Origin of the sequence: Nonomuraea sp. ATR24 (assembly GCF_041950485.1) — a bacterium.
GTDB lineage: Bacteria > Actinomycetota > Actinomycetes > Streptosporangiales > Streptosporangiaceae > Nonomuraea > Nonomuraea ceibae.
Window position 1 is genome coordinate 55,449 of sequence record NZ_JBGNUU010000017.1, and the last position, 113,052, is coordinate 168,500.

Here is a 113,052-nt window from a genome sequence, read left to right on the forward strand (position 1 = left end):
CCGACATGCGCCTCGACGGCGTCCCGCCCGCCGAAACGCTCGTCGTGGTCTTCGACATCATCGGCGGCTACCCGCCGGACGCCCGCCTGGTGGGCCGGCCGCTGCCCACCGTCCCCGCCGACCTCACGCCGGCGGCCCCGGCCCGCACGCTCATCGGCGGGTCCGGGGCCGAGGTCATGCCCGGGGACAAGATCGTCATCCAGTACGTGGCGGCCTCCTGGCCCACACGCGAAGTCGTGGACTCCTCCTACAAGCGCGGCGGCCCGAGCGCCTACCGGCTGACCCCCGACACGGTGCCGCCCGGCTGGGTCGACGGCCTACGCGGCCAGCGGGTCGGCGGCCGGGTCGCCATCGGCTCGCCCACCAGCTCACGGGGCGAGCCGACGCTCTACGTCATCGACATCCTCGACGCGCTCTAGGAGCCGCAGTGCTCGAACGGGCTGTCGTACGTGGACGAGCCCGCCTTGCCGCCCCACCGGACGCACTTGCCCGGCGCGTACGCGTACACCGGACCCGCATAGTAGGAGTAGTTGCCCGAATCGGTCTTCCGGGTGCTGCCCTGCACCTCCAGATACGCGGTGGTGGCCGTGGGCGTGCCCAGCGAGGTGTGCTTCATCGTGACGACGCAGTTGTTGCCGTTGCCGTTGTTGTACAGCAGGTAGACCGTGCCCGACGTGCCCAGCCCGGCCGAGTCGATCACGTCGTAGCCCGATCCGCACGCCTCCTGCGGCGTGTACGGGTTGCTGGAGCCGCCGCAGTTGCGCGAGGTCAGCGTCTGGACCGGATAGCCGAACGTGACGCCGTTGAAGACCGCCTTGCGGATGTTGTCCGGGTAGCCGGTGCCCTGCCGCACCTCGTAGTGCAGGTGCGGGCTGATGTTGTTGCCCGGCTTGCTGGTGTTGCCGACCGTGCCGATCTTCTGGCCCTGCGAGACCGACTGGCCCGCGCTGACCGACCGCGTGTTGAGGTGCGCGTAGTAGGTGGACCAGCCGCTGCCGTGGTCGATCCTGACCAGGTTGCCGTAGCCGTTCGCCGAGCCCTGGTGCGCCGAGATGCCCACCGTGCCCGACGCCGCCGCCACCACCGTGTCGCCGAGGTCGGCGCCGGCCGTGCTGCCCCGGTTGAAGTCGATCTCCCACGACTGGTGCGCGCTGCTCGCGCTGGAGTTGCCGTTCCAGGACTGCCCGCAGGGGAACGGCAGCTGGAAGTTGGTGGCCAGAATCCCGACGCTGTCGGACGACGGCTCCGGGTCGAGCGACGGGTCGGCCGAGGCCGTGGACGCCGTTCCGATGCTGAGTAAGAGTGCGACACCCGCGACCATTGCTCCGCTGAACCTCATCGGGTGATCCTTTCCGGGAGGGGCTCTGAACCCAGGGTCGAGATTCACCGCACAAAGAACATCCAGAACCGATACAAAAAGCTGTCAGGCCTCCAAAGAGGAGCTGATGCGGTCATGACGGTCACTTTTCACGTGCTCGGGCCGCTGGAAGTCCGGTCAGCGGGACGTCCCGTCCGGATCTCCGGCAGGAAGCCACGGCTGCTGCTCGCCACCCTGCTGCTGGACGCCGGCCGGGTCGTCGGCGGCGACCAGCTCGCCGAGGTCCTCTGGCCGCAGCGCCCGCCCCGCTCCGCCCAGGCCAACCTGCGCACCTACGTCAGCTCCCTGCGCGCCGACCTGTCCCGCGCCGCCCGCGCCGGCGACGCCCTGCGCGGCGCCGGATCCGGCTACGCCATCGACGTCCCCGCCGACACGCTCGACCTGCTCGTCTTCCAGGACCACGTCGAACATGGCCGCTACGCCGACGCCCTCGCCCTCTGGCGCGGTGCCCCCCTCGCCGACCTGCCCGGCAGCCCCCTGTGGGAACGCCGCCTCGACCCCCTCCACGAAGCACGGCTCCGCGCCGCCGAACAACTCATCGCCCAGCGCCTCGACCGGGCCGACCACGCCGGAGCCGTCCGCGAACTGCGCGCCCTCCTCGTCGAACACCCCTACCGCGAGGACCTGTGGAGCCGCCTCATCCTCGCCCTCCACGCCGGCGGACGCAAAGCCGAGGCGTTACGCGCCTACGCCGGCATCCGCGCCCGCCTCGTCGACGAACTCGGCGTCGAACCCGGCATCGAGCTCCGCCGCGCCTACGAGACCGTCCTCGCCGACGACTCCCTCCCCACCACCCCGCACCAGCTCCCCCCGGACATCCCCGACTTCACCGGCCGCGAGCCCGAACTCGCCGCGCTCACCCGCCCGCGCCCCGCCGCCGTCGCCGTGATCACCGGCCCGCCCGGCGCCGGGAAGAGCGCCCTCGCCGTACGCGCCGCGCACCTCCTCCGGCCCCGCTTCCCCCACGGACAGCTCCACCTCGACCTCGGCGGCAGGCACCCCGCCGACCTGCTCGCCGAAGCCCTCCGCGCCCTCGGCGCCGAACGCCCCCCGCCCACCCTCCACGAACGCTCCGCCCTGCTCCGCTCCCTGCTCGCCGAACGACCGATGCTCATCCTGCTCGACGACGCCCTCGACGCCGCCCAGGTACGCCCCCTGCTCCCCGGCAACGACAGCGCCGTCATCATCACCAGCAGACGCCGCATCACCGAACTGCCGGGCGCCCGCCACGTCACCCTCGCCGAACTGCCCGAGGACGACGCCCTGCGCCTCCTCGCCCGGATCGCCGGCCCCGACCGGGTCGCCCGCGAACGCGCCGACGCGCTCGCCATCGTCACCGCCTGCGGCCGGCTCCCCCTCGCCCTCCGCAGCGCCGGCGCCCGCCTCGCCGGACGCCCCGGCTGGTCCCTGTCCGTCCTGCGGCAACGCCTCCAGGACGACCGCCTCGGCGAACTCGAAGAAGTACGCGCCCGCCTCGACCGCAGCTACAGCCACCTGCCCGCCGAAGCCGCCCGCACCCTCGCCACCCTCGGCCTGCTCGGCGCCGCGCCCCAGCCCGGCTGGGTCGTCGCCGCCGCCCTCGACCGGCACCGCGCCGACGACGTCACCGACCTGCTCGTGGACGTCAACCTCCTCGAACTCGTCGGCACCGACCCCGTCGGCCAGCCCCGCTACCGCCTGCCCGACCTCATCCGCCAGCACTCCACCTCACGAACCCCCCACCGCGACGGGCTCGCCCGCGTCCTCGCCGCCTGGACCGCCACCACCGAACACGCCCGAGCCCGCCTGCCCACCACCGTCTTCGGCCTCACCGCCGCCGACGCCCCCCGCTGGCGGCTCCCCGAACCCCTCCTCGACCGGCTCACCGCCGACCCGCTCTCCTGGTTCGAAGCCGAACACGACACACTCGCCGCCGCCGTCACCGTCGCCGCCCGCACCGGCCTCGCCGCCTCCGCCTGGGGCCTGGCCGCCGCCATGGTCCCCTACCTCGACCTGCGCTGCCACCTCGACACCTGGCAGCGCACCCACACCGCCGCCCTGGCCGCCGCCCGCGCCGCAGGCGACACGTACGGCGAAGCCGCCATGCTCCGCGGCCTCGCCCAGGTCGCCCTCTACCGCGACCGGTACGAGGAGGCCGCCGACGGCTTCACCCGCTCCCGCCGCCTCTTCCACGACCTCGGCGACCTCCGCGCCGAAGCCACCTCCGTCTGCGGGCTCGGCGCCGTCCACCAGTTCCGCGGCCGCCACGCCCGCTCCCTCGGCCACTTCCGCCGCGCCCTCGCCATGTTCCTCGCCGCCGGGGACCAGCACGGCGAGGCGTTCGCCCGCCAGGCCATCGGCCGCGCCTGCCTGCGCGCCGGCGACCTCGCCCAGGCGTCCGAATCCCTCACCCAGGCCATGCGCCTCGCCCAGGAGCTCGGCGACTCCCACCGCGAAGGCTGCGTCTGCCTCCAGATGGGCCACCTCCACCAGGCCATGTCCTTCCACCGCCACGCCCTGGAGATCTTCGAATCCCTCGGCGACCGGCACTGCGGCGCCTACGCCCTGCAAAGCCTCGCCGGCCTCCAGGTCGCCCGCGGCGACCTCGCCCCCGCCTCTGCCGGCCTCGAACGCTCCCTCCTCGTCTTCCGCGAACTCGGCGACCGCAGCGGCGAAGCCTCCACCACCCAACTGCTCGCCGACCTCCACCTCTCTGCCGGCCGCACCGGCCTCGCCCTCGACTACCAGGCCCACGCCACCGCCCTCCGCCGCACCCTCCCCGCCTAACCCGTACGCCCCACAGCCCAACGCCCCCGCCCCAAGGACCGGGCCACCACCCGCCAAGAGGACCAGCCCACCCACACCCTCGGCCCCACCCGGCCCCCACGGGAGCGCGCGAACCAACGGGACACGCCCGCCCTCCCGCGAGGACCGACCGCCGCCCCAAGGCAGGGCGCCCGCCCTCCCGGGGGTCGTACCGGCCCTCCCGGGGGCGTGGCTCCACCATCTCCGCGGGGCATGCGGCCCTTCGGGCAGGGGCCCTTTTCGGGGAGGAGGCCCGCCGCCCGCCCTCCCGAGGGCCGCGTCCGTCCCTCCCGGGCGCGCTGCCCCACTATCTCCTCGGGGGCATGCGGCCCTTCGGGCAGGGGCCCTTTCGGGGAGGTGGCCCGTCGCCCTTAGACACGGCACCCGCTTCTCCCGGGGTTGCGCTCGCTTCTCCCGGGGCGCGCCCGCCCTCGCGGGGGCGCTCGCCTCTCCCGGGGGCGCCTGCCCCCCTCGGGCGCGGTGCCGCACCCCCGGGGGTACGGGGGCCCTTATGGGGGTTTGTCGGTCAGGGGGTCAGAGGGTGTTGAGGGCGCGGGCGAGGATGGTGGCCGTGGAGGCGATGACCTTGTCGTCCACCGGGTCGGCCGGGTCGGTGCGGTTGGTGTAGATGGTCATGATGATCGGGGCGGAAGCCTTGGCGGGCCAGATGACGGCGATGTCGTTGGCGAGCCCGCGGGACCCGTTGGTGCCGGTCTTGTCGCCGATGCGCCACGTCTTAGGCAGGCCGGCGCGGATGCGGGTGTCGCCGGTCTGGTTGGCGATCAGCCAGGCGTTGAGCTGGTGCCGGTCCTTGGGGTGCAGGGCGTCGCCGACGGTGAGGGCGCGCAGGTCGCGGGCGGCGGCGGCGGGGGTGGTGGTGTCGCGCTTCTCCTTGGGCGTCCAGTCGTTGAGCGTGGGCTCCGTACGGTCGAGCCGCGAGATGGGGTCCTTGAGCGTGCGCAGGTAGCGGGTGACGGCGGCGGGGCCGCCGATCTCCTTGAGGAGCACGTTGGCGGCGGTGTTGTCGCTGGTGGTGATGGTGGCTTCGCACAGGGCGGCCACGGTCAGGCCGTCCTTGACGTGCTTCTCGGTGACGGGGGAGTGCGTCACGAGGTCGTCGGCGGTCCAGTGGAGGCGCTTGGCGAGCAGCCCGGGCTCGGCGGTGCGCGCCTTGTGGAGGACGGCGCCGCAGAGCAGGGCCTTGAACGTGGACAGCAGCGGGAAGCGTTCGTCCGAGCGGTAGGCGACGGTCCGGCCGGTGGCGGTGTCGACGGCGTACGCGCCGATGCGTCCCTGGAAGGCGGCTTCCAGGGCGCGCAGTTCCTTCTTGGCCGTCGCGCCGGGTGCGAGGTGCACGGCGGCGGCGGTCGCGGGCGCGGCGGTGGCCGGGAGGGTGGCGCCGCCGGCGAGGAGGGAGAGCGCCAGGGCGGCCGATCGCAGGGCCTGCCGGGAACGGAGCATGTCAAGTCCTTCGCTGTTCGCTGTCAGAGGGCAGGAGCAAACCAGACGTGATCAGCTCATGTCTAATAGCGATATCGCGAACGTACGAATATCAGGAAATGTATGTATGCAGGTCAGGAGCCCGGGACGAAGCGGCGGACGAGGCGTCTGAGCCGGGATTCGGGGGCGGGCGCCGGCGGGTGGCGGAGGATGTCGAGCGCCTCGGCGGCGGTGGGGCGCTTGGCCGGGGTGTGGTCGAGCATGCGCCGGACCACGTCGGGCACGTCGGGCCCGTGCGCGTCGGGGCCGGCGGGCAGGTCGCCGGTGAGGAGCTGGTAGGCGATCACGCCGGCGGCGTAGACGTCGGAGGCGGCCGTCATCCGGTCGGGCCGTTCGTGGCATTCGGGCGCGACGTAGTGGGCGTCGAGCACGTTGTGCAGCTCGTGGGCGACGGTGTAGTTGCGCGGCCCCGGCTTGGCGTAGTCGAACCCGGTCAGCACCGCGTGCCCGTCGTCGGTCACCAGCACGCTGGCCGGGGTGAGCGCGCGGTGGATGACGCCGTGGGCGTGCGCGTGGGCCAGGCCGCTCAGCATGTCCTGGATCACGGTCAGGCGTACGCCCTGGCCGAGCCGCAGGTGGAGGGCCTGGCCGTGGACGTCGTCGAGCACCAGCACGAACCGGCTCTCGTCGTCGATGGCGAAGAAGTCGCGCGGGCGCACCAGGCTCGGGTGGGGCGGGATGCGGGCCAGCGACTGGTAGGCGTTGGCGATGCGCTGCCGCTCGGCGGCCCGTGACTCCTGGTCGGCCAGCGGGTCGGCCTGGTAGACGCGCAGCAGCACGGTCTCGCTGCCGGGCAGGGTGGCGTTGAAGGCCCGGTATTCGGTGATCCTGGCGTCGCCGCCGAGCTGCTCCTCGACCTCCCAGTTGCCGTAGCGCGGGGGCGCGGTGCTGCGCCGTACGGTCTGGTTGAGCGCGTCGAGGATCGCGGCGAAGTAGGGCTTGGCGTCGGGGCTGCACCCGCGCCTGACCCGGGAGACGTCGCTCAGCGTGGCGATGAGCCGGGGCAGGTCGGTGACGTTGACGGCGTCGCGCCCGGCGGGGTCGACGAGCTGGGCGTCGGGCGAGGTGAGCACCACGAGGCTGTCGACGTAGACGCGTTCGAGCTGTGTGGCTCTGGAGACGAGCAGTCCTTTGAGCGCCTTGGCGGTGCCGCGCAGCTTGGCCACCGGCGAGCCGAACGCCTCCCGCCGCGGCGGGAACCACCGCGAACCCGACACCTCGATGCGGCCGCGGGTGCCTTTGACGTCGACGACGACGAGCGAGTGGCCGGTGAGCACGAGGAGGTCGACCTCGAAGACGTCGTCTCCGCGCGGAACCTCGACGTTGTGCAGCAGCAGCCAGTCGGCCGGTGCGTGATCCCGGAGGTAGGTGATCACCCGCCGCTCGGCGTCGTTGACCGGAGGTCCCCCGCCGACGATCTCTGCCATGCGCCTATCCTCGCACGGGTTGGAGTTGACAGCATGTTGTCGTTATGACAGTATGTTGTCATGACGACGAAGACAAAGCCCGTGCATGTAGCCGTTTACGACACTCTGGCCGACTGGGAGACCGGACACGCCACCGCCCACCTGCGCAGTGGCCGCTTCCACCGGGAGCCCGGCAGTTATGAGATCGTCACGGTCGGGCTCACCGGTGAGCCCGTGACCACCGCCGGCGGCATGCGGATCGTTCCCGACCTGACGCTCGACGCGCTCACGCCGCAGGACAGCAGCCTGCTCATCCTGCCCGGCGCCGACCTGTGGGACGCCGGCGACGACCTCGCTCCGTACGCCAGCAAGGCACGCGCGTTCCTCGACGCCGGGGTGCCCGTCGCCGCCATCTGCGGCGCCGTCGCCGGGATCGCCCGCGAAGGGTTGCTCGACGACCGCGACCACACGAGCGCCGTGCTGCAGTACCTGGAGGCCCAGCAGGGGTACGGGGGCGCCAAGCGCTACCAGGACCGCGACGCGGTGCTCGATGGCGACCTGATCACCGCCGGGCCCACCGAGCCCGTCGCCTTCGCCCGCGAGATCTTCCGCCGGCTCGACGTCTACACGCCCGAGGTGCTCGACGCCTGGTACCGGCTCTTCGCCAAGAGCGACGCGTCGGCGTACGAGGTGCTGATGGCGGCATGAGCGAAACGGGCGAGCTGCTGTCGGGCAGCGCGTTGACGGTCTTCCGGCTCAACGGCCAGTTTCTCGACGTCGCCGAGAAGCTGGCCAGGCCCGCCGGGCTCACCGCCGCCTGGTGGCAGGTGCTGGGCGCCATCCTGCACGAGCCGCTGCCGGTCTCCGGGGTGGCCAGGGTGATGGGCATGAGCCGTCAGGGCGTCCAGCGGATCGCCGACCTGCTGGTGGAGAAGGGGCTGGCCGAATACCTGCCCAACCCGGCGCACCGGCGGGCCAAGCTGCTCAACCCCACCCCGGAGGGGCGGGCCGCCATCGCCCGCATCGATCCCGCCCACCAGGAGCTCGCCGACCGGCTGGTGGCCGAGCTGGGGCTGCCCGCCGCCCGCGACACCCTCGCCGCCCTCCGCCGCCTCTCCGAAGCCCTCGACCGCCTCTCCGACTGACCCCTTGGGCGGCACCCAGGCGGCTCCCGGGCGGCCCGCCGGGGGTGTGGGCCGCTCCCCACCCGCACTCCGGCTTCTGGGTTGAGCGGCGAGTGCCGCAACGGGAGGGCACGTGGTGGGGGTGCCGCGCAGGGGAGGGTGGGTGGCAAGGGTCAGCGGGCGGTGGCGAGGACGAGGCCGGAGGCGTGGTCGAGTTCGACCGCCACGAGCCGTTCGTGGGCGAGCAGGGCGTCGCGGACGGCGCGCTGCTTGCGGATGAGGTCGTCGTCCCAGCCGGGGGCCGGGGCGAGGTCGTCGACGAGGAGGATGCCGCGCGGGCGGAGGGCGGCGATGGTGCGGTCGAGGCCGACGTGCTTGCCGCCCGTGGCGTCGGCGAAGATCAGGTCGAAGGCGCCGAGCCGGTCGAGCAGGTCCAGGGCGTCGCCCGTACGGAGGTCGACGAAGGGGGGCCAGCCGTCGCGGGCGGCGAGTGCGGCGCGGGCGGGGTCGCGTTCGACGCTCGTGACCGTGACGTCGGTGCGCGGCAGGAGGCCGCTGACGAGCCAGGCGAGCCCGACGCCGGCGCCGGTGCCCAACTCCAGGACGCGCCCGCCTTCGGGGACGGCGGCGGCGAGTGCGGCGAGGAGGCGGCCGACGCCCGGATCGCACGAGTAGGCGAACGACGCCTCTTCGGCGCGGGCCACGGCCGCCGTGACCAGATCGGTTTCCATGGTCCTGTCCTACCTCGCGGGGCGCAGGCGTGGCATCCGGGTTCGCGGCTTGAAGACGGACAGGCCGGTCGCCAGCATCAGCATCGCGAGCTGGCAGCCGAGCGAGGCCACCTGGGCCCACTGCCGTGAGGAGGCCACCTGGGCGGCGCCTTCGGTGGCGGCGGCCATGCCCTCGGGGTCGAACAGGAACATCCCCGCGCAGATCGTGGCGAGCAGCAGCGCCAGCTTGGCCGCGACCCAGACGTGGCGCAGCACCCCCCAGTGGCTCGTCAGCCCGAGCAGGACGCCGGTGACGAGCGACAGCATGCTGAGCGGTATCCCGCCCGCGAAAACGAGCGCGGGCATCAACCGGTAGGCGGCGTGGGCCAAAGCGAGGTCATTCGTGAGTGTCGCCGCAGTATTGAGCACCACGAGTCCCCATACCTCGCCCAGCAGCGCGACCGAGGCGACGATGTGGATGACCAGCAGTGACTTGCGGGTACGCGGTCGTATCGCAGTCATCTTTACCTCCGGTTCCCGAACGAACTCCTGGCCATCGTGACCCGCGTCCCGGGGGGCGCGCGTCGGACCAGAGGCGGCACCGCCGCTACACCTCACGGCGTATTGCGGGCGCGCGCGATTCCCAAGCGGCGGGTGATCGTCGGTTTCCCGCCGGTGCGTGAACGGCTACGTCATCACCGGGTGAGGCCAAAAGAAATGCCGTTTCGATTGCGCGGATCGGCCGCGGCATTTGTGTTCGGCGGCGGTGTCGATCGCCAAGAAACCGAGGCCGCCCCTTGACCTCGGTCTGAGAAGATCCGGTTGCGGTTCCGGCGCGCTGCCGCAATTGTTATCCGCGGCACCTCACAGCCCTGCAGAAACGACTAAGGCGCTGGAATTCTCAGGCGCCGATCAATGGAGGAACGAAACATGATCCGTCGCATTCTTGCCGGTGCAGCCATCGTGGGCGCCGCGCTGGGCTTCTGTGCCGGCGCCGCTTCGGCCGACGTCGGCCCGAGCGCGAGCAACACGGGCCAGAGCATCATCGGCCAGTTCAGCGTCATCGACGACGTCACCGCGCTGAACAACGTCCTGAACGACTCGGTCAAGTACATCGACCTGGGCACCGTCGGTCACCTGCAGGACGTCGAGCTGAACCTGCTGGCCAACGTCGAGGACTAGGAGCGACGGGAAATCGGCGCTCGACCTGAAAAGCTCGCCGGCAAAAGCCGGTGAACCGTCACCCCGCCCGGGTCCCGGTTGAAACGCCGGGACGTTTCCCGGAAGGGCGGCCGTGGATACTCGAGGCCACGGCAGCCCGGTGCGCACCGACGGGCCGGGTGGCGGGCGGCCCGGAGGGCCCTGCTCCATCGAGCAGGCCGTCCGGGGCCGCGCGTCAGAGGCCGGCGTCCGCCGCTCTTTCCTCGGTCGGCCGGACGGCTCCCATGAACGTCGGCCGGTCCAGCGGGTCGAGCCGGACGAACGCGCCGGTATAGGGGGCGTGGACCATACGCTCGCGATCGACGGCCAGGCCGACGTGCTCGGGGCCGGAGCGCCGCGGATCGTTGTCGTAAAAGACGAGGTCCCCGGGCCGCACCTGTTCCTTGGGCACGCGGGCACCTGATCGCCACTGCTCCTTCGTGGTGCGGCCGATCAGTTCCCCGGCCGAGGCCCACGCGTACTGCGTGAGGCCGGAGCAGTCGAATCCCTTGGTCTTCGCACCCTTTCCGATGCCGAATCCGGGGCCGTCCACCCCGCCGCCGCCCCATGAGTACGGGACGCCGATCATCTCGATCGCGGCCCGCACCGCGATGGCGCCCGCGGCGGCCCGGTCCGCGTGAAAGGTTTCGGAATAACGCGGCCCGCATTCAGGGCCGCAGTCGCGAGCCACTGCCGGCGCGCAATCCAGCGTGCCGGTGAACACACACGCCAGGGCCATCACGATAAATGTGCGTCTTGCCTCCATGGTCAATCCACCGCTTCTGCGACTCGTTTCACCGGCTCTCGATGCCGGCGCTGCTGTCCCAGAGCTTTCCTCTCGACCGATGGGGACAAAACACCCTTTTGGGGAGGCGAGAGGCGCATATGGCCATAACGTGAAAGAAAATCCGTCAAAGCCACCAGACGAATCCTGATAAATCCGGACATATGGTGGCGCGATGCCCACGACGATTCTCGTGAATCGGTTTTGACCTAGGTTTAGGCGCCTCGCCTTGCCCGTCGAAGCCGCGATACGCGATCGTTGTCCGAGGCATCTCGAAAGCACAGCGAACACAATCGCGATGACGCGCTTTCCGCGCCGATTCCTACGAAGGAGTTCTACAAATGATGCGTCGCATTCTCGCCGGTGCCGCCATCTGCGGTCTCGCGCTCGGCTTCTCCGCGGGCGTGGCCTCGGCCGACGTCGGCCCGAACGTCAGCAACACCGGCCAGCAGATCCTCAGCCAGTTCTCCATCATCGACGACGTGGCGCTGGCCAACGACGTCCTCAACGACTCGGTCAAGTACATCGACGTGCTGACCTTCCTGCACCTGCAGGACGTCGAGGGCAACGTCCTGAGCAACGTCGAGGACTGATCCCGCGGCGCCGGTGGCGCGCACGGCCCGGCCGGCCCGCACCTCCCCGGACGCGGGGAGCCCCGGAGCCGCCGGGTCGTGGCACCAGCGTGTGACAGGCGTACGGGCAATCTGATCGGCCCCGGCACCACCAGTGCCGGGGCTTTCGCATGCCCGGCTCCGGCCCCGATCAGCGGTCCGATGGGGGTGAAACGCTCATCGGACCATTCCTTCTATAAAAGTGCTGTAAACGGTCATTTTTCTCGCGAACATTACAAAGAGAAACATAGTTCGTGTAACCTGGTTCTCGGTTGCCGCTGCTGCGGTGACCGACCCCCGGACTCGGAGCGATGGGGGGTGTGCACCAGATGGAGCGACTGCTCTACCAGGACCAGCAGCTACGGATCGTCGCGCTGGCCGCGCCGCCGGACCCCGCCGTGAGCCTCTGCGGCGAGGTCGACATCACCAACAGCCCCGCGCTCGCCCGCGCGCTGGCCCTGTGGCGTGACGGCTGCCCGCACCTGACCGTCGACACCGCCGCCCTCACGTTCGTCGACCTGTCGGGCATCCGGGTGCTGGCCCTGCCCGCGCTGCCCCCGGCCGAGCGGTGGATCCGCCTGCGCAACGTCACGCCATGCCAGCGCCGCATGCTGGAGCTGATGGGCTGGTTCGACGGATCCCGCCCGGTGGCCGTGCCCTGAAGCCCACCCGAAGGACCGGCTAGAGGATCAGCGCGGCCGACGTGCCGATCCCGGTGGGCCCGGCCAGCTTGGGCCGAGGCGGCCGGTGGTGCCGGCGCAGCGACTCCTCGTCGTAACGGCGGCAGTCGCGGTGCCACACGTAGATGCCCGACATCCAGTTCTCCAGCTCGGTGACGTACTCGGCGACCGCCTTGCGGCCGTCGTCGCCCAGCCCGAGATCGTCGAACACGACCGGCAGCTCGTGCGCGGCCACGTGCTGGAACTGCCGCATCCGCGACTCCAGCAGGTCGACCACGATGCGCAGCGCCGTGTCGCGGTCGCAGCCGAAGAAGCACTGCGTGACCAGCACCCCGTTGTGCAGCTCGCCCTCGTACTCGATCTCCTTCTGGTACGAGTAGACGTCGTTGAGCAGGGTCGCGTAGTCCTGGGCCGAGTTCTCCAGCGAGCGCATCGGCCCGCTGTCGTAGACCTCCTGCGGGATCCGGTCGGCCCGGGCCAGCCGGCACAGGGCCATCGTCAGGTCCGAGCCGAAGGTGAGCCGCCGCATCTCCACGTAGTCGACGGGGTCGGGCACCCGGTTCTCGGCCTGGTTGGCCAGCTCCCACAGCCAGCTCGACGCCATCTTCTCGATGGCCGCCCGGAACGTACGCCGCGCGCCCTGGCTCATCGGCCGGGCCGAGCGCCCCCACAGGTCGGCCAGCGACAGCTCCAGCGGGCTGACGGGCGCCGGGTAGGTGACGCCGTCGAGCGGCATGAACAGCGACAGCCGCTCCACGGTGGCCCGCGCGGCGGCCAGGCTGCGCCCGTGGCCGAACACGACGGGGAAGTAGTCGTCGCCGTAGGTCCCCCACGCCAGCCAGGCCGAGGACAGGTCAAGCTCCTCGGGCGTCGCGTCGGGGTCCAGCCCGGCGGCGCAGAGCGGCAGGTCGTAGTCGATCAGCTTGTCCTCGTCCCACACGGCCGAGCCGGTGATGCCGGGCTGCGCCTCCAGCAGCCCCATCCGGTGCGCCCACGTGACCACGTTGCGCCGGGCGGCCTCCAGGTGCGGTGACAGCTCCGGCGTGAACGGCTGGTAGAGGTCCGGCACCGGCAGCGGCCCGACCTTCTCGTACGGCACGTGCGCGTAGGACCTGACGCGCTTGAGCCCCAGCAGGTCGACGACCGACTTCATGCCGAGCGCCGGGGCGGAGGCGTTCTGGTTCATGTAGCGGCTGGAGCGCAGGTGCCAGGCGTGACCGCCGGACTGCCAGTCCTGCAGCCCCTTGACGTAGGCGAGCACGCCGGCGCAGCTCAGCGGGTCGAGCCCGTGCTCGACGAACAGCGGCCCCAGCTCGACGGCGACGGTGTGCTCGAACTGCTGCAGCCGCGAGGTGAGCAGGTCGTTGACCGCGTCGGCGGCCTCCTGCGTCGAGCAGCCGAGGAACGTCTCCAGCACCAGGATGCCGTTGCTCAGCTCGCCCTCCTCCTGCGTCTCGCGCTGGTAGGAGAAGATGTCGTTGCGCAGGTGGACGGCGTCGGAGAAGGCGTCGCGCAGCACCCGCATCGGCCGCGACGCGGAGATCACGGCAGGCACCTCGGCGCCCGCCGCGTGCTCGATCAGCCCCGCCGACCAGGGCGCCCCGCCCACTTTGCGGCGCATCTCGATGTACTCCACCGGGTTGGGCACCCGGCCCGCGTTGATGTTGGACAGCTCCCACAGCGACTCGTTCAGCAGGTTGAGGGTGCTCTCCGTGAAACGCGCCCGCCAGTCGGCCGACGTGCCGGGCACCGTGCGCGCCCACAGGTCGGCCAGCCCCGCCTCGACCGGGTTGACCGGCTCAGGGCTCGCGGTGCTCATGAAGGCGGGCAGCCGGTCCAGGTACGCCTTGCCGCCCTCGCGGTCGCCCGTCCGCTTGAACACGTCGAGAAAGTGGTCGTCGAAGAAGAAGACCCACACGTACCAGTCGGTGATCAGGCTGAGCTCGGTGGCGTCGCAGTCAGGATGAGTGTACGCGCACAGCAGCGCGTAGTCGTGCGCGTCGAGGTCGGCCTCCTCCCAGATGCCCGAGCCTTCCAGCATGCCCATCTTCCTGGCCCACTGTTTGGAGTGGGTCCTGGCCTCCTCAAGGTGGGGGTTGAGCCGGGCCGGATACGGGACGTAGAAGTCCGGCAGGTCAAAGGGTTGCGCCATCGTGGCTCCGTTCGGCTGTGAAGATCAGGTGAAGGTCAGCTGTGTACCTCGACGTCCCCGAGCACGCCCAGCGCGTCGGGCACGAGCACCGCGGCCGAGTAATAGGCGCTGACCAGGTAGGTGGTGATCCCCCGCTCGTCGATGCCCATCACCTTCACGCTGAGGCCGGGCCGGTGCTCGTCGGGGACGCCGGTCTGGTGCAGGCCGACGACCCCCTGCTCGTCCTCGCCCGTGCGGATGGCCAGGATCGAGCTGGTGCCGGCCCGGCTGACCGGGATCTTGTCGCAGGGCAGGATCGGCACCCCGCGCCAGGCGGCCAGCGTGCTGCCGTCGAGCACGACGCTGTCCATGTAGACGCCGGCGGCGCTGCACTGCCGGCCGAACGCGGCGATGGCCAGCGGGTTGGCCAGGAAATAGCGGGTCTTGCGCCTGCGGCAGAGCAGGTCGTCGAGGTCGGCGGGGGTGGGCGGCCCGGTGCGGGTGGTCAGCCGCTGTCCCGGGGCGACGTTGTGGAGCAGCCCGAAGTCCGGGTTGTTGACCAGTTCGCGCTCCTGCGCCTCGCGCACCGCCTCGATCGTGAGCCTGAGCTGCTCCTCGGTCTGGTCCATCGGGCTGCTGAACAGGTCGGCGACCCTGGTGTGCATCCTGAGCACCGCCTGGGAGACGCTCAGCTCGTACTCGCGGGGGCCCGGGTCGTAGTCGACGAACGTGCCCGGCAGCACGACCTCGCCGCGGTGCCCGGACAGCAGGTCGATCGCCGCCTCGCCGTACTTGTTGGCCGGGCCGGCCGGTCGCCGCGCGAGGTGCTCGCCCAGCGACGGCCGGCGCGCGGCCAGGTCGTCCAGCGCCTGCCAGGGCAGGGCCAGCACGGCGCAGGCGGTGCGTGCCGCCAGCGTGACCTCCCACGGCGTCGATCGGCTGTCCGCACGGCTGCCGGCGTGGTCGCCGGTCGACAGCATGCCCCGCGCGACGCTGTTGCCGTACGTGCTCGTGCACAGCTTGGCGATCTTGCCGTGGGCGAGCAGGATCAGCTCGTTCTGCGGCGATCCCTCCCTGGCGATCACCTCGCCGCGCACGTACTCGCGCTGCTCGAACATTCCGGCCAGGGACTCCAGCACGTCCCGGTCCTCGTACCCGTGCAGGAAGGGCAGCTCGGTGAGGCTCGGCGGCACCACCCGCAGCCGCGTCCCCGTATGGGAGAAGGCCACCCGGCCGCCGCCCGTCTCGTAGGTGAGGCGGCGGTTCACCCGGTAGGTGCCGGCCGCGAGCTCCACCCAGGGGAGCGCGCGCAGCAGCCAGCGCGGGGAGATCTCCCGCATGTGCGGAGCCGTCTTGGACGTCGTGGCGAGCTTGCGCGCCGCCGCCGTGTCCAGGCTCAGCCGTGCCTCCAACTCCGACAACCGAAACACCACCAATCCCTGGCCGGAAATGCTCTGTTAGTCCTCGCGCCCGATCTCGACGTCCTCCAGCACGGCCAGCGCGTCGGGCACCAGGACGGCGACCGAGTAGTAGGCGCTGACCAGGTAGGACACGACGGCCTTCTCGTTGATGTTCATGAACCTGACCGACAGGCTCGGCTGGTACTCGTCGGGGATGCCGGTCTGGTGCAGGCCGACCACGCCCTGGTTCTCCTGGCCGGTGCGCATGAGCAGCACGGAGCTGGTGCGCCGGCCGGAGACCGGGATCTTGTTGCACGGGAAGATCGGCACGCCCCGCCAGGCGGGCACCCGGTGGCCGTTGACCTCGCTCGACTGCGGGTAGAGGCCGCGCTTGCTGCACTCCCGGCCGAAGGCGGCGATGGTCTGCGGGTGGGCCAGGAAGAACGCCGGCTCCTTCCACACCTTCGCCAGCAGGTCGTCCATGTCGTCGGGGGTGGGCGGGCCGGTGCGGGTGCGCACCCGCTGGCTGAAGTCGGCGTTGTGCAGCAGGCCGAACTCGCGGTTGTTGATCAGCTCGTCCTCCTGTCGCTCGCGCAGCGCCTCGACGGTCAGCCTGAGCTGCTGGTCGAGCTGGTTCATCGGCTGGTTGTAGAGGTCGGAGACCCGGCTGTGCACGCGCAGGACGGTCTGGGCGACGCTCAGCTCGTATTCACGCGGGCTCAGCTCGTAGTCGACGAACGTGCCGGGCAGCACGGGCTCGCCGCTGTGCCCGGACGACATGTCGATCGCGGCCTCGCCGTAGTCGTTGCTGGCCCGATCGCTGGCCGCCTGCCACGCCTCCAGGTGCTCGCGCAGGCTTGGCGAGCGGTCCAGCAGTTGCTGGAAGTCCTCCCGCGACAGCGTCAGCACGGTGGTGGCGGTCTTCGCCTTGGCGGAGAACTCCCATTGGCCGCCGCCGGACAGCAACTGCTCGCCGAGGTAGTCGCCGTCGGCGAGCACGCCCAGGTTCTGCGTGTCGCCGTAGGCGCCCTGGGCCTCCTTGCCGACACGGCCGTGCGCGATGAGCACGAGCTGGTCGACCGGCTCGTCCTCACGCACGATCTCCTCGCCGGGCTCGACCTCCCGCTGGGCGAAGCGGTAGGCGAGCGCTTCGAGGACCTCGATGTCGTCGTAGCCGCGCAGCATGGGCAGTTCGGACAGTTCGGCGGGGACGACCCGGACCTCCGAGCCGGTGGTGCTGAAGGTGATGCGGCCGTCGCCCAGCGTGTAGGTCAGGCGGCGGTTGACCCGGTAGACGCCACCGGAGGTCTGCACCCAGGGCAGCAGCTTGAGCAGCCACCGGGAGGTGATCTCCTGCATCTGGGGCGCGGTCTTGGTGGTCGTCGCCAGGTTGCGCGCGGCGTCGGTGCTCAGGCTGAGCTGGTGCCCGTTGCCGTTGACCGGTGCGGTCGATTCTGTCGTTTCTGTCACGTGCTCCACCAATCAGGAGAAGGTTGGACGTTACTGAGAGGAAAGTTCAGTTACGGTCGGTGACCGTCAGTGGGCAGCACGAAGCGCCCGCCGTGCCCGGGGCCGGTCTAGCTGTCGCGGTGCGCCAGCTCGGCTGCCAGGACGGTGAGCGCGACGCGGGCCTCGGCCTCGATGGCCGTGGCGTCGAGGACGCGGACCGCGGTGCGGACCCGATCGTCGATCATCGACTCGACCTCGGCGAGCGCGCCGGTGTCGGTCATGATCTGGCACACCTCGGCGGCGTGCTCCTCGGTCAGGTCGGGGTTGCCGTGCCAGGCGCGCAGGTAGGCGAGCTGGGCGGGCGTGGCCCGCTGGACGGCGTGCGCGTAGAGGACGGTCTGCTTGCCCTCGCGCAGGTCGTCGAGCGCCGACTTGCCGGTCTCGCCCGACGAGCCGAACATGCCGAGCACGTCGTCACGCAGCTGGAACGCCTCGCCCAGCGGCACCCCGAACTCCGAGTAGGCGCGCAGCAGACCGGCCTCGGTCCCGGCGAGCGCGCCGCCGATCTGCAGCGGCCGCTCCACGGTGTACTTGGCCGTCTTGTAGCGGATCGTGGTCAGCGCCTGCTCGACGCTGACGCCGGCCCGGAGCTGGGCGAGGATGTCCAGATACTGGCCGCTGATGACCTCGGTGCGCATCGTGTCGAACAGGTGGTGGGCCGCCCGCAGCCGGACGGGCTCCACCCCGCACGACGACAGCAGCGTGTCGGACCAGGCGAGGCTGAGCGTGCCGAGCAGGATGCCGCCCGCCCGGCCGAACGCCTCGGCGCCGGGCCCGGAGTGCAGCCGGGCCAGGCTGCGGTGGACCGTGGCCTGGCCGCGGCGCAGATCGCTGCCGTCCATGATGTCGTCGTGGATGAGCAGGCCCGCGTGGCACAGCTCAAGGGCGGCCGCCGCGCTGATGATCTCGTCGCAGTCGTCGCCGCCGGCTCCCCGCCACCCCCAGTAGCACAGCTGCGGGCGGATGCGCTTGCCGCCGCCCAGGATGAACTCGACGAGCAACCGGTAGGCCGCCACCACGTCCGGGTCCGAGACCGGCGCCTGCCACTCGTCGAGGAAGCCGATCAGGCGGTCGTCGATCCGCGGCCCCAGCAAGTTGGGGGTGAAGCTCACCGTCATGGTGCCGGGCTCCTTCTGTCTACCGTTCGCTACCAGTAGTTACTCACCGAATACGGAGGGTGTAAAGCATGTTTACCGGATGGAGTTTTTCCGGACTGAAGAACGCCTGGTCCGAGGGTTTGTCATGACACCTGGAGGCGATTCGCGCTCCCCGGCCTAGGGGTGCTTTGTGGGGGTATGCGGCTCGTGAAGCCGATCCTGAGGAGTTGCCATGAAGGCCGTCACCTGGCACGGCAAGCGCGACGTCCGGGTCGAGGACGTCCCCGACCCGCAGATCAAGGAACCGAACGACGCCGTCATCAAGGTCACCACGACCGGCCTGTGCGGCTCCGACCTGCACCTGTACGAGGTGCTCGGGCCGTTCATGACCCAGGGCGACATCCTCGGCCACGAGCCGATGGGCATCGTCGAGGAGGTCGGCTCGCAGGTCACCACGCTCAGGCCGGGCGACCGGGTGGTGATCCCGTTCAACATCTCCTGCGGCCACTGCCACATGTGCGGCATGGAGCTGTACGCCCAGTGCGAGACCACCCAGGTCCGCGAGCACGGCATGGGCGCCGCGCTGTTCGGCTACACCAAGCTGTACGGCCAGGTGCCGGGCGGCCAGGCCGAGTACCTGCGGGTGCCGCAGGCCCAGTTCGGCCCGATCAAGGTGCCGAACGGGCCGCCCGACGAGCGGTTCGTCTACCTGTCGGACGTGCTGCCCACCGCCTGGCAGGCCGTCCAGTACGCGCACCTGCCCGACGGGGGCAGCCTCACGGTCTTCGGGCTCGGCCCCATCGGCCAGATGTGCGCCCGCATCGCCCGCCACCTCGGCCACCGGGTCATCGGCGTCGACGGCGTGCCCGAGCGGCTGGAGATGGCCCGCCGACACGGCGTCGAGGTCGTCGACGCGAGCGAGACCACCGACGTGCCGGAGGCGGTCAGGCAGCTCACCTCGGGGCGCGGCACCGACTCGGTGATCGACGCCGTCGGCATGGAGGCGCACGGCTCGCCCGCCGCCAAGCTGGCCCAGACGATGACGGGCGCGCTGCCCGACGCGCTGGCCGCCCAGCTCATGAGCCACGCGGGCGTGGACCGCCTCGCCGCACTCAACCAGGCCATCGACACCGTACGGCGCGGCGGCGTGATCTCCGTCATCGGCGTCTACGGCGGTATGACCGACCCGATGCCGATGCTGCGCATGTTCGACAAGGGCATCTCGCTGCGGATGGGCCAGGCGCACGTCAGGCGGTGGGTCGGCGCGCTGATGCCGCTGGTCACCGACGACGCCGATCCGCTCGGCGTGATGGACCTGGCCACGCACCGGGTCCCGTTGCAGCGGGCGCCGGAGGCGTACGAGATGTTCCAGAAGAAGCGGGACGGCGCGATCAAGGTGCTGATCGAACCCTGACCAGCGCGTTTCGTCCCTTTCTGACGGGGCAGGCGGTGCGCCATGAGAGTCGTGGTGGTGGGTGCGACGGGCAACGTCGGCACGAGCGTGATCCGGGCCCTGGAAGCCGACGAGAGCGTGACGTCCATCGTCGGCGTCGCCCGCAGGCTGCCCGGCTGGCGTCCCGGCCGCACCGAATGGGTCAAGGCGGACGTCGTCACGAGCGACCTCGCGCAGATCTTCGACGGCGCCGCCGCGGTCGTGCACCTGGCCTGGCTGTTCCAGCCGACCCGCGACGCCACCGCGACCTGGCGGGCCAACGTGCTCGGCAGCATGCGGGTCTTCCAGGCCGTCGCCCAGGCGGGCGTGCCCGCGCTGGTCCACGCCTCATCCGTCGGCGCGTACTCGCCCGGCCCGAAGGAGGTGCGGGTCGACGAGACCTGGCCCACCCACGGCTACCCGGGGGCCGCGTACGGGCGCGAGAAGGCGTACGTGGAGCGGGTGCTGGACGTGTTCGAGCACGACAACCCGGGCGTCCGGGTGGTGCGGATGCGGCCGGGCTTCATCTTCCAGCGGCAGGCGGCGACCGAGCAGCGCAGGCTGTTCGCCGGGCCGCTGCTGCCGCGCAGGCTGGTCAGGGCGGGCCGGATCCCGTTCGTGCCCGACATCCCCGGGCTCAAGATGCAGATCCTGCACGCCGACGACGCCGCCGAGGCCTACCGCCTGGCCGTCACCAAGCCCGTCACCGGCGCGTTCAACCTGGCCGCCGAGCCGGTGCTCGGCCCGGCCGAGCTCGCCGAGCTGCTCGGGGCCAGGACCGTGCCGATCCCGGCCGGGGTCGCGCGGGCCGCCGTCGCCGCCGGCTGGCACCTGCGGCTCATCCCCGCCGCGCCCGGCCTGCTGGAGCTGGCGCTGCGCATCCCGCTGATGAACGTGGACCGCGCTCGCCACGTGCTCGGCTGGACGCCCAGGCACTCGGCGCCCGACGCGATCAAGGCGCTGCTGGAGGGCCTGCACGACGGCGCCGGCATGGACACCGCGCCGCTCGCCCCCGACAGCGCGCCGAGGCGGCTGCGTGAGTTCGCCACCGGGATCGGCGGGCGGTCGAAGGTGTGAAGCCCGGCTGTCAGGGCAGTGGGGAGCCTTGTGAGGTCCAGAAGCGCGGCCCGCCGATGACGAGGAACGTCGCTAGGAAGCTGCTGCCATGCGCACGCTCATGACCCAGCCCATCAGCCGCCGGGAGGTCACCGGAATCCGGCAGGCCGTCGCCCGGCACGCATCAGGGGCCGGACTGGCCGGCCCGAGACTTGAGGACTTCGTCCTCGCCGTTCACGAGAGCGTCATCAACGTCGTGACGCACGCCGGCGGGCACGGCACGCTCAGACTGTGGACGGCCGACGGCGTCCTGCGCGCCCAGACCGCGGACCGGGGCTCCGGCATCCCCAACGGCTACGTCGAGGGCCGTCACCGCCCGCCCGACACCTCTGGCACCGGCCGCGGCATCTTCCTGATCAAACGGCTGTGCGACGACGCCGACTTCCACACCGGTCCCTGCGGAACCGTCGTCGATCTCGCCATGCGCCTGCCCCGGCGCCCGTGCGCGTCCCGCCCCCGGATGAGGCGCATCCGCGTCGGCACCGACAGCCACCGCATGCGCTTCACCGCCTGACATTTCACCGCCCGACACGGCCGGAAGCCCGGCCTCCCCGGAAGGTAGGCTGCCAAGCAGGTGGCCCGAGCTCGTAAGGGGATGGTGTCGTGACCGGTGGAGTGAGCACTGCCCCGCCCGAGATGTCCCACCCGGTGCGGCGGATCGGGCGGCGCGAGTTCGACTTCCGGCGACAGGTGGCGATCATGGCGATCGTCAACCGCACCCCCAACTCCTTCCACGACCAGGGTCGGACCTTCGCCCTCGAACGGGCCGTCGAGGCGGCGTCGCGAGCGGTCGAGCAGGGCGCCGACTGGGTCGACATCGGCGGGTTCGCCTTCAGCGCCGCCCAGGCCGAGATCGGCGTCGAGGAGGAGATCGACCGCGTCGTGCCGGTGATCTCCGAGGTGCGGCGCGTCACCGACGCGGTGATCAGCGTCGACACCCACCGCGCGGCCGTCGCCGAGGCCGCGATCGCCGCGGGCGCCGACGTGCTCAACGACACCAACGGGCTGCGCGAGCCCGGCATCGCCGAGGTCGCCGCCCGCACCGGCGTCACCGTGGTCGTCACCCACAGCCTGGGCGGGCCGGGGCGCCGGGTGTTCAGGCCCGACTACGCCGACATCGTCACCGACGTCACCGCCTACCTGCGCGAGCGGGTGGAGGCCGCGCTGGCGGCGGGGATCGCCCCCGACCGCATCGTCATCGACCCGGGCCACGACCTCAACAAGAACACCTACCACTCGCTGGAGCTGATGCGCCGGCTGGACGAGGTCGCCGCCGTCGGCTACCCGCTGCTGGTGGCGCTGTCCAACAAGGACTTCATCGGGGAGAGCATCGGCCGCCCGCAGGGGGAGCGGACCGAGGGCACCATCGCCGCCAACGTGATGGCGATCCTGCGCGGGGCGCGGATCGTCCGGGTGCACGACGTGCCCGCGACCGTGGCGTCCGTGCGGATGACCGAGGCGATGCTGGGCTGGCGGCCGCCCGCCGCCCCGCATCACAACCTCGCGTAGGGAGAAGGGATCGCGTGTGACCGAGCGCAAGCCGGGCGGGATGCAGTTCGAGAGCTGGGTGGACCGGCAGATCAGGGAAGCCCAGGAACGCGGCGAGTTCGACGACCTGCCGGGCGCCGGCAAGCCGCTCCCCGGGGCCGACAAGCCGTACGACGAGCACTGGTGGATCAAGCAGAAGCTGGAGAGCGAGGGGCTGTCGATGCCGCTCCCGCCGAGCCTGCAACTGCGCAAGGACGCCGAACAGGCGCTCGCGGCCGCCGCCGAGGCCAGGTCCGAGGGGGAGGTCCGGCTGATCGTCAACGAGATCAACGACCGGATCCGCGAGGCCATCAGGACCGGGCTGTCCGGCCCGCCGCACAACCTCGTCCCGTACGACGTCGAGCGGATCGTGTCGGAGTGGCGCAGCAGGGGCTGACACATGGTTACAGGGCCCAGGCCGGGGGTTGATCCGGCGGCCTGGGCCCTGTGATCAGGGGTTAGGACAGCGGCGGGTAGGCGTTCTGCACGAGCTGGCGGAACTGGGCCGAGAACCACTGGCCGGAGATCGGCGCGTCAGCGAGCGCGCCGGACATGTTGTGACCGTTGAGGTCGTTGCCGGTGTAGGTCGGGTCGCACATCCGGTCGAACCTCTTGCCCTCGGTGTTCGGGATCTCCTTGCTGGAGCCGTCCGACTCGCCCGGAGGCTTGATCCACACGTAGGCGTCGAAGCCCGGCTCGGGGTTGGCCGTCGGCCGCATCCCGATGCCCGCGCCGCTCTGGTTGCACCAGTTGCCGGCGTGCAGGCGGCGGTCGACGCGCGACTCGTTGACGAAGGTGTCCACGTTGGTCGCGGTGCTCGGGCCGGACGGGCGGGCGCTGCCGCCCCAGCCGTTGCGCGAGGTGTCGACGAGCATGCCGAGCCCGGAGCGGAAGCCCTTGGCGATCAGGGCGTTGCGCAGGGCGGTGGCGAAGGTGTGCTCGTCGACGTAGTAGTTCCAGTCGACCCACTTGGACTGGCGGACCGTGGTGCCGTTCACCGTCGTGTTGATGGTGAAGTGCGGCTCCTTGAGCGCGGAGTAGTTGGCGGTGTTGACGATGAAGCCGTCCACGCTGTCCACGCCCGCCGCGGTGCCGGTGACGGTGCGGTGGAACAGGTCGACCGACGGTTGGAAGTTCGAGTCCCAGCCGAGCCAGGCGTGGTGGGCGGCGTCGACGTAGGTGTAGACGTTGGTGATCGCGTGCAGCTTGTCGAGCGCGTAGCGGACGCCGTCGACGTAGCCGCCGGGGCCGTTGGCCTCGCGGCAGTCGGCGAAGGTGTTGATGTTGGTCACCAGGTTGGGCAGCGAGTCGGGCTCGATGATCGTGACGATGCGCAGGTTGGCGTACTGCGGGTCGTCGAGGATGTCGGCGATCGGGTCGATGTACTCGGCCTTGTAGCGGTTGAAGCCGTTCTCGGAGATGCGGAGCTCGCCGTTGGAGGCCAGGGCGGAGCAGTCGCGGTTGGGCAGGTTGTAGACGACGACCTGGATGGTCAGCGGCGTGGCGCCGTTGGCGGCGTCCTGCCGCACGGCCTCGTCCATGTGCTCACGCAGGCCCAGGGCGTCGCCGGGGCCCTCGATGGCGGCGATGCGGTCCATCCATACGGCGGTCGAGGTGTTGGCGATGGCGGCGCCGCCCGGCTCGGCGGCGGCCTTCGTCGACCAGCTCGGGTTGACGTAGCCGGTGGCTCCGGCGTACGGGTTCTCGACGTGGACGGGGGTGGTGTCGCCGTCGTCGTCGGCCTCGGTGGCGGTGACCGTGCGGGAGGTCAGGCCGGTGGAGGCGACGGTGAACGTCCGGGTGCCGTTGACCTCGTCGGAGTCCTGGGCGGCGGCCAGGGTCACGGTCTGCGGCGTGTTCCAGTTGGCCGTGCTGAACGACAGGGAGGCGCCGGAGCTCACGGTGAGGTCGGCGTCGCCGCTGCCGGCCGTCGTGGTGACGGTGACGCCGGAGGACGGCTGGGTGGCCAGGCGGACGGTGTAGGCGCCGGTGGCGCCCTCGGGGACGGTCACGGACGTCGGGGTGACGATGAGCGACTGCTCCTGGGTGCTGTCGTCGTCGACCTCGGTGGCGTTGACCGTGGTCGAGGTGACGCCGGTGCCGCCGACGGTGAAGACCGCGGTGCCCGCCGTCGTGTCGGCGTCCTGCGCGGCGGCCAGGGTGACCGTCTGCGCGGTGTTCCAGTTCGACGGGGTGAAGGTGAGCGAGGCGCCGGAGGTGACGCTCAGGTCGGCGTCGCCGCTGGTCCGCGAGGTGCTGACGGTCACGTTCGAGGAGGGGGCGGCCGACAGCTTGGCGGTGAAGGTGGCGGTGCCGCCCTCGTTGACGGCGACGGAGCTGGCGGAGGTGACGACCGCGGGGGTCTCACCGCCGGGGCCGCCGCAGGTGGTGCCGTTCACGGTGAACGTGGTCGGGTTGGGGTTGGTGCCGGACCAGGTGCCGTTGAAGCCGATGGTGGTGCTGGCCCCGGTGGCGAGGGCGCCGTTCCACGGCATGTTCTTGGCGGTGACCCGGGTGCCCGACTGGCTGATCTCCGCGCCCCACCCGCTGGGGGTGTACTTCTGGGTGGTGGTGGGGAAGTCGAAGGCCAGCGTCCAGCCGTTGAGGGGGTCGCCCAGGTTCTTCAGCGTGAGGTTCGCGGTGAAACCTCCCTGACCAGGGCTGGATGTCCACGAGTTGGGGGTGTACACGACGTCGCAGGAGACCGCGGCGTGGGCGGCGGTCGTCTGCCCGGCGACGAGACCGGCGGCCGCGACACAGGTGGCTGTCGCGGTGACGGCCCATCTCCGAAGGCCGCGTAGGAGTTTCACGGATCATCATCTCCTGTGGTGAGTGGGAGCGCTCCCATAGTGGGCGGCCATTCACAAATGTGTACAGCGACCGGTGGCCCGCCGAGGCCCCGGCGGGCCACACGCTCGCGCGATGCCAGGCAAGCACCGTGAAACTTTCATGCCACGCAGGCAGGTGAGAGGAAATCCGGCCGTCACCCGGACGCCATTTCGTTGACATCTCCTCCTCGCCGAAGCGCACAATGCGGCATGGGAGCGCTCCCACCCCCCTACTCCCATGGAGAAACCGTGAGTCACAGACCCCGCCCCTTCCTCACGCGCCTGGCCAGGCGGTTATCCGCGGCCGCGGCGCTGGTCCTGGTGGCGAGCACCACCACGGTGCTCGCCCAGACCCCCGCCAGCGCGGCCGTCGCCTGCGAGGTGACCTACACCGCCAACCAGTGGAACAGCGGCTCGAACCAGGGCGGCTTCACCGCCAGCGTGGCCATCAAGAACCTCGGCGACCCGCTCACGAACTGGACGCTGACCTTCGACTTCCCGACCACGGGACAGAAGTACGACCAGGGCTGGAGCGCCACCTGGAGCCAGTCGGGCACCCGGGTGACCGCCAAGAACATGCCGTGGAACGGCGCCCTCGCCACCGGGGCCAGCACCTCCATCGGCTTCAACGGCTCCTGGACCGGCAGCAACCCGGCCCCCACCTCGTTCGCGATCAACGGCACCACCTGCGGCGGCGAGGACGACAACGAGGCGCCCACGGTCTCCCTGACCTCGCCCACGGCCGGCCAGACGTTCACCGCCCCGGCCACCGTGCCGATCGCGGCGACCGCCGCCGACTCCGACGGCACGGTCTCCAAGGTCGACTTCTACCAGGGCTCCACCCTGCTGGGCACCGACACCAGCGCGCCCTACACCTACAACTGGCAGAACGTGGCCGCGGGCAGCTATTCGATCACCGCCAGGGCCACCGACAACGACGGCGCCACCACGAACTCCGCGCCCGTCGGCATCACCGTCGGCTCCGACAGCACGCCGGCGCTCGTCGTGAGCCCGCAGTCCGTGGCCGTACCGGAGACCGGCACCGCCACGTTCTCCGTCAAGCTCTCGCGCCAGCCGGCCGCGAGCGTGACCGTGAACACCGCGCGGGCCAGCGGTGACGCCGACCTGACCGTCAGCGCCGGGGCCGGCCGCACCTTCACCACGGCCAACTGGAACACCGCCCAGACCGTCACGCTGTCGGCCGCCGACGACGCCGACACCTCCGCCGGCACCGCGGTGTTCAGGGTGAGCGCCACCGGCTACGACCCGGTCGACGTCACCGCCACCGAGGCGGACGACGACCTGCCCGGCGGCGACAACGAGTACATCCAGCGCTTCACCGAGATGTACAACGACCTGCACGACCCCGCCAACGGCTACTTCTCGCCCGAGGGCGTGCCGTACCACTCGGTGGAGACGTTCATGGTCGAGGCGCCCGACCACGGGCACGAGACCACCTCCGAGGCCTACAGCTACTACCTGTGGCTGGAGGCGGTCTACGGCCAGGTGACCGGCGACTGGACGAAGTTCAACGACGCCTGGGAGTCGATGGAGACGTACATCATCCCGGCGACCAGGGACCAGCCGACGAACTCCTTCTACAACCCGGCCAAGCCGGCCACGTACGCGGCCGAGCACCTGGAGATCAGCAACTACCCGTCGCAGATCGACCAGGGCGTCAGCGTGGGCTCCGACCCGATCGCCAACGAGCTGCAGACCGCGTACGGCACCCGTGACGTCTACGGCATGCACTGGCTGCTCGACGTGGACAACACCTACGGCTTCGGCCGCTGCGGCGACGGCACCACCAAGCCCGCCTACATCAACACCTACCAGCGTGGCCCGGAGGAGTCGGTCTTCGAGACGATCCCGCAGCCGTCCTGCGACACGTTCGCGCACGGCGGCACCAACGGCTACCTGGACCTGTTCATCAAGGACTCCTCCTACGCCAAGCAGTGGAAGTACACCAACGCCCCGGACGCCGACGCGCGCGCGGTGCAGGTGGCGTACTGGGCGCTGACCTGGGCCAAGGCGCAGGGCAAGGCGGACCAGATCTCCGCGACCGTGGAGAAGGCCGCCAAGATGGGCGACTACCTGCGTTACGCCATGTACGACAAGTACTTCAAGCAGCCGGGCTGCACCAGCCCGTCGTGCCCGGCCGGCACCGGCAAGAACTCCGCCAGCTACCTGCTGTCCTGGTACTACGCCTGGGGCGGCGCGACCGACTCCAACGCCGGCTGGGCCTGGCGGATCGGCTCCAGCCACAACCACTCCGGCTATCAGAACCCGTTCGCGGCCTGGGCGCTGTCGAACGTGGCCGAGCTGCGGCCGGAGAGCGCGACCGGCGCCACCGACTGGAGCACCAGCCTCACCCGGCAGCTCCAGTTCTACACCTGGCTGCAGTCGGCCGAAGGCGCCATCGCCGGCGGCGCGACCAACAGCTGGAACGGACACTACGCCACGCCTCCGGCGAACCTGCCCAAGTTCCACGGCATGGCCTACGACTGGCAGCCGGTCTACCATGACCCGCCGTCGAACCAGTGGTTCGGCTTCCAGGCGTGGACCATGGAGCGGGTGGCCGAGCTGTACAACGTCACCGGCAACGCCGACGCCAAGGCCCTGCTCGACAAGTGGGTGGCCTGGGCGCTCGACAACACCACGGTCGGCGCCGGCGGCGACTACCAGATCCCGTCCACGCTGCGCTGGACCGGCCAGCCGGCGGGCAACTTCAACGCCACGTCCGGCATGCCGCCGGCCAACCCCGACCTGCACGTCGAGGTCGTCAACCACACCCAGGACGTCGGCGTGGCCGGCTCCTACGCCAAGGTGCTGATGTACTACGCGGCCCGGGCGAACCACGCCGAGGCCCGTGACACGGCCAAGGCGCTGCTCGACGCCGTGTGGGAGAACCGCGACGACAAGGGCGTCTCGGTCGAGGAGACCAAGACCGACTACCAGCGCATCGACGACCCGGTCCACGTGCCCGCGGGCTGGACCGGCACGATGCCGAACGGCGACCCGATCAACTCGGACTCGACGTTCCTGTCGATCAGGTCCTTCTACGAGAACGACCCCGACTGGCCCGAGGTCAAGGCCTACCTGGACGGCACCGGGCCGGCTCCCACGTTCAACTACCACCGCTTCTGGGCGCAGGTCGACGTGGCCGTCGCCCTGGCGGAGTTCGGACGGCTCTTCCCGTGAACAACCCGCTCGTGAAGAGGGTCGCCGCCGTCGCGGCGGCGGCCCTCGCCGTGCCCCTGATCGTCGCCGCGTCGCCCGCCTCCGCCGCCCCGGCGTTCGCGTACGGCGAGGCGCTGCAGAAGTCGCTCTGGTTCTACGAGGCCCAGCAGTCGGGCGAGCTGCCCGATTGGAACCGCGTCAACTGGCGCGGCGACTCGGGCCTCGACGATGGCGCGGACGTCGGCCTGGACCTCACCGGTGGCTGGTACGACGCCGGCGACCACGTGAAGTTCGGCTTCCCGATGGCGTTCTCCGCCACCATGCTGGCCTGGGGCGCGGTCGAGTACCGCGACGCCTACGCCGCCTCCGGCCAGCTCACCCATCTGCTCAACAACCTCAGGTTCGTCAACGACTACTTCGTCAAGGCGCACCCGTCGCCCAACACGCTCTACGGCCAGGTCGGCCACGGCGGCAGGGACCACGCCTGGTGGGGCCCGGCCGAGGCCATGGCGATGGACCGGCCGGCGTACAAGATCGACGCGTCGTGCGGCGGGTCGGACCTGGCGGGCGAGACGGCGGCGGCGATGGCCGCCTCCTCGATCGTCTTCCGGCCGACCGACCCCGCGTACGCGGACAAGCTGGTGACGCATGCCAAGCAGCTGTACTCCTTCGCCGACACGGTCAGGAAGAAGTACAGCGAGTGCATCACCGACGCCCAGGGTTACTACAACTCCTGGAGCGGGTTCACCGATGAGCTGGTCTGGGGCGCGATCTGGCTGTACAGGGCCACCGACGACCCGGCTTTCCTGACCAAGGCCGAGTCGACCTACGACAGCCTCGGCACCGAGCCCCAGACCTCCATCAAGTCGTACAAGTGGACCATCGCCTGGGACGACAAGTCCTACGGCGCCTACGTGCTGCTGCACAAGCTGACCGGCAAGCAGAAGTACCTCGACGACGCCAACCGCTGGCTCGACTGGTGGACGGTCGGCGTGAACGGCTCGAAGGTGCGCTACTCGCCGGGCGGCCAGGCGGTGCTGGACCGGTGGGGGTCGCTGCGGTACGCGGCCAACACGGCGTTCGCGGCGCTCGTGCACAGCGACTCGATCAGCGACGCCACGCGCAAGGCCCGTTACCACGACTTCGCGGTGCGGCAGATCAACTACGCGCTCGGCGACAATCCGCGCAACTCCTCGTACGTGGTCGGGTTCGGCACCAACCCGCCGAAGGCGCCGCACCACCGGACCGCGCACGGCTCGTGGACGGACCAGATATCCACACCTGTGGAAAGCCGTCACACGCTGTACGGCGCGCTCGTCGGCGGGCCGCCCGACCCGGACGACGCCTACACCGACAAGCGGGACGACTACGTGATGAACGAGGTCGCCACCGACTACAACGCGGGCTTCACCAGCGCGCTCGCCCGGCTCTACAAGGAGTACGGCGGCGCGCCGGCGGCGGGCTTCCCGGTCGCCGAGACGCCCGACGGGCCGGAGATCTTCGTGGAGGCCGGGGTCAACGCCTCCGGCACGAACTTCACCGAGATCAAGGCCATCGTGCGCAACCAGTCGGGCTGGCCCGCCCGGGTGCTGTCCGACGGGTCGTTCCGCTACTACTTCACGCTCGACGGGTCGACCACCGCGTCGCAGATCACGGTGTCGTCGGCGTACACCCAGTGCGCGGCGCCGACCCTGCACGCGGCGGGCGGCAGCACCTACTATGCGGCCATCGACTGCTCCGGGCAGGACATCGCGCCCGCCGGGCAGTCGCAGCACCGCCGTGAGGTGCAGTTCCGCATCGCCAGCGCGGGCACCTGGGACCCGGCCAACGACTGGTCGTACCGGGGCATCCCGACCACGCCGGGCACGACGCCGGCCCGTACCTCCAACATCACGCTCTACAGCGGCGCCACCAAGATCTGGGGCAACCCGCCGGGGCCCGAGGAGGAGGACGACACCCCGCCCGGCGCCCCGGGCAAGCCGGCGGTCTCCGCGATCACCGGCTCCACGGCCAGGCTGTCGTGGACCGCGGCCACCGACAACGTCGGCGTCAGCGGCTACGACGTCTACCTGGACGGCGAGAAGGCGGGCACCGCGCCGGGCACGACCTTCGAGCTGACCGGGCTCGACGCCGACACCGAGTACACGGTCCACGTGGTGGCCAGGGACGCCGCAGGCAACAGCTCCGAGCCGTCGGCGAGCACGTCCTTCGCCACCACCGACACGCCGCCGCCCACCGGCGGTTGCACGGCGACGTACAAGCTGGTCAACTCCTGGAGCGGCGGCTATCAGGCCGAGGTGACGGTGAAGAACGCCGGCACGTCGGCGATCGGCGGCTGGACGGTCTCCTGGGCGCAGTCCGGCACCGTCAGCCAGCTCTGGGGCGGCAAGCACAGCCAGTCCGGCGGCACGCTCACCGTCGGCAACGAGGCCTGGAACGGCGCGCTCGCTCCCGGCGGGACCGCCTCCTTCGGCTTCATCGCGTCGGGCAGCGGGGCGACCCCTGACCCGATCACCTGCACCACCGCCTGAGAACCCGGGTCCCGCCCTCCCCGGTGGGGGGCGGGACCTCCCAGCGAAAGGCACCACTTTGAGATCCCGGCTCGCCGCGCTGGCGGCACTCCTGCTCCTCCCCGTCGTCCTGATCGCCTCTCCCGCCCACGCCGCGACCGGCCTGCACGTCAGCGGCACGAAGATCGTCGAGAAGGGCGGCCAGGAGTTCGTCATCCGTGGCACCAGCCACGCCCACACCTGGTACACCTCGCAGACCCGGGCGTTCGCCGACATCAAGTCGCTCGGCGCCAACGCCGTCCGCGTGGTGCTCAGCGGCGGGCGCTGGACCGCCAACGGCGTCGCCGACGTGGCCAACGTCGTGTCCCTGTGCAAGCAGAACAAACTCATCTGCATCTTGGAAAATCACGACACGACGGGCTACGGCGAGCAGAGCGGCGCCGTCACCCTCGACGCCGCCGCCGACTACTGGATCAGCGTCAAGAGCGCCCTGGCCGGCCAGGAAGACTACGTCATCGTCAACATCGGCAACGAGCCCGTCGGCAACAACGCCGTCACCCCCGGCTGGGCCGCCGCCACCACGGCCGCCATCCAGAAGCTGCGCGCCAACGGCTTCGACCACGCGCTCATGGTGGACGCCCCCAACTGGGGCCAGGACTGGCAGTTCACCATGCGCGACAACGCCCGGGCCGTCTTCGACAGCGACCCGGACAAGAACACGATCTTCTCCGTCCACATGTACGGCGTCTTCGACACGGCAGCGGAGATCACCTCCTACATGGACGCCTTCCGCACCGCCGGGCTGCCGCTGGTCGTCGGCGAGTTCGGGCACAACCACTCCGACGGCAACCCCGACGAGGACACGATCATGGCCCAGGCCGTCAGCCGCGGCCTCGGCTACCTCGGCTGGTCGTGGAGCGGCAACGGCGGCGGCGTCGAGTACCTCGACCAGGTGACGAACTTCGACGTCGACCAGCTCACCCCGTGGGGCCAGCGGCTGTTCAACGGCGCCGACGGCATCGCCGCCACCGCCCGCGAGGCCGCGATCTACGGCGGCGGCGGCCCGGACGACACCACCCCGCCCACCGCCCCGGGCGCCCCGGCGGCCTCCGGCATCACCACCACCGGCGCCACGCTGACCTGGACCGCCTCCACCGACAACGTGGGCGTCACCCGCTACGACGTCCACGACAGCGGCGGCGCCCTGCTCGGCAGCTCGGCCACCCCGTCGATCAGCCTGACCGGGCTCACCCCCGGCACCGGTTACACGGTGTACGTGCGGGCCAGGGACGCGGCGGGCAACCAGTCGGCGCCCTCACCCACCACCGCGTTCAGCACGCTCCCCGGCGGCGGCGAGGGCGACTGCGAGGTCACCGCGACCGTCGGCAGCCAGTGGGGCAACGGGTACGTGGTCTCGCCCGTTTCGGTGACCGGCACCGGCTCCGGCTGGACCGTCACGTTCACCCTGCCCGCCGGGCACACGATCGTCGGCTCCTGGAACGCCGCCGTCACGGTCGACGGACAGAAGGTGACGGCCAGGAACCTCGGCTACAACGCCTCGCTGCCGGCCTCGTTCGGCTTCCAGGCCAGCCGGCCCAGCGGCTCGACCAGCGTGGCCTCCGGCTACGCCTGCGCCGGCTGAACCCCCGTACCACGCCCCTGAGGAGGTGAGGCCCGTCCCCCTGCTGTGAACCGCCCCTACGACACCATCCCGCCCGGATGGCGTGAACGCGGCCGGCCCGGAGAGTCCTCCCCCTCTCGCCGGCCGCGTTCGACCTGCCCGCTAACGCGCCTCGGTGAACCGCCGGCGTGCCGCCTCGATCACCTCGTCATCGGCGAACTCGGCGAACGCCTCCTCGTGCAGGCGCGGCGGGATGACCAGCCTGACCCGCTCCGGATAGCCGGCGCCGGGCTCCGGCACCCGTACCTCGACCGGGTCGTGCAGGCGCACGGCCAGCGGGCCCGACACGCGCACCGACATCGCCCACTCGGCGCCCGCGCCGGTGATCGCGCACATGTGGCGGGCGTAGACCCACCGCACCTCGGACACGGTGGCGGCGTTCTCCGGCGCGACGCCGAACGGCTCGACGGCGCACACGACCCGCCCCGCGTCCTCACCGAACTCGTGGCCGTGCTCGTGGTGCTCGGCCGGGGACGACTTCTCCAGGATCTCCGTCACCCGGGCGGCGAGCGGCTCCCTGAGCTGCGACGGCAGCCCGGGCCGCCACAGGTTCGCCGCCACCGCCGCCCCGGCGACGGAGGCCACGACCACGGCGGTGACGGCGATGACCCGTCCCCGCCGCGCCCGCGGCCTCCGCACGTCTTCCAGCATCCCGATGACCTACGCGGGCGTGCAGGTCAGCGCGGGCACGGGACTCGGCACGCTGCCCGTGCCGTTGAAGCCGAACGTGGTGGAGCCGTTCGGCGCGATCTGCCCGTTGTAGGAGGCGTTCTTCACCTCGACCGACGGCGGCTGGCCGCTCAGCACGCCGTTCCAGGGCGAGCCTTCGAAGCCCTGGCCGCCGCTGAAGGTCCAGTTGACCTTCCAGCCGTTGATCGCGGTCGTGCCGGTGTTGCGGACGGTCACCTCACCCTGGAAGTGGCCGGCCCAGCCGGTGTCGGTGGCGCGCAGCGTGGCCGTGCAGCCCCCGGGAGGCGGCGGGTCGGTCGGGGTGATGGTCGGGTCGGGGCTGGGGCTGGACGTGCTGCCGCCGGGGCCGACCCCGGTGACCTCGCCGTTGCCGCCGTCGAAGGTGACGTCGGAGCAGCTGTAGAAGTTCTCGTTGCTGTCCGACCTGATCCAGTGGACGAAGATCATGTGCCGGCCGCTCTTGCCCGAGGGCAGCTGCACGTTCCAGTAGTAGTAGCTGAGCCCGCCGGGCCCGCCCGACTGCGGCGGGTTGCTGACGCTGCCGAACTGCTCCAGGTCGGACCACTTCAGCGGGGCGTTCGGGTTCCAGCCGTTCTTGGTGACGTAGTAGACGAACGAGCCCGGGTGCGCGGCCCAGTTGCTGTGCCGCATGGTGATGCTGGCGCCCGACGTCAGGTGCGTCAGCGGCCAGTCGTTGCGCACGGCGTTGTAGGCGGTGAAGTCGTACGGGCCGCCGGTGCCGGCGCTGCAGATCTGGCCGTCGGGGATGAAGCCGGTGGTCCGGCCCCCGGCGTCGGAGCGCAGCACCGCGAACCAGTTGTAGAGCGGCGTGGTGCCGCTCTGCGCGACGGCTGCCGCGCAGGCCGGGTTGTAGGGCTGGATGGCGCCGTTCTCGCGCAGGCCGTCCTGCCAGCACAGGAACGTGCGACTGCCGGGGAACATGGTGACGCCGTGCGCCTGGGCCGGGACGACCAAGGCCGCGGTGATCAAAGCCAGGGCCGCGGCGACCGCCACGGCCGCCGAACGGAAGACTCTCATGGGTGATTCCTTTGCTCGCATGACGAAGGAACCCGCCACGACCCGCCCGCCCGGCAGCACTCGCGTGGCCGCATTACAACACGTCTTCACTTCGTTCGACAACGTGGCGTGAAACTTTCAGCCGATCACCGTGCAGGTTTCCCCTGGTGCGCGCTGTGACGGCCCGGCCCGCCGCCCCCGGCCGGTTGCCGGGCGTCCGGACGCTGGCGAATCCTGCGTGCCATGAGGCGCTTATACCTGTTCGTCGGATTCCTGCTCGCCACCTTCATCGTCGCCGCCCCGGCCGAGGCCGCGCCGGTGATCTGCGAGAAGTACGGCTCCACGAGCGTCCAGAGCGGGCGCTACATCGTCCAGAACAACGTCTGGGGCGCCGACACGGCCCAGTGCATCGACGTGGACCAGAGCGGCGGCTTCACCGTCACCCAGTCCGCGCACAACAACTCCACCAGCGGGGCCCCGGCCGGCTACCCGTCGATCTACGCGGGGTGCCACTACGCCAACTGCACCACCGGCAGCGGCCTGCCGATGCAGGCGAGCGCGAGCGGCTTCGGCAACCTGCGCTCCGGCGTGCGCATGACCTATCCGGGCAGCGGCACGTACAACGCCTCCTACGACCTGTGGTTCGACCCGACGCCGCGCACCGACGGGCAGAACACCGGCGCCGAGCTGATGATCTGGCTCAACCGGCAGGGCTCCATCCAGCCGATCGGCAACCGCGTCGGCACCGTGAACCTGGCCGGGTCCTCCTGGGAGGTCTGGTTCGGCAACATCGGCTGGAACGTCATCTCCTACGTCCGCACCTCCCCGGCGACCTCGATCGACTTCGCGATCGACACGTTCTACGCGGACGTGGTCAGCCGAGGCTACGGGCAGCGCTCCTGGTATCTGACGAGCGTCCAGGCGGGCTTCGAGCCGTGGATCGGCGGCGCGGGCCTGGCCGTGGACGACTTCTCGTTCACCACCACGGGCGGCGGCACCGACACCACCCCGCCGACCACCCCGTCGGGCCTGCGGACCGCGAACACCACCGCCACGGCCACCACCCTGTCGTGGAACGCCGCCACCGACTCGGGCGGCAGCGGCCTGGCCGGCTACGACATCCTGCGCTCGACCGGCGGCGGCGCCTACACCCAGGTCGGCACCACCGCCTCCACGTCGTTCACGAACACCGGCCTGACCCCGGCCACGACCTACAGCTACCGCGTCCGCGCCAGGGACGGCGCCGGAAACACCTCGCCGGAGTCGGCGGCGGTCACGGCCACCACCCTGCCGGGCAGCGGCGGCGGCGACTGCGAGGTCACCCCCAGCACCCAGACGAGCTGGTCGACCGGCTACGTCATCCAGCCGGTGACCGTCACCAACGGCAGCTCGTCCGGCGCGAGCCGCTGGTCGGTCACGTTCACGCTGCCCGCGGGCCACGCGATCGCGGGCTCCTGGGGCGCGACGCTCACCACGAGCGGCCAGACGGTGACGGCCACCAGCCTGCCCTACAACGGCACGCTGGCGCCCGGCGCGAGCACCACGTTCGGCTTCCAGGCCACCCGCCCGGCGTCGAGCACCCAGCTGCCCTCCGGCTACACCTGCGCCTTCTAGGGCGCCCGCCGGGCGGCGGTGATCTCGTTGAGCGACACCTCCAGCGCCGACCGGCACCCCGGGGTCAGCCTCCCTTCGCGCTCGCGGTCGGTGAGCTTGCGGCGCAGGGAGGCCAGCCCGGTCTCCTCCTGGCCCGGCGTCACCAGCACGCCGCGCAGCACCTGCTTCAGGTCGAGCGCCACGTCACCGTCGGTGGCCCCGCACACGGCGGTCTCCAGCGCGCTGTGGAACCCGTCGACCGCCTGCCGCATGGTCCGCGCCTCGACCGGCGGGCTCTCGGACCCGGGGAACGGCTCGGCCTGCGGGATCGGCTCGGACCGCGTGAACAGCTCGGACTCCGGGAACGACGCCGCGGCCGTGGGCGAGGGGCCCGCCTCCGGCCCGGCCCGTTCGGCGGGGGGCTGGAACCACACGAGCACCGACATGGCCAGCGACGCGGCGACCGACATGACCGCCGCCGCGCCCACGACCGCCAGGCCCTTGCGCAGCCGCCTGGGCAGCGTGAGCGCGGCGGCCAGCGCCGTGGCCACCTCGTCGGCCGTGGGCCTGCGGGCCGGGTCCGGGTCCAGGCAGCGCTGGCAGAGCGTGGCGACCGCGTGCGGCGCCCCCGCCGGGCGCGGCGCCGGCGAGGTGCGGCGCGCCGCCTCGATCTCCTCCCACGTGGTCTCCGGGTACGGGGTCCGCCCGGTGATCATGGTGAACAGCAGCACGCCCAGCGCGTACACGTCCACGGCCGGATGCGTGGGGGCGCCGTCGAGCCGCTCCGGGGCGACGTACGGCGGGGTGCCGCGGTCGTCGTCGGGGTCGCCGGCCCAGGCCGCGATGCCGAAGTCGAGCAGTTTCGGCCCGTCGGCGGTCAGCAGCACGTTCTCGCCGGTGACGTCGCGGTGCACGAGCCCGCGCGCGTGCCCGGCGGCCAGCACGCGGGCCAGCCGCACGCCGATGGCCGCCGCGCGCGGCCACGGCAGCGGCCCGCCCGCCACCCGCTCGGCCAGCGGCGTGCCGTCGAGCAGCGGCATCACGACGTAGGCCGCGACCTCCCCGTTGGCGGTCACGGCCTCCCCGTAGTCGTAGATCTCGATCGCGTCCGGATGGATGAACCGGGCGGCGGCCCTGGCCTCGCTCCGCGCGCGCATCCGGTCGACGAGACCGGTCTGCAGGGACGAGGTCAGCACCTTGACGGCGACGACCCGCTGCAGCGACTGGTCGAAGGCCCGCCAGATGACGGACATGCCGCCGGTGGCCAGCGGGTCCAGCAGCAGGTACCTGCGGGCGAGGATGTCCCCGGGCTCATGCCGAGTCACGGATGACCAGTTCCGTGGGGAGGATCGGGTCGATGCCCGTCGTTCCTGACAGCAGGAGCCGGGTGGCGATGGTGGCGACCTCCTCAACGGGCTGGCGGACCGTGGTCAGCGTCGGATTGGTGTGCCTGGCGACGGGCGCGTCGTCGAACCCGATCACCGCGACGTCGGCGGGCACCCGGCGGCCGGCCCGCCGCAGCGCCTGGATCGCGCCGGCGGCCATCAGGTCGGAGGCGGCGAACACCGCGTCCAGGCCGGGAGCGTGGCGCAGCAGCCACTGCATGGCGTGGGTGCCGGAGGCCGCGGTGAAGTCGCCGTAGGCGACGGGCACCTCGGCCATGCCGGCCTCGCGCAGGGTGCGGACGAGCCCGTCGAGCCGGTCGCGGGCGGCGGGCAGCGACGGCGGGCCGCCGATGGCCGCCACGGCGCGGCGGCCGGTGAGCAGCAGGTGCTCGGCCGCCTGCCGGCCGCCGTCCTGGTTGTCGACGTCGGCGAACGGGAGCTTGAGGTCGTGGGGCGGGCGGCCGATGTTGCGCACCGCGATGCCGGAGGTGCACAGCTTGATGGCCAGGGGATGGCGCTCACGGGCGCCGATGAGCAGCACCGCGCCGGACAGCGTGGGCAGCGTGGACGAGGCGGGGTTGACGGTCGTCACCATCAGATGGGTGCCGTGCTCGGCGACGACGGCGCCGGTGGCCGACAGGAGCCGCGCGTAGTACGGTTCGGAGAATAATCGCGGCAGATGATCGCAGACGACCGCGGTCACGCCTGTCGCGGCGGCTCTCGACACCGATCCCCTGGGGGCTCGTTGGCGCACGTAACCCATCCGGGACACCGCTTCGTAGACCTGCCTGCGGGTCGACGTGCTGACCCGGACGGAGCCGGTGAGAACTCGGGAGGCGGTTGCCGGGGAAACCCCAGCGGCCGCCGCGACCTGTGCCAAAGTGGGCTGCTCGGACATTCTCAGCACCTCGCGCCGAAGATCCCTGGGAGCGCTCCCACGTTATCAATGTTTCGCCGCCGTTAACAGGCCCTCTGTACTGGGCCATTGGCAGCGAGTAAGGAAGACGGTGAGCTCAGCGGCCGATCCCGTCGTCGAAGCGCACGGTGCCGTCACCCAGTTCGAGGTCCTCCCGCTGGCCGGCCTCGTCCCGGTCCCGCTGCACCGGCGCGCAGCTGGAGCCGCAGCCGCCGAAGCGCGCGGTGTTGATCGGGTGGAACGGCGTCGCCTTGGTGCCCTTGAGCGCCGCCATCATGGTGTCCTTGAAGATCGGCCCCGGCACGCTCGCGCCGAACACGGAGCCGTAGTACTTGCCGCCGATGGTGACGCCGTTCAGCTTGTACTTCTGCGCCCCGCGCGGGTCGCCGATGCTCACCGCGCCCGCCAGGTCCGGCGTGAACCCGGCGAACCAGGCCGTCGCCTGCGCGTCGGAGGTGCCGGTCTTGCCCGCCACCGGACGGCCGATCCCGCCCACGCCCCGCATCGTGCCGTGGGTGAACACGCCCTGCAGCACGTTCGCCGCCGCGTCGGCCACCTCGGGGTCCAGCACCTGCTTGCACTTCGGGTCGTACTTCTTGACCTTGCCGTAGCGGTCGGTGATCTGCGTGATCACCATCGGCTCGCAGAACTTGCCCCGGGCGCCGATCGCCGCGTAGGCGTTGGCCACGGTGACCGGGTCCATCTCGTTCGTGCCGAGCGTGAACGTGGAGAACTCCAGCAGCGGCAGCCCGTCGGCCCGCTCGATGCCCAGCGACTTCGCGGTCTTGATCGTGTCGCAGAGGCCGACCTTCTCCTCCAGCTTCATGAAGAACGTGTTGACCGAGCCCCAGGTGCCGGTCTGCAGCGTCTTGAAGCCGCCCGAGCCCTCGTCGTTGGTGACGGTGTGCGACGGGTCGCCGATGCTCTCGCCCTTGCAGTTCTTGAACGTCGAATAGCCGGGCGCCCGGTAGCCGGCGCCCACCGACAGGCCGTCGTTGATCTTCATGCCCTCCTTGAGGGCGGTGAGCAGCGTGAACGTCTTGAACGTCGATCCCGGCTGGAAGCCCACGCCGCCGCCGTGCGCCGCGTTGGCGACCACGTTGTACGACATCTCGTTCTTGCGCTTGTTGTTGCCGTACTTGCGGCTGGCCGCCATCGCCTTGATCTGGCCGGTGCCCGGCTCGACCAGCGCCTCGGAGGCCACCGGGCGGTCGGAGGCGTGCACGTGCTTCTTGATCGCGGCCTCGGCGGCCTTCTGCATCTTGGGGTCGAGCGTGGTCCGGATCGTCAGGCCGCCCCGGCTGAGCAGCTGGGCGCGCTCGGTCTTGGACTTGCCGAAGATCGGGTTGCCGAGCACCTCGGCGCGCACGTACATGCAGTAGTACGGGTACTTGCTGGTCTCGCAGCCGCCGGGCAGCGGGGTGCCCTTGTAGCCGAGCTTCTTGGCCTTGGCCTCCTCGGCCTGCTGCGGCGTGATCTTGCCGAGCTCCGCCATCCGGTTGAGCACGATGTTGCGGCGCTCCAGCAGGGCGGCGCGCTGCTTCCTGCCGAGGTTGGGGTCGGTCCTGTTGGGGTTCTGCACGGCTCCGGCCAGCGTGGCGGCCTGGGCCAGGTCCAGCTCGGAGGCCGAGACGCCGAAGAACCGCTTCGCCGCCGCCTCCACGCCGTTGGCGCTCGCGCCGAAGTAGGCGATGTTGAGGTACTTCTCCAGGATCTGGTCCTTGGTGTACTTCTCCTCGATCGCCATCGCGTAGCGCAGCTCGTTGAGCTTGCGGGCGTAGCTGGCCTCCGTCGCCGCGGCCTTCTGCTCGTCGGTGACGGCGGAGTTGACCAGCACCTGCTTGACGTACTGCTGGGTGATGCTGGAGCCGCCCTGGGCGATGCCGCCGGAGCTGAGGTTCTTGGCGAGGGCGCGGATGGTGCCCTCGATGTCGATGGCGCCGTGCTCGTAGAAGCGGAAGTCCTCGATGGAGATGATCGCGGTCTTCATCACCTCGGCCACCTGGGAGAGCGGGATGACCTCGCGGTACTCCTCGTAGAAGGTGGCGATCTCGTTGCCCTTGGCGTCCTGGACCGTGGTCTTCTCCGCCAGCGGCGGCTCCTTGAGGTCCTCGGGCTTGAGGTTGAGGTCCTCCGAGGCGCTGACGAACATCGCGCCGGCGCCGCCGATGGCCGGCAGGGCGATGGCCGCGGCCAGCACGCCCGCCGCGGCGGCGGCCCCGGTCAGACGAAGGATGCTCGTACCCCGGCTCATGGTGCAGGAACCTCCCCGATAGCCAATTCAACCCCGTCCCAAACCATATAGGCCTCACGAATGCCGCGTATCCGGATCGATGTGATCGTGGTCTCACCTCCGTAGAATCGTTGACCATGACCGCCGAACCCGACCCCATGGACGCCGTCCTGCGACAGTGGCGCCGGGAGCGGCCCGATCTCGACCTGGAGCCGCTCGGCCTGTTCGCCCGGCTGGTCCAGGTCACCAGGCTGCTGGAGGCGGACGTCGAGCGCGTCTTCGCCCGCCACGGGCTGCGCCCCGGCGAGTTCGACGTGCTGGCCGCGCTGCGCCGCGCCGGAAGCCCGTACACGATGATCCCGTCGGAGCTGTCCGCGGTGCTGCGGCTCTCGCGCGCCGGGATGACCAACCGGCTCGACCGGCTGGAGGCCGCCGGGTTCGTCGAGCGCAGCCTCGACCCCGACGACCGGCGCAGCTTCCGCATCGCGCTCACCGGCGAGGGCCGGCGGGTGATCGACGCCACGCTCACCGACCACGCCGCCAACCTGCACCGGCTGGCCGCCCTGGTGCCGTCCGGCGAGAGCGCCGCGCTCGACCGCGTCCTGCGCTCGATGCTGCGCGACCTCACGGGTGAGCTCACCGGCGATCCGGGGGGCGACTGAGGGGGCGGTCACGGCCTACGTCCTACCCCCGAGTCACCGGACTAACGGCAGGACCCCGGGGAAGGCGTAGTGCGTGGCCGCTTTGCGCATCGAGACGGTCCGGCACCGGGAGTGCACGGTCCTGGTGGCGGCCGGCGAGCTGGACCACGCCGGGCGCGAACGGTTCAGCGCCCACGTCGACGCGGTGTGGGACTGGTCGCCCGGCCCGGTGCTCGTGTTCGACCTGGCCGACCTGATGTTCTACGACTCCTCCGTCATCGGCGTGCTGGCCGCGGTGCTGCAACGCATGCGGGCCGAGGGCAGCGGCGAGGTCATCCTGGCCCGGCCCACCCCCCACCTGGTCAACGTGCTGCGGCAGACCGACCTGCTCGGCCACGTGTCGCTGAGCCAGAGTGTCGACGTCGCCGTGGCCGAGCTGATGCTCAAGACCGCCAGGGAATGACGGGAACCGCGCCGCACCGGTGATCGTTCTCCGGTACGCCAGCCGTACCGGAACGGAGAGTAATCACGTGGTTTTCAAGCGGATGCTGGGCGCCTTCGGCGTCGGAGCCCCCTCGGTCGACACCGTCCTCACCACCCCGCGGGTGCGGCCCGGCGGGCTCCTGGCGGGTGAGGTGCGGCTGAAGGGCGGCGACTTCGACGCCGAAATCGAGCACGTCACGCTGGGCCTGGTCGCCCGGGCCGAGGCGGAGATCGGCGACGGCGAGGCCCACGGGCTCGCCGAGCTGCACCGGATGCGGGTCTCGGGGCCGTTCACGCTGGCCAAGGGGGAGGAGCGGACGATCCCGTTCGAGGTCGCCGTGCCGTGGGAGACGCCGGTGAGCGAGGTCGGCGGGCAGCCGCTGACCGGGATGGGGCTCGGCGTCCGCACCGAGCTGGCCATCGCCAAGGCCGTCGACAAGGGCGACCTCGACCCGCTGAGCGTGGAGCCGCTGCCGTCGCAGCAGCGGGTCATGGAGGCGTTCCTGCAGCTCGGGTTCGCGTTCAAGTCGGCGGACGTGGAGGTGGGCCGCATCCACGGCATCCACCAGGAGCTGCCGGTCTACCAGGAGATCGAGTTCTACGGGCCGCCCGGGCAGATCAAGGAGGCGGAGCTCACGTTCGTCGCCGACGCCGAGGGGATGCACGTCGTCATCGAGGCCGACAAGCGCTCCGGCGGCTACGGCGACGCCATCGGCCGCTTCCGCGTCGGGCACGACGAGGCCCTGCACAAGGACTGGGCGGCCGAGATCGGCGGCTGGCTGGCCGGGCTGAGCGCCTACGGCGGCGGCCACCACCACCACCAGGGCCACCACTACCACGAGGAGCGCCACCACCACGGGGGCGGCGGGCTCGGCGGGATGGTCGCCGCCGGGGCGATGGGCGTGGTCGGCGGCATGGTCGCCGGCGAGCTCATCGAGGAGGCGTTCGAGGGCGGCGAGGAGGAGGGTGACGGCGACTGGTAGCCGCCGTCACCGTCAGCGGCGGGCCGGTTCGCCGAGCAGCTCGGCGAACAGGTCCGCCCACTGGGGCATCACCACGTCGGGGCCGTAGGCGCGCGAGGTCACCACGGCGGCCTCGCCCATCTCCAGGCGCTTCCTGCGGTCGGCGACGACCTCCTTGAGCGCGGCGGCGAGCGCCTCGGTGTCGCGCGGCGGCACCAGCACCCCGTCGACCCCGTCGGTCAGCACGTCGCGCGGCCCGGTCGGGCAGTCGAAGGCCACGACCGGCAGCGCGTGCGTCATGGCCTCGATCATCACCATCGGCAGCCCCTCGAACCGGGAGCTGAGCACGTAGACGGAGGCGTCGGCCAGCTCCGCGTCGAGCCGGTCGGTGCGGCCCATGAGCGAGATGTGCCCGGTCATGCCGAGCTCCTCGATGCGGGCGGCGAGCTGGGGCTTGCGCGGGCCGGTGCCGAAGATGCGCAGCCGCCACTCCGGGTGCTCCCTGACGACCTCGGCGAAGGCCGGGATGAGCATGTCGAACCCCTTCTGGGGCACGAGCCGCCCGGCGGCGAGGACGACCGGGTTCTCCTGGCGGGAACGTTCCTGGTCGACCTTGTGCACGGCGTTGGGGATCTGCACGATCCGGGCGCCCGGCAGCAGTTGCTGGTATTCGCGCTGGTTCGTCTTGGTGAGCACGGCGACGGCGTCGAACCTGCCGTAGTAGCGGGCGATGTCGCGCCGGATCGTCTCGGGGTAGGCGGTCAGGTTCATGTGCTCCTGGGCCACCTTGACCACGCCCTTGCCGGCCCGGCGGGCGGCGATCAGGTTGAGCGCGGGCCTGGTGGTGACCAGGATGCCGTGGTCGAGCCCGGCGACGTAGTCCATGACCGCCTTCTCCACCCGTTCGGTGAAGTAGTCGGCGGCGAACTCGCCGCGCGGCACGATCTTGCCGCGCACCCGGCGCCACGCCTTGCGCGGCAGCGAGTCGGCCTGCCTGCCCTGCCGCTGGTCGACGAGCGTGCTGACCCGGACGCCCGGGTGGATGGCGAACTGCGCCTTCTCCCGCCGCCGCACCACACTGATGATCTCCACGTCGTGCCCGTACTCGGCCATCGCGTTGGCCTGGTTGATCACGGTGCGGATGGTGCCGCCCATGCCGTAGGCGTGCAGCATCAGGTAGCGGATCTTCACGGGAGGTACCCCCAGCTCCGGCACATCGGCTTGAGCGATTCGGGGACGGACTCCTCGGGCGGGAGCTCGCGGCCCGGCTGGACGGTGCCGGTGCGGATCTTGTCCCGCCAGTCGCCGAGGCCCTTCTGGATGACCGTCTGCTCGCCGTAGGAGAGCATCCCGGCCTCCCACTCCACGCCCAGGAACTCGCAGATCTCCCGGGTGACCTTCTCCGGCTCGGCGCTGAGGTCCTCGTAGCGCACGGTGAGGCCGGGGAGCGCGGACTTGGCCCGCTGCACCGCCTTCATGTAGCGCAGCGCGTCGAGCGCGGCCTCGTCGGGGGTGCGCTTGTCGGGGCTGGCCTCGTGCCAGGAGGTCGCGATGGAGGCGGGGTGGCGCAGCAGGAAGACGAACCGCGCGTCCGGCCAGCAGGTGGCGAGCCGCTCGTAGGCGAAGGCGTTCGCCGGGGTCTTGTCCACGATGTAGCGCTTGCCGCTGCGGACCAGCTCGCGGTGCAGGACCCGGTCCCAGAGCAGGTGCTCCAGATCGGCCTGGTTGTGGCCGAGCGCCGCCATCGCCTTGCTGGCCAGGGTCGTGCCGAACTCCACTCTGAGGCGCCGCACGTGGAGCTCGTGCGGGGCGTGCAGTGCCGAATGAGCGTTGAGGATCGAACGAAGCAGGGTGGAGCCGGACCGCACCGGCGAGATGATGAAGACGGGGGCGGTGAGGAGCCGGTCCGCCGCCGGGTCCGCCGGCGGCCGGATCTCGACCTCGGCCGGCTTGGCGGGCGCGGGGGCCGCCGCCTTCGCAATACCCTGGTTCCCTACTCGATTGACCTGGAATCCGGTGAACCTGACCAGCGCCTTGTTGATCTTACGCTGCCAGCTCATGCAGAGGGAGACTACTCATCCTTCCTGGTAGTTCCCTGGGAATCGGGGGTCGATACGGAACCGTGACGGCGCCGTATATCCTCGACCATCTCATTGCTTCCTGCTGGAGCCTCGCACCTGATGAGACGTGTTCGAGCCGCCTCTTTCTCACTCGGCGGCTACAGCCACCCCGCGCAGGTCATCGCGACGGGATTCAGCACGGCCGCGCTGATCGGCACGCTGCTGCTGATGCTCCCTTTCGCCACGACCGAAGGGGTGTCCCCGGGCTGGCTCACCGCGGTGTTCACGGCCACCTCGGCCGTCTGCCTGACCGGGCTCGTCGTCGTCGACACGCCCACGCACTGGTCGACGTTCGGCGAGGTGGTCATCATCGGCCTGGTGCAGATCGGAGGGCTCGGGATCATGACGCTGGCCACGGTGTTCACCGTGCTGGTGTCGGGCCGGCTGGGCCTGCGCGCCCGGCTGTTCGCCCAGGCCGAGACCAAGACGCCGACCATGGCCGACATGCGCAAGGTGGTGCGCAAGGTCGTCGTCTTCAGCCTGGTGTGCGAGGCGATCGCGGCCGTGGTCTTCACTCTGCGCTTCCTGATCGGCTACGACGAGCCGATCGGTGAGGCGCTCTACCTGGGCGTCTTCCACGGCATCTCCGCCTTCAACAACTCGGGCTTCACGCTCTGGTCCGACAACGTCATCGGGTTCGTCACCGACCCGTGGATCTGCCTGACGATCGCCGCCGCCGTCACCGTGGGCGGGCTCGGCTTCCCCGTCGTGTTCGAGCTGCTGAAGTCCTGGCGGCACCCGAGCCGGTGGAGCGTGCTGACCAGGATCACCGTCGTGGCCACCATCGTGCTGCTGGTCCTCGGCACCCTGGTCTACCTGGCCACCGAATGGCGCAACCCCGGCACCCTGGGCGCGCTGGACGACTCGGGCAAGCTGCTGGCCGCGTTCTTCCTGTCGTCCATGGCGCGCACCGCCGGGTTCAACAGCGTCAACATCGGCGAGCTCTACCCGTCGAGCTGGCTGTTCACCGACCTGATGATGTTCATCGGCGGCGGCAGCGCGGGCACCGCCGGCGGCATCAAGGTGACCACGCTCGGGCTGCTGGCCTTCGTCATGTGGGCCGAGCTGCGCGGCGAGTCCAAGGTGAACATCGGCCACCGGCAGATCTCCGAGTCGGCCCAGCGCCAGGCCGTCACGATCACGATGATGAGCGCCGGCCTGGTCGCCGTCTGCACCTACGTGCTGCTCGTCCTCACCCCGCACAGCCTCGACCGGGTGCTGTTCGAGGTCGTGGCCACGTTCAGCACGGCGGGGCTGTCGACGGGCATCACCGCCGACGTGACGGTCCCGGGCCAGGTGCTGATGGTCCTGCTGATGTTCGTCGGCAGGATAGGCCCGCTGACGATCGGCTCCGCGCTGGCGTTGAAGGAGCGGACCCGGCATTACGAACTACCTGAGGAGCGGATGATCGTTGGTTGAGAAGCGCAATGACCCCGTGGTGGTCATCGGGCTGGGCCGGTTCGGCAGCTCGCTCGCCCTGGAGCTGACCCGCCGGGGCACCGAGGTGCTGGCCATCGACCACCGGCCGAAGATCGTGCAGGCGCTGGCGGGCCACATCACCCACCTCGCCACCGCCGACGCCACCGACCTGGACGCGCTCCAGCAGCTCGGCGTGCCCGACTTCTACCGGGCCGTGGTGGCGATCGGCGACCTGGAGGCGAGCATCCTGTCCGCCTCGCTGCTGGTGGAGCTGGAGATCGACGACATCTGGGCCAAGGCCGTCAGCCAGCAGCACCGGCGCATCCTGAGCCGGGTCGGCGTGCACCACGTCGTGCTGCCCGAGTTCGACATGGGCGAGCGGGTGGCGCACCTGGTGAGCGGCCGGCTGCTGGACTACATGGAGGTCGACGAGAACTTCGCGCTGATCAAGACCCATCCGCCCAAGGAGTACGTGGGCACCCCGCTGGGGGAGTCGGGCCTGCGGCGCAAGTACGGCGTCACGGTCGTCGCGGTCAAGAAGGAGGGCGAGGCGTTCACGTACGCCACGGCCGAGACCGAGCTGTCCTACGGCGACATCATCCTGGTGTCCGGCCGCACCGACCAGATCGAGCGCTTCTCGGAGCTCAGCTGACGGACACCCGCCGTTCACCCGTCCCTCCTACCGTGGCCGGATGGCGTACGCGACGTCCGTGCCCTACCGGGCGGGCACCGAGGGCTTCCACACGTTCCGCATCCCCGCCGTCGTGGTCACCCGGGCGGGGACCGTGCTCGCGTTCGCCGAGGGGCGGCGCGGCTCGGCCGGCGACTCCGGCCACATCGACCTGGTGGTCAAGCGCTCGGCCGACGGCGGTGACACCTGGAGCGAGGCCCGCGTGGTGGCCGAGGAGCCGCGCGGGGGCACCGTGGGCAACCCGGCCCCGGTGGTGACCTCCGACGGCCGGATCGTCCTGGTGTCGGTGCGGCAGGGCCCGGCGGCGACCGAGGCGAAGATCCGGCGCGGCCAGGTGCCCGCCGCCGACGGCCGCCGCGTGTTCGTGCAGGAGAGCGCCGACGACGGCGTCACCTGGACGGCCCCGCGCGAGATCACCGCGAGCGTGAAACGGCCGGAATGGCGCTGGTACGCCACCACTCCCGGCCACGCGCTCCAGCTCCGGCACGGCCCCCACGCGGGCCGGATCGTCGTGCCCGCCAACCACTCGCTGCCGCCGGCCGCCGGCCACGACGGCACCGAGGGCGCCTACAACGGCGGCCACTGCCTGCTCAGCGACGACGGCGGCGCGACCTGGCGGATCGGCTACGTCGACGACAACCCCGACGGCTACGTCAACGTCAACGAGACCACGGCCGCCGAGCTGCCCGGCGGCCGCCTCTACCTCAACACCCGCACCGACTCGGCCGCCCCCGGCACCCGCGCCGACGCCTACTCGGCCGACGGCGGGCAGAGCCTGGAGCTGCCCTTCCGCCCGCAGGCCGGGCTGAGCGGGCCGGTGGTGGAGGGCAGCGTCCTGTTCTGGGAGCCGACGGGGACGCTGCTGTTCTCCGGCCCGGCCGCGCCCGACGCCCGCGCGCTCATGACCGTGCGGGCCAGCGACGACCTCGGCGTCACCTGGCGGGTCGCCCACACCGTGTCGGGGCTGCCCGCCGCCTACTCCGACCTGACGGCGCTCGACCCCGCCACGGTGGGCCTGCTCTACGAGACCGGCGACTTCGGGCCGTACGAGTCGATCGCCTTCCGCCGCGTCCCGGCCGCGGAGCTGGCCTGAGTCAGCCCTTCGGCGCGGTGGGCGCCTGGTCGGTCCAGCCGGACTCGACGACCTTCGTCCAGGTCTTGTTCGGGAACGGCTTGCCGCCCATCCAGGTGTCCAGCTTCTCGGCGACCAGCAGCATGGCCGAGGTGTCGACGGTGACGCTGCGCCGCATCCGCCAGTCGCCCTTGCCGTCGGTCACGGTGAGCTTCTTGCGGTTCGCGCCGTCGCCGGTCACCTCGGTGCCGGGCTCCGCCGACAGCAGCGCGAACGCGGCCGCGCGCACCTTCTGCGGCACGGGCAGCTCGTGCAGAAGCTCCTCGTACGTGTGCCCGAGCTTGATGTGCTCGCGGCGCGGCGGCTCGGGGGCGGCCAGGCGGATCTCGACGAGCCGCTCCTTGAGCGCGGCGGGCTCCGACGGCAGCGCCTGAAGCTCCTCGTAGGACATCTTCCGCCCGGCCAGGATGAACCCGCTCGGCCTGATCTTGCTCAGCCTCGCCTTGCCCGGCTCCGTGGACAGCTTCACCAGCATGCCCTCGGTCCGGTAGCGCCACGAGGCGGGCGAGCCGTCACGCTTCCAGGCGGCCCGGTCGGCCGCGCTCTTCGGCTTGACGCCCAGCTCGCGGAAGCCCATCCACCGGTCGCCGGTCGACGCCGACGTCGACTCGCTGATCCGCCGCTGCACCACCCAGTACGTGTTCGGCGCGGTGCCGACCTTGCGCGGGTGGGTCATGGTGAACGTCGTCCGGGTCTGCCAGAACTTGCCGCCGGCCCCGGGGTCGGCCTCGGCGGCCTGCGCCGGGGTGGCGGTCGCCGCCAGGGCCAGGACCGCGACCATCATGATCGTCTTACGCATCGTGTGCAGTCACCTTCCGGTTCGGGGGTCAGGATGCGGGTTCGGGGTTGGGCAGGTCGGGCCGCCGGTCGGCCCAGACGCTCTCCGCGACGGCCGTGAACTGCTTCAGCTCGCCCGAGGGCGCCAGCGTCTCCAGCGCGAGCGGCGCCCCGGTCGCGTCGTCGACGATGAGCCGCCTGGCGGAGCCGTCGGCCGGGTCGCGGTAGGCGATCGCCTCCCCGGTCCTGCCGAGCGCGTCGGTCACCCGGCCCTGCGCGGTGACGCCGGGCAGCGAGGCCATGAGCCGGTACGCGGCGGCCCTGGTTCCGGCGGGCACCGGCATCTCCAGGACGAACGAGCCCAGGTTGGTCATCAGCTCCCTGTCGCCGGGCCCGAGGAGGGCGCGCAGGCCCTCCGGCGTGGCGGGCAGCTCGGCCATCCTGGTCAGCGGCCTGCCGGCGGTCAGCAGCCGCCAGTCGACGTCCTCCTGCTCGAACGACCTGGCCTCGCCGGGCGCCGCCTCCACCTCGTAGGAGTCGCCGCCGAGACCGCCGCCGTTGCCGTACGGGTAGGACCAGCGGGTGGGGGAGCCGTCGGCCCGCCAGGCCGCCTCGTCCTCCGGCGTGGCCGGCTTGACGCCCAGGTAGCGCAGGACGAGCCAGTGCGGGTCGGTCATCTTGCCCGTGGGCAGCCAGGTCTCCTCGGCGGCCGTCTGCTCCAGGGTGTAGCGGTCGCCGGGGTCGCGGAACCGTACGCCCCTGATCAGCTTGTTGCCCCACCAGGCGCCCTCGGCGGGCTGCCGGGCGGCGGACGTGGCGGCGGCCAGCAGGACCGTGCGGGCGTCGGGCGGCGGGGCCTCGACCGGCGGCGCCGACGAGAGCACGACGGCCACCGCCGCCCCCGCCGACGCCAGCCCCAGCCCGAACGTCGCCCATCGTGCCGCCCGCACCCGCTTGCGCGCGGGCCTGTCGTGCGCGCCCCTCGGGGGACGGTCGCGGGCGATCTCCGTCAGGAGCCGGTCGCGCCCACGCGCCACCGTCTCCCGGGACGGGCCGGGCGGGGCCAGCAGCTCCCGCACCGCGGACAGGTCATCCATCTATGTCTCCGATCACCGGGTTGACCTCGCCGAGCGCCTTCCGCACCTTCTTGCGGGCGCGGTGCAGCCGGGAGCCGACCGTTCCGTAGGGGATGCCGAGAGAGGCCGCGACCTCCTCGTAGCTGAGCCCGGCCACGGCGACGAGCAGCAGCACGTCGCGGTCGCCCGCGGGCAGCGCGGCCAGCGCCGCCGCGAGCGGCCCCCGCGCGCCCGCGGCGTCCAGCCGCGTGGGCACCCGCTCCTCGGGGCCCGCCTCGCTCCGCTCGGCCGCCGGGGCCCGGCGGAAGGCCGCGAACATCCGCGACAGCCCCCTGCGGTGCTGGGCGGCCACGTTGGTGGCGATGCCGTACAGCCAGGGCCGGACGCCGCCGCGTGCCGGGTCGAACGTGTGCCGCTTGCGGAAGGCCGTCAGGAACGTCTCCGCGGTCAGGTCGTCGGCCGCCTCCGGGCCGAGGCGGGCCGCCAGGTAGCGGTAGATCTCCTCGACGTACCGGTCGTAGAGGACCGCGAAGCGTTCCGGCTCCCGGACGGACTCCTTGATCACGGCCGCGTCGTCGGCCGCGACCGGAGGGTCGCTCACCTCGGGGGGCGCGGTCATTCGGGGTGTCCCTTCTGTTGCTTACACCCCTACTCCACCGATCGTCGCCTTCCCCTTCACGGTCCCCGCGTGATCAGTCGTCGTGGTCCGGGTCGTAGCGGGTGGGCTCGGCCGGCAGCGTATAGCGCCGGTCGATGAGGCCGACCACCTGGCTCAGGCTGTCGTCGGGCTCCTCCCGCTCCACCGCCTCGACCTCGCCGGCCAGCTCGTCGTCGCCGAGCCGGTCGCGGATCCAGGCCGAGTAGTCGCCCCGCTTCAGGTGGTACGTCCACGTCTCCTGGTCCACGCCCTCGGCCAGCTCCACGAACGTGTGCAGGTTGCGCGCCCGCAGGTGCAGCCGCTCGTCGGGGCCGGTGAAGTAGAAGCTCTTGTCCTTGGACATGGTGCCGGCGGCGTACTTGCGGCGATGGCGGGTGCGGTCGGCGCGGGCCTCCGAGGGCTGGATCCGCGTGGCGGCGTCCAGCGCGATGTGCCACAGCACGACGCTGCCGTCACCGCCCTCGCCCTCGACGGCCGGCAAGGGCCGGCCGAGCGCGTCGGCGAACGCGCCCAGCGTGTCGGCGGGCTCAGGCCCGACCGCGATCACGCCGTTCAGCAGGTCGAGCGCGGCCGGGCTGAGCGCCTCGGGATGCACGGTGATCAGCATGATCGAGCCCAGGTCGCCGGGGTCCTTGAGCGGCACCTCCTGCAGCTCGGCCGGCATCAGGTGGTGCGCCTCGTCCACGACCACCCAGTGCGGGTGCCCCAGCTTGGCCCGCATGGCGACCAGGCGCGGCACCAGCTCGGCGAAGAACGCGGGCCGGTCGCGCAGCGGCATCCCGATCATGTTCACCACGGCGCTGTGCCCGGGCGACTCCAGCAGCCGCAGCACCTCCTCCACCGCGGGCGGCCGGTCCGGCTCGCCCAGTACGGCCACGCCCGGGAACTCGGCGTAGTCGCCCTCCGGGTCGATCACCACGCACTGGTGCTCGCTCTCCACCAGCCGCTCCAGCAGCGCCGTGGTGACCGTGGACTTGCCGCTGCCCGACGGCCCCGCCACGGCCAGCCCCGTCCCGTACGGCTTGAGCCGCGCCTCGCCGCCGTCACCGTGGCCCAGCAGCACGTCGTGACGCGGGATCTCGATCTGGTCCAGCTCGCCCGTGAGCAGCAGCTCGGCGAGCTCGACGACGCCGTGGCCCGCCTGCCGGCCCAGCGGCAGGTCGCACTGGCGCAGCAGCGCCGGCACCGCGTTGGCCACCGCCGCGCCGCACTCGGCCGCGTTCAGGAAGGCGTGGTCGTTCTCCGCGTCGCCGACGGCCACCACGTTGTGCCGCGACAGGCGCAGCCGGTCGAGCGCGGCGGCCAGGCCGGTGGCCTTGTTCACGCCGGGCGGCAGCACCATGACCGCGCCCTTGTTCCTGATCACCTGCAGCTCCAGGCCCAGGTCCCGGATGACCTCGTGCACCTGCGCGTCGTACGGCTCGCGCGTGGCGACCACCACCGAGCCGACGCCCAGCGGCGTGACGCCCGCCGCGCGCAGCCGGTCGGCCAGCTCCGGCGGCGGCGCCTCGGCCAGCGCCTCGGCGCTGCGCCTGCCGGGGTCGTAGAGCAGCCCGCCGTTCTCGGCCACCACCAGGTCGAACAGGTCGGCGTGCGGGAACACGGACAGCAGGTCGTCGAGCTCCCGCCCGGTCACCAGCAGCAGTTTCCTGCCCGAGCGGGAGACGCGCTCCAGGACCCGGACGGTGTGCTCATGGACCCGTCCGTGCCTGGCCAGCGTGTCGTCGTAGTCGCAGGCGAGCACGTGATACCTCATGTCGCGCACGTACCCCCGAGACCCCGGCGAAATCTGGATCACCCCGTACGGAGGAGTGGAAACGGTCGCACGACCCGCTCCGGGCGAAGCGGGAAAGCCGCGGATCTGCGGCGGTTCTCTCACGTATCCCGCGTGACGCTGACACTTCGCCCCGCGTTTTCAGGGGAAACGCGGCCTTCGCCGGTGCGCGAACTTTCGCCTGCCCCGCTACCTGGAAATCCGCCCTCACCCGCGATCTCATGTCCCCCGGTTCGCAGGCCCTACACGGACAGGGGAACACATGCTGTATCCACGGCGGATAGCGCAGGTCACGGTCGCCTTCGCGCTGGCCATCGGATTCGCGCAGCCGGTGATGGCGGCCGAGCGGGTGCGCGTCACCCGCTTCCTCGGCGAGCAGCGGCTGCCGCACAAGATGGAGTTCGCGGGCACGGTCGTCGGCGGCTTCTCCGGGCTGGACCGTGACCCGCGCACCGGCACCTGGTACTTCATCTCCGACGACCGGTGGCGCTACAACCCGGCCCGCTTCTACACCGGCAGGCTGGACTTCGACCGGCGCACCGGCAGGTTCACCGGAGCCCACCTCTCCGGCGTCAAGACGCTCATCGGCCCCGACGGCGAGCCCTACCCCGGCTACGGCAAGCCGCGCTCGGCCGACCCCGAGACGATCCGCTTCGACCGGCGCACCCGCCACCTGGTCTGGGGACACGAAGGCGACCGGCCCGACACGCGCAACCCGGACATCCCCGTCTCCCAGCTCTTCGTGCGCCGCATGGACCGCCAGGGCCGCCACCTCGGCTCCCTGCCGATCCCGCGCAACCTCCGGCTGACCACCACCGACAGCGGCCCCCGGCGCAACTTCGGCTTCGAGGGCCTGGCGCTCGGCCCGCGCACGATCGCCGCCGTGGCCGAAGGACCGCGTTACGAGGACGGGCAGCCGCCCACCGTGGAGCGCGGCGCCCCGGCCAGGATCACCGTCTGGAACCGCGACGGCCACCTGCTCGGCCAGTACGCCTACCCGATCGACCCGCTCCCGGCCGCGCCCGTGCCGCCGACCGGCGCGACCGACAGCGGCGTCTCCGAGCTCCTCGCCATCGACGACCACCGCTACCTGGCGCTGGAACGCTCCTGGATCGAGGGCGTGGACTACCGGGTCAAGCTGTACGAGATCGACCTGCGCGGCGCGACCGACGTGCTGCCCCGGCGGAGCCTCGCGGACGGCCGGTCGTACCGCCCGGTCCGCAAGCGGCTGGTCTACGACTTCAGCGACCTGCGCGGGCCGGTGCAGAACCTGGAGGGCCTGGCCTGGGGTCCCCGGCTGCGCACCGGCGAGTGCACGCTCGTCGCCGGCTCCGACGACAACTTCGACGAGCGCGAGGTGACGCAGTTCCTCGCCTTCGCCGTCCGCGGCTGCTGACGCCGCCCGCCCGACCGCCCGCGCCCCTGCCCTCCATCAGGGGCGCGGGCTCTTGCGTCCCCACACCAGCGCGACGACCACGTACGGCACCGCGAACAGGGCGAACGTCAGGCCGTGGCCCGCCATCGTCGACGCGGCGCCGTACGACGCGTAGACGAGCAGCGTGACCGCCTCCTTGCCGAGCCCCGCGACGGACGTCACGGTGGCGCGGCTCGGCCCGTCGATGCTCTCCTGGAGCCGCGCGTCGGCCACCACGTCGGCGAGCTGGAACGCCCCGAAGGCCAGCGCGATCAGCGCGAACCCGGCGAGCTCCCCGCTCAGCGCGCCGCCCGCCAGCGCCAGCGCCGCGGCCAGCAGCATCACCGCGAACGGCCGCTCCGCCACCCGCTCGGCCCGGCCCGCCAGCAGCCCGCCGGCCGTGGCCGCGGCCCACACCAGCAGGACGAGCGCCGGCACCCAGGCGACCGGCGTCCCGAGCTCCTTGCCGAGATACGGGACGTACTCCTCCAGCGCGCCCCAGATCGCTCCCGCCACGGCCGACAGGACCAGCCACCTCGACACGTGACGGTTGCCGCGCGCCTCCGACAGCCCGCTCTTCAGCACCGCCCAGTAGCCGGGCTCGTCGTCCTCGTCGCCGGCCGCCGTGGCCGCGCGATGCTCGGGGAACGCCAGGGCGGCGAGCGAGCACAGCAGGCAGGCCACGACACTGGCCGCGCCCACCACCGGATAACCGCCCACGGCGAACACCGGGATCGCCAGCCCGATCGCCGAAGCCGTCGCCGCCAGCCCCACCGAGGAGGCCCGGCCCATCAGCCCGGCATAGCGCTCGGCCTCGCCGGCGCGCTCCAGCTCCTCGTACACCAGGGCTTCCAGCGAGCCGGACGTGAGCGCGCCACGCACGCCCCACAGCACGAACCCGGCGGCGAACACCCAGTAGGACGGGAAGATCACCCACAGCGCGAAGCCCGCGGCGGCCAGCAGCGGCCCCACGCACAGCAGCAACCGTCTGGAGAGCACGTCGGCCAGCGCGCCGGAGGGCACCTCCAGCAACAGCCCGGTGACCGACCAGATCACGAACAGCGAGGTGGTCTCGGCCACGGACAACCCGGTCTCGCTGAACAGCAGCGCATAGACCGGATAGAGCAGGACGAACTCATCCAGGAACGAGTAAAGATAAAGCGTGCCCGCCAGCCGGGACGGGCTTCCGTCAACGAATCAATGTCGCCACTTCATGCGGGCGAGTCTAGCCGGGCAGCCTAAGCTCCGCGTAAACCCCCCGGTGGTCCGTACGCGGCACGTCAACCACCTGGACCTCGCGCACCCCGGCCCGCTCGTCGGCCAGCACGTGATCGATCGTGATGAACGGCGGCACGGCCCGGTTCGGCCACGTCGGCGTCAGCCCCATGCCCACCTGCCGGGCGGCGTCCACGTAGCCACGGTCGAGCAGCTCACGGAAGGCGCGATGGTCCAGGCTCGCGTTGAAGTCGCCCGCCAGCACCCGGACCGCGTCCGGCGACAGCCCGGGCAGGGCGGCCAGCGACGCGTACCAGCCTGCCGTCTTCCGGCCCAGCGGCGGGTTCGGATGGACGGCCACCACCTCCACCCTGCCGCCCGAGGGCAGCGTCAGCGCGGCGGCCGGCATGTTGTGCCCGATCGGCGTGAACAGATCGGGCAACGCCGTCAGCGGATGCCGCGCGTACAGCCCGCTGCCCGTGGCGCCGTGGTCCGCCTCCAGCACCCGGTGCGGCATCAGCTCCGCCAGGCCCGCCGCGTCCAGCGCCGCCACCGCGCGCGGCGTGAGCTCCAGCGCGCTGAACACGTCCGGCCGCAGCCGCCGCACCAGCTCCACCACCGCCTGCGGGTCCGCCCGCCCGAACAGGTTGATCGTCAGCACCCTGAACGGCACGCCGCCCACCGGCCGCTCGCCCACGGCGAACGCCCTCGGCGCCACCACGGCCGCCATCAGCACGCACGCCACCAGAGCCACCAGCGCCGCCGGCCGGTTGCGCCGCACCACCAGCAGCGCCACCAGCAGCGACAGCACCGCGCCGAGCGGCGTCACGGTCACGAGCTGCGTCAGGAACGAGCCGGCCTCCAGCCCGCCCACGCGCACCACCGCCCACCCGGCCAGGCACGCCACGACCGTCCACGACAGCCAGCGGCTGCGCCGACGGCGGCGCGGCGGCGCCCCGCCGGCCTCCTTGTCCTCGACCGAGATGCCCACGTGCTTCCGCCGCTCCGAATCGCGCTGAACGTTCTGAGGTGGAGCCTACGCATCCTGAGCGGCCGCTCAAGATGGGACCCGGTTGCGGTGGAAGCCGGCCGGCCCGCGGGCCGCTCACGGGTGTCCGTAGATCGCCGGTGCCATCATGGACACGGCCACGAGCCCTTGGAAGGAACCTGACCACGAGGACCGGGAGCAGCCTTGGCGGGCATCACCGACGAGCAGTGGAGGCAGGCCGGCTTGCTCTGGGACTACCTCCAGATGCACCACCCGCTGCGCCACTGCGACGCCGCGATCGGCCTGGGCAGCCACGACCTGGGCGTCGCGTCCACCGCGGCGGCGCTCCACCACGCAGGCTGGTTCCCGCGCCTGGTCTTCTCGGGCGCCACCACGCCGACCACCGCCGCCCGCTTCCCCCGCGGCGAGGCCGTCCACTACCGGGAGCACGCGATCGGGCTCGGCGTGCCCGACGAGGCCATCCTCCTCGAACCGCGAGCCACCAACACCAGCGAGAACATCGTCCTGTCCCGCCGGGTCCTGCACGAGGCCGGCATCCGCCCCCGCTCGGTGATGCTCATCTCCAAGCCGTACATGGAACGCCGGGCCTACGCCACGACCCGCAAGGTGTGGCCCGAGGTCGAGGTGGTGTGCGCCTCGGGGGCCCAGCGCCTCGACGCGTACGTCCGGGCGATCGGCGACGGCGAACTGGTCATCGACATGCTGGTGGGCGACCTCCAGCGGGTCATCGAGTACCCGGCCCGCGGCTACAGCGTCGAGCAGGAGATCCCGCCGGCCGTACGCGGCGCCTACGAGTCGCTGCTGCGCGCCGGGTTCGACAGCAGGGTCATCCCATGAGGCCCCGGACCCGCACCCGGACGCTCGGGGGGTGACGAGAGAAGCGCCGCCTTCGTCACCCTTCGCGGTGTAACCCTTCGCGCGGTTCTGCCCAAAAGGGGATGTCAGATGACGAAGGGAGCATGCCGGTGCATCGCAAACGGGCGGAGATCGCTACAGATCAGGTGGCGTTCGAAGCCTTCTACCGGCGGCACGTCGACGCGATCACCCTTTTCCTCGCTCGGCGGGTCGACGATCCGCACACGGTCGCCGATCTCGTGGCCGAGGTGTTCCTGGCGGTGCTCGACTCCGCCCGCACCTACCAGCCCGGGCTCGGGCCCGAACAGGCATGGCTGTACGGCGTGGCGCGCAACACGCTGTCGAGCGAGCGGCGCCGGGCATTCAAGGAGTCGCGGCTGACGAACCGCGTGGGCGGCCGCCGCGTCCTGGACACCGACGACCTAGCCAGGCTCGAAGAACGCATCGACGCCGAGAGATCGGCCAGGGAGGTCTTCAAGGCCATGGCCGACCTGTCCGAACGCGAACGCGCCGTGCTGGAACTGGTGGTCGTCGACCAGCTCACGGTCACCGAAGCGGCGATCGCCCTCGGCATCCGGCCGGGGACCGCCAAGGTGCGGTTGCACCGCGCCCGCCGCAAGCTGCAGGCACTGCCCTTGGTCATGGAGGGAGCACCAGGATGAGATTCGAGGAGCAGATACTGATGGAGCTCAAAGCCGAGATGACCGCCCGTGCCGAACGGCGTCACCGCACCCGTCGCCGCCTGTTCACCGGGGCGGCGGTGGCCGGCCTGGCCGCGGTCACGGCGATCGCGGTGCCGCTGCTGACCGGGTCGGAGCAGCCCGCGTACGCCGTGGCCGAGAACGCCGACGGCACGATCAACGTCCAGCTCAACGAGTTCAGGGACGCCGACAAGCTGGAACGGGACCTGGAAAGGCTGAAGGTACCCGCCGACATCACGTACCTCAAGCCCGGCAAGTCCTGCGAGGGGAACAGGGGCAAGATCGTCGGCGGCGCGTCCCCGGAGGAGTGGGAGGGCTCCGCATCGGACAAGGCCGTACGCCTGCGTCCCGGTAAGGGGCTCACCATCGACCCCCGGCACGTCGGCACCGGGCAGACCCTGGTGATGGCGTTCACCGAGAGGAACGACGGGGCCGCCGAGGCGGCGAAGCCGGCGGTCCAGTGGCAGCTCGCGGCCTACGTGGTCGAAGGCCAGGTCAAGCCCTGCGTGGTCGTCGACGACCCGCTCTGGGACGATGCCGACCGCCCCGGCCGGCCTTCTCCCGCGGGTAGCTGACCCACCGAAAACCGCACCCGCCCGGCCAGGGCCATGACTGCTAGGGGCAGCCCGCGAACCCAGGCGACCGGGTTCTGCGACCTGGTCCCTCCGAGCCGAGCGCCCGGCCCGGGGCGGCCGGTCCCCCTGGCCCGAGCGTCCGGCCCCGCCTGTAGGGCTCCGGGATTCCGCGTGAGCGGGTGCTGGCGGGTGGCCGGTCCCCCTCGGGGGCGAAGGCCCGTCTCGGTCCGGCTTGGGTCGAGTGCCTTGCCCGGCATGCTGGCCTCCGGGATTCCGCGTGGGCGGGCACGGCCGGGTGGCCGGTCCGCCTTGGGGCGAGGGCCCGTCTCGGTCCGCCGTGGGTCGAGGGCCCGGCCCGCTGACTCCGTCACCCCCGTGAGCGGGTGCTGCCGGGTGGCCGGTCCCTCTGGACCGAGCGCCCCGGTCCACGCCGGGGCTGCAGGGGGCCGGGAGGCCCCTTGCCGGGGGTGTGGGGGGCTGGGCCCCCCACTGGAGGGAGCCCGAGCAGGGGAGCGCGGAGCGCCGTGGGCGAGGACCTTGCCGTTGGGGGTAAGGGCAGGGGATGAGGGTGGTGGTGCTGGCCGACACGCACGGCCCGCGGCGTTGGCGGTCGTGTCCGCCGCGCGTGGCCGAGCAGTTGCGTGGTGCGGAGGTGATCCTGCACGCCGGGGACGTGTGCGTGCGGCCGGTGCTGGACGAGCTGGCCGAGTACGCGCCCGTGCACGTGGTCAAGGGGAACAACGACGGCCCGGACGTGGTGGCGCCGGAGACGCTGGAGCTGGAGCTGGCCGGGTTGCGGGTGGGGATGATCCACGACAGCGGCCCGGCGAAGGGCAGGCTGGGGCGGATGCGGCGGCGGTTCCCGGCGGCGGATCTGGTGGTGTTCGGGCATTCGCACATTCCGTTGGACGAGTCAGCCGGCGAGTTCCGGATCTTCAATCCCGGGTCGCCGACGGATCGGCGGCGGCAGCCGTACGGGACGGTGGGGGTGTTGGAGGTGGACGGCGGGGAGCTGGTGGAGGCGAAGATCGTCGCGGTGACGTGACCGGGTTTGCCGGGGAACGTTGTGCGGTATGTCGGTTACACACAGTGATGTATCGGACGGGGCTGACGATGGACGACCATCCGTGGCAGACGCGGACCCAGTGCCTGATCGAGGCCGGCCCGGCCGACACCGTGGACGTGCGCGTACGGTTCCTGCAGGTGGTGACCCGTGAGGTGGCTCGTGCTCGGGGTGACGAGCTGGAGCCGGCGCCGGAGTTGACCGTCGACGGTGTCCGCTATCTGGCGGGGCAGGAGTCGCGGGAGCGTGAGGTGGCCGTGTCCGGGGTGACGCTGGGTGAGCTGGTGGCGGCGCCGAGCGTGATGGAGGTGGACGTCCCCGCCGATCAGGAGGCCGTGTGGCTGATCGACGTGAGCGGCAGGGCGGGCGCGGTGTTGCGCGGCTGGGAGGCGTTGCACGGCCGGGCGGAGGTTCGGGCGGAGCCGTTGCGGGCGGGGGTGTTCCAGCTTTCGGTGCTGGTGGGGTGCACGACGGAGTGTGGCAAGCACGCGTTCGTGTCGGTGCTGGCGGGCCGGGAGGGTGAGCGTCACTCGGTGCTGTCGGCGCCGGTGGTGCTGGCGGAACGGGCGCCGGTCGCCCGGTAGCCCCAGGGCGCGGCCTCGGGGGTGCCGTCCTGCGTCACGCGGGCTGCGCCGGCTATCGCGCGGCGCTTCGGCCGGCGGCTCTCGCCGAACCTGCCGGACATGGGCGTGTGGCACCGCCTCGGCTGTGCGGGCTGGCCGGCCCCGGCCGCGAACCCGCCGACGCCGCTGCCGTCGAACGGGCTGCCGCCGTTCCTGGGCGCGGGCACCTGGACGGACCACGCCGACACGGCCGGCCTGACGCGGCGGGGGGTCAGGCGGGGGCGCGCTCGGCCGCGATGACGAGCACGACCCCGATCGCGGCCAGGGCGAGGTTGGCGAAGAGCTCGTACCCGGTCAGGATGTCGACCCGGGGGATGATCACCCGGTTGAAGAAGTTCAGGAAGACGCCGAAGAACGGCTGCACGGCGAGGTGGTCGATGGCCCCGCTGGCGCCCTGGAGCGCGAGGACGAGCCCCACGACCTGGATGGTTTTCCGCATGCCGGCAACGCTAGGCACGCGGGCCCCGGCGGACGATCGGTCATCCGTATCGGCCGGGGTGACCAAAGTAGGGGTCAGTCGTCGCGCCCGGAGGTGTGCGGGTAGTGCAGGTCGAAGGCGGGCCGTTCGGAGCGGATCGCGGGCATGAAGGTGAAGTTGTGCCGGGGCGGCGGGCAGGAGGTCGCCCATTCGAGCGAGCCGCCGTAGCCCCACGGGTCGTCGACGGTCACGCGGGGCGCCCGCCGCGCGGTGATCCACACGTTGTAGATGAAGGGCAGCGTCGACAGCCCGAGCAGGAACGCGCCCAGCGAGGAGATGAGGTTGAGGTCGGTGAACCCGTCGACGGCGCTGTAGTCGGCGTAGCGGCGCGGGAACCCGGCCACGCCGAGCCAGTGCTGCACCAGGAACGTGGTGTGGAAGCCGATGAACAGCATCCAGAAGTGGACCTTGCCGAGCGGGTCGTTGAGCATGCGCCCGGTCATCTTGGGCCACCAGAAGTAGAACCCGGCGAACATGGCGAACACGACGGTGCCGAAGACCACGTAGTGGAAGTGCGCGACGACGAAGTACGTGTCGCTGATGTGGAAGTCGAGCGGCGGGGAGGCCAGGATGACGCCGGTCAGCCCGCCGAGGAGGAAGGTCACCAGGAACCCGATCGCGAACAGCATCGGCGTCTCGAACGTCAGATGCCCCCGCCACATGGTGCCGATCCAGTTGAAGAACTTCACACCTGTGGGCACCGCGATGAGGAACGTCATGAACGAGAAGAACGGCAGCAGCACCTGCCCGGTGGGGAACATGTGGTGCGCCCACACCGTCATCGACAGCCCGGCGATCGCGATGGTGGCGGCCACCAGCCCGATGTAGCCGAAGATCGGCTTGCGGCTGAACACGGGCAGCACCTCGGTCACGATGCCGAAGAACGGCAGCGCGATGATGTACACCTCAGGATGGCCGAAGAACCAGAACAGGTGCTGCCACAGGATCGGCCCGCCGTTCTCCGGGTCGTAGATGTGCGTGCCGAGCCGCCGGTCGGCCTCCAGCGCCAGCAGTGCCGCCGCCAGCACCGGGAACGCCATGAGCACGAGCATGCTGGTCAGCAGCACGTTCCAGGTGAAGATCGGCATCCGGAACATCGTCATGCCCGGCGCCCGCATGCACACGATGGTGGTGAAGAAGTTCACCGACCCGAGGATGGTGCCGAGGCCGCTGAGCACCAGGCCCATGATCCAGTAGTCGCCGCCGACGGTCGGCGTGTACTCCGACGTCGACAGCGGCGTGTAGGCGAACCAGCCGAAGTCGGCCGCCCCGCCCGGCGTGAAGAACCCGGCCACGGCGATCAGCCCGCCGAACAGGAACAGCCAGTAGCTGACCATGTTGAGCCGGGGGAAGGCCACGTCGGGCGAGCCGATCTGCAACGGCATGATCACGTTGGCGAACCCGGCGAACAGCGGCGTGGCGAACAGCAGCAGCATGATCGCGCCGTGCATGGTGAACAGCTGGTTGTACTGCACCGTGTTCACCAGTTGCAGGCCGGGTTGCATGAGCTCGGCCCGGATGAGCAGCGCCATGACCCCGGCCGCCAGGAAGAACCCGAACGAGGTGATCAGGTACAGGTACCCGATGACCTTGTGGTCCGTCGTGGTCATCCACCTGACCAGCACCGCCCCGGTGCGGTGGCTCTTGACCGGGGCGAGCGGCGAGGTCAGCGGCTCGCCGCTGGACGGCTTGTGGATCGTCACCTGGTTCCCCCTAGTACGCGGGCCGTACGTGCGTGACTACCCGGGGTAATGCCACGCTAGGCCCACGAAAATCCCACAAGAGGCATAGTGGGGCGCGTTCGGGAGCGTCTCAGGGACGAAGGACGATCTCTGGGAGGTGACGTGGACGCCGAGGACGAAAGGGTCTTCCGCGAGTTCGTCGCCGCGCGCTCGCCCGCGCTGATGCGGCTCGGCTTCCTGCTCACCGGCGGGGACCAGCACGCGGCGGAGGATCTGGTGCAGGCGGCGCTGGCGAAGCTGGCGGGCCGGTGGCGGCGGGTGGCGGCGCCGGAGGCCTACGCCCGGCAGACCATGTACCGGCAGAACATCAGCTGGTGGCGTACGGCGGTGCGGCGCGGCGAGGTCGTCCGGGACGCGGTGCCCGACATGCCGGGACTCGACCGTACCCATCAGAGCGAGCTGCGCCTGGTGCTGCGGGACGCGCTGGCGAGGCTCACCGCCCGGCAGCGCGCGGTCCTGGTGCTGCGCTACTTCGAGGACCTGCCGGACCACGAGGTGGCGCGGCTGCTCGGCTGTTCGGTCGGCACGGTCAGGAGCACCGCGCACCGCTCGCTGGCCCGGCTGCGGCAGCTCGCCCCGGAGCTCGCACAGGAACTGGAGGCCGCCGTATGAGCAGGCTGCTGAGGGAGACGATGCGGGAGTGGGCCGGGCAGGCCCGGGTGCCGCACGACCTGGCCGACCGGGCGCTGCGCAAGCGCTCCAGGAAGCCCGCCGTCGCGGCTGCGGTGCTGGCCTTCGCGGTGGCGGTCGCTGTGGTCGCGGTCGTGCTGACGGGCCGGCCGGCGACCGTGCGGCCCGCCGACGGGGTCACGCTGCCGCCCCGGCCCTCGCCCGCGCCCACGGACGTGCGCGGCGACCCGGGCAGCATGCGGCCGACGAAGCTGGTGGCCGCCGGCCGGGTGGCGGTCTCGGCGTACTGCACGCACCGGGTGGAGAAGCTCGGCGGCGACCGGGAGCGGCTGCGGCGCACCTGGTGGCTGTACGACCCGCGTACCGGCGGCTACGAGCGGACGTCGTACGCCTGGCTCGACGTGGCGCCGGGCCTGCGGGTGGCGGCGGTGCTCGAAGGGGACGTGATGGGCCGGCGGGCCGGCATCCTCGACATGGAGACGCGGCAGTTCATCACCTGGATCGACCTGGGCCGGGACGTCGCGTCGCTCTCCTGGTCGCCCGACGGCACGCGGCTGCTGGCCACGAGCTACGCCGACTACCCGGACACCTGGCAGCGGAACGGGCCGAACAGCCGGCTGCTTCCTCCCAGCGCCCGCACCGGCTACGTCATCGCCGACGTGCCCGCGGGCACGGTCGAGTTCCACGCCATGCCGCCACTGGAGCGAGGCGCGCAACCCGGCAACGGCAACACGCGCCAGGACCTGGGCTGGAGCCTCGACGGCTCGCTGATCTGGACGCCGGTCGACACCAGCCCCGGCAGGCTCTACCACAGCCCGGACGGCACGCCGCAGGCCGCGCCGCCCGACCTGGTCAGCCAGGGCGGGCTGTCGAAGGTGTCACCGGACGGCAGGCTGGTGCTGGGCGACCCCGGCCTGCCGACCTCGATCACCGACAGGCGGACGGGCGCGGTCGTCGGCCGGCAGCGGGTCCTCCAGCTCCTCGCCTGGGCCGACGACGGGCACGCGCTGGCCCTCGCCTGCGCCGGCGCCTGCGAGAACGAGTTCCGCGCCGCTCTCGCCCTGGTCAGCGTGGACGGCCGGGACGTGGTGCGGCTCACCGGCGACCACGACGCGCGGGCCGAGGAGGAGGGCTGGCAGTGGGTGCTCACGCCTAGATGACGCGTTCGCGGGCAGGTGGAGGTCCCCCGACCCCCGAGGAGGACCCCTTGACTACCGCGCAGAACGCCAGGGCCGCGGCCAGAAGGGCCGCGGACACCCCCGCGCTCGACAGGCTCGCCCGTGTGGGGCTGGCCTGCCGGGGCGTGCTCTACGCGCTGATCGGCGTGCTCGCGATCCAGATCGCGCTCGGCAGCGGGGGAGAGCAGGCCGACAAGGGCGGCGCGATCACCACGGTGGCGGAGCTGCCGTTCGGCTCCGTGCTGCTGTGGGTGATGGTGGCGGGCTTCGCCGCGCTGGCTCTGTGGCAGGCGTCCGAGGTGCTGTTCGGCCACCTGCGCCCGCTGGACCGGGCCGAGGCGGCCTGCAAGACGGTCGTGTACGCGCTGATCGTCTTCACGTTGTGGAGCGTGCTGACGGTGGGCCGCGCCGCCTCGGAGGACCAGAAGTCGCAGGACGTCACCGGCAAGCTGCTCGACCTGCCCGCCGGGCAGCTGCTCGTCGGCGTGATCGGCCTGGGCATCGTCGCGCTGGGCGTCTACTGGATCCGGCAGGGCGTGACCAAGAAGTTCCGGGAGGAGCTCGAACTGGGCCGCATGTCGCCGCGCACCCGTTCGGTGATGGAGAAGCTCGGCGTGGCCGGCTACCTGGCGCGCGGCGCCATCGCCGGGCTGGCCGGGATCTTCGTCGTCCAGGCGGCCCTCACCCACGACCCGGACAAGGCGGGCGGCATCGACGCGACGCTCCGCGCGTTCGCCGACACCCCCGTCGGGCCGTGGCTGCTGGTGCTGGTGGCCGTGGGGCTGATGCTGTTCGCCGGCTACTGCTTCGGCGAGTCGCGCTACCGCCGCACCTGACCGGGGTCAGGACGTCTCGAACTCCCCGACGTTCGCCTTGGTCGCCACCTTGACCGGGACGGCCACCGTCTTCTCCACCTGCTCTCCCCTGGCGAGCTTGACCGCCGCCTCCACCGCCTGCTGGCCGAGCAGCCTCGGCTGCTGGGCGATGGTGGCGGCGAGGGTGCCGTCCTTGACCGCGGTCAGGCCGTGCGGGGTGCCGTCGAAGCCGACGACCTTGACCTGCTTGCCGGCCCGGCTGCCGAGCGCCCGGATCGCGCCCAGCGCCATCTCGTCGTTCTCGGCGAACACGCCGGTGACGTCCGGGTGGGACTGGAGCAGGTTCGTCATCACGTCCAGGCCCTTGGCCCGGTCGAAGTCGGCCGGCTGCCGGGCCACGACCTGGATGTTCGGGAACGCCTTGATGCCCTCCTCGAAGCCCCGGCCGCGGTCGCGGGAGGCGGAGGTGCCCGGGGTGCCCTGGAGGACGACGGCCTGGCCCTGCTCGCCCATCTGCTTGGCGAGCTCCTGGGCGGCCAGCTTGCCGCCGGCCACGTTGTCGGAGGCGACGGTCTGCGCCACCTCGACGCCGTTGACGCCGCGGTCCACCGCGATCACCGGCACGTTGACGCGCTCGGCCGCGGTGACGGCGGGCGCCGCCGCGTCGGAGTCGACCGGGTTGAGGATGATCGCCTTCATGTTCTGGCTGGTGAAGTTCTGGACCTGGTTCACCTGCTGGGAGGCGTCGTTCTGGGCGTCGGTGACGGTGAGCGTCGCGCCGAGCTTGTCGGCCTGCTCCTGGGCGCCGTCGCGGAGCTGGACGAAGTACGGGTTGTTCAGCGTCGAGACGGACATGCCGAGCTCCAGCCCGTCGCCGCCCCCGCCGCCGCACGCGGCCAGGCCGAGCGCGAGCGCCATGACTATCGCGGGAATCCGCATGATCGTGCCTTTCTAGTTCGTTCCCCGGCGGCGCAGGGTGTCGACGAGGACGGCCAGCGCGATGACCACGCCGATCACCACCTGCTGCCAGAACGCCGAGACCGACAGCAGGTTGAGCCCGTTGCGCAGCACGGCCAGGATGAGCGCGCCGACGAGCGTGCCGAGCGCCCGGCCCTTGCCGCCCGACAGGCTCGCGCCGCCGATGACGACGGCCGCGATGGCGTCGAGCTCGTAGCCGGCCGCCGCCTGCGGCTGCGCCGAGGCCAGCCGGCTGGCCAGCACGACGCCGGCGACCGCCGCGAACGCGCCGGACAGCGCGTAGGTGATGAGCTTGATCCGGCTGACCTTGATCCCGGACAGCCGGGCGGCCTCCTCGTTGCCGCCGATCGCGTACATGGCCCGGCCGGGAAAGGTCCGATTGAGGATGATCGCGGCGACGACGCCCATGACGAGCATCACCAGGACCGGGATCGGCAGGAACCGGCCGACGGTGTCGCCCAGGTGGGAGACCGCCTCCGGCATGGAGATCGGGCTGCCCTGGGAGATGACCAGGGCCAGGCCGCGGGCGATGCCGAGCATGGCCAGCGTGGCGATGAACGGGGGCAGCTTCCCGTACGCGATCAGGACGGCGTTGACCAGCCCGCACGCCACGCCGGTGGCGAGCGAGAGCACGACGGCGGCCGGCCACGGCAGGCCGCCTTCGGTGGCCGTCCACGCCAGCGTGATCGCCGACAGCGCCGCGACCGAGCCGACCGACAGGTCGATGCCGCCGGTGACGATGACGAACGTGGAGCCGAACGCCAGGATGGCGGTCACGGCCGCCTGCACGCCCACGTTGAGCAGGTTCGTCAGGCTGAGGAAGTCGGACGACAGCAGCGACAGCGCGATGACGAGCACGACCAGCGCGGCGATCGCGCCGTTCTCGGCGAGCCAGGCCGACGACCGGCTGTCGGTCCCGCCCTGCTTACTCCGCACGAGAGCCCGCCACGTCGGTGACGGCCAGCGCCATCACGCCGTCCTGGGTGGCCTCGTCGGCGCGCAGCTCGCCGACGAGCCGGCCGCGCGCCATGACGAGGATGCGGTCGCTCATCCCGAGCACCTCCGGCAGATCGCTGGAGATCATCAGCACCGCGTGCCCCGAGTCGGTGAGGGCGTTGACGAGCTGGTAGATCTCGACCTTGGCGGCCACGTCGACGCCGCGTGTCGGCTCGTCCAGGATGAGCACGCCCGCCTGGGCGGCGAGCCACTTGCCGATGACGACCTTCTGCTGGTTGCCGCCCGACAGCGTGCGGACCTCCTGGTCGAGGCCGGTCATGCGGATGCCGAGCTGCTCGGCGACCCGGGCCGCCGCGGTGCGCTGGCCCTTCAGGTCCACGAACCCGGCCCTGGTGGCGTCGCGCAGCGTGACCAGCCCCAGGTTCTCGCCGATGCCGGCGCCCAGGACCAGGCCCTGCCCCTTGCGGTCCTCCGGCACCAGCCCGAGCCCGGCCTCCATCGCGGCGTGCACGTCGTGCGGCGGCAGCCGGCGCCCGCGCACGAACACCTCGCCGGCGTCGTAGCGGTCGGCGCCGAACACCGCCCTGGCGACCTCGGTGCGGCCCGCGCCCACCAGCCCGGCCAGCCCCACCACCTCGCCCGCCCGCACCTCGAACGAGACGTCGTCGAACGCTCCCCTGCGGGTCAGCCCGCGCACGCTGAGCAGCGGCTCGCCCAGCTCGGCCGGGCGGCGTGGGAACTGCTGGTCGACCGGCCGGCCCACCATGAGCCTGACCAGCTCGTCCTGCGGCGTGCCTGCGGGCACCTCGGCCACCGAGCGGCCGTCGCGCAGCACCGTCACCCGGTCGCCGATCTCGGCGATCTCCTCCAGGTGGTGGGTGATGAACACGATCGCCACGCCCTCGTCGCGCAGCCGCCGGACGATCGCGAACAGCTTGCCGACCTCGCCGGTGGTGAGCACCGCCGTCGGCTCGTCCATGATCAGCACCCGGGCGTCCAGCGACAGCGCCTTGGCGATCTCCACCATCTGCATGCGGGCGATGCCCAGCCTGCGGACCGGCGTGCGCGGGTCGACCCGCACGTCCACGCGCTCCAGCAGCTCGCGGGCCCGGCGCTGCATCGCGGCCGTGTCGACGAGCCCGAACCGGCGCGGCAGCCTGCCCAGCGACAGGTTCTCCGCCACCGACAGGTCCGGCACCAGGTTGAACTCCTGGTAGATGGTCGAGATGCCGAGCCGCCGCGCGTCACCGGCGTCGCGGATCTCCACCGGCCGCCCGTCCATCAGCACGCGGCCCTCGTCCGGCCGGTACGCGCCGGACAGGATCTTGATCAGCGTGCTCTTCCCGGCGCCGTTCTCGCCGAGCAGCACGTGCACCTCGCCCGCGCGCAGGCTCAGATCGACCCCGTCCAGCGCGCGCACGCCGGGGAAGGACTTGGTCAGCCCTTCCGCCCGGAGTATCGCCTCGCTCACTCAGAGGGATCTTTCCGCCCCCGCCGACGTCAAACCCGCAGGTGGGAGCGGTGAAGCCCCCGGCCCGCGCACGGGCCGGGGACTTCACTTCAGGACTCAGACGCGCGAGATGCGGACCGCGTCCGCGATCACCAGCCCGGTGCCGGACGTCCATCTGCTGACGCCCACCACGTTCTGCGTTCCCGCGTTGAGCGAGAAGGTGCCGATGCTGCGCCAGGCGCCTCCTCCGGATCTCTGGTCGACGTACACGGTCTGGTTGCCGCCCGCCGTGGCCACGATGTACGGGGCCGAGCTGTTGTATCCCGGATCGCTGGGATACCAGACCTCCACCCGGTACGTGCCGGCGCTCGGGATGGCGGCCGAGTACCAGGCCGGGTCGCTGGCGGCGACCGGTTCGGCGAAGCGGTAGTCGGTGCCGTGCCGCTGGCTGGAGTAGGCCGAGGTGCCCCAGTTGGCGCTGGCGGTGAAGCCGGAGCTGGAGTTGTCCACGGTCGTGGTCCACGTCGGAGTGCCGCCTCCGCCGTTGACGTAGTTCATGAACGTGGTCCAGTTCCAGTGCCGGCCCGGGTCGGTGTGCGTGGCGCCGGGTACCTCGTTGTGGCCGATGATGCCGGTACGGGTCTTCGGGATGCCGTACTTGTCGCACAGGTGCTTGGTCAGGGCGGCCGAGGCGCGATACATGGCGTCGGTGAACCAGGAGGCGTCGTCGACCCAGCCCTCGTGCTCGATGCCGATGGACCGGGTGTTGTACGTCCAGTTGCCCGCGTGCCAGGCGATGTCCTTGTCGCGGACCATCTGGGTGACGGCGCCGTTGGAGGACTTGATCACGTAGTGGGCCGAGACGTTGGCGCTCGGGTTCTGGAACCAGGAGATGGTGCCGGCGTACGAGCCCTGGGTGACGTGGATGATCACCCGGTCGATGTTGTAGCTGGACTCGCGGCTGGAGGCGGTGTAGTTGCCGGAGTTGGCGGCGACCCAGGCGGCGGGCGGGTAGTCGGCGCTGGCCACGGTGGCCTGCGCGTTCAGGTCGCGGGCGTCGGCCAGCGCGCCTCGGTCGGCGGTGACCTCCTGCGGGGCGACGGTCACGCCGCGCGCCTGGAGGCCGAGGCCGAGGCTCTCGTAGACGGCGTCGGCGTACAGGCGGGACAGCTCGGGCGAGGTGGCGTTGCCGTACGCGGCGACGGCCTGGTACCAGCGGCCGATGTCGTCGCGGGCGGCCTCGTCGAGGCCGAGCTTGTCGGCGTGGGCGCGGAGCACGGCGGCGCCGCCGAGGATGTTGGCCGCGTCGTCCTTGCGGAGCTTGGCGACGGGCTGGCCGGTGAGTTCGGCGGCCTGTTCGAGGCTCTTGTTGGTGGGGTTGCTCACCAGGTGCATTACGCCGTACCCGCCGCTGGCGCTGGGCTCGCCGTTGTGGCCGTCGAGGTGGGTTTCGGCGTATCCGAGCGCGACGAGCAGGTCCCGGGGGACGTCGTGCGCGGCGGCTGCCCGGTCGAAGGCTTCGGACAGGGGGTTGGCGGTGTGCTGGGCCAGGGCCGGCTGACCTGCGAGGACCATGAGGGAGGTGATGACCGCGGCCGTGAGGGCCACTAATCGCGTTCGGGCGAGAGTCATGGGCGCTCCTCGTTGGGGGGTATCGGTCGCACAGTAAGGCCGTTCCATGACTGATGTCGATAATTGACATTACTTAGGTATTAAAGGAAACTTTCCGCCCGCGCGAAGAGGCTGGCGGGCTAGGTTGGGCCCCCGCCAATGTGGTGAAAACTATTGCGCTCTACGGGAAGTCGGCTGAAACTTCCCTTCGTGACCACGCTTCTGCGTCTCGTCCTGACGACCCTGCTGGCCGTCTTAGCCGGCGCCGTGGCGCCCGCGACCGCACCCGCGGCGGCCTCCTCCGCCTGCACCGTCGACCCCGCCACGCCCAAGCGCCAGCTCAGGGCCATGTGGATCTCCAGCGTCGCCAACATCGACTGGCCCAGCCGCACCGGACTGAGCGTGGCCGCCCAGCAGGCCGAGTTCCGCTCCTGGCTCGACCTGGCCGTACAGCGCCGGATGAACGCCGTGGTCGTCCAGGTGCGGCCGACCGCCGACACGTTCTGGCCCTCCAGCCTGGAACCGTGGTCGCAGTGGCTCACCGGCACCCAGGGACGCGACCCCGGCTATGACCCGCTCGCCTTCATGGTCGCCGAGGCGCACGCCCGCAACCTGGAGCTGCACGCCTGGTTCAACCCCTACCGCGTGGCCAACCACGACGACCCCAGCCGCCTGATCTCCACCCACCCGGCGCGCCGCAACCCCGCCTGGCGCTTCGCCTACGGCGGCAAGCTCTACTACAACCCCGGCCTGCCCGAGGTCCGCGACTTCATCGAAGACGTGATCATGGACGCGGTCAGCCGCTACGACATCGACGGCGTCCACCTCGACGACTACTTCTACCCCTATCCCGTCAGCGGCCAGACCATCCCGGACTCGGCCGCGTACTCCCAGCACGGCGGCGGGATGAACATCCACGACTGGCGCCGCGAGAACGTCAACCTCCTCGTACGCGAGCTCGACCAGCGCATCCACGCCGCCAAGCCGCACGTGACGTTCGGCATCAGCCCGTTCGGCATCTGGCGCAACGCCTCCGCCGACCCGCTCGGCTCGCGCACCTCCGGACTCCAGTCGTACGACGCGATCTACGCCGACAGCCGCCGCTGGGTCAAGCAGGGCTGGGTGGACTACATCTCGCCGCAGATCTACTGGCACATCGGCTTCAGCACGGCCGCGTACGAGGTGCTGACCGCCTGGTGGGCCGAGGTAGTCCGGGGCACCGGCACCCAGCTCGTCATCGGCCAGGCCGCCTACCGCGCGGGCGCCTCCGGCCAGGACGCCGCCTGGCAGGACCGCAACGAGCTGAGCGACCACCTGCACGTCAACCGGTTGCACCCCGAGGTCGCCGGCGACGTGTACTTCAGCGCCAAGGACGTCAGGGCCGACCGCATCGGCTCGTTCTCCACGCTGGCCGCCGCCCACTACGGCAAGCCGGCGCTGCTGCCCGCCCGCGGCTCCGCCGCTGCGCCCGCCGCGCCGTCGATCACCTCGGCCACCCGCGTCACGAACGGCGTCTCGCTGGCCTTCCAGGGCTCCGGCGCCCGCTACTACGCGATCTACCGCACCACCGGAGCCGCCGGCGAGTGCGCGTTCGCCGACGCCCGCAACCTGGTCGCCACCACGACGAAGACCGCCTACACCGACACCACGGCCGCGCCCGGCACCGCCTACACCTACTACGTGACCGCGCTCACCCGCACCCACCAGGAGAGCGCCCCCAGCGCCGGCAGGTCCGTGACCGGCTCCGGCGAGACCTTCAGCGTCACCGTCGACAACGCCGACGCCGCCTTCACCGCGAGCGCCGCCTGGGGCACCTCCACCTACTCCCCGCAGCTCCACGGCACCGACTACCGCTTCGCCGACCCGGTCTCAGCCAGCGACCCGGCCTGGTTCCGGGCCGCGATCCCCGCCGCGGGCAGCTACCGCGTCGAGGTGTGGCACCCGGCCAACGCCGGCTACAGCAGCGCCGCGCCGCACATCGTGGCCGCGGCGGGCGGCAACCAGACCGTCACCGTGGACCAGCGCTCGGGCGGCGGCGCCTGGCGCGTGCTCGGCACGTTCTCGCTGGCCGCGGGCACGTACAACGTGGTGGGGGTGAGCCGCTGGACCTCCGCGCCGGGTTACGTCATCGCCGACGCCGTGCGCATAACCCGCGTGTGACCCGCGGTTCTGGGTAGGGGGCGCGCATGACCCTCATAGACCGCGTGCGCGCCTACCTCCGCAGCCCCCAGGGCAGGCAGACGATCGAGAAGGCCAAACGGATGGCCCGAGACCCCCGCAACCAGCACAAGGCACGCCGGTTCCTGGACCGGTTCCGCTCCCGCCGCCACTAGCCGCCGCCAGCTCACGGCCGGCCGAAGCGGATGCTCTCCAGCAGGTCGGCCTCCGCCCGGTCCAGGACCCTGGCGCTGTGAGCGGGCGCCGGCCGGCCCGCTCGGGCGCGCGCCAGCAGGGCGTGGCAGCGGCGGTGGTGCCGGGCGAACGTCCGGTCCGGCACGACGCGGCCCCTGGCGTGCTGGCCCGCCTTCGCCACCTCCGGCGTGACGTCCAGCAACACCAGGTGGAAGCCGCCCCGCCGGCCCATCCAGGCGAACGCGCGCAGCACGAACGCGCCGCAGCCCCGGTTGTGGGCGACCACGGACCGCCCGGCCCGCACCGCCGCGCGAATCCGCCACAGGTGCGTGCAGAACACCACGAACGTCCGCACCGGCTTCGGGGCCCAGCGCAGCCCGCCGGCCCAGTGCAGGCGTGACTGCATGGAGTCGATCACCGCCGCGCCGCCCGCCGTGACCGGGCCGCTCTCGGTCCCGGTCAGGCCGTACAGGCGGCGCAGCAGCGTGGTCTTGCCCGCGCCGGGCAGGCCGGTGAGGATCACCAGCGATCCGGCGGGGAAGTGCAGGGACGTCTCCCGGGCAGCGGGCACAGAGATGGACAAAACTGCTCACCTTCCCACGAACCCTCAGACGCACGTCCCCCCAACCTAGCGAGCTTGGTGGCCGAATCGGGCCGGAGCGGGACCGCCGAGGCGGACGACGGGATCGGCGAGCACGTCGGAGTCGCGTTCCGGGGCCGGGTCGATGACCGGTTCGGGCTCGCCCGCCTCGGCGATCCGGCGCAGCAGCCGTTCGCGCAGCTCCGCCGACACCTCCAGGTGCGAGCGCAGCCCGGCCAGGTTGACCAGCTCGTGCGGGTCGCTGTCGAGGTCGTACAGGGCCTGCTCGCGGTAGCGCGGCGAGCCGGCGTCGTGCCACGGGTCGGCGTCCTCGGCCACCGCGTAGTACTTCCACCGGGACGTGCGGATGCCGCGCCCCACCTCCGACTCGCTCACCTGGAAGAACACCTCGCCGGGCCACTCGGCGCGGGAGTCGCGCAGCAGCGGCAGGAACGAGCGCCCCTGCATGTCCTCCGGCACCGGCAGCCCGGCGGCCTCCAGCAGCGTCGGCGGCAGGTCGAGGGTGCTGACCGGCCGTGCGATCGCGCCCCCGCCGTCGAAGCCCGGACCGCGTACGGCCAGCGGCACCCGCAGCGAGGCGTCGTGGCAGGACCGCTTGTACTCGTCGTTGCGCGTCTTGAAGTGGCTGCCGTGGTCGGAGGTGTAGGCCACGATCGTGTCGTCGAGCAGCTCCATGCTGCGCAGCGCGTCGAGCAGCCGCCCCAGCCCCTCGTCCAGCCGTTTGACCTGGCCGAGGTAGCCGCCGAGATGCCGGTGCGCGGTGCCGCCGAGCGCCGCCAGGTCGGGCGGTAGCCAGCGGCCCTGATAGCGCTCCTCGTAGCCGTCGGGCGCCGGGTAGTTGTCGACCTCGTTCTGGTGGTGCGGCTCCAGGAACGACAGGAACAGGAAGAACGGCTCCTCGTGGTGGTCGGCGACGAACCGGACGGCGGCGTCCACCAGCGCGTCGGAGCGGTAGCCGGGCAGGAAGACGGGCTCCTCGGCCTCGTCGTAGACGATCGTCCGGTAGGCGTCGGAGGTGAACTCCAGCGTGTTGGCCGCCAGCCAGCTCCGGTAGCCGCCGCGCTGATCCTGCGGCACCGGGTCGCCCTGGGCCAGGTGCCATTTGCCGATGTACCCGGTGGCGTAGCCGGCCTCGCCGAACCGGTGGGCCAGCGTGCGCTCCTCCGCCGGCAGCGTGAGCCCGTTGCGGTGCACCCCGACCGTCGTCGGGTAGCGCCCGGTCTGCAGCGCGGCGCGGGCGGGCGCGCACACCGGCTGCGGCGTGAGCGCGACCGTGGCCTGGGTGCCGTGCCTGGCCATCCTGTCGAGGTTGGGGGTGAAGGGGCCGACGGTGTCCCACCGCTGCTGGTCGGTCAGGATCACGATCACGTTCGGGCGTGCCAAGAAGAAGCTCCTAACGAAGGCCGGTCAGCGCGATGCCGCGGACGAAGTAGCGCTGGGTGACGATGAACAGGACGGCGGTGGGCACGAACAGGATCACCGAGCCCGCGGCCGTCAGGTGCCAGAGCGTGAAGTACTCCTGGTTGAACAGCGTGAGCCCGACGGGGATCGTCCGCATCTCGGGCGTCGTGGTCGCCACCAGCGGCCACAGGAACTCGTTCCACTGGAAGACGAACGTGAACAGGCCGAGCACGGCCAGCGCCGGGCGCGTCTGCGGCAGGATGATCCGCCGGTAGATGGCGAACTCCGACGCCCCGTCGATGCGCGCGGCGTGGATGAGGTCGTCCGGGATCGGCTGGATGAACTGCCGCATGAGGAAGATCCCGAACGCGTCCATCAGGAACGGCGTGATCAGCCCCTGGTACGTGTTGATCCACCCGAGGTGTGCCATCAGCACGTAGAGCGGGATCATCCGCACGAAGAACGGCACCATCAGCGTCGCCAGCAACGCCACGAACAGCGTGTTGCGCAGCGGGAAGCGGAACTTGGCGAACACGTACCCGACCAGCGGGTCGAACAGCAGGTGCGCCAGCGTGATCCCGCCGGCCACGACCAGGCTGTTGACGATGAAGTCGCCGAACGGCGCCCGGGCGAACAGCTCGGCGTAGTTGCCCCACTGCGGCGACTCCGGCCACACCACGGCCTCGGCCGACAGCGTCTCGGCCTCGGTCTGCAGCGACAGCGAGAGCATGTAGAGCAGCGGCAGCACCATCACCAGCGAGGCCACGGTCAGCAGCGTGTAGAGCAGCGCGCGCCGCATCAGTACTGCACCTCCCCGCGCCGCCCGGCCCGGAGCTGGACGAGCGTGAAGGCGACGATCACGATCAGCAGCAGCACCGACTGCGCCGAGGCGTAGCCGAAGTCGCGGGCACGGAAGGCGACGTTGAAGATGTGGAACACCGACAGGTCGGTGGCGTCGCCCGGCCCGCCGTTGGTGATGATGTACGCCTGCCCGAACGCCTGGAGCCCGGAGATCACCGCCATCACCGACACGAACAGCGTCGTCGGCGCGAGCAGCGGCAGCGTGATCCGCCAGAACCGGTGCCACGCGTCGGCCCCGTCGATCTTCGCCGCCTCGTGGAACGTCTCGGGGATGCCCTGCAGCCCGGCCAGGAACAGCACCATCGTGTAGCCGACGCTCTGCCATAGCGTGACGGCGGCGATGGTCAGCAGCGGGCTGGTGTTGAGCCACTGCTGCTCCGGCAGCCCGAGGGCGGCCAGCGTCCGGTTGAGCACGCCGAGCTCCGGGTCGAGGATGTTGCGCCAGAGCAGCCCGACGATCGCCACCGACGTCAGGTAGGGCACGAGCAGCATCACCCGGAACGCCACCCGCCCCCTGAGCGGCTGGTCCAGCGCCATCGCCAGGCCCAGCCCGAGCACGATCGACCCGGCCACCACGATCAGCGCGAACCCGCCGGTGACCAGGAACGAGTGCCGCACCGCCGGATCGGCCAGCGCCTGGGTGTAGTTGCCCAGCCCGGCGAACCGGTCCGCGGACGGCCCCGTCATCAGGCTCGTGGAGACCACGTTCCCGATCGGCAGGTAGAAGAAGGCGGCGAAGAACAGGATCGCCGGCAGCAGGAACAGGTAGGCGGTGCGGGCATACCGGGCGGAGAGCGTACGCGGGCGCAGCACGCTCATTTCAGGTAACCCCGGGCCGCCTCGGCGAACTTCTCGACGGCCGCCGCGGCGGGCTCGTTCTGGATGAGCACCGACTGGTACATCTTCTTCAGCTCGTCGTCGAAGCGCCCGAACTGCCCGGTCAGCCGGATCTCCTGGCTGGCGTCGCGGGCCATGCCGAGCGCGTCGGCGAACGCCTTGATCCCCGGGTCGGCCTGCACCTCGGGCAGCTCCGCCCAGGAGAGGCGCGGCATCAGCATGCCGACCTCCTCGGTGGCGGCCCGCTCGACCTCCAGCGCGGTGATCCGCTTGACGAAGTCCCATGACAGGTCGGGCCTGCGTGCCTTGGCCGGGACGAACACGCTGGTCCCCGCCGCGTTCGTGGCCTGCTCGCGGCCCTTGAGCGGGGCCGCGTAGCCGACCTCGATGTCGGGGCTGGTCTGCTTGATCGGCCCCAGGTCCCACGGCCCGGTGATGATCATCGCGGCCCGCTTGGCGGAGAACAGCTTCTGCGGCCCCGAGTAGTCGGTGCCCGACACCGGCACCGGCGCGACCTTGTGCTTGTGCACCAGCTCGGCCTGGAAGCGCATCGCCTCCACGGCCGCGTCGTGCGGCACCAGCACGCCCTTGGTCGCCGGGTCGTAGTAGCGCACGCCGTTCTGCATCAGCCACGGCCCGGCGTAGCCGTGGTCCTGGTTGAGCGCGATGCCGTACACGTCGCCCTTGGTGAGCTTCCCGGCCGCCTCCAGCAGCTCCTCCCAGGTGGTGGGCGGCTCGACGCCGGCCGCGTCCAGCATGCCCTTGTTGTAGAGCAGCAGCGTGCACGTCAGGTGGAGCTGCACGCCGTACACCTGGCCCTGGTACGAGTTCCGCTCGACGGTGACGGGACGCCAGTCGGACGGGAAGCCCATCGCCCGGCCGTCACGGTCGACGTACTCCTGCAGCGACAGGGCGTTGCCGGAGATCGCGAAGTCCTGGACCCAGCCGCCGGGCTCCTCGACCACGTCGGGCACGCTGCCGGAGGCGAAGTCGGCCAGCAGGCGGGTGCGCAGGTCGGGCCACTGGTACTTCTGGAAGTTGACCTTGACCTGGTGGGCCTGCTCGAACTCGGCGATCACCTTGCGGTAGGCCTGGTAGTCGTGGCCGGCGTTCCAGTAGACGGTGAACGTGCCGGGCTCGGCGGACGGGGCGGGCGGGGCGCCGGCGCAGGCGTTCAGGAGGGGGACGGCGGCGGCGGCCGACGCCAGGCGGAGCAGGTCGCGGCGGGAGAGGGCGGGGGACATCTCATCGGTTCCCTTCTAGGAAGAGCCCCGGCGCAGGAACGCCCAGGAGCGGACGATCTCGCGGTCGGGCAGTGGCTCGTCGGCCTGGAGGCGGTCGAAGAGCAGGCGCACGACGTCGGTGTAGTCGTGCCTGAGCGGGCCAACGGTGCTGAGCTGCGGGTTGGCGATGAGTCCTTCGTCGATGTTGCCGACGCCGACCACGGCGACGTCGTCGGGCACGCGCAGCCCGGCGTCCCTGGCGGCCCAGATCGTGCTGATCGCGGCCCGGTCGCTGGCCGCGAAGATCGCGTCGGGCGGCTCCGGGCCGCGCAGCAGCGCGGTGGCCGCCTGGTAGGCGCCGACGCGGTCGTCCGCGCCGGGCACCACGATCCGGCGCGCCGGGTCGACGCCGTGCCGGTCGAGCGCGGTGGTGTAGCCGAGCAGCCGGCCGGCGGGCCGCTCGCGGTAGAGCTCGTAGCGCTGGGCCAGGAACGCGATGCGCCGCCGGCCCTGCGCGATCAGGTGCTCGACCGCCTCGGCACACGCCTCGGCCTCCGGCGTCCGTACGACGTCGCAGCCCGGAGGCACGTTCTCCTGGCCGATGACCACGGCCGGCATGCGGGTGGCGACGACCGATGACAGCAGCTCCTCGGTGAGGTGGTCGCCGACGGCGTGGATCAGCACGCCGTCGGCGATGCCGCCGCGCAGCACGTCGACCGCCGCGACGGCGCGCGCCTCGGAGTAGACGGTGAGCGTGACGACCGAGTAGCCGTGGCCGTCGGCCATCTCGTGCAGGTCGCGGGCCAGCCGCTCGTCGGTCGGCACGCCGCCGAACGACGACTGCACCAGGCACACCCGCTGGGTGCGCCGCCGCCGCAGGCTCCTGGCGGCCTGGTTGGGGGTGTAGCCGAGCTGGGCGGCGGCGTCGATCACGCGCTGCCTGGTCTCGGCGGCCACCCGCCTGTCCCGGCCGCCCAGCACGTACGACACGGTGGCGATCGACACTCCGGCGAGCTCTGCCACCTGTTTGGCGGTAGGTCTCATGTTATACGAATAACATAGTATTTCCTGCATGTAAAGTAGGTTTTTATCCGGGCCCTTTGTGGAGTGACGTGATGCTCGGCCGGAACGACGAGTGTGTGCTGCGTCATAGTGGTTAATCGTTTAACACACGAATGCCCGTAGCGGGAGGCCCCATCTTGCAAGTTGAGTTGAGCTCAACCAACATGGAGGCGTGGAACCGTTGTCCGAACGCGCCGCCGCCAGCCGCCGCCGCCTGCTCGAAGCCGCCGCCGACGAGCTCATCGCCACCGGCGACGTCGAGGTGGCGGCCGTCGCCCGGCGCGCCGGCCTCAGCGTCGGCCTGCCGTACCGCTACTTCGGCACCCGCAGCGGCCTGATGAGCGCGCTCCTGGAGGACTTCTACGAGCGGCTGGTGGCCGACACCGTCCTGGTCAGCTTCGACGGCGACACCTGGCTCGACCGGTGGCGCGCCCAGCTCACCACCTGGGTCGACCGCGTCTACGACGACCCGCTGGCCCCCGTCGTCCTCGGCCGCATGGTCGGCGACGCCGAGGTGGCGGCCATGGAGGCGCGCTGCTTCAAGCTCGTCATCACACTCGGCGCCAAACACGTCGCCGCGGGCCAGGCCGAAGGCGCCGTCGTCGCGGGCCGCGACCCCGAGCTGCTGGCCACGGCCGTGGTGGGCGGCATGCGCGCCGTCTTCACCGTCGTCCTCGACCAGGACCCCCGGCCCGAGCGGGCGACGGTGCTGCGCGAGCTGTGGGAGTTCAGCACCGCCGCGCTCGGCGCCCGCCCGCGAGGAGACGGCTGATGGCCGCCGGCGCCCTGTCCGCACTGCACCGCGACGGCTTCCTCGTGCTGCCCGGCGTGCTCACCCCGGCCGCCTGCCGACGCATCCGCGCCGACCTCACCCCGCTGCTCGGCCCGGCCGGCCGCGACCCCTTCCGCACCGGCCACCTCCGGCAGGTCTTCGGCGTGCTGACCAACACCCGGGCCGTCGACCCCCTGCTCGACCACCCGGCGGCCCTCGCCTTCCTGGACCGCCTCCTGCTGCCGAACTTCCTGCTGTCCCAGCTCGAAGTGATCGAGGTGCGCCCCGGCGCCCCGGCCCGCCCGCCCGCGCCGGACGACCGGCACTACCCGCTGCCCCGCCCGCGCCCCGCCCTGTCCGTGGCCGCCCTGTGGCCCCTCGACGACGCCGCGATCACCGTCTGGCCGGGCAGCCACCGCTGGCCCGACGACCGCACCCCGATCGGCTCCGGCGTCCCGCTGCCCGTCCAGGCCGGCTCGTGCGTGCTGCTCCTCGGCACCCTCTGGCACGCCCGCCCGCCGCTTCCCGACCTGGCCGCGCCCCGGCTGACGGTCACCGCCCACTACTGCGAGCCCTGGCTGCGCACCCGCGAGGCGTTCACGCTCTCACCGGGCCGCGAGGTCGCCCGCCAGCTCACCGGGCGGGTCCGCCGCATGCTCGGCTACAGCGTCCACCCGCCCGACACCGGCCTGGTCGACGGCATGCACCCGGAGCGGCTGTTCGCCTAGAAAAAATCTCTCCTCCCTCTGTCACACCTCCCCGCCGGGGCGGGTCGGGGTGATGAAGGCAGAAACACACAGAGGAGCGTCACCCATGTCCACCACCTACGTGATCATCACCCTGCTGGCCGCCGCCACCACCGGCTTCTCGGCCGTCTCCGTCTTCATGCGCGCCAAGTGGGTCGTGGAGCCCCTGGCCGCCTACGGCATCCCGCGCGCCTGGTGGCCGTGGCTCGGCGCGGCCAAGGCGGCGGGCGCGCTCGGACTGGCCGCCGGGCTGCTCGTCCCGGCCGTCGGCGTCGCGGCGGCGATCGGCCTGGTGCTGTACTTCACCGGCGCCGTCGTCACCGTGGCCCGCGCCCGCTGGTTCTCGCACCTGCCGTTCCCGATGATCTACGCCGCCCCGGTGATCGCCTCCCTGGCGCTCGGCCTCGCCGGCTGAACGGCGCGCCTTCAGAAGCGGGGAAGGGAAGCCGTAAGGATTCCGTAAACGGCCTCCGCGATGCTGAAGGCACATCGAAAGCGAGAAGGAGCAGGAACATGGCGAGCAAACTGGTGGTGTCGGCGTTCGTGTCGCTCGACGGGGTCATGCAGGGCCCCGGCGGACCGGGCGAGGACGACTCCAACGGCTTCACCCACGGCGGCTGGCTGGCCCCGCACGTCGACGAGGTGTTCGGCCAGATCATGGGCGACCAGCTCGAGCAGGCGTCCGGCATGCTGCTGGGCCGCAGGTCCTACGACATCCTCTCCTCCTACTGGCCCGGCGTGCCCGACGAGGAGGGCGGCGCCCGGATCAACAGCATGCCCAAGTACGTCGTCACCCGCACGCCCAGGACCGCCGACTGGCGCAACACGACGGTCCTGGCGGGCGAGGCCGCCGAGACCGTCGCCGAGCTCAAGCGGACCACCGACGGCGAGATCATGACCCAGGGCAGCACCGACCTCATCCACACCCTCCAGCGGTACGAACTGGTCGACGAGTACCGGCTGCTCGTCTTCCCCGTCGTCCTCGGCGAGGGCAAGCGCCTGTTCGCCCCGGGCACCATGCCGGCCGGGCTGAAGCTCACCGGCTCCACCACCACGGGCGCCGGAGTCCTGTACGTGACCTACGCGTGGGAGGGCAAGCCCCGCACCGGGTCCGTGGCTTGAGTCGCGGCGCGGCACCCTCTAGCGTTCGGGCACATGAAAGACCTCCTCCCGCCCGACCCGGTCCCCGAACTCCTGCGCCTGACGGTGCCCCACGAGGACGTGGCCGGCGTCCTCGCGGCCCGTCCCCGGCCGGGCACCGAGGCGTGGCGGCTGCTGGAAAGCAACGTGCGCACCCTGGTGTCGGCCATGGGCGACCTGGACGACCCGCCGCGCTTCCCCGACCTGCCCGACCCGTACTTCTACGTGCACGTGTTCATGGCCGCCGCGCCGCACGTCCGCGAATACCACCGCTCCCGCGGCATCCCGGACGACGTCTCCTCGCGCACGCTGGCCGACCTGGGCCGCAACATGGCCGTCTACCGCAAGAGGCTCGGCACCGGCGGGCTCAACGCGCCGTTCTGGCTCATGCTGCACTTCCGCGGCATGATCTACGAGCTGGGGCGGCTGCAGTTCGAGCGCGCCACGCTCGACGAGCGCCTGGCCGAGTCGATCAAGGCCGCCGGGCTGCCGTGCGAGCCGGGCGAACCGGCGCTCTCCGTGCACATCCCCGACTTCCTCGGCCCGATGACGCCCGAGGCGTGTGACGCGGCCTTCGCCGAAGCCGCCGCGTTCTTCCCGCGCCACTTCCCCGAGGAGCGGCCGCGCTACGCCTTCTGCGGCTCGTGGCTGCTCGACGAGCAGCTCGCCCGCTACCTGCCGGAGGAGTCCAACATCGTCCGCTTCCAGCGCCGCTTCCGGCCGGCCTACCGCTCGGACAACGACGGCGGCATCGTCCCGTTCGTCTTCGGCGCCGACGCGCGGCTCGCCCCGGACCTGCCCCGCCGCACCAACCTGGAACGCGCCGTCGGCGACCACCTCCGCGCCGGCAACACCTGGCACGCCACCACCGGCTGGACCCCCCTGGCGGGCGCCCCGGCCGAATGACACGGTCGCCCACCGGTGAAAGTCGTAGAGTTGCACCGCCGGCCTGGAGGGTCCTGGAAGGAGGCGCACCATGTACATATCGCGGCTTGTCATCCAGGGGCTTCGAGGTTTCTCCGGTCCCAGGCAGGTGGACCTCGACTTCAGTCGTCCGGACGGCTCCTACGCGGGCTGGACGGTTCTCGCCGGGCGGAACGGATCGGGCAAGACGACGATCCTGCAGGCGATAGCGCTGGGAGTCATCGGCCAGTACTTCGTCCGCGATTGGGAGGGCTGGCGAGGCGCGCCCGAGGGGGAGCAGGGGTTCCTGCGTGTCACGGTGGTGCAGGACTCGGAGTTCGACGGAGGGCTGGACTTCGGTCCGCAGGACTTCGAACTGCGCTGGAACGACTCCGACGGCTCCCACCTGACTCCGCAGTGGGCCATGACCTCAGGCCGGGCCAAGGGCACGAGACGCTTGCGATTCGCCCCTGGAGAAGGATGGTTCTTCGCGGGCTACGGGCCCTTCCGCCGGCTGTCCGCAGCCGCGCTGGGGCGTGGCGAATCGTCGCGGGCAGCCATGTACGCGGGGTTGCGGACGCTCTTCGACGAGGACGTGAGTCTCGTGGAGGGCGTCAGCTGGCTGGTCGAGCAGCATCTCTACCAGCTGGAAGGGCGTCCGGGCGCCGCCGAGCTGCTGGAGGCAGTGCTTTCCTTGCTGGCCGACGGCATGCTTCCCGACGGCCACACGGTGGTGCGCGTCGATTCCGACGGGTTGTGGGTGCGGCAGGATGACGGCACGGAGATGCCGCTGCGCCGGATGAGCGAGGGGTACAAGGCGGTTACGGCACTCGTGCTCGACATCATCCGCCAGATGCATCTCGCCTATGGCAGGGTGCGCGTCAGCTATGCCGGCGAGACACCGACGCTGGCGTATCCGGGTGTCGTTCTCGTGGACGAGGTCGAGAACCATCTGCACGTCAGCTGGCAGAAGAAGATCGGTGAATGGTTGACGGACCACTTTCCGCTCGTCCAGTTCATCGTGACCACGCACAGCCCGTACATCTGTCAGACCGCCGCCGCCAACGGGCTGGTTTCCCTTCCCGGACCTCATGAGCCCAGGGCGGCACACGTCGTCGACCGGGATCTTCATGAGCGCGTCGTTTTCGGAAGCGGTGACGACGCCATTCTGACCGAGCTGTTCGGTGTCGACAGTCCTTATTCGAGGAGGGCTGAGGGCGTGCGGCGCATTCTCGGGGACCTCGAGGAAAAAGTCCTGGAGGGCTCGGCGTCCACAGCCGAGATCGAAGAATATCGAAAGCTCAGCAAAATGCTGGAGAGCTCGCTCTCGGCCCGGGTGGACGAGGTCTCCTCCCGCCTGGGGAGGCGGGATTGATCCGGATCTCCCGCCCTGATCTGGACCCTGAGCTGTCGCTGCGGCTGCGCACGCGCACGGATCGGCCGAAAGTGGCGGATGCGGACCACCGTGCTGCCCGCAGGGAGTGGTCCGGCGCCGCCCTTGAGAAAGAAGGCGTCAGGCTGGCGCTGCGTCAGATGTCGGCGGCGGTCGAGCGCGACCATGCCGACCCCGGGCGCCGACATCGTGCTGGGTGGCCCGGACGTCCTGGAGGCTCTACGCCTGTCGCTCCGGTGAAGAGGCGGGGCGGGGTGGGGCGGTGCTGCCTCGGGGGACGAGGCGGGCGGATTCGTCCTGGATGCCGGTGACCTCCTCGCCGGCGATGAGGGCGAGGAGGGCGCGGGCGGCGTGGGCGCCGTAGGCGGGGATGTCGCGGGTCAGGGCGCTGAGGGCGGGGCGGACGACCTGGGAGAGCGCCGAGTCGTCCCAGGCGACGATCGACAGGTCGCCGGGGACGTCGAGGCGCATCTCGTGGGCGGCCGACATGCCCGCCACGGCCATGATGTCGTTGTCGTAGACGACGGCCGTGGGCCGGGTGGCGGCGCTGACGAGGCGGCGGGTGGCGCGGGCGCCCTCCTCGCCGGTGTAGTCGGTGTGCATGATGGCGGGCCGGTCGAGGCCCAGGTCGTCGCAGGCGGCGGTGAACGCCTGGTCGCGCAGCACGGTGTGGACGAGCTCGGGCAGGCCGGCGACGCGGGCGATGCGGCGGTGGCCGAGTGCCGCCAGGTATTCGACGGTCTCCCGGATGGCGACGGCGTCGTCGGACCAGACGGGGGTCAGGGCGCCGGCCTCCGACGGGTGGCCGATGACGACGGCGGGCAGGCCGAGCTCCTTGAGCGCGGTGACGCGGGCGTCGGAGAAGCGCAGGTCGACGAGGATGGCGCCGTCGACGCGGCCTTCGCCCCACCAACGGCGGTAGATGTCCATCTCCTGGTCGGGTGAGGCGGCGACCTGGAGCATCAGCGCGTAGGAGTGGCTGGCCAGCTCGCTCTCGATGCCGCTGATCAGCTCCATGAAGAACGGCTCGACGCCGAGGATGCGGGCGGGCCGGCACACGGTGAGGCCGACGGAGCGGGCGCGGGCGCCGTTGAGCGCGCGGGCGGCGGAGTTGGGGCGCCAGCCGATCTCCTCGGCGATGGCCTTGATGGCGGCGCGTTTGGCGGGGGAGACGCCGGGGCGGTCGTTGAGGGCGTAGGAGACGGCCACTTTGGAGACGCCCGCTCGCCGGGCGATGTCGGCGATCGTCGGTCGCTTCACCGAGCCTCCACTTGTGAACCGGTTAGTCAGTGCACCCGAACTTTACTACCGCCCTCCCCAACCGCACTTCGGCGGCCCCATCGTCTCAAACGCATCACGACTCTTGACGCCGTCGTCACGCCGTATTTACCGTCACGGTACTTCACCGGTTCAGCGACAGCGCTCGGCACGGCCGGTCGCGGGAGCGCTCCCAAGCGACTCCTGTGCAGGTCAGCGGGCTTTCGCCGGACCGGGGAAGCGGCGGCGTCACACGTCCCGGGCCGCCGATCTCGGGGTTGGACAGGACGGTCGACCTCCGCTTCGGTGGGGGAAGGAGAAACAGATGCAGACCCGGGCGCGGATCCTGATACCGCTCCTCGCGGCTGGCCTGACGGCCACCGCCTGTACGGGCGGCGGCGCCACACCGGCGGCCACCCAGAACACCCAAGCCGCCCCCGCCGCCACCGGCCAGGGCGCCACGGGCGAGCTGCCGCGCAACGAGACCCTCTACACCACCGGCACCCAGTGGGGCCCGCCGGCCAACTTCAACCCGATCCGCGAATGGGACTCCGCCACCGGCACCAAGGGCCTGGTCTACGAGAGCCTGTTCCACTACGACCCGAACGCGGCCAAGCTCACCCCGTGGATCGCCGAGAGCGGAAGCTGGGTGGACGACACCACGTACGAGGCCAAGATCCGCACCGGGGTCACCTGGTCCGACGGGAAGCCGCTGACGGCCAAGGACGTGGCGTTCTCCTACAGCCTCGGCAAGATGGAGACGATCCCGTACCACAACATCTGGGACTGGCTGAAGAGCGTCGAGGCGGTCGACGACCAGACCGTGCGCTTCACGTTCTCCCAGGCCAACTACCAGGAATGGGACTTCAACCTCTACAGCCGCGTCATCGTGCCGGAGCACGTCTGGAAGGACCGCTCCGAGGAGGACGTGCTCAACGGCGTCAACGAGAACCCGGTGGGCAGCGGCGCGTACAAGTATCAGAGCCACGACCAGGACCGCGTGGTCTGGGTCAAGCGCGACGACTGGTGGGGCAAGACGGCGCTCGGCATGGAGCCCAAGCCCCGGTACATCGTCGACGTCGCCACCCCCAGCAACGAGGTGGCCATGGGCATGCTCCTGCAGAAGGGCATGGACATGAGCAACAACTTCCTGCCCGGCGTCGCCAACCTGGTCAAGGGCAACTTCGGCATCACGACGTTCTACAACGAGCCGCCGTACATGCTGTCGGCCAACACCGCCTGGCTGGTGCCCAACACCACGAAGAAGCCGATGGACGACCCGGCCTTCCGCAAGGCGCTGGCCGCGTCCGTGGACGTCAAGAAGATCGTCGAGGGCGTCTACGGCAACCTGGTCAAGGCGGCCAGCCCGACCGGCCTGCTGCCGCAGTGGGACCAGTTCGTCGATCAGGGCGTGGTGGCCTCCGACGGGTTCACCTTCGACACCGCCGCCGCCAAGAAGGCGCTGGCCGACGCCGGCTACAAGGACACCGACGGCGACGGGCTGGTGGAGAACAAGGACGGCTCCAAGATCAGCCTGACCATCGAGGTGCCCGCCGGCTGGACCGACTGGATGGAGGCGGCCCGCGTCATCTCCAGCAGCGCCAAGGCGGCCGGGATCGACGTCAACCCCGAGTTCCCCGACTTCAACGCGCTCGTGCAGAAGCGCGGCGAGGGCAAGTTCGACCTGGTGGTCAACAACGAGCGGCAGCTCTCCAGCAGCCCGTGGACCTACTACGACTACATCTTCCAGCTCCCGATCAGGAAGCAGCAGAACACCGTCAACTTCGGGCGGTACGAGAACAAGAAGGCCTGGGAGCTCGTCCAGCAGCTCGACCGGGTCAAGACCGACGACATCGAGGGCATGAAGAAGGTCATCTCCGAGATCCAGAAGATCCACCTCCAGGAGATGCCGATCATCCCGCTCTGGTACAACGGCCTGTGGTCCCAGTCCAGCACCAGCGTGTGGAAGAACTGGCCGTCGTCGGCCGCCGGGACGCCCAAGTCGGCTCCCGTGATGTGGCGCAACTGGCTTGAGCTGGGCGGATTCGAGACGCTCACCCAGCTCCAGCCGGCGGCCGGCTGACCGGATGACGGGTGCCCCCTCCGCCCGCCCCCCGGGCGGAGGGGGCCGCTTGGGAGACCTCACGTGCGCCAATACTTCGGCAGGAAACTGCTCATCTACGGGCTGACCTTCGTGGTCGCCGTCACCGTCAACTGGATGATCCCGCGCTTCATGCCCGGCGACCCCGTCGCGAGCATGCTGGCCAGGGCCCGCGTGTCGCAGCCGGCGGCCGTCGAGGCGATGCGGACCTACTACACCAACCTGTTCGGCTTCGACCAGCCGATCTGGCAGCAGTACCTGAACTTCTGGGGCGCCCTGTTCCAGGGTGACTTCGGCATCAGCATCTGGGTGTTCCCGACCCCGGTGGCCGACGTCATCCTCGGCGCGGTCCCGTACACGCTGGGGTTGATGATCCCGGCGGTGCTGCTCAGCTACTGGATCGGCAACCGGCTGGGCGCGTTCGCGGCGCGGCGCAAGCTGCTGGACAACACGGTCCTGCCGGTCGGCTACGTCCTGACGGCGATGCCGTACATGTGGCTGGCCGTGATCCTGGCGTGGGGGCTGGGCGTGACGGCGGGCTGGTTCCCGGTGGCCGGCGGCTACAGCTTCGCGCTGCAGCCGAGCTGGAGCTGGGCCTTCCTGGTCAACCTGCTGCACCACTGGACGCTGCCGTTCCTGTCGCTGTTCATCGTGGCGCTGGGCGGCTGGGCGATCGGCATGCGCAACATGATCATCTACGAGCTGGAGTCGGACTACTCCAACTACCTGGCGGCGCTCGGCGCGCCGACCCGGCTGATCCGCCGCTACGCCTTCAGGAACGCGATCCTGCCCCAGATCACCGGCCTGGCGCTGCAGCTCGGCGTGCTCGTCGCGGGGGCGCTGGTGACCGAGATCGTGTTCTCCTACCCGGGGCTCGGCAGCCTGATCCTCAAGGCCATCCAGAACCAGGACTTCTTCCTGCTCCAGGGCACGTTCATGTTCATCGTGATCGGGGTGCTGCTGGCCAACTTCATCATCGACATCGTGTACGTGATCGTCGATCCCCGGACACGAGCGGGAATGGCGGGTGCCGCATGACCACGACCACCACCCTGCCCGCGGAAGAGCGGGTGGTGCGCCGCGAGGCGCTGTACTTCGCGGTGCGCAACACCAAGCTGCTCATCGGCTTCGGCATCGTGCTCGTGCTGCTGCTCGTCGGGCTGCTCGGGCCGCTGCTGCTCGGCTCGGCCCCGCCCAACGAGTACGTGGCCGGGCCCATGCTGCCGCCCTCGGCCGAGCACTGGTTCGGCACGACGACGTTCGGCCAGGACGTGTTCACCCAGTTCGTGTACGGGCTGCGCACGACGTTCCTGGCCGGGGCGATGGGCGGCGGGATCGCGGCGGTGATCGCGATGGCGATCGGGTTCGTCGCGGGCTACCGGGGCGGCCTGGTCGACGAGGTGCTCAACATGCTGACGAACGTCGTGCTGGTCATCCCCACGCTGGCCGTGCTGCTCATCATCAACGCCTACCTGGGCATCAGGAGCGTCGGCCTCCAGGCGCTGTTCATCGGCCTGACCTCGTGGCCGTGGGCGGCTCGGGCGATCCGGGCGCAGACGTTCTCGCTGCGCAGCCGCGACTTCGTGGACCTGGCCAGGCTGAGCGGCGTGAGCACCCGCAGGATCATCATGCGGGAGATCGCGCCCAACATGAGCTCGTACCTGTTCATGACCTTCATCCTGCTGTTCGGCGGCTCCATCCTGATCGCGGCCTCGCTCGACTTCATCGGCCTGGGGCCGACCGAGGGCGTCTCGCTCGGCCTGATGCTGCAGAACGCGACCCAGTGGAGCGCGCTCCAGCTCGGCCTGTGGTGGTGGTTCGTCCCGCCGGGTGCGGCCATCACCGCCGTCGTGGGCGCCCTGTACGTGGCCAACGTGGGCCTCGACGAGGTCTTCAACCCGAAGCTGAGGGAGACATGAGTCTGCGGGTCAACGATCTGAGGGTGCACTACCGCACGCTCAGGGGCGAGGTGAAGGCGCTCGACGGGGTCTCCTTCGGCATGGCGGACGGCGAGATCCTAGGCCTGGCGGGCGAGTCCGGCTGCGGCAAGACGACGCTGGGCAAGAGCCTGATCCGGATGGACGGCCGGATGCGTCACGCGGGCGGCACGGTCGAGCTCGACGGCCGCGAGCTGCCCGTCGGCGACGACAGGGCGATGGTCGCGTTCCGCTTCCACGAGGTGTCGCTCATCCCGCAGTACTCGATGAGCGCCATGAACCCGACCCGCAGGATCGGCAGGATGGTCGGCGAGCTGCTGCGCTCGCGCGGGGTCACGCTCGACGTCAAGGAGCTGGAGAGCCGCCTCGACCTGGTGGGCCTGCCGCGTGACGTGCTCGGCCGCTATCCGATCGAGCTGTCCGGCGGCATGAAGCAGCGCATGGTGATGGTCATCTCCACGCTGCTCGACCCGTCGCTGCTGATCGCCGACGAGATCACCTCGGCGCTGGACGTGTCGACGCAGCAGGCGGTGGCCAAGGCGCTGCTCGGCTTCCGGGAGAGCGGCTACGTCAAGAGCATGATTTTCATCACCCACGACCTGGCGCTGACCTCGCACATCGCCGACACGATCATGGTGATGTACGCGGGCAGGCTGGCCGAGAAGGCGCCATCGGAGCAGCTCACCAAGGCCCCGCGGCACCCGTACACCCGGCTGCTGATCAACTCGCTGCCGGAGATCGGCGTGCGCCACCAGGATCGCAAGCTGACCGGCATCCCGGGCAGCCCGCCGTCGCTGCTCGACCCGCCCCAAGGCTGCCGGTTCCGCGACCGGTGCCCGATGGCGGGCGAGGAGTGCGCCGAGGACCCGCCGCCGGTCGAGATCGAGCCCAACCACTTCGTCGCGTGCTGGAAGGCCTGATGCTGAAAGTCGACAACGTCACGAAGGTGTACAAGGTCGGCACCTTCGGCGGCAGGACCATGACGGCCGTGGACGCGGTGAGCTTCGACGTGCGGCCCGGCGAGGTCGTCTCGCTCATCGGCGAGAGCGGCAGCGGAAAGAGCACGCTCGGCAAGATGATCCTCGGCCTCGTCCCGATCACCAGCGGCTCCATCACCGTGGACGGCGTCGCGGTCCGGCCGGGCAAGGAGTACTACCGGTCCGTCCAGGGCGTCTTCCAGGACCCGTTCAGCTGCTACAACCCCGTCTTCAAGGCCGACCGGGTGTTCCGGCTCATCAAGGAGAGCTACTACCCGGCGGTCCCCGAGGCCGAGTGGGCCGAACGGGTCCGCTCGGCCGTCCGCGACGTGCGGCTCAACCCGGACGAGGTGCTGGGCAAGTTCCCCCACCAGCTCAGCGGCGGCCAGTTGCAGCGGCTGCTCATCGCGCGGGCGCTGCTGCTCGACCTCAAGCTGCTGATCGCCGACGAGATCACCAGCATGCTCGACGCCTCCACCCGCATCGACGTGCTCAACCTGCTGGCCGAGCTCAAGGGCCGGGGTCTCGGCGTGCTGTACGTGACGCACGACCTGTCGCTCGGGCACTACCTGGCCGAGCGTACCGTCGTGCTGCGGCGCGGCACGGTGGTGGAGATGGGCGTGACGGCGAAGGTGTTTGATGACCCGTTGCACCCCTACACCAGGCAACTCCTGTCGGCCGTCCCCCGGCTGCACGCGCCCTGGGAGGAGGCCGCGCCGGTCACCACCTGCCTCTACCACGAGCGCGGCGCCACCGGCGGGCTGCTGGAGGCCGACCCCGGGCACTTCGTGGCATGTGCCCAGCTCAGCGACTGCTAAGGAGACCTACTTGAGCGCGTACCGACCGTTGCACGACGGCTGGACCCTGTCGGCCGTCCCGCGGGACGCCGGACCGACGGACGTGCCCGCGAGCGTGCCCGGCTGCGTGCACACCGACCTGCTGGCCGCCGGCCTCATCGACGACCCCTACCTGGACGACAACGAGAACCGGCTGGCCTGGATCGGCGACACCCGCTGGGCGTACACGACGGTCCTCACCTGGCAGGGCGACGAGCACGAGCGCACCGATCTGGTGTGCGACGGCCTCGACACGGTCGCCACGGTCACGCTCAACGGCGTCACCGTGGGCAGCACCGCCAACCAGCACCGCTCCTACCGGTTCCCGGTGCGCCACCTGCTGCGCGAGGGCGCCAACACGCTCACCGTGACGTTCGAGCCGGCCGTCGCCCACGCCGAGGCGCAGCGCGAACGGCTCGGCTTCCGGCCCGGCGCCTACGCGGCCCCGTACCCGTTCGTGCGCAAGATGGCCTGCAACTTCGGCTGGGACTGGGGGCCCGCGCTGGTCACGGCCGGGATCTGGCGGCCGATCGGGCTGGAGAGCTGGAGCGGCGCCCGGCTGGCCGAGGTCCGTCCGCAGGTGCGGCTGGACGGCCCGGCCGGCGTGGTGGACGTGCACGTGCGCGTCGAGCGCGCCACCGAGGCGCCGCTCACGCTCACCGCCGACGTGGCCGGGGTCAGCGCCGAGGTGCCGCTCGCCGCCGGGCAGCGCACCGCCGTCGTCTCCCTGTCCGTGCCCGACCCGCTGCTCTGGTCGCCGCGCGGGTACGGCGAGCCGCACCGGTACGAGCTGACCGTGCGGCTCGGCGGGTCCCGCTGGCAGCGGAAGATCGGCTTCCGGAGCGTCGAGCTGGACCGGGACGCGTTCCGGCTGTCGGTCAACGGGGAGCCGGTGTTCGTCAAGGGCGTCAACTGGATCCCCGACGACTGCTTCCCGAGCCGCGTCACCCGCGAACGCCTGGCCGCCCGGTTCGCCCAGGCCGTGGACGCCGGGGTCAACCTGCTGCGGGTGTGGGGCGGCGGGCTGTACGAGAGCGAGGACTTCTACGACCTGGCCGGCGAGCTGGGGCTGATGGTGTGGCAGGACTTCCCGTTCGCCTGCGCCGCCTACCCGGAGGAGGAGCCGTTCCGCGCCGAGGTGACCGCCGAGGCCCGCGAGCAGGTCACCCGCCTGGCCCCGCACCCCGGCCTGGTGCTGTGGTGCGGCAACAACGAGAACCTGGAGGGGTACGCCGACTGGTCCTGGCAGGAGCCGCTGGAGGGCCGGAGCTGGGGCGGCGGCTTCTACCACGACCTGCTGCCGTCGATCGTCGCCGAGCTGGACCCCACCCGCCCGTACATCCCGGGAAGCCCGTTCTCCGCCGACCCGGGCCGGCACCCGCAGGACCCGTCGAGCGGCACCATCCACATCTGGGACGTGTGGAACCGCGAGGACTACACCCGCTACGCCGCCTACACGCCCCGGTTCGTCGCCGAGTTCGGCTTCCAGGGCCCGCCCGCGTACGCCACGCTGCGCCGCGCCGTCTCCGGCGAGCTGGCCGCCGACGCGCCGCTCGTGCTGCACCACCAGAAGGCCGACGACGGCAACGCCAAGCTGCTGCGCGGACTCGGCGACCACCTGCCCCGGCCCGGCTCGTTCGACGACTGGCACTACCTGACCCAGCTCAACCAGGCCAGGGCCATGACGTTCGGCATCGAGCGGTTCCGCGCGCTCGCGCCGCACTGCATGGGCACGATCGTGTGGCAGCTCAACGACTGCTGGCCGGTCACCTCGTGGGCCGCCGTCGACGGCGACGGCCGCCGCAAGCCCCTCTGGTACGCGCTCCGCCGCGTCTACGCCGACCGGCTGCTCAGCGTGCAGGGGGACGAGGTGGCGGTGGTCAACGACGGCGGCGCGGCGTGGCGCGGCGAGCTGCTGCTGGTCCGCCGGACCCTCGCCGGCGAACCGCTGGCCAAGGAGTCGGTCCCGGTCGAGGCCGCGCCGCGCTCGGTCGTCCGGGTGCCGCTGCCGCCCGCGTTGTCGGCGCCGGACGACCCGTCGGGCGAGCTGCTCACGGTCTCGCTCGGCGACCGGCGCACCGTGGTGTTCTTCGCCGAGGACCCGGCCGTGGCGTTCCCCCTGGCGGCCTACGACGCGAGCGCCGAGCCGATGGACGGCGGCTACCGGGTCACGGTCACCGCCCGTACGGTCCTGCGCGACCTGGCGCTCTTCCCCGACCGCCTCGACCCGGCGGCCTCGGTGGACGACCTGCTCGTCACCCTCCTGCCGGGCGAGACGGCGACCTTCCACGTGACGACGGGCGAATCGCTGGACGCGGACGCCCTGACCTCACCCCCGGTCCTGCGCTGCGTCAACGACCGCTGACCCGAGCGTCCGCTGGACGAACTCGTCCACCGTGCGCTCGATCCGGCCGAGGTCGACGCCGAGCTTGACCAGCACCTGGGCGCCCGGGCTCGCACCGTCGCGGACGAGGCCGAGCAGGAGGTGCTCGGTGCCGACGTAGTCGAGGCCGCGCCGCACGGCCTCCTCGTGCGCCGCCTTGAGCGCCTGCTCGGCCGGCGGGGTGAACGGCAGGTAGCCCTGCGCGGGCTGCCCGCCTCGGCCCCTGCTCTCCGCGACCTGGGAGCGCAGACCCTCAAGGGTGAGGCCCAGGCTCTTGAGGACATGGGCGCCCAGGCCCTCGTTCTCATGGATCAGGCCGAGCAGGAGGTGCTCGCCGCCGATGGAGTCGTGGCTGAGCATCCTGGCCTCTTCCTGGGCCAGGATGAGGACGCGCCGCGCCCGTCCGGTGAACTTCTCGAACATGCCGCCACTCCTCGCAGGTGGATCAGGTTTCGTCGCTGAGCATGCTAGTGAGCGCGGCGGCGTCAGCCGTAGATCACCGACAGGAAGCGGACCAGGACGGACTCGCGGACCGGGGCCGGGAGGGCGTCCAGGACGGTGTTGACCACGGCCATGCGGGGCTGCCCGGTGCCGGGGCGCAGGTCGACGCCGACGGAGGCGGCCAGTTCGGCGAAGGCGGCGTCGTCCAGGGCGTCCAGGTCGAGGCCGGCGATCAGGTCGACGAGGCCGTCGGGCAGGGTGGCGGGGCCGATGCGCCGGGCGGCGGCGGCCGATTCGGCGATGACCTCCAGCATGGCGTCCACCCCGGCGAGCGTCACGCCGGTGACCGTGATGTGGAGGTTCGCCGGGATGCCCGCGTAGGAGAGCTGCGGTTGCAGGAACCAGCCGCGCGCCCGCGCCTCGTCGGCCAGGACGAACACGTCCACGTCGTCTCCGGTGAAGGCGATCAGCGTGGACTCCGGCTCGCCGAGCACCCGCAGCCCGTCGATCCCGGCGATCCCCTTGCGCAGCCGGGCGGCGGCCTCCAGCGTGGTCCGGCCGAGCTCCAGGTAGCCGTCACGGCCGAGCGCCTGGAGGGTGGCCCAGGCGCCGCCGAGCGGCCCGGCGGTGCGCGAGCTCTGCACGGTGGCGTTGATGATCGTGTAGCCGGGCCAGGCGGCGGACGCGAAGTAGGCCCTGCGCCGCAGCGCCGGGTCGGCGAACAGCACCACCGACGCCCCCTTCGGCGCGTACCCGAACTTGTGCAGATCGCATGAGATCGACGTCACCCCCGGCACCGACAGGTCGAACGGCGGCACGTCCGCCCCGGCCTCGCGCAGCCACGGCAGCAGCCACCCGCCCACGCAGGCGTCGACGTGGCAGCGCACCCCGGCCGAGGCGGCGACGGCGGCGACCTCCTCGACCGGGTCGATCACCCCCTGCGGGTAGGCGGGCGCGGACACGACGACCAGCACGGTGTCCTCGTCGATCGCGTCGGCGACGGCCTGGACGGGCACCTTGTACGTGCCGAGGTCCACGGGCACCGCCCTGACCTCCAGCCCCAGGTAGTGGGCGGCCTTGTGGAAGGCGGGGTGCGCGGTGACGGGCGCCACCAGGTTGGGCCGGGCCCGGCCGGCGGCGTCGCGGGCGGCCTTGACCGCCAGCATGATCGACTCGGTGCCGCCGCTGGTGAAGATGCCGTGGCCGCCGCCGAGCAGGTCGGCGACGGCGCCGACGACCTGCTTCTCCATCTCCACGATGCTCGGGAAGGCGGTCGGGTCGAGGCTGTTGACCTCCAGCATCTCCAGGTAGCCGCGGGCCGCCGCCTCGTGCACCTCGGGCCGCCCGGTGTCGTACACGTACGACGTCACCTGGCCGCCGCGCACCGGCAGGTCGTGCTCCCTGAGCGCGGCCAGCTCGGCCAGCAGGTCCTCGGGCGTGCGTCCGGTCGCGGGCAGGTTCACAGGGTCTCCTTGATTCGGGCGAGCCGCCCGTAGCGGGCGATGAACGGCAGGCTGAGCAGCATGAGCACGGCGGGCAGCGCGGTGAAGCCGAGCAGCAGCCCGGTCAGCGCGGCCGGCTCCTGGGCGACGGGCGTCTCGGCGGGCGCGGAGGCGAACCCGGACAGCGTGAGCACGAGCGCGAACAGCCCGGGGCCGAGCGCCAGCCCGGCGGTCTCGCCCGCCGTCCACAGCCCGGTGAACGCGCCCGCCTGCGCGTGTCCCGTACGGGCGCTGTCGGCGTGCACGGTGTCGGGGAGCATGGCGAGCGGCAGGAGTTGTAGCGCGGCGTAGCAGACGCCGGCGACCGCGACGAGCGCCAGCGTGGCGGTGAGCGAGCGGGCCTGGACGGCGGGCACGAGCGCGAGCGTGACCAGCCCGAAGCCGACCGTGGCCACCAGGTAGCAGCGCACCGGGCCGTGCCGCCGGGACAGCCGGGCCCACACCGGCACGGCGGCCGTGCTGGGGGCGACGAGGCAGACGAACAGCACGGTCGTCAGCCCGTAGTCGCCCAGCCGGTAGGAGGCCACGTACGGCGCGCCCGCGAGCATGACGGCCACGCCGAGCGCCTGCGTGACGAACGCGGCGAGCAGCGCGAAGAAGGCGGCGTTGCCGCGCGCCAGCCGGAAGGCGGCCACGACGCCGAGCGGGCGCGGGCCGGGCCGCGAGTCGACCCAGCGGGTGGACAGCGTCGCGGTGACCAGCGCGACCGCCATCACCGCGGCCACGGTGACGCCCATGACCGCGTAGCCGCCCCGGCCGCCGCCGGCCAGGTCGACCACGGCCGGGGCCAGCCCGCCCGCGACGAGGATGCCGACGGTCAGGCAGACCACCCGCCAGGACATGATCCGGGTGCGTTCGGCGGGGGAGGCGGACATCTCGGCGGGCAGCGCCACGTACGGCACCTGGAAGCAGGCGAACGCGGAGGCCGCCAGCAGGAACGCGCCGCCCGCCCACAGCCAGCCGGGCACGTCGCCGGGCACGGCGAACATCAGCGCGAACGTCACCGGCAGCGCCGCCGAGCCCGCCAGCAGCAGCCGGGTCCGCCGCCCGGTGCGCACGGCCTCGCGGTCGCTGGCCGCGCCGACGAGCGGGTTGAGCAGCACGTCCCAGATCTTCGGCGTCACCAGCACGGCCCCGGCCACGGCGGTGGGCACGCCGAGCATGTCGGTCAGGTAGTAGAGCAGCAGCAGCCCGGGCACGGCGGAGAAGACGCCGGTGCCGACCGAGCCCGCGCCGTAGCCGAGCAGCCGCCCGCGCCCGAGGCGTCCGGCGGTCGTCACGGCGCCTGGCCTGGCAGGCCGAGCGTGCGGTGCAGCGACAGGTGCAGGTGGGCGCGGAAGCGGCGCAGCGCCTCGCGGTCGCCCGCGCCCCGGCGGCGGCCGTCGGCGTCGAGCACGCCGCCCTTGGCGAATCCGTGGACGCACCAGACCACGGACCACACCGCGTACTCCAGGTCGAGGCCGGGGTCGATGAGCCGCGACTCGACCGAGGGCCGCAGCGCGGCGGCGACGGCGCCGACCAGCGGCAGGACGTAGCGCCGCTCCAGCTCGTTGACGTCGCCGGCGTCGGACAGCCACCGGTGCATCCACAGCGCGGGCACCTCGGGGCGGGCCACGCAGAAGTCGAGGTAGGCGTCGATCAGGCCGTGGATGGCGGCCACCGGGTCGTCGCCGGGCAGCTCGGCCAGCGCCGCCTCCAGCGCCTCGCGTTCGGCCCGGTGGGCGTGCTCCATCACCGCCAGGTAGAGCTCCCGCTTGCCGCCCACGTGGTAGTTGACGGTGGCGATGTTGAGCCCGGCGGCCTCGGCGATCCGCCTGGTGGAGGTGCCCGCGTAGCCGTGCGCCGCGAACAGCTCCGTCGCGACCTTGAGGATCGTCTCCGCTGGGGTGGTCATGGCCCGAACTTATCAATCGATTGATGGAGATAACAGGGCGCTGAATCCGGCCCTGTCCTGTTAGCGTTATCGGCAAGGGGGTGAGCGGCCATGGCCGGGAAGTCCGACGAACGCAGCCCGCGCACCAGGCCGGCGGTGCTGGGGGACGTCGCCGCACTGGCGGGGGTCTCGGCGATGACGGTCTCCCGGGTGCTCAACAAGCCCGACCGCGTGCGCGCCGAGACGCGCGAGCGCGTCCTCGCCGCCGTGCGCGAGCTCGACTACTGGCCCAACTCGGCCGCGCGCCAGCTCGTCACCGGCCGCTCCGGCGTGCTCGGCGTGGTCAGCATCGACACCACCCTGTACGGCCCGGCGTCCACGCTCTACTGCATCGAGCAGACCGCCAGGCTCAGCGGCTACAGCGTGAGCATCGCCAGTCTGAGCCTGCTGAGCCGGCACTCCATCGAGGAGGCCGTGCACCGGCTGCGCTCCCAGTCGGTCGACGGCGTCGTCATCCTCGCCCCGCACGAGTCGGCCGCCGACGGCCTGCGCCACCTGCCGCCCGACCTGCCCGTGGTGGCGGTCGACGCGGGGGAGGACATCCCGGTCCCGGTGGTCACCGTCGACCAGCGGGCCGGCGCCGAGCACGTCACCCGCCACCTGCTCGACCTCGGCCACGAGAGCGTGTGGCACCTGGGCGGGCCGGTCGACTGGCTCGACGCCAACTACCGGATCGACGGCTGGCGGGCGGTGCTGGAGGACCACGACCGGCCGGTGCACGAGCCGCTGCGCGGCGACTGGTCCCCGCGCTCCGGCTACGAGCTGGGCAGGCGGCTGGCCGCCGACCCGGCGGTGACCGCCGTGTTCGTGGGCAACGACCAGATGGCGCTCGGCATGCTGCGCGCCCTGCGCGAGGCCGGCCGCCGGGTGCCCGAGGACGTGAGCGTCGTGGGCTTCGACGACGTGCCCGAGTCGGCCTACTACTCGCCCCCGCTCACCACCGTGCGCCAGGATTTCGGCGAGGTCGGCAGGCACGCCTTCCACCTGCTGCTGGACCGCATGGCGGGCAAGGGCGAAGGGGCGCGGCGGCTGGTCGAGCCGCAGCTCGTGGTCCGCGAGAGCACCGCGCCCCCGCCCCGCTAGGCCAGGTGGATCACGTTCCACGACACCGGCGGCAGCAGCACCCGCATCGGGTCGTGCTCGACGTCCGGGTTGGCGCGGGGGGCGATCCGGTCAGGGTCGTCGGCGGTGTTGCGCGCGTACACGTCGTCGTCGGTCAGCGTGGTCGCGGCCGTGATGCGGGCGCCGCCCAGCGCGCGGGCGTCGAGCTCCAGCGAGAGCGGCGCGTCCGTCGAGCGGTTGACCGCGAACACCGTCACGCCCGCGTCGGAGCGGGTGGCCACCGCGTGCAGCAGCGGCACCTCGCCGTACTCGGCGGTCTCGTAGCTCGGTGAGACCGGCTCGACGCGCAGCACGTCGCCGGCCGCGTGCCGCGACGCCTGGGCGAACGGGTGGAAGGTGGTCTGCCGCCAGGCCCGGCCGCCCGGCTCGGTCATGATCGGCGCGATCACGTTGACGAGCTGGGCCAGCGAGGCGGCCGTCACCCGGTCGCTGTTGCGCAGCAGCGTGATCAGCAGCCCGCCGAAGGCCACCGCGTCGGCCAGGTGGTAGTGGTCCTCCAGCAGCGGCGGCGCCACCGGCCAGTCGGCGGGCGGCTCGGCGGCCTGGAAGCGCGACATGTACCAGATGTTCCACTCGTCAAAGGAGATGTCGATGCGCTTGCGGGACTTGAGCCGGGCCCCGACGTGGTCGGCGGTGGCGACGACCGAGCGGATGAAGTACTCCATGTCGGTCGAGCAGGCCAGGAAGCTGCCCAGGTCGCCGTTCTTCTCCTCGTAGTAGGCGTGGCAGGAGACGTAGTCGACCACGTCGTACGTCTCCTCCAGCACGGTCGCCTCCCACGCGCCGAACGTGGGCATCCCCGAGCCGGAGCTGCCGCAGGCGACGAGCTCCAGGTCGCGGTCCAGCACGCGCATGGCGCGGCCGGTCTCGGCGGCGAGCCTGCCGTACTCGCGGGCGGTCTTGTGCCCGGTCTGCCAGGGGCCGTCCATCTCGTTGCCCAGGCACCACATGCGGATGTCGTGGGGCTCCTTGGCGCCGTTGGCGACGCGCAGGTCCGACAGGGCGGTGCCGGACGGGTGGTTGCAGTATTCGAGCAGGTCGAGCGCCTCGGCGATGCCGCGCGTGCCGAGGTTGACGGCCATCATCGGCTCGACGCCGGCCTTGCGGCACCAGCGCATGAACTCGTCGACGCCGACCTCGTTCGTCTCGGTGCTGTGCCAGGCCAGGTCGAGCCGGCGCGGGCGCCGGGACTTGGGGCCGATGCCGTCCTCCCAGCGGTAGCCGGAGACGAAGTTGCCGCCGGGGTAGCGGACGGTGGTGACGCCCAGCTCGCGGGTCAGGTCGAGGACGTCGCGCCGGAACCCGTCGTCGTCGGCGCGGGGGTGGCCGGGCTCGTAGATGCCCTCGTAGACGCATCGGCCCAGGTGCTCGACGAAGGCGCCGAAGGTGCGGCGGCGCACGGGGGCCACCCGGAACGCGGGGTCGATCGTCAGGTGTGCCGTCTGCACGTGGCTGCTCCTCAATACCGGGTCCCCCGATTGTTAGCGTTATCAGCAGTGGGGGTCAAGGGTGCGGAAAGCGGTTGCAGGGACGCCCTGACGGCGTCGTTCCTTACACGGGCCTGGCCGGACAGTAGCGAAGTTGTCACTTCCCCGGGACAGCCGGGGGTTCAACCTGGCAACCTCCTGTGTTCGTACAGGTTGGGGACGGCACCCTCCGCCCGGTTGAGGAAAGGGATGACATGCTGCGATCCGCTCCGCAGAGCCGAATCCAGTACGCATGGCCGCTGCCCGGCGACGCCTTGGCCGTGCGCCACGCCCGCACCACCATCCGGGACCTGCTGACCGGGCTCGGCCTGCCCGCCGGCCTCGTCGACGACGCGGTGCTGATGACCAGCGAGCTGGTCACCAACGCCCTGCTGTACGGCGACGCGCCGTACGAGCTGGCCGTGAACGCCGGGCGGAAGGAGATCGTCTGCGTGGTGGTCGACAGCGGCAGGCCGCTGCCCGCCCAGCGCCCGCCTGACCTGGACGCCGAGCGGGGGCGCGGCCTGCACATCGTGGCGGCGCTGTCCGACGGCTTCTACGGCTGCCATCCGCAGCGCTACGTCACGAGCCCCGACCGGACGGGCAAGGCCACCTGGTTCGCCCTGCCCCGCGGTTGACCGCCGCGCGCGTCAGGCGTCGCCGACGAGCAGCCGGTGCCGCACGTCCGCGTACTCCTCGTAGCTGATGCGGCCGTCGCCGTCGGCGTCGGCCTCCTGGAAGGCCGCCGCCAGGCCGTCGGCGGGACGGCTCCACAGCGCCCTGAACTCCTCGGCCGCCAGGGCGCCGTCGCCGTCGCGGTCGGCCAGCTCGAACGTGGCCCGGAACATCGGCGCGAGCACCTGCGACATCGTGCCGCTGCGCACCATCGACTCGAAGGACCGGACGTACTCGTCCAGCGTGATCTGCTCGTCGTGGTCGAGGTCCATGGCCCTGGCGTGCGACGCCCAGGTGGCCGCGTACGCCTCGACGACGGACCGGCCCTGGGGGCTGTCGGGGGCGACGCCGGCCGCGGTGCATCGGCGCTCGGCCAGCGCCACGTAGTCGTCCCTGGTCAGGGCGCCGTCGCCATCGGTGTCGAGATCCTTGAAGTTACGCTCGGCACACCTGCGGAGCACATTTCCGTCGTTCACCGCGACTCCTCTCGAAGAGTGATTGATTCACTACTCACAGTAACCGATACTTGATCAGCTCCCCCCGAAACGCCGACGATGGGGGAGAACATGAGGCTGTTCGTTGGGATCGGAATCGTCGTGGCGCTCGGCCTGGCCGGCGGCCTGACGGCCGAGGTCACCGCCCCGGCCCCGGCCCGTGCCGACCACGGCCCGCTGCGCTGGACCGACGAGTGGACCGGGGTGAAGATCAGGCCGCGGCGGCCCCGGCAGGACAGCGACGTGCGGGTGCTGGTCCGCTGCCCGTTCGAGGCCAACCGGGCCATCGTGGCGACCAAGCCGTTCAACCCGCCGGGCTCCTTCAAGTTCCGCCGCGAGCTCGGCATCGGCATCGACGACGGGCGCGGCTTCGACACCGAGACGATCGCGTTCGACGCGCTGCGCGGGCCGCGCCGGGTCACGCTGAAGTGCCTCAAGGTCACGATGTACGAGCATCCGCGCCGCCGGAAGGTCGAGGTGCTCAGCCGCTCGCACACGCACATCTTCGTGCGCAGGTTCAAGAAGGGGCGCTTCTAGCCTGTAGGGGTCATTCGTTCACCTGTCGTCTCGCCTGTGGTGTGTCGGCGTTCCTCGGTGTTTGATCACCGTATGAGAGGTTTCGCCTTCCCAGCCCCCGAACGGCCCAGGAACGACGAAAAGGCACACCGGATGACCCCCGCCTCCCGAAGACAACTCCTCTCCTACGCCGCCGGGCTCGCCGGGCTCGCCGGGCTCGCCGCCCTGAGCCAGGCGCCCAGCGGCTGGACCGACTCCGCGCCCGCGCTGCCCGCCAACCCGTTCACGCTCGGCGTCGCCTCCGGCGACCCGCGCCCGGACAGCGTGGTGCTGTGGACCAGGCTGGCCCCCGAGCCGCTGGCCGACGACGGCTTCGGCGGCATGCCGCGCGAGCGGGTGCCGGTCCGCTGGGAGCTCGCCGAGGACGACGGCATGCGCCGGGTGATCCGCAAGGGCACCGCCACCGCCCACCCCGACCTCGCCCACTCCGTGCACGTCGAGGTGAACGGGCTGCGGCCGGGCCGCGAATACTGGTACCGGTTCGCCGTCGGCGGCGACACCAGCGCCGTCGGCCGCACCAAGACCGCGCCCGACCCGCGCAGCGCCCCCGAGATCCGCTTCGCCTTCGCCTCCTGCCAGCAGTGGGAGGCCGGCTTCTACACCGCCTACAAGGACCTGGCGGCCCAGGACCTCGACCTGGTCGGCCACATGGGCGACTACATCTACGAGTACGGCATCGGCGCCACCGGCGGCCAGCGCAGAACGCCGCTGTCGGCCGCGCACAACGCCGCCGTGATGACGCTCTCGCAGTATCGGCTGCGTTACGCGCTCACCAACTCCGACCCCGACCTCCAGGCCGCCCGCGCGGTCGCGCCCTGGTTCTTCATGGTCGACGACCACGACGTCGAGGACAACTGGGGCGCCGACCTGTCGCCCACCCGCATGGTGCCGGAGAACTTCCTGCGCCGCCGCGCCGCCGCCTTCCGCGCCTACTTCGAGAACCAGCCGGTGCGCCCCTCGACCCTGCCCGAGGGCCCCGACATGTCGCTGCACCACCGCCTCCGCTACGGCCGGCTGGCCACCTTCCACATCCTCGACGAGCGGCAGTTCCGCAGCCCCGCCAACATCACCCAGCGCCTCGACCCGAACCGCACCATGCTCGGCCACGAGCAGGAACGCTGGCTCGCCGACGGCCTGGCCTCCTCCCGCAGCACCTGGAACCTCATCGCCAACCAGGTCCAGATGTTCCAGCTCGACCGGCTCACCGACCCCGGGCTCCAGCAGCTCAACCCCGACACCTGGGACGGCTACGCCGCCGGCCGCGACCGCCTCTGGGCCGAGATCGCCCGCCGCCGCGTCTCCAACCCGGTGGTCATCACCGGCGACGCGCACGTCAACTGCGCCGCCGAGCTCAAGGCCGACTGGGCGAACCCCGACTCCGCGACCGTCGGCGTCGAGTTCATGGGCACCTCCATCAGCTCCGGAGGCAACGGCGCCGACATGACCGCCGGAGGCCAGGAGTGGCTGGCCGCCAACCCGCACCTGAAGTTCTTCAACAGCCAGCGCGGATACGTGCGCTGCACCCTGTCCCGCGACCTCCTGCGGACGGACTTCGTGGTCGTCGACCGGGTCACCACGCCCGGCGGCGGCGCCTCGGTCCGCAGGTCGTTCGCCGTCGAGTCCGGCCGCCCGGCCCTCCAGGACGTGTGAGGCCCCGATGAGACACCTACGGATCGCCGCCGCGACCGCCCTCGCCCTCGGCGCCCTCGCCGTCCCCGCCACCGGCGCCCCGCGCCTGCCCGCCACCCCCGCCGGCCAGGTGCTGGTCGTCCAGGCCGGCCTTCAGGACTCGGTACGGCCCGCCGACGCCCGCGACACCCGGGACCTCGACACCTTCGCCCGCCGCCTGGCCGGGAAGGTCCCCGCCGCGCCCGACGCCCTGGTGCTCACCGAGGTGCTCGGCCCCGGCGCCCGCCGCCTGGCCACCAAGCTCAGCCAGGCCACCGGCTACCGCTACCGCGTCATGGCCGCCGGGGAGCGCACGGCCTTCCTGCCGGACGGCGCCGTCCGCGAGAACGCCGTCATCCTCAACACCGACACCATGCTCGCCGAACAGCCCGGCGGCTTCCACCGCGTCCAGGACGAGGACCAGGCGTACGTGGCCGCCGCCCGGCGCGACGGGACGCTGCGGGTGCCACTGCTCGCCGCCCACCCCGGCGGCGACCCGGCCACCGCCGTGCCCCAGCTCGCCGACCGCTTCCCGCGCGCCCGAGACCAGGTCACGGTGCTCGGCGGCGACTTCCGGGCGGGCCGCTGCGCCACGCCGAGCAAGGACCAGGCGGCCGGCTGCGCGCCCCAGGCGTTCTGGTCGAGCCTGACCGGGCCCGGGGCGTACAGTGACGCGCTCTTCGACAAGGGGGACGCGCACGCGCGGCCGCTCACCGGCTACCTGTTCGCCCGAGGCGACGTGCTGGCGGCGGGCTACGACCGCGACCTGCCGGACGTGGCCGCCTGCAAGGCGGCCTTCGACGCCGGGCGCTCCGGGACCGCGCCGCCCGCGTGCCGGTCCGACTACTACGCCGACGCGCCGTTCAGCTGGGCGCTGCTCGCGGCCGGGCGGGACGTCCAGCAGGCGGTGACGCCCGCCCGCATCGCGCTCGACCACTGCGAGCTGGCCGTCCGCGTCGCCGACGTGGTGGTGCGGGCCGTCAACAACACCGGCGAGCCGGTGTCGCTGCCCGTCACCGTCGACGCCCCGGCGCCGCTCGCGGCCACCGCCCCGGCGGCGCTCGACGTGCCCGCCGGGCAGGGCGGCGGCGTCGTGGTCAAGGTCACCGCGCCCCGCGACACGCCGCCCGGCGAGCACCGGCTGACGGTCCGGGCCGGCTCCGAGACCACCGAGGTGCCCGTCACCGTCACCGAGACCTGCTCCGAGCCCGCCGTGTACGCCACCAGCTTCCACGCGGGCAACGGGCCCGAGCTGGCCGTGGACGGCGACATCGCGACGTTCTGGCACTCGGAGTATCAGCCGCTCACCCCGCTGCCGCAGTCGATCACGCTCAACCTGGGCGAGACCAGGCAGGTGAGCGCGCTGGACTACCAGCCGCGCTTCGACGGCAACCTGAACGGCACCATCCTCGACTACCACGTCTACGTCAGCGCCGACGGCAGGGAGTTCACCAAGGTCGCGAGCGGGTCGTGGGCGCTGGACGCCCGGCTCAAGACGGCCGCCTTCCCCGCCGTGACCGCCCGTTACGTACGGCTGGAAGGGACGCGCGGGCACAACGGCCAGTACCTGTCGGCGGCGGAGATCACGCCCCGATAGCTGCGAATAGTTCGCAATTGCTAGATTGGTGCGAGCTATGCGGCAGGGCGGACCCGTCCGCCCTGCCGCGCCGTACCACTCTGGAAGGTCCTCGCATGCGCTACTGGCTCGCCGGTCTGCTGCTCCTGGCGACGGGCTGCGCGGCGGCGCCCGCCCCGCAACCCCAAGCCGCCGGCAAGCACGTCACCATCGAGAACTGCGGACGCACCCTCACCTTCGACAAACCGCCGAGCAAGGTCGTCACCGGCTACCACCCCGCCCTGGAGACGCTGCTCGCCCTCGGGCTCCAGGACAAGGTCGCCGCCCGCACCAACTTCACCGAGCTCGGCCCCGACGGCTTCCTGCCCGGCCAGAAGCAGCACTACGACGCCATCCCCGAGATCTCCAGCACGATCATGCTGCCGCAGAAGGAGATCATGCTGTCGCAGGGCGCCGACTTCGTCCTCGACAACAGCATGGCCAGCTTCGACGCCGCCGGCGGCTACGCCACCGTCGAGGAGCTCGACGCCGCCGGCGCACCCGTCTACATCATGGGCGGCTGGTGCAGCCCGCAGGAGCAGCTCGAGTTCACCGTCGAGGACACGCTCACCGACCTGCGCAACCTCGGCAAGATCTTCGGCGTCGAGGAGCGGGCCGAAGCCGTCGTCGCCGACCTCCAGGCCCGGCTCGACGACGTCCGCGACCGGGTCAAGGACCTGCCGCCCAAGCGCGTGCTCGCCACCGACGGCGGCGAGGGCCCGGTCAACGCCTTCGGCGGCGCCGGCATCATGAACCAGCTCATCACCCTGGCCGGCGGCGTCAACGTCCTCGCCGACGTCAAGGCCGACTACACCGAGGTCAGCGTCGAGAAGGTCGCCACCTCCGACCCCGAGGCGCTGCTCGTCCTCGACTACGCCAACCTGCGCGGCGAGAACATGCCCGCCGCCAAGGCCAAGGCCGACCTCGCGTACGGCATGACCAAGGGCAGCCCGCTCGCCGCGAAGAAGGAGTTCCTGCCCGTCCCCGCCGCCGCCGCGCACCCCGGCTACCGCAACGTCCTGGCCGTCTTCGACATCGCCCGGCACCTGCACCCCGAGGCGTTCAAGGAGTGAGCACCGAGGCGTTGACCGCCGTCCCGCCCACCGGGCGGCGGCGTACCGGATTCTCCCTGCTCGTCCTCGGCCTCGTCGCCGCCATCGTGGTGGCCACACTGCTGTCGGTCGGCATCGGCGCCGTCCCCGTCGGCGTGGCCGAATGCTGGGGAATCATCGTGAACCGGCTGATCCCCGGCACCGTCGAGCAGACGTGGACCGCCGCCCAGGAACAGATCGTCTGGACCTACCGGCTCCCGCGCGCCCTCCTCGCCCTGCTCGTCGGCGCCGGGCTCGCCGTCGTCGGCGCCGTCCTCCAGGCCGTCGTGCGCAACCCGCTCGCCGACCCGTTCCTGCTCGGCGTCTCCTCCGGCGCCTCCTTCGGCGCCGTCGTCGTGCTCATCGCCGGGCCCACCGTGCTCGGCGGCCTCTCACTGCCGACCGCCGCCTTCCTCGGCGCGCTGCTCGCCCTCGCCCTCGTGTACGCGCTGGCCCAGCGCAGCGGCCGCCTCACCCCCGCCCGGCTCGTGCTGGCCGGAGTCGCGCTCGCCTACCTGTTCCAGGCGCTCTACAGCTTCGTCCTCCAGCAGGCCCAGAGCGGACGCGCCGCCCAGCAGGTGCTCTTCTGGCTCATGGGCAGCCTCGGCGGCGCCCGCTGGGAGAACCTGCCCCTCCCCGCCGCCGTCATGATCATCGGCCTCGGCCTGCTCCTCGTGCAGCACCGCGGCCTCAACGCGCTCACCGCCGGCGAAGAGACCGCCCTCTCCCTCGGCATCCCCGTACACCTCTTCAGAGCCCAGCTCTTCGTCATCACCTCACTGCTCGTCGGCGTCATGGTCGCCGCCACCGGCGCCATCGCGTTCGTCGGCCTCATCGTGCCGCACGTCGCCCGCATGCTCGTCGGCGCCGACCACCGGCGCATGCTCCCGGTCACCGCCCTGCTCGGCGCCGTCTTCCTCCAGCTCGTCGACCTCGCCGCCCGCACCATCAGCGCACCCCAGGAACTCGCCCTCAGCATCGTCACCGCCGTACTCGGCGTGCCGTTCTTCCTCTGGCTGCTGCGGAGGCGCGCATGAAACTCACCGTCTCCGGCGTCCGCGTCGCCCTCGACGGCCGCCCCATCGTCCAAGGCGCCGACCTCGAAGTAGGCGAACGCGAACTCGTCGGCCTCATCGGCCCCAACGGCTGCGGCAAATCCACCCTCCTGCGATCCGTCTACCGCGCCCTGCGCCCCACCGCCGGCCTCATCGCCGTCGACGGCGACGAACTCACCCGCCTCCCCTCCCGCGAAGCCGCCCGCCGCGTCGCCGTCGTCCCCCAGGAAACCCCCGACGACCTCGACTTCACCGTCTCCGAAGTCGTCCACATGGGCCGAACCCCACACAAACGCGCCCTCGACCGCACCACCCGCGACGACGACCGCATCTGCGCCGACGCCCTCGCCCGCACCGGCATGGCCCACGCCGCCGACCGGCGCTACGCCGTCCTGTCCGGCGGCGAGAAACAGCGCGTCCTCATCGCCCGCGCCCTCGCCCAGCGCAGCGGGCTGCTCCTCCTCGACGAGCCCACCTCACACCTCGACATCCGGCACCAGCTCGAAGTCCTCCACCTCGTACGCGAACTCGACGTCAGCACCCTGGCCGTGCTCCACGACCTCAACCAGGCGGCGGCGTACTGCGACCGGCTGTACGTGATGTCGGCCGGCCGCATTGTCGCCGGCGGGCCGCCGGGCGAGGTGCTCACGGCGGAGCTCATCGAGGAGGTGTTCGGGGTGCGCGCAGCGCCGGTGCGCATGAACGGCTCCCTCGGCTTCGTCTTCGACCGCCTCCCCTGACGACATGGCCCTCACCGAGGGCGCTTCGCGCCCGACGGGTTCGGGCTGTGTCCAGTGGGGGAGCCGAGCTCCCCCACACCCCCTTGGCAAGGGGCCTCCGGCCCCCTGCACCCCCGAGCGCCGCGCGACCGCCGCATGGCCCACCACCTGGGCGGAGAGCCGATGGCACAGTGCACCGCGACCTTTGAAGCACCGGCGGAGACGGGCGGGCGCGGTCCGGATGGGCTGGGCGCCCCAAGGCTGGGCGCCCCCAAGGCTGCCCGAGGGGCCGGGCGATCGGGATGCCGGTACCGGCTCAGGCGGGGTCGGGGGTGGGGGCGGGGAGGGGGATGGATGCGAGCCGGGGCGGGTTGGCCACGATGGCGATGGCGGTGATGCGGTCGTCGGTGACCGCGAAGGAGATGATCGACAGCGGCGTCCCGTCCTCGCGCCACGAGACGTACCCGGGGAGGCCGTTGACGAGGACCGCCCGGTGGCGGGCGACGGCGCCGGAGAACAGCCGGGCGCCGGAGGCGACGGCGGTGGCGCCGAGGGTGACGACCTCGCCGCCGGGGGTGTCGACCGTCAGCCTCACGTCCGGGTCGAGCACGCGCAGCAGCGCCTCGAAGTCGCCGTCCGTGACGGCCTCGCGGAAGGCCTTGATGACCCGCCGCTGCTCGCGCCGGGCGATCATCGGTCGTTCGGCGGCCCGTACCTTCCTGCGGGCGCGGCTGGCGATCATCTTGGTGGCGTCGGCCGACTTGCCCAGGATCTGTCCGATCTCGGCGAACGGCACCGCGAACAGGTCGTGCAGCACGAACGTCAACCGTTCGCTGGGCCCGAGCACGTCCAGGACGACGAGCAGCGCGAGCCCCACCGAGTCGGCGACCGACACGGTCTCGCCGGGCTCGTCGCCGTCGTCGACGGTGATCACGAGCTCGGACAGCCCGTCCCCGTAGGTCGCCTCGGGGCGCGTCCGGCGGGACCGCAGGACGTCCAGGCTGATCCGGCCGACCACGGTGGTGAGCCAGCCAGGCAGGTTCGCGATGGCCGCCGTGTCCTGGCGGGCCAGCCGCATCCACGCCTCCTGGACCACGTCCTCGGCGTCGGCGTGCGAGCCGAGCACGCGGTACGCGACCGCGCCCAGCCGGTCGCGCTCGGCTTCGAAGGCCGCGGCCAGCAGGTCCGGCCGGCTGGTGTCAGTCATCCTGTGGCGTTCCTCGGGTCGGCTTGCTGGTGGGTCATGGGCGGCGCTGCTGGCGGAGGGAGATCCGGTTGCCGTCCGGGTCCACCGCCTCGATGCGCACGCCGAACGGATAATCCTCCGGCTCGGGCTGGTCGAATGTCACGCCCCGCCGGCGGAACACCTCGAAATCCTTCCTCAGGTCGTCCGATTCGAGGATGAGCAGGCCCGTCTCGGCGTCCGGCTGCTTCTCGACCGGCTGCCCGGCGTGCGGCCAGAGGAGGAGCTGCACCGGGCTGTCGGCCACGGCCACGGTGAGGAAGCGCCCTTCCGGCCCCGGGAAGTCGATGCGCTTCTCCAGGCCGAGCCCTTCGGTGTAGAACTTCAGCGCCCGGTCCTGGTCGGTGACGGGGATCGTCACGTACATGATGTTCGTCAGCATTCCGGTGTCCCATCTCGTCGTCGGCCCGCGTCCGCGGCCGTTGCCCGTATGACGGGGAGGGGCGCCGGAAGGTAACAAGGCGCGGACGGGTCAGTAGGTGATCGCGAAGGAGTCGACCAGTTCCGCGAGGTTGCACGAAGGGCTCCGCTTGGACGGCGGGCAGTCGTCACCGTGGCGTGGCGGCTCGCATGCGCAGCCGCAGTGAGAGATCAGCCTGTCGGCGTGTCGGCACGCGGTCGGGTAGAGCCCCCGCAGGGCTTCCCATCGTTGTGGGGTGAGGCGTTTGTTCTTGCTCAGCCCCCGGAAGGCCTCGGACTGGCGCCCCAGCTTCAGCTTGATCGTCTCAGGGTCCAGGGTCGCGGTGACGGCCTGGAAGTGCAGCAGCCACCAGAGCTCCAGGCAGGGGTGCGAGAAGGCGATGCGGACCCCGTGCCGGGCGGCTTGCTGGAAGAGCCGATCGACACGGTGATCCCCGTCGAAGTCGAACACGCACCACACTCGCGGGCCGGTGTCGGGGTCGCGGAGCTGGTCCTTCTACGGTCTCACCTTCGACGAAGAAGTAGACGGGAACTCGGGAGCGGAAGCGTCCGCCGCCACTGCGCAGGGGGTCCCGGGGGTGGGGCGTGGCATCAGCTTCCGCCCTCGCCTGCTCTTCGCAGCCCGATCCGCCAGGCGAGGTCACCGGGGATGATCGACGGTCTGCCGCCGTAACGGCCCTCGTGGTAGCCGCGGTGAAGGTTCTCGTCCGGGCGCGGCTTCGCCGAGGCCAGGGGGTAGAGCTCAGTCGCCGCCTCGTCCGTCTTCTCGGTGAACCAGACCTGGGTGCGGTCCAGCGGGCGTCCGCCCGGGAGGTTGCCGAACAGCGTGGTGTCGTGCGAGGTGAAGACGAGCTGGGCGTCGGCGGGGTTGGCCTGGGGGTCGTTGAAGAGCCGGATCAGCTCGGCCGAGATGGCCGGATGCAGGCTGGCGTCGAGTTCGTCCACCAGGAGCACGGAGCCACGGCTCAGGCTGAGCAGGACCGGTCCCAGCATCGAGAACCAGGTGCGGGTACCGAGCGATTCGTCGGCGAAGTCCAGCGTCACCCGGTCGGCCCCGGCGCGGTGGACGAATCGGATCTCCGGCGGGTCCGGGTCTCTCGCGATGACGTCGATCCCCTCGATGCCGAGTTCGGCATGCCGGAGCATTTCCTCGACCCAGGGTTTGAGCGGCCCGAGCAACTGCCGTCTCGTGTCGTTCTCCAGGACGGTGCGGTTTCTCTCCGGGGTCAGCAGCGAGAAGTCGTCGGCGAACCACCGTTGCAGGGCGGTGAGCTGCCGCTGGTTGTTGGCGGCGGCGGTGGAGAGGAAGAGGGCGTTGGGCCTGGTGAGTTTCGCCAGCGTGGACTTCGGCCCTTTGAGGTGGTCTCCGGGGAACTCGAAGGGCACGCGGGCCGAAGCGTCCCGGGCGAACCACACCTGACGGGTGTGCCGCCTGCCGCTCGGATACGCGTACAGCCACTCGTGCTCGACCCGCCTGTCGCTCAGCGTGAACCCGTACGTGTAGTGCACGGGAGGGGTGCCGAGGGCCACGTCGACCTCGAAGAACGACGGCTCGGCGGCACAGGACGAATCGAGCGCGAAGGGCTTGCGCGGCACGCCTTCGCCCTTCGCCCATTCGGCGTGCGAATCGAGCACGGCGTCGCGCATGAGCTCCATCGCGCGCAGCACGTTCGACTTGCCTGAGGCGTTGGCGCCGTACACGCCTATGACCGGCTGGGCGCGAACGGGCTTGCCGTCGATCGTCAGGCCGGTGTCACGCGAGGCGGGAGCGCCGGGGTGGGCCGCCACGAACGACAGGACTTGCTCATCGCGCAGGGACAGGACGTTCGCGACACGGAACCTGAGCAGCATCCGACCTCCTCGAAGCTGAGGTTACCCTGCGTAAGAGGCTACCAAGCGGATTTCGTACGAGAACGGCGCTTGGAGGCGGCGAAGTGGGACGTGTAGAGGTCTTCGGCTCCCACCAGGACGATGCCCGGATCGGAGGCGGCGCGGGCCCGGAGTTCGGCGGTGAAGCCCGTGGCGCTGTAGAGCAGGAGGCGGGCGGTCGCGGCGCCGGGCCGGTTCTGGGCGGTGAGCAGGGCGCGGATGCGGGTGAGCCGGTCAAGGTGGCCGAGGCCCATGACGTCGCCCCATTTGACCTCGCCGATGCCGAGCAGGGGTTGCCGGTCGTCCTCGTCGAGGCCGTGGGCGACGACGTCGAGTTCGTGGCTGGTGCGGGCGGAGGGGCTCTGAGCAGGAAGGTCTTGCCCTGACGGCGCCGTGTGCCAGCTCCTCGCAGTTACGATAAGTGCACTTATCATAACTGTACTCATGCCGCAGTCGGGGGGTCAGGTGGACTTCTGACCGTCGAGGGATTCGCGGAGGATGTCGGCGTGGCCGGCGTGCTGGGCGGTTTCGGCGATGACGTGCAGGAGGACCAGGCGGACGCTGCGCACCGCGCCCGACTGGTGCCAGGGGGCTTCGGGCAGCGGGTGGGTGGCCGACAGCGAGGGGACGGCGGCGACGATCTCCTCGGTGCGGGCGGCGACCTTCTCGTAGCGGGCCAGGATGCTCGCGAGCGTGTCGCCGGGCAGCATCCGGAAGTCGTTCTGGTGGTCGATCATCCATTGCGGGAACTCGCGGGCGGTGCCGGCGGCGATGTCGGCCCAGGTGACGCCGTCGGGCAGGTCGTAGCTCATGGCCGACGCGCCGTCGGTAGCGAAGCGCAGCCACTGCTCCTCCATGGCGGCGACGTGCTTGATCACGCCGCCGAGGCACAGGGCGCTGACCGTGGGGCGTTCGGCGAGCTGCTCGTCGGTGAGGCCGCGGACGGTGGCGGTCAGGGCGGAGCGGACGGCGGCGAGCTCGGCGAGGAGGTCGGCGCGCTCGGCGTCAAGAGTGGGGGTCGCGGGAGTGGGCATGGTGGTGGACCGGCCTTTCGGTGGGTGGTTCTCGGTACGGGGTCAACAGTCGCAGCAGTACAGGCCAGGGTGTGGCCGCCATTTGCGGCACCATGGAGAACATGCCGAAGACTTCAGCGCGACTGCTGGCGTTGCTCTCGCTGCTGCAGGCGCGCCGCGACTGGCCGGGGGCGCTGCTGGCCGAGCGGCTGGACATCAGCCAGCGGACCGTACGGCGGGACGTCGACCGGTTGCGGGAGCTCGGCTATCCGATTCTCGCGATCAAGGGGCCGGACGGCGGTTACCGGCTCGACGCGGGGAGCGAGCTGCCGCCGCTGCTGTTCGACGACGAGCAGGCCGTGGCGCTGGCGATCGCGCTTCAGGGGGCCGCTAGGTCGGGGGCGGGGATCGAGGAGGCGGCGGCGCGGGCGCTGCACACGGTCCGGCAGGTGATGCCCGCTCGGTTGCGGCACCGGATCGACACGTTCCAGGTCACGGCCGCCGACGCGGTCCGGCCGGAGACGCGGGTGGACAGCGGGGTGCTCATGACGCTCAGCGCGGCCGTGCACGCCCGCGAGGTGCTGCGGTTCGACTACAGGAGGCGGACCGGCGAGCGCGATCCCGGGCCGGCGCGGCGCGTGGAGCCGCATCATCTCGTCACCTGGGGCGGGCGCTGGTATCTCGTCGCCTGGGATCTCGACCGGGGCGACTGGCGTACGTTCCGGGCGGATCGGATCACGCCGCGCGTCCCGGCGGCGGGGCCCCGGTTCACGCCGCGCACGCTGCCCGGGGGTGACGCGGCGGCGTTCGTGGCGGGCAGGTTCCGGGGGGCAGGCGGGCCGGGTGACTGGCCCTGCCGGGGCGAGGTGATCCTCGGCCTGCCGGCCGCCGAGGTGTCGCGGTTCGCCGGTGAAGCGCTCGTCGAGGAGCTCGGGCCGGGTCGCTGCCGGGTCGTGCTGGGTTCGTGGTCGTGGCCGGGGCTGGCGGCGGCGCTCGGCAGGTTCGACGCCGACATCGAGGTGGTGGGGCCTCCCGAGCTCAGGGACGCGTTCGCCCGGCTGGCCCGCCGCTACGCCGCCGCCGCGGCCGGCCCGGGAGTGGGCCCGGAGGTCAGTGGCCCGCCGACTCCAGCGGGGCCGAGGCGGGGGACTCGCGCAGCCGCCGGACCTTGAGGGCGCCGCCCCACCGGGAGATCGCCTCGTCGTCGGCGAACGCCATCGCCCGCATCATGTTGCCCCCGTCCGTGGCCTCGACGGCGCGGCGCAGGCGGGCGCGGAGCGGATCGGGCAGGCGGGACGTGCCGGCCTCGACGGTGTCGCCGTAGTGCGGGGCGTAGCCGACCCCGGCGAACCCGGTGCGCCTCAGCAGCGTGGGCAGCGTGTCGGACGAGTAGAACATCAGGTGGTTCTTGGTGAAGCCGCTCCACGCCGACCCGTACGCCTTCAGGAGCAGGGAGCGGGCGTTGACGGTGAGGATGAGCAGCACCCCGCCGGGAGCGAGCAGGCTGCGGAAGCGGGTGAAGTCGTCCAGCGGGCGGGGCAGGTGGGCGAGCACCGACCAGAGGGTGATGACGTCGAAGCCGCCCTCGGCGATCTCGGGCACGTCCTCGGGCGCGCCGTAGAACGCGCGGGCCTTGGTGAGGCGTTCGTTGGCCTGGGCGACGGAGTCGGGTGAGAGGTCCACGCCGTAGGCGTCGAAGCCGCGCTGTTCGGCGAGCTCCAGGAAGAGGCCGGCACCGCAGCCGAAGTCGAGCAGCCGCCTGCCCTCGCCCGCGTCCAGGATGGGGGAGAACGCCTGCATGGTGAGGTCGTAGCGGCGTTGCCGGTTGGCGGCGTACTTGCCGGTCAGGAACTTGCTGTAGCCGGTGGCGTACAGGTCGCCGAGGCGTTCGGGGCGGATGTTCGGGTTGCGGTAGAGGA

At 71.6% G+C, this 113,052-nt stretch carries 104 protein-coding genes and 1 pseudogene (2 of these 105 running past the window's edge); 54 read left to right on the forward strand and 51 right to left on the reverse strand.

Going from position 1 to position 113,052, the window contains the following annotated elements; translation table 11 throughout:
- Positions 1-419, forward strand: partial view of an FKBP-type peptidyl-prolyl cis-trans isomerase gene (locus ACBI99_RS33065; protein ID WP_357583133.1) — the 3' portion only. The gene continues 385 nt to the left of window position 1, outside the view; only the last 419 of its 804 coding nucleotides appear in the window; its start codon lies beyond the left edge, outside the window; its stop codon occupies positions 417-419.
- Here ACBI99_RS33065 and ACBI99_RS33070 read toward each other — a convergent pair.
- Positions 416-1,339: a M23 family metallopeptidase gene (locus tag ACBI99_RS33070; RefSeq protein WP_375074257.1), complete on the reverse strand. Its 924-nt coding sequence runs from the start codon at positions 1,337-1,339 to the stop codon at positions 416-418. The genes ACBI99_RS33065 and ACBI99_RS33070 overlap by 4 nt on opposite strands.
- Before the next feature lie 114 nt (positions 1,340-1,453).
- Between ACBI99_RS33070 and ACBI99_RS33075 the strand changes: the two genes are divergently transcribed.
- A complete protein-coding gene (locus ACBI99_RS33075; RefSeq protein WP_375074258.1) occupies positions 1,454-4,144 on the forward strand; it encodes a BTAD domain-containing putative transcriptional regulator in 2,691 nt (896 codons plus the stop codon).
- Positions 4,145-4,696: 552 nt separating this feature from the next.
- Here ACBI99_RS33075 and bla read toward each other — a convergent pair.
- Positions 4,697-5,623: a class A beta-lactamase gene (gene bla, locus ACBI99_RS33080; RefSeq protein WP_219501492.1), complete on the reverse strand. Its 927-nt coding sequence runs from the start codon at positions 5,621-5,623 to the stop codon at positions 4,697-4,699.
- Positions 5,624-5,736: 113 nt separating this feature from the next.
- Positions 5,737-7,089: an NERD domain-containing protein kinase family protein gene (locus ACBI99_RS33085; protein ID WP_219501494.1), complete on the reverse strand. Its 1,353-nt coding sequence runs from the start codon at positions 7,087-7,089 to the stop codon at positions 5,737-5,739.
- Between the two features lie 60 nt (positions 7,090-7,149).
- Here ACBI99_RS33085 and ACBI99_RS33090 point away from each other — a divergent pair, with 60 nt between their 5' ends.
- Both ACBI99_RS33090 and ACBI99_RS33095 read left to right on the forward strand, forming a co-directional pair.
- Positions 7,150-7,776: a type 1 glutamine amidotransferase family protein gene (locus ACBI99_RS33090; protein WP_219501496.1), complete on the forward strand. Its 627-nt coding sequence runs from the start codon at positions 7,150-7,152 to the stop codon at positions 7,774-7,776.
- Positions 7,773-8,213: a MarR family transcriptional regulator gene (locus ACBI99_RS33095; protein WP_357583141.1), complete on the forward strand. Its 441-nt coding sequence runs from the start codon at positions 7,773-7,775 to the stop codon at positions 8,211-8,213. Before ACBI99_RS33090 ends, ACBI99_RS33095 begins: the two co-directional genes overlap by 4 nt.
- 152 nt (positions 8,214-8,365) lie before the next feature.
- On the opposite strand, the gene ACBI99_RS33100 is transcribed toward ACBI99_RS33095, so the two are convergent.
- Positions 8,366-8,923, reverse strand: a complete 558-nt coding sequence (locus ACBI99_RS33100; protein WP_375074259.1) for an O-methyltransferase — start codon at positions 8,921-8,923, stop codon at positions 8,366-8,368.
- A 9-nt stretch (positions 8,924-8,932) separates the two neighbouring features.
- Complete coding sequence (locus ACBI99_RS33105) at positions 8,933-9,424, reverse strand: hypothetical protein (protein WP_219501503.1); 492 nt, start codon at positions 9,422-9,424, stop codon at positions 8,933-8,935.
- Between the two features lie 408 nt (positions 9,425-9,832).
- Here ACBI99_RS33105 and ACBI99_RS33110 point away from each other — a divergent pair, with 408 nt between their 5' ends.
- A complete protein-coding gene (locus ACBI99_RS33110) occupies positions 9,833-10,084 on the forward strand; it encodes a hypothetical protein (RefSeq protein WP_219501505.1) in 252 nt (83 codons plus the stop codon).
- A 214-nt stretch (positions 10,085-10,298) separates the two neighbouring features.
- Here the strand turns inward: ACBI99_RS33110 and ACBI99_RS33115 are convergent, their stop codons facing one another.
- Positions 10,299-10,868, reverse strand: a complete 570-nt coding sequence (locus tag ACBI99_RS33115) for a C40 family peptidase (protein ID WP_219501506.1) — start codon at positions 10,866-10,868, stop codon at positions 10,299-10,301.
- Between the two features lie 359 nt (positions 10,869-11,227).
- Between ACBI99_RS33115 and ACBI99_RS33120 the strand changes: the two genes are divergently transcribed.
- Both ACBI99_RS33120 and ACBI99_RS33125 read left to right on the forward strand, forming a co-directional pair.
- A complete protein-coding gene (locus ACBI99_RS33120; RefSeq protein ID WP_219501509.1) occupies positions 11,228-11,479 on the forward strand; it encodes a hypothetical protein in 252 nt (83 codons plus the stop codon).
- 347 nt (positions 11,480-11,826) lie between these two features.
- Complete coding sequence (locus ACBI99_RS33125) at positions 11,827-12,159, forward strand: STAS domain-containing protein (RefSeq protein ID WP_357583147.1); 333 nt, start codon at positions 11,827-11,829, stop codon at positions 12,157-12,159.
- Between the two features lie 19 nt (positions 12,160-12,178).
- Here ACBI99_RS33125 and ACBI99_RS33130 read toward each other — a convergent pair whose 3' ends face one another.
- From ACBI99_RS33130 to ACBI99_RS33145, 4 genes are all read right to left on the reverse strand, one after another.
- Entirely contained in the window at positions 12,179-14,329 is a 2,151-nt protein-coding gene (locus ACBI99_RS33130; RefSeq protein ID WP_375074260.1) for a germacradienol/geosmin synthase, read from the reverse strand.
- Between the two features lie 35 nt (positions 14,330-14,364).
- Positions 14,365-15,729, reverse strand: coding sequence for a family 2B encapsulin nanocompartment shell protein (locus ACBI99_RS33135; protein ID WP_246644225.1), 1,365 nt, complete (start codon positions 15,727-15,729; stop codon positions 14,365-14,367).
- Between the two features lie 36 nt (positions 15,730-15,765).
- Complete coding sequence (locus ACBI99_RS33140) at positions 15,766-17,178, reverse strand: family 2B encapsulin nanocompartment shell protein (RefSeq protein ID WP_219501516.1); 1,413 nt, start codon at positions 17,176-17,178, stop codon at positions 15,766-15,768.
- A gap of 107 nt (positions 17,179-17,285) precedes the next feature.
- Complete coding sequence (locus ACBI99_RS33145; protein WP_375074261.1) at positions 17,286-18,335, reverse strand: polyprenyl synthetase family protein; 1,050 nt, start codon at positions 18,333-18,335, stop codon at positions 17,286-17,288.
- A gap of 211 nt (positions 18,336-18,546) precedes the next feature.
- On the opposite strand from ACBI99_RS33145, the gene ACBI99_RS33150 reads away from it, so the two are divergent.
- From ACBI99_RS33150 to ACBI99_RS33170, 5 genes are all read left to right on the forward strand, one after another.
- Positions 18,547-19,728 (forward strand): zinc-dependent alcohol dehydrogenase, encoded by a 1,182-nt coding sequence (locus ACBI99_RS33150; protein ID WP_219501519.1) that lies wholly within the window; start codon positions 18,547-18,549, stop codon positions 19,726-19,728.
- 42 nt (positions 19,729-19,770) lie between these two features.
- Entirely contained in the window at positions 19,771-20,823 is a 1,053-nt protein-coding gene (locus tag ACBI99_RS33155; RefSeq protein WP_219501521.1) for an NAD-dependent epimerase/dehydratase family protein, read from the forward strand.
- Between the two features lie 88 nt (positions 20,824-20,911).
- The gene (locus ACBI99_RS33160; protein WP_219501523.1) at positions 20,912-21,376 is read left to right on the forward strand and encodes an ATP-binding protein; all 465 of its coding nucleotides are present in this window, start codon (positions 20,912-20,914) and stop codon (positions 21,374-21,376) included.
- A gap of 101 nt (positions 21,377-21,477) precedes the next feature.
- On the forward strand, positions 21,478-22,371 hold the full coding sequence (folP, locus tag ACBI99_RS33165; RefSeq protein ID WP_375074262.1) for a dihydropteroate synthase: 894 nt from the start codon (positions 21,478-21,480) through the stop codon (positions 22,369-22,371).
- Between the two features lie 16 nt (positions 22,372-22,387).
- The gene (locus ACBI99_RS33170; RefSeq protein WP_357583153.1) at positions 22,388-22,786 is read left to right on the forward strand and encodes a DUF1992 domain-containing protein; all 399 of its coding nucleotides are present in this window, start codon (positions 22,388-22,390) and stop codon (positions 22,784-22,786) included.
- A gap of 61 nt (positions 22,787-22,847) precedes the next feature.
- On the opposite strand, the gene ACBI99_RS33175 is transcribed toward ACBI99_RS33170, so the two are convergent.
- The gene (locus tag ACBI99_RS33175; RefSeq protein WP_357583155.1) at positions 22,848-25,199 is read right to left on the reverse strand and encodes a glycoside hydrolase family 6 protein; all 2,352 of its coding nucleotides are present in this window, start codon (positions 25,197-25,199) and stop codon (positions 22,848-22,850) included.
- Between the two features lie 267 nt (positions 25,200-25,466).
- On the opposite strand from ACBI99_RS33175, the gene ACBI99_RS33180 reads away from it, so the two are divergent.
- Genes ACBI99_RS33180 through ACBI99_RS33190 form a run of 3 tightly spaced genes read left to right on the forward strand, consistent with a single transcriptional unit; the run spans position 25,467 to position 32,549 of the window.
- Positions 25,467-28,418 carry a glycoside hydrolase family 48 protein gene (locus ACBI99_RS33180; protein ID WP_308125635.1) on the forward strand — a complete coding sequence of 984 codons (2,952 nt, stop codon included), beginning with the start codon at positions 25,467-25,469 and terminating at the stop codon, positions 28,416-28,418.
- 11 nt (positions 28,419-28,429) lie between these two features.
- The gene (locus ACBI99_RS33185) at positions 28,430-30,928 is read left to right on the forward strand and encodes a glycoside hydrolase family 9 protein (protein ID WP_375074263.1); all 2,499 of its coding nucleotides are present in this window, start codon (positions 28,430-28,432) and stop codon (positions 30,926-30,928) included.
- Between the two features lie 58 nt (positions 30,929-30,986).
- Positions 30,987-32,549, forward strand: coding sequence for a cellulase family glycosylhydrolase (locus ACBI99_RS33190; protein WP_357583161.1), 1,563 nt, complete (start codon positions 30,987-30,989; stop codon positions 32,547-32,549).
- 141 nt (positions 32,550-32,690) lie between these two features.
- On the opposite strand, the gene ACBI99_RS33195 is transcribed toward ACBI99_RS33190, so the two are convergent.
- Both ACBI99_RS33195 and ACBI99_RS33200 read right to left on the reverse strand, forming a co-directional pair.
- Positions 32,691-33,227: a hypothetical protein gene (locus ACBI99_RS33195; RefSeq protein WP_219501532.1), complete on the reverse strand. Its 537-nt coding sequence runs from the start codon at positions 33,225-33,227 to the stop codon at positions 32,691-32,693.
- Between the two features lie 21 nt (positions 33,228-33,248).
- A complete protein-coding gene (locus ACBI99_RS33200) occupies positions 33,249-34,316 on the reverse strand; it encodes a lytic polysaccharide monooxygenase (protein ID WP_219501549.1) in 1,068 nt (355 codons plus the stop codon).
- Between the two features lie 222 nt (positions 34,317-34,538).
- Here ACBI99_RS33200 and ACBI99_RS33205 point away from each other — a divergent pair, with 222 nt between their 5' ends.
- Positions 34,539-35,909: a cellulose binding domain-containing protein gene (locus ACBI99_RS33205; protein WP_375074264.1), complete on the forward strand. Its 1,371-nt coding sequence runs from the start codon at positions 34,539-34,541 to the stop codon at positions 35,907-35,909.
- Here the strand turns inward: ACBI99_RS33205 and ACBI99_RS33210 are convergent.
- From ACBI99_RS33210 to ACBI99_RS33220, 3 genes are all read right to left on the reverse strand, one after another.
- Positions 35,906-37,213: a serine/threonine-protein kinase gene (locus tag ACBI99_RS33210; protein WP_219501551.1), complete on the reverse strand. Its 1,308-nt coding sequence runs from the start codon at positions 37,211-37,213 to the stop codon at positions 35,906-35,908. The genes ACBI99_RS33205 and ACBI99_RS33210 overlap by 4 nt on opposite strands.
- Complete coding sequence (locus ACBI99_RS33215) at positions 37,200-38,171, reverse strand: LacI family DNA-binding transcriptional regulator (protein ID WP_219501552.1); 972 nt, start codon at positions 38,169-38,171, stop codon at positions 37,200-37,202. Before ACBI99_RS33215 ends, ACBI99_RS33210 begins: the two co-directional genes overlap by 14 nt.
- Before the next feature lie 115 nt (positions 38,172-38,286).
- A complete protein-coding gene (locus tag ACBI99_RS33220) occupies positions 38,287-40,443 on the reverse strand; it encodes a transglycosylase domain-containing protein (RefSeq protein ID WP_219501553.1) in 2,157 nt (718 codons plus the stop codon).
- A 116-nt stretch (positions 40,444-40,559) separates the two neighbouring features.
- Here ACBI99_RS33220 and ACBI99_RS33225 point away from each other — a divergent pair, with 116 nt between their 5' ends.
- The 3 genes from ACBI99_RS33225 to ACBI99_RS33235 all read left to right on the forward strand — a co-directional run bounded on the left by ACBI99_RS33225 (position 40,560) and on the right by ACBI99_RS33235 (position 42,529).
- Positions 40,560-41,084: a MarR family transcriptional regulator gene (locus ACBI99_RS33225; RefSeq protein WP_357583163.1), complete on the forward strand. Its 525-nt coding sequence runs from the start codon at positions 40,560-40,562 to the stop codon at positions 41,082-41,084.
- 73 nt (positions 41,085-41,157) lie between these two features.
- Positions 41,158-41,526: an STAS domain-containing protein gene (locus tag ACBI99_RS33230; protein ID WP_219501555.1), complete on the forward strand. Its 369-nt coding sequence runs from the start codon at positions 41,158-41,160 to the stop codon at positions 41,524-41,526.
- A gap of 67 nt (positions 41,527-41,593) precedes the next feature.
- The gene (locus ACBI99_RS33235) at positions 41,594-42,529 is read left to right on the forward strand and encodes a sporulation protein (protein WP_375074265.1); all 936 of its coding nucleotides are present in this window, start codon (positions 41,594-41,596) and stop codon (positions 42,527-42,529) included.
- Between the two features lie 12 nt (positions 42,530-42,541).
- Here ACBI99_RS33235 and ACBI99_RS33240 read toward each other — a convergent pair whose 3' ends face one another.
- Both ACBI99_RS33240 and ACBI99_RS33245 read right to left on the reverse strand, forming a co-directional pair.
- Positions 42,542-43,699 (reverse strand): glycosyltransferase family 4 protein, encoded by a 1,158-nt coding sequence (locus tag ACBI99_RS33240; RefSeq protein ID WP_219501567.1) that lies wholly within the window; start codon positions 43,697-43,699, stop codon positions 42,542-42,544.
- Positions 43,696-44,568 (reverse strand): sulfotransferase, encoded by an 873-nt coding sequence (locus ACBI99_RS33245; RefSeq protein WP_375074266.1) that lies wholly within the window; start codon positions 44,566-44,568, stop codon positions 43,696-43,698. Before ACBI99_RS33245 ends, ACBI99_RS33240 begins: the two co-directional genes overlap by 4 nt.
- Positions 44,569-44,688: 120 nt before the next feature.
- On the opposite strand from ACBI99_RS33245, the gene ACBI99_RS33250 reads away from it, so the two are divergent.
- From ACBI99_RS33250 to ACBI99_RS33260, 3 genes are read left to right on the forward strand one after another with little or no spacing between them, the layout of a single operon-like run.
- Complete coding sequence (locus ACBI99_RS33250) at positions 44,689-46,047, forward strand: TrkH family potassium uptake protein (protein WP_219501570.1); 1,359 nt, start codon at positions 44,689-44,691, stop codon at positions 46,045-46,047.
- A gap of 19 nt (positions 46,048-46,066) precedes the next feature.
- The gene (locus ACBI99_RS33255) at positions 46,067-46,699 is read left to right on the forward strand and encodes a potassium channel family protein (RefSeq protein WP_375074302.1); all 633 of its coding nucleotides are present in this window, start codon (positions 46,067-46,069) and stop codon (positions 46,697-46,699) included.
- A 40-nt stretch (positions 46,700-46,739) separates the two neighbouring features.
- Positions 46,740-47,831, forward strand: coding sequence for an exo-alpha-sialidase (locus ACBI99_RS33260; protein WP_219501574.1), 1,092 nt, complete (start codon positions 46,740-46,742; stop codon positions 47,829-47,831).
- A gap of 1 nt (position 47,832) precedes the next feature.
- Here the strand turns inward: ACBI99_RS33260 and ACBI99_RS33265 are convergent, their stop codons facing one another.
- From ACBI99_RS33265 to ACBI99_RS33280, 4 genes are all read right to left on the reverse strand, one after another.
- Positions 47,833-48,669 (reverse strand): hypothetical protein, encoded by an 837-nt coding sequence (locus tag ACBI99_RS33265; protein ID WP_219501576.1) that lies wholly within the window; start codon positions 48,667-48,669, stop codon positions 47,833-47,835.
- A gap of 28 nt (positions 48,670-48,697) precedes the next feature.
- A complete protein-coding gene (locus tag ACBI99_RS33270) occupies positions 48,698-49,744 on the reverse strand; it encodes a CU044_5270 family protein (RefSeq protein WP_357583171.1) in 1,047 nt (348 codons plus the stop codon).
- Complete coding sequence (locus ACBI99_RS33275; protein WP_219501580.1) at positions 49,737-50,342, reverse strand: RNA polymerase sigma factor; 606 nt, start codon at positions 50,340-50,342, stop codon at positions 49,737-49,739. Before ACBI99_RS33275 ends, ACBI99_RS33270 begins: the two co-directional genes overlap by 8 nt.
- A 73-nt stretch (positions 50,343-50,415) precedes the next feature.
- Positions 50,416-52,137, reverse strand: coding sequence for an HAD-IIB family hydrolase (locus ACBI99_RS33280; protein ID WP_219501582.1), 1,722 nt, complete (start codon positions 52,135-52,137; stop codon positions 50,416-50,418).
- Positions 52,138-52,417: 280 nt separating this feature from the next.
- Between ACBI99_RS33280 and ACBI99_RS33285 the strand changes: the two genes are divergently transcribed.
- On the forward strand, positions 52,418-53,551 hold the full coding sequence (locus ACBI99_RS33285) for an esterase-like activity of phytase family protein (RefSeq protein ID WP_219501584.1): 1,134 nt from the start codon (positions 52,418-52,420) through the stop codon (positions 53,549-53,551).
- A 36-nt stretch (positions 53,552-53,587) separates the two neighbouring features.
- On the opposite strand, the gene ACBI99_RS33290 is transcribed toward ACBI99_RS33285, so the two are convergent.
- Entirely contained in the window at positions 53,588-54,742 is a 1,155-nt protein-coding gene (locus tag ACBI99_RS33290; protein ID WP_375074303.1) for an MFS transporter, read from the reverse strand.
- 52 nt (positions 54,743-54,794) lie between these two features.
- Positions 54,795-55,775: an endonuclease/exonuclease/phosphatase family protein gene (locus tag ACBI99_RS33295; RefSeq protein ID WP_375074267.1), complete on the reverse strand. Its 981-nt coding sequence runs from the start codon at positions 55,773-55,775 to the stop codon at positions 54,795-54,797.
- A 201-nt stretch (positions 55,776-55,976) separates the two neighbouring features.
- Between ACBI99_RS33295 and ACBI99_RS33300 the strand changes: the two genes are divergently transcribed.
- From ACBI99_RS33300 to ACBI99_RS33320, 5 genes are all read left to right on the forward strand, one after another.
- Entirely contained in the window at positions 55,977-56,630 is a 654-nt protein-coding gene (locus ACBI99_RS33300; RefSeq protein ID WP_375074268.1) for a YdcF family protein, read from the forward strand.
- Positions 56,631-56,758: 128 nt separating this feature from the next.
- Positions 56,759-57,310, forward strand: a complete 552-nt coding sequence (locus ACBI99_RS33305; RefSeq protein ID WP_375074269.1) for an RNA polymerase sigma factor — start codon at positions 56,759-56,761, stop codon at positions 57,308-57,310.
- The gene (locus ACBI99_RS33310) at positions 57,307-57,924 is read left to right on the forward strand and encodes a hypothetical protein (protein WP_375074270.1); all 618 of its coding nucleotides are present in this window, start codon (positions 57,307-57,309) and stop codon (positions 57,922-57,924) included. Before ACBI99_RS33305 ends, ACBI99_RS33310 begins: the two co-directional genes overlap by 4 nt.
- A gap of 562 nt (positions 57,925-58,486) precedes the next feature.
- On the forward strand, positions 58,487-58,969 hold the full coding sequence (locus ACBI99_RS33315) for a metallophosphoesterase family protein (protein WP_219501591.1): 483 nt from the start codon (positions 58,487-58,489) through the stop codon (positions 58,967-58,969).
- A 68-nt stretch (positions 58,970-59,037) separates the two neighbouring features.
- Positions 59,038-59,571: a hypothetical protein gene (locus ACBI99_RS33320; RefSeq protein ID WP_357583183.1), complete on the forward strand. Its 534-nt coding sequence runs from the start codon at positions 59,038-59,040 to the stop codon at positions 59,569-59,571.
- On the opposite strand, the gene ACBI99_RS33325 is transcribed toward ACBI99_RS33320, so the two are convergent.
- The 3 genes from ACBI99_RS33325 to ctaD all read right to left on the reverse strand — a co-directional run bounded on the left by ACBI99_RS33325 (position 59,514) and on the right by ctaD (position 61,698).
- Positions 59,514-59,798 (reverse strand): hypothetical protein, encoded by a 285-nt coding sequence (locus ACBI99_RS33325; RefSeq protein ID WP_219501594.1) that lies wholly within the window; start codon positions 59,796-59,798, stop codon positions 59,514-59,516. The two genes, ACBI99_RS33320 and ACBI99_RS33325, sit on opposite strands and share 58 nt — an antisense overlap.
- A gap of 23 nt (positions 59,799-59,821) precedes the next feature.
- Positions 59,822-60,049, reverse strand: a complete 228-nt coding sequence (locus ACBI99_RS33330) for a hypothetical protein (protein WP_357583185.1) — start codon at positions 60,047-60,049, stop codon at positions 59,822-59,824.
- 74 nt (positions 60,050-60,123) lie between these two features.
- Positions 60,124-61,698 carry a cytochrome c oxidase subunit I gene (ctaD, locus tag ACBI99_RS33335; protein WP_219501667.1) on the reverse strand — a complete coding sequence of 525 codons (1,575 nt, stop codon included), beginning with the start codon at positions 61,696-61,698 and terminating at the stop codon, positions 60,124-60,126.
- A 234-nt stretch (positions 61,699-61,932) separates the two neighbouring features.
- On the opposite strand from ctaD, the gene ACBI99_RS33340 reads away from it, so the two are divergent.
- From ACBI99_RS33340 to ACBI99_RS33350, 3 genes are read left to right on the forward strand one after another with little or no spacing between them, the layout of a single operon-like run.
- Complete coding sequence (locus tag ACBI99_RS33340) at positions 61,933-62,442, forward strand: SigE family RNA polymerase sigma factor (protein WP_357583187.1); 510 nt, start codon at positions 61,933-61,935, stop codon at positions 62,440-62,442.
- Positions 62,439-63,620 carry a hypothetical protein gene (locus ACBI99_RS33345; RefSeq protein WP_357583189.1) on the forward strand — a complete coding sequence of 394 codons (1,182 nt, stop codon included), beginning with the start codon at positions 62,439-62,441 and terminating at the stop codon, positions 63,618-63,620. Before ACBI99_RS33340 ends, ACBI99_RS33345 begins: the two co-directional genes overlap by 4 nt.
- 47 nt (positions 63,621-63,667) lie before the next feature.
- Positions 63,668-64,474 carry a DUF1206 domain-containing protein gene (locus ACBI99_RS33350; protein WP_246644229.1) on the forward strand — a complete coding sequence of 269 codons (807 nt, stop codon included), beginning with the start codon at positions 63,668-63,670 and terminating at the stop codon, positions 64,472-64,474.
- A gap of 6 nt (positions 64,475-64,480) precedes the next feature.
- On the opposite strand, the gene ACBI99_RS33355 is transcribed toward ACBI99_RS33350, so the two are convergent.
- The 4 genes from ACBI99_RS33355 to ACBI99_RS33370 form a co-directional block, all read right to left on the reverse strand.
- Positions 64,481-65,392 (reverse strand): D-ribose ABC transporter substrate-binding protein, encoded by a 912-nt coding sequence (locus tag ACBI99_RS33355; RefSeq protein WP_308125639.1) that lies wholly within the window; start codon positions 65,390-65,392, stop codon positions 64,481-64,483.
- Between the two features lie 12 nt (positions 65,393-65,404).
- The gene (locus ACBI99_RS33360) at positions 65,405-66,367 is read right to left on the reverse strand and encodes an ABC transporter permease (RefSeq protein WP_357583190.1); all 963 of its coding nucleotides are present in this window, start codon (positions 66,365-66,367) and stop codon (positions 65,405-65,407) included.
- Positions 66,357-67,859 (reverse strand): sugar ABC transporter ATP-binding protein, encoded by a 1,503-nt coding sequence (locus ACBI99_RS33365; RefSeq protein ID WP_375074271.1) that lies wholly within the window; start codon positions 67,857-67,859, stop codon positions 66,357-66,359. The genes ACBI99_RS33360 and ACBI99_RS33365 overlap by 11 nt, the downstream gene beginning before the upstream one ends.
- A 96-nt stretch (positions 67,860-67,955) precedes the next feature.
- Positions 67,956-69,470, reverse strand: a complete 1,515-nt coding sequence (locus ACBI99_RS33370) for an N-acetylmuramoyl-L-alanine amidase (protein WP_219501615.1) — start codon at positions 69,468-69,470, stop codon at positions 67,956-67,958.
- 189 nt (positions 69,471-69,659) lie between these two features.
- Here ACBI99_RS33370 and ACBI99_RS33375 point away from each other — a divergent pair, with 189 nt between their 5' ends.
- Together ACBI99_RS33375 and ACBI99_RS33380 are read left to right on the forward strand one after the other, a co-directional pair.
- Positions 69,660-71,609, forward strand: coding sequence for a family 10 glycosylhydrolase (locus ACBI99_RS33375; RefSeq protein ID WP_375074272.1), 1,950 nt, complete (start codon positions 69,660-69,662; stop codon positions 71,607-71,609).
- 26 nt (positions 71,610-71,635) lie between these two features.
- Positions 71,636-71,782 carry a hypothetical protein gene (locus ACBI99_RS33380; RefSeq protein ID WP_219501617.1) on the forward strand — a complete coding sequence of 49 codons (147 nt, stop codon included), beginning with the start codon at positions 71,636-71,638 and terminating at the stop codon, positions 71,780-71,782.
- Positions 71,783-71,793: 11 nt separating this feature from the next.
- Here ACBI99_RS33380 and ACBI99_RS33385 read toward each other — a convergent pair whose 3' ends face one another.
- From ACBI99_RS33385 to ACBI99_RS33410, 6 genes are read right to left on the reverse strand one after another with little or no spacing between them, the layout of a single operon-like run.
- Positions 71,794-72,384: an AAA family ATPase gene (locus tag ACBI99_RS33385; protein ID WP_246644230.1), complete on the reverse strand. Its 591-nt coding sequence runs from the start codon at positions 72,382-72,384 to the stop codon at positions 71,794-71,796.
- Positions 72,385-72,429: 45 nt separating this feature from the next.
- Positions 72,430-73,785, reverse strand: a complete 1,356-nt coding sequence (locus ACBI99_RS33390) for a sulfatase-like hydrolase/transferase (RefSeq protein ID WP_375074273.1) — start codon at positions 73,783-73,785, stop codon at positions 72,430-72,432.
- 10 nt (positions 73,786-73,795) lie between these two features.
- Complete coding sequence (locus ACBI99_RS33395; protein ID WP_219501621.1) at positions 73,796-74,602, reverse strand: carbohydrate ABC transporter permease; 807 nt, start codon at positions 74,600-74,602, stop codon at positions 73,796-73,798.
- Entirely contained in the window at positions 74,602-75,483 is an 882-nt protein-coding gene (locus ACBI99_RS33400) for a carbohydrate ABC transporter permease (RefSeq protein WP_219501623.1), read from the reverse strand. Before ACBI99_RS33400 ends, ACBI99_RS33395 begins: the two co-directional genes overlap by 1 nt.
- On the reverse strand, positions 75,480-76,745 hold the full coding sequence (locus ACBI99_RS33405; protein WP_357583198.1) for a sugar ABC transporter substrate-binding protein: 1,266 nt from the start codon (positions 76,743-76,745) through the stop codon (positions 75,480-75,482). The genes ACBI99_RS33400 and ACBI99_RS33405 overlap by 4 nt, the downstream gene beginning before the upstream one ends.
- 15 nt (positions 76,746-76,760) lie before the next feature.
- Complete coding sequence (locus ACBI99_RS33410; RefSeq protein ID WP_375074274.1) at positions 76,761-77,768, reverse strand: LacI family DNA-binding transcriptional regulator; 1,008 nt, start codon at positions 77,766-77,768, stop codon at positions 76,761-76,763.
- Positions 77,769-77,958: 190 nt separating this feature from the next.
- On the opposite strand from ACBI99_RS33410, the gene ACBI99_RS33415 reads away from it, so the two are divergent.
- The 6 genes from ACBI99_RS33415 (at position 77,959) to ACBI99_RS33440 (ending at position 82,722) form a co-directional block, all read left to right on the forward strand.
- Positions 77,959-78,558 (forward strand): TetR/AcrR family transcriptional regulator, encoded by a 600-nt coding sequence (locus ACBI99_RS33415; RefSeq protein ID WP_219509780.1) that lies wholly within the window; start codon positions 77,959-77,961, stop codon positions 78,556-78,558.
- Entirely contained in the window at positions 78,558-79,286 is a 729-nt protein-coding gene (locus tag ACBI99_RS33420) for a phytanoyl-CoA dioxygenase family protein (protein WP_219509781.1), read from the forward strand. Before ACBI99_RS33415 ends, ACBI99_RS33420 begins: the two co-directional genes overlap by 1 nt.
- A gap of 85 nt (positions 79,287-79,371) precedes the next feature.
- Positions 79,372-79,719 carry a DoxX family protein gene (locus ACBI99_RS33425; protein WP_219509782.1) on the forward strand — a complete coding sequence of 116 codons (348 nt, stop codon included), beginning with the start codon at positions 79,372-79,374 and terminating at the stop codon, positions 79,717-79,719.
- A 98-nt stretch (positions 79,720-79,817) separates the two neighbouring features.
- Positions 79,818-80,426, forward strand: a complete 609-nt coding sequence (locus ACBI99_RS33430) for a dihydrofolate reductase family protein (RefSeq protein ID WP_357583204.1) — start codon at positions 79,818-79,820, stop codon at positions 80,424-80,426.
- Between the two features lie 33 nt (positions 80,427-80,459).
- Positions 80,460-81,350: an acyltransferase domain-containing protein gene (locus ACBI99_RS33435; RefSeq protein WP_375074275.1), complete on the forward strand. Its 891-nt coding sequence runs from the start codon at positions 80,460-80,462 to the stop codon at positions 81,348-81,350.
- A 70-nt stretch (positions 81,351-81,420) separates the two neighbouring features.
- Positions 81,421-82,722, forward strand: coding sequence for an AAA family ATPase (locus ACBI99_RS33440; RefSeq protein ID WP_219509785.1), 1,302 nt, complete (start codon positions 81,421-81,423; stop codon positions 82,720-82,722).
- Positions 82,723-82,959: 237 nt separating this feature from the next.
- On the opposite strand, the gene ACBI99_RS33445 is transcribed toward ACBI99_RS33440, so the two are convergent.
- A complete protein-coding gene (locus ACBI99_RS33445; protein ID WP_219509787.1) occupies positions 82,960-84,000 on the reverse strand; it encodes a LacI family DNA-binding transcriptional regulator in 1,041 nt (346 codons plus the stop codon).
- A gap of 322 nt (positions 84,001-84,322) precedes the next feature.
- On the opposite strand from ACBI99_RS33445, the gene ACBI99_RS33450 reads away from it, so the two are divergent.
- From ACBI99_RS33450 to ACBI99_RS33475, 6 genes are all read left to right on the forward strand, one after another.
- Positions 84,323-86,080, forward strand: a complete 1,758-nt coding sequence (locus ACBI99_RS33450) for an ABC transporter substrate-binding protein (protein WP_375074276.1) — start codon at positions 84,323-84,325, stop codon at positions 86,078-86,080.
- Positions 86,081-86,143: 63 nt separating this feature from the next.
- Entirely contained in the window at positions 86,144-87,136 is a 993-nt protein-coding gene (locus ACBI99_RS33455; RefSeq protein ID WP_375074277.1) for an ABC transporter permease, read from the forward strand.
- Positions 87,133-88,017: an ABC transporter permease gene (locus ACBI99_RS33460; RefSeq protein ID WP_219509790.1), complete on the forward strand. Its 885-nt coding sequence runs from the start codon at positions 87,133-87,135 to the stop codon at positions 88,015-88,017. The genes ACBI99_RS33455 and ACBI99_RS33460 overlap by 4 nt, the downstream gene beginning before the upstream one ends.
- The gene (locus ACBI99_RS33465; RefSeq protein ID WP_375074278.1) at positions 88,014-88,955 is read left to right on the forward strand and encodes an ABC transporter ATP-binding protein; all 942 of its coding nucleotides are present in this window, start codon (positions 88,014-88,016) and stop codon (positions 88,953-88,955) included. The genes ACBI99_RS33460 and ACBI99_RS33465 overlap by 4 nt, the downstream gene beginning before the upstream one ends.
- The gene (locus ACBI99_RS33470; protein ID WP_364171389.1) at positions 88,955-89,830 is read left to right on the forward strand and encodes an ATP-binding cassette domain-containing protein; all 876 of its coding nucleotides are present in this window, start codon (positions 88,955-88,957) and stop codon (positions 89,828-89,830) included. The genes ACBI99_RS33465 and ACBI99_RS33470 overlap by 1 nt, the downstream gene beginning before the upstream one ends.
- Positions 89,831-89,840: 10 nt before the next feature.
- Entirely contained in the window at positions 89,841-92,213 is a 2,373-nt protein-coding gene (locus ACBI99_RS33475; RefSeq protein WP_375074279.1) for a glycoside hydrolase family 2 protein, read from the forward strand.
- Here ACBI99_RS33475 and ACBI99_RS33480 read toward each other — a convergent pair.
- The 4 genes from ACBI99_RS33480 to ACBI99_RS33495 all read right to left on the reverse strand — a co-directional run bounded on the left by ACBI99_RS33480 (position 92,178) and on the right by ACBI99_RS33495 (position 96,068).
- The gene (locus ACBI99_RS33480; RefSeq protein ID WP_219509796.1) at positions 92,178-92,654 is read right to left on the reverse strand and encodes a Clp protease N-terminal domain-containing protein; all 477 of its coding nucleotides are present in this window, start codon (positions 92,652-92,654) and stop codon (positions 92,178-92,180) included. The two genes, ACBI99_RS33475 and ACBI99_RS33480, sit on opposite strands and share 36 nt — an antisense overlap.
- Before the next feature lie 62 nt (positions 92,655-92,716).
- The gene (locus tag ACBI99_RS33485) at positions 92,717-94,135 is read right to left on the reverse strand and encodes an aspartate aminotransferase family protein (protein WP_357583220.1); all 1,419 of its coding nucleotides are present in this window, start codon (positions 94,133-94,135) and stop codon (positions 92,717-92,719) included.
- Positions 94,132-95,454 (reverse strand): MFS transporter, encoded by a 1,323-nt coding sequence (locus tag ACBI99_RS33490; protein ID WP_375074280.1) that lies wholly within the window; start codon positions 95,452-95,454, stop codon positions 94,132-94,134. The genes ACBI99_RS33485 and ACBI99_RS33490 overlap by 4 nt, the downstream gene beginning before the upstream one ends.
- A complete protein-coding gene (locus ACBI99_RS33495; protein WP_375074281.1) occupies positions 95,451-96,068 on the reverse strand; it encodes a TetR/AcrR family transcriptional regulator in 618 nt (205 codons plus the stop codon). The genes ACBI99_RS33490 and ACBI99_RS33495 overlap by 4 nt, the downstream gene beginning before the upstream one ends.
- A gap of 90 nt (positions 96,069-96,158) precedes the next feature.
- Between ACBI99_RS33495 and ACBI99_RS33500 the strand changes: the two genes are divergently transcribed.
- Positions 96,159-97,190 (forward strand): LacI family DNA-binding transcriptional regulator, encoded by a 1,032-nt coding sequence (locus ACBI99_RS33500; protein ID WP_357583225.1) that lies wholly within the window; start codon positions 96,159-96,161, stop codon positions 97,188-97,190.
- Here the strand turns inward: ACBI99_RS33500 and ACBI99_RS33505 are convergent.
- Positions 97,187-98,677: an alpha-N-arabinofuranosidase gene (locus ACBI99_RS33505; protein WP_375074282.1), complete on the reverse strand. Its 1,491-nt coding sequence runs from the start codon at positions 98,675-98,677 to the stop codon at positions 97,187-97,189. The genes ACBI99_RS33500 and ACBI99_RS33505 overlap by 4 nt on opposite strands.
- Positions 98,678-98,910: 233 nt before the next feature.
- On the opposite strand from ACBI99_RS33505, the gene ACBI99_RS33510 reads away from it, so the two are divergent.
- Positions 98,911-99,333 (forward strand): ATP-binding protein, encoded by a 423-nt coding sequence (locus ACBI99_RS33510; RefSeq protein ID WP_375074283.1) that lies wholly within the window; start codon positions 98,911-98,913, stop codon positions 99,331-99,333.
- Between the two features lie 12 nt (positions 99,334-99,345).
- On the opposite strand, the gene ACBI99_RS33515 is transcribed toward ACBI99_RS33510, so the two are convergent.
- Positions 99,346-99,846 (reverse strand): EF-hand domain-containing protein, encoded by a 501-nt coding sequence (locus ACBI99_RS33515; protein WP_375074284.1) that lies wholly within the window; start codon positions 99,844-99,846, stop codon positions 99,346-99,348.
- Between the two features lie 90 nt (positions 99,847-99,936).
- Here ACBI99_RS33515 and ACBI99_RS33520 point away from each other — a divergent pair, with 90 nt between their 5' ends.
- From ACBI99_RS33520 to ACBI99_RS33545, 6 genes are all read left to right on the forward strand, one after another.
- The gene (locus tag ACBI99_RS33520) at positions 99,937-100,401 is read left to right on the forward strand and encodes a hypothetical protein (RefSeq protein WP_219509805.1); all 465 of its coding nucleotides are present in this window, start codon (positions 99,937-99,939) and stop codon (positions 100,399-100,401) included.
- 132 nt (positions 100,402-100,533) lie between these two features.
- The gene (locus ACBI99_RS33525) at positions 100,534-102,090 is read left to right on the forward strand and encodes an alkaline phosphatase D family protein (protein WP_375074285.1); all 1,557 of its coding nucleotides are present in this window, start codon (positions 100,534-100,536) and stop codon (positions 102,088-102,090) included.
- 7 nt (positions 102,091-102,097) lie between these two features.
- Positions 102,098-103,705, forward strand: a complete 1,608-nt coding sequence (locus ACBI99_RS33530; RefSeq protein WP_375074286.1) for a discoidin domain-containing protein — start codon at positions 102,098-102,100, stop codon at positions 103,703-103,705.
- Positions 103,706-103,800: 95 nt separating this feature from the next.
- On the forward strand, positions 103,801-104,796 hold the full coding sequence (locus ACBI99_RS33535) for an ABC transporter substrate-binding protein (protein WP_357583237.1): 996 nt from the start codon (positions 103,801-103,803) through the stop codon (positions 104,794-104,796).
- Positions 104,793-105,851 carry an iron ABC transporter permease gene (locus tag ACBI99_RS33540; RefSeq protein WP_219509809.1) on the forward strand — a complete coding sequence of 353 codons (1,059 nt, stop codon included), beginning with the start codon at positions 104,793-104,795 and terminating at the stop codon, positions 105,849-105,851. Before ACBI99_RS33535 ends, ACBI99_RS33540 begins: the two co-directional genes overlap by 4 nt.
- Entirely contained in the window at positions 105,848-106,609 is a 762-nt protein-coding gene (locus tag ACBI99_RS33545) for an ABC transporter ATP-binding protein (RefSeq protein ID WP_219509810.1), read from the forward strand. The genes ACBI99_RS33540 and ACBI99_RS33545 overlap by 4 nt, the downstream gene beginning before the upstream one ends.
- 295 nt (positions 106,610-106,904) lie before the next feature.
- Here ACBI99_RS33545 and ACBI99_RS33550 read toward each other — a convergent pair whose 3' ends face one another.
- The 6 genes and pseudogenes from ACBI99_RS33550 to ACBI99_RS33575 all read right to left on the reverse strand — a co-directional run bounded on the left by ACBI99_RS33550 (position 106,905) and on the right by ACBI99_RS33575 (position 111,154).
- Positions 106,905-107,795 carry a sigma-70 family RNA polymerase sigma factor gene (locus ACBI99_RS33550; RefSeq protein ID WP_375074287.1) on the reverse strand — a complete coding sequence of 297 codons (891 nt, stop codon included), beginning with the start codon at positions 107,793-107,795 and terminating at the stop codon, positions 106,905-106,907.
- Between the two features lie 34 nt (positions 107,796-107,829).
- Positions 107,830-108,213 carry a VOC family protein gene (locus tag ACBI99_RS33555; RefSeq protein WP_375074288.1) on the reverse strand — a complete coding sequence of 128 codons (384 nt, stop codon included), beginning with the start codon at positions 108,211-108,213 and terminating at the stop codon, positions 107,830-107,832.
- Positions 108,214-108,303: 90 nt separating this feature from the next.
- Positions 108,304-108,720, reverse strand: a pseudogene (locus tag ACBI99_RS33560) (RloB family protein); the annotation flags it as partial.
- A 122-nt stretch (positions 108,721-108,842) separates the two neighbouring features.
- Positions 108,843-110,102 carry an ATP/GTP-binding protein gene (locus ACBI99_RS33565; protein ID WP_375074289.1) on the reverse strand — a complete coding sequence of 420 codons (1,260 nt, stop codon included), beginning with the start codon at positions 110,100-110,102 and terminating at the stop codon, positions 108,843-108,845.
- Between the two features lie 38 nt (positions 110,103-110,140).
- The gene (locus tag ACBI99_RS33570; RefSeq protein WP_375074290.1) at positions 110,141-110,554 is read right to left on the reverse strand and encodes a hypothetical protein; all 414 of its coding nucleotides are present in this window, start codon (positions 110,552-110,554) and stop codon (positions 110,141-110,143) included.
- Between the two features lie 27 nt (positions 110,555-110,581).
- Positions 110,582-111,154 (reverse strand): DinB family protein, encoded by a 573-nt coding sequence (locus ACBI99_RS33575; RefSeq protein ID WP_375074291.1) that lies wholly within the window; start codon positions 111,152-111,154, stop codon positions 110,582-110,584.
- A 101-nt stretch (positions 111,155-111,255) separates the two neighbouring features.
- Between ACBI99_RS33575 and ACBI99_RS33580 the strand changes: the two genes are divergently transcribed.
- Positions 111,256-112,305: a helix-turn-helix transcriptional regulator gene (locus ACBI99_RS33580; RefSeq protein WP_375074292.1), complete on the forward strand. Its 1,050-nt coding sequence runs from the start codon at positions 111,256-111,258 to the stop codon at positions 112,303-112,305.
- On the opposite strand, the gene ACBI99_RS33585 is transcribed toward ACBI99_RS33580, so the two are convergent.
- Positions 112,244-113,052, reverse strand: partial view of a class I SAM-dependent methyltransferase gene (locus tag ACBI99_RS33585; protein WP_375074293.1) — the 3' portion only. The gene runs 301 nt beyond the window's last position; the window shows 809 of its 1,110 coding nt (coding positions 302-1,110); its start codon lies off the right edge, out of view — the gene reads right to left on this strand; the stop codon is at positions 112,244-112,246. The two genes, ACBI99_RS33580 and ACBI99_RS33585, sit on opposite strands and share 62 nt — an antisense overlap.

Bases quoted from the DNA above. Each gene is read 5' to 3' on its own strand.
- ACBI99_RS33070 (WP_375074257.1), bottom strand. From the start codon at position 1,339: ATGAGGTTCAGCGGAGCAATGGTCGCGGGTGTCGCACTCTTACTCAGC.
- ACBI99_RS33075 (WP_375074258.1), top strand. From the start codon at position 1,454: ATGACGGTCACTTTTCACGTGCTCGGGCCGCTGGAAGTCCGGTCAGCG.
- bla (WP_219501492.1), bottom strand. From the start codon at position 5,623: ATGCTCCGTTCCCGGCAGGCCCTGCGATCGGCCGCCCTGGCGCTCTCC.
- ACBI99_RS33085 (WP_219501494.1), bottom strand. From the start codon at position 7,089: ATGGCAGAGATCGTCGGCGGGGGACCTCCGGTCAACGACGCCGAGCGG.
- ACBI99_RS33090 (WP_219501496.1), top strand. From the start codon at position 7,150: ATGACGACGAAGACAAAGCCCGTGCATGTAGCCGTTTACGACACTCTG.
- ACBI99_RS33095 (WP_357583141.1), top strand. From the start codon at position 7,773: ATGAGCGAAACGGGCGAGCTGCTGTCGGGCAGCGCGTTGACGGTCTTC.
- ACBI99_RS33100 (WP_375074259.1), bottom strand. From the start codon at position 8,923: ATGGAAACCGATCTGGTCACGGCGGCCGTGGCCCGCGCCGAAGAGGCG.
- ACBI99_RS33105 (WP_219501503.1), bottom strand. From the start codon at position 9,424: ATGACTGCGATACGACCGCGTACCCGCAAGTCACTGCTGGTCATCCAC.
- ACBI99_RS33110 (WP_219501505.1), top strand. From the start codon at position 9,833: ATGATCCGTCGCATTCTTGCCGGTGCAGCCATCGTGGGCGCCGCGCTG.
- ACBI99_RS33115 (WP_219501506.1), bottom strand. From the start codon at position 10,868: ATGGAGGCAAGACGCACATTTATCGTGATGGCCCTGGCGTGTGTGTTC.
- ACBI99_RS33120 (WP_219501509.1), top strand. From the start codon at position 11,228: ATGATGCGTCGCATTCTCGCCGGTGCCGCCATCTGCGGTCTCGCGCTC.
- ACBI99_RS33125 (WP_357583147.1), top strand. From the start codon at position 11,827: ATGGAGCGACTGCTCTACCAGGACCAGCAGCTACGGATCGTCGCGCTG.
- ACBI99_RS33130 (WP_375074260.1), bottom strand. From the start codon at position 14,329: ATGGCGCAACCCTTTGACCTGCCGGACTTCTACGTCCCGTATCCGGCC.
- ACBI99_RS33145 (WP_375074261.1), bottom strand. From the start codon at position 18,335: ATGACGGTGAGCTTCACCCCCAACTTGCTGGGGCCGCGGATCGACGAC.
- ACBI99_RS33150 (WP_219501519.1), top strand. From the start codon at position 18,547: ATGAAGGCCGTCACCTGGCACGGCAAGCGCGACGTCCGGGTCGAGGAC.
- ACBI99_RS33155 (WP_219501521.1), top strand. From the start codon at position 19,771: ATGAGAGTCGTGGTGGTGGGTGCGACGGGCAACGTCGGCACGAGCGTG.
- ACBI99_RS33160 (WP_219501523.1), top strand. From the start codon at position 20,912: ATGCGCACGCTCATGACCCAGCCCATCAGCCGCCGGGAGGTCACCGGA.
- ACBI99_RS33200 (WP_219501549.1), bottom strand. From the start codon at position 34,316: ATGAGAGTCTTCCGTTCGGCGGCCGTGGCGGTCGCCGCGGCCCTGGCT.
- ACBI99_RS33205 (WP_375074264.1), top strand. From the start codon at position 34,539: ATGAGGCGCTTATACCTGTTCGTCGGATTCCTGCTCGCCACCTTCATC.
- ACBI99_RS33215 (WP_219501552.1), bottom strand. From the start codon at position 38,171: ATGTCCGAGCAGCCCACTTTGGCACAGGTCGCGGCGGCCGCTGGGGTT.
- ACBI99_RS33220 (WP_219501553.1), bottom strand. From the start codon at position 40,443: ATGAGCCGGGGTACGAGCATCCTTCGTCTGACCGGGGCCGCCGCCGCG.
- ACBI99_RS33225 (WP_357583163.1), top strand. From the start codon at position 40,560: ATGACCGCCGAACCCGACCCCATGGACGCCGTCCTGCGACAGTGGCGC.
- ACBI99_RS33245 (WP_375074266.1), bottom strand. From the start codon at position 44,568: ATGAGCTGGCAGCGTAAGATCAACAAGGCGCTGGTCAGGTTCACCGGA.
- ACBI99_RS33250 (WP_219501570.1), top strand. From the start codon at position 44,689: ATGAGACGTGTTCGAGCCGCCTCTTTCTCACTCGGCGGCTACAGCCAC.
- ACBI99_RS33260 (WP_219501574.1), top strand. From the start codon at position 46,740: ATGGCGTACGCGACGTCCGTGCCCTACCGGGCGGGCACCGAGGGCTTC.
- ACBI99_RS33265 (WP_219501576.1), bottom strand. From the start codon at position 48,669: ATGCGTAAGACGATCATGATGGTCGCGGTCCTGGCCCTGGCGGCGACC.
- ACBI99_RS33270 (WP_357583171.1), bottom strand. From the start codon at position 49,744: ATGGATGACCTGTCCGCGGTGCGGGAGCTGCTGGCCCCGCCCGGCCCG.
- ACBI99_RS33275 (WP_219501580.1), bottom strand. From the start codon at position 50,342: ATGACCGCGCCCCCCGAGGTGAGCGACCCTCCGGTCGCGGCCGACGAC.
- ACBI99_RS33280 (WP_219501582.1), bottom strand. From the start codon at position 52,137: ATGAGGTATCACGTGCTCGCCTGCGACTACGACGACACGCTGGCCAGG.
- ACBI99_RS33285 (WP_219501584.1), top strand. From the start codon at position 52,418: ATGCTGTATCCACGGCGGATAGCGCAGGTCACGGTCGCCTTCGCGCTG.
- ACBI99_RS33310 (WP_375074270.1), top strand. From the start codon at position 57,307: ATGAGATTCGAGGAGCAGATACTGATGGAGCTCAAAGCCGAGATGACC.
- ACBI99_RS33315 (WP_219501591.1), top strand. From the start codon at position 58,487: ATGAGGGTGGTGGTGCTGGCCGACACGCACGGCCCGCGGCGTTGGCGG.
- ACBI99_RS33320 (WP_357583183.1), top strand. From the start codon at position 59,038: ATGGACGACCATCCGTGGCAGACGCGGACCCAGTGCCTGATCGAGGCC.
- ACBI99_RS33330 (WP_357583185.1), bottom strand. From the start codon at position 60,049: ATGCGGAAAACCATCCAGGTCGTGGGGCTCGTCCTCGCGCTCCAGGGC.
- ctaD (WP_219501667.1), bottom strand. From the start codon at position 61,698: ATGACCACGACGGACCACAAGGTCATCGGGTACCTGTACCTGATCACC.
- ACBI99_RS33345 (WP_357583189.1), top strand. From the start codon at position 62,439: ATGAGCAGGCTGCTGAGGGAGACGATGCGGGAGTGGGCCGGGCAGGCC.
- ACBI99_RS33355 (WP_308125639.1), bottom strand. From the start codon at position 65,392: ATGCGGATTCCCGCGATAGTCATGGCGCTCGCGCTCGGCCTGGCCGCG.
- ACBI99_RS33370 (WP_219501615.1), bottom strand. From the start codon at position 69,470: ATGACTCTCGCCCGAACGCGATTAGTGGCCCTCACGGCCGCGGTCATC.
- ACBI99_RS33380 (WP_219501617.1), top strand. From the start codon at position 71,636: ATGACCCTCATAGACCGCGTGCGCGCCTACCTCCGCAGCCCCCAGGGC.
- ACBI99_RS33395 (WP_219501621.1), bottom strand. From the start codon at position 74,602: ATGCGGCGCGCGCTGCTCTACACGCTGCTGACCGTGGCCTCGCTGGTG.
- ACBI99_RS33400 (WP_219501623.1), bottom strand. From the start codon at position 75,483: ATGAGCGTGCTGCGCCCGCGTACGCTCTCCGCCCGGTATGCCCGCACC.
- ACBI99_RS33405 (WP_357583198.1), bottom strand. From the start codon at position 76,745: ATGTCCCCCGCCCTCTCCCGCCGCGACCTGCTCCGCCTGGCGTCGGCC.
- ACBI99_RS33410 (WP_375074274.1), bottom strand. From the start codon at position 77,768: ATGAGACCTACCGCCAAACAGGTGGCAGAGCTCGCCGGAGTGTCGATC.
- ACBI99_RS33420 (WP_219509781.1), top strand. From the start codon at position 78,558: ATGGCCGCCGGCGCCCTGTCCGCACTGCACCGCGACGGCTTCCTCGTG.
- ACBI99_RS33425 (WP_219509782.1), top strand. From the start codon at position 79,372: ATGTCCACCACCTACGTGATCATCACCCTGCTGGCCGCCGCCACCACC.
- ACBI99_RS33430 (WP_357583204.1), top strand. From the start codon at position 79,818: ATGGCGAGCAAACTGGTGGTGTCGGCGTTCGTGTCGCTCGACGGGGTC.
- ACBI99_RS33435 (WP_375074275.1), top strand. From the start codon at position 80,460: ATGAAAGACCTCCTCCCGCCCGACCCGGTCCCCGAACTCCTGCGCCTG.
- ACBI99_RS33440 (WP_219509785.1), top strand. From the start codon at position 81,421: ATGTACATATCGCGGCTTGTCATCCAGGGGCTTCGAGGTTTCTCCGGT.
- ACBI99_RS33450 (WP_375074276.1), top strand. From the start codon at position 84,323: ATGCAGACCCGGGCGCGGATCCTGATACCGCTCCTCGCGGCTGGCCTG.
- ACBI99_RS33460 (WP_219509790.1), top strand. From the start codon at position 87,133: ATGACCACGACCACCACCCTGCCCGCGGAAGAGCGGGTGGTGCGCCGC.
- ACBI99_RS33465 (WP_375074278.1), top strand. From the start codon at position 88,014: ATGAGTCTGCGGGTCAACGATCTGAGGGTGCACTACCGCACGCTCAGG.
- ACBI99_RS33470 (WP_364171389.1), top strand. From the start codon at position 88,955: ATGCTGAAAGTCGACAACGTCACGAAGGTGTACAAGGTCGGCACCTTC.
- ACBI99_RS33480 (WP_219509796.1), bottom strand. From the start codon at position 92,654: ATGTTCGAGAAGTTCACCGGACGGGCGCGGCGCGTCCTCATCCTGGCC.
- ACBI99_RS33495 (WP_375074281.1), bottom strand. From the start codon at position 96,068: ATGACCACCCCAGCGGAGACGATCCTCAAGGTCGCGACGGAGCTGTTC.
- ACBI99_RS33500 (WP_357583225.1), top strand. From the start codon at position 96,159: ATGGCCGGGAAGTCCGACGAACGCAGCCCGCGCACCAGGCCGGCGGTG.
- ACBI99_RS33510 (WP_375074283.1), top strand. From the start codon at position 98,911: ATGCTGCGATCCGCTCCGCAGAGCCGAATCCAGTACGCATGGCCGCTG.
- ACBI99_RS33520 (WP_219509805.1), top strand. From the start codon at position 99,937: ATGAGGCTGTTCGTTGGGATCGGAATCGTCGTGGCGCTCGGCCTGGCC.
- ACBI99_RS33525 (WP_375074285.1), top strand. From the start codon at position 100,534: ATGACCCCCGCCTCCCGAAGACAACTCCTCTCCTACGCCGCCGGGCTC.
- ACBI99_RS33530 (WP_375074286.1), top strand. From the start codon at position 102,098: ATGAGACACCTACGGATCGCCGCCGCGACCGCCCTCGCCCTCGGCGCC.
- ACBI99_RS33535 (WP_357583237.1), top strand. From the start codon at position 103,801: ATGCGCTACTGGCTCGCCGGTCTGCTGCTCCTGGCGACGGGCTGCGCG.
- ACBI99_RS33545 (WP_219509810.1), top strand. From the start codon at position 105,848: ATGAAACTCACCGTCTCCGGCGTCCGCGTCGCCCTCGACGGCCGCCCC.
- ACBI99_RS33550 (WP_375074287.1), bottom strand. From the start codon at position 107,795: ATGACTGACACCAGCCGGCCGGACCTGCTGGCCGCGGCCTTCGAAGCC.
- ACBI99_RS33555 (WP_375074288.1), bottom strand. From the start codon at position 108,213: ATGCTGACGAACATCATGTACGTGACGATCCCCGTCACCGACCAGGAC.
- ACBI99_RS33565 (WP_375074289.1), bottom strand. From the start codon at position 110,102: ATGCTGCTCAGGTTCCGTGTCGCGAACGTCCTGTCCCTGCGCGATGAG.
- ACBI99_RS33570 (WP_375074290.1), bottom strand. From the start codon at position 110,554: ATGATAAGTGCACTTATCGTAACTGCGAGGAGCTGGCACACGGCGCCG.
- ACBI99_RS33575 (WP_375074291.1), bottom strand. From the start codon at position 111,154: ATGCCCACTCCCGCGACCCCCACTCTTGACGCCGAGCGCGCCGACCTC.
- ACBI99_RS33580 (WP_375074292.1), top strand. From the start codon at position 111,256: ATGCCGAAGACTTCAGCGCGACTGCTGGCGTTGCTCTCGCTGCTGCAG.